The organism is Stenotrophomonas sp. 22385 (genome assembly GCF_052045085.1).
Lineage (GTDB): Bacteria > Pseudomonadota > Gammaproteobacteria > Xanthomonadales > Xanthomonadaceae > Stenotrophomonas.
On the sequence record NZ_JBQEOG010000001.1, the window covers coordinates 185,555 to 299,289 of the forward strand.

General features: G+C 67.0%; 97 protein-coding genes, 1 tRNA gene and 1 pseudogene (2 of these 99 running past the window's edge). 43 read left to right on the forward strand and 56 right to left on the reverse strand.

What is annotated here, in order from left to right:
• The 6 genes from ACTJI4_RS00745 to ACTJI4_RS00770 form a co-directional block, all read right to left on the reverse strand.
• On the reverse strand, positions 1-434 hold the start of the coding sequence (locus tag ACTJI4_RS00745; protein WP_440868251.1) for a DUF4129 domain-containing protein. Its footprint begins 1,174 nt before the window's first position; only the first 434 of its 1,608 coding nucleotides appear in the window; the start codon lies at positions 432-434; its stop codon lies off the left edge, out of view.
• Positions 424-1,416 carry a stage II sporulation protein M gene (locus ACTJI4_RS00750; protein WP_392922457.1) on the reverse strand — a complete coding sequence of 331 codons (993 nt, stop codon included), beginning with the start codon at positions 1,414-1,416 and terminating at the stop codon, positions 424-426. The genes ACTJI4_RS00745 and ACTJI4_RS00750 overlap by 11 nt, the downstream gene beginning before the upstream one ends.
• The gene (locus ACTJI4_RS00755) at positions 1,413-2,102 is read right to left on the reverse strand and encodes an RDD family protein (RefSeq protein WP_440868252.1); all 690 of its coding nucleotides are present in this window, start codon (positions 2,100-2,102) and stop codon (positions 1,413-1,415) included. The genes ACTJI4_RS00750 and ACTJI4_RS00755 overlap by 4 nt, the downstream gene beginning before the upstream one ends.
• Before the next feature lie 86 nt (positions 2,103-2,188).
• Positions 2,189-2,722: a gamma carbonic anhydrase family protein gene (locus tag ACTJI4_RS00760; protein WP_440868253.1), complete on the reverse strand. Its 534-nt coding sequence runs from the start codon at positions 2,720-2,722 to the stop codon at positions 2,189-2,191.
• Between the two features lie 41 nt (positions 2,723-2,763).
• Entirely contained in the window at positions 2,764-4,653 is a 1,890-nt protein-coding gene (mnmG, locus tag ACTJI4_RS00765) for a tRNA uridine-5-carboxymethylaminomethyl(34) synthesis enzyme MnmG (protein ID WP_440868254.1), read from the reverse strand.
• A gap of 491 nt (positions 4,654-5,144) precedes the next feature.
• Complete coding sequence (locus tag ACTJI4_RS00770) at positions 5,145-5,687, reverse strand: hypothetical protein (protein WP_440868255.1); 543 nt, start codon at positions 5,685-5,687, stop codon at positions 5,145-5,147.
• 112 nt (positions 5,688-5,799) lie between these two features.
• Here ACTJI4_RS00770 and ACTJI4_RS00775 point away from each other — a divergent pair, with 112 nt between their 5' ends.
• Together ACTJI4_RS00775 and ACTJI4_RS00780 are read left to right on the forward strand one after the other, a co-directional pair.
• Positions 5,800-6,759: a pyridoxal-phosphate dependent enzyme gene (locus tag ACTJI4_RS00775; RefSeq protein ID WP_440868256.1), complete on the forward strand. Its 960-nt coding sequence runs from the start codon at positions 5,800-5,802 to the stop codon at positions 6,757-6,759.
• On the forward strand, positions 6,744-7,367 hold the full coding sequence (locus ACTJI4_RS00780; RefSeq protein WP_440868257.1) for a YdcF family protein: 624 nt from the start codon (positions 6,744-6,746) through the stop codon (positions 7,365-7,367). Before ACTJI4_RS00775 ends, ACTJI4_RS00780 begins: the two co-directional genes overlap by 16 nt.
• Before the next feature lie 90 nt (positions 7,368-7,457).
• Here ACTJI4_RS00780 and bioC read toward each other — a convergent pair whose 3' ends face one another.
• The 5 genes from bioC to bioB all read right to left on the reverse strand — a co-directional run bounded on the left by bioC (position 7,458) and on the right by bioB (position 12,343).
• Positions 7,458-8,342 (reverse strand): malonyl-ACP O-methyltransferase BioC, encoded by an 885-nt coding sequence (gene bioC / locus ACTJI4_RS00785; RefSeq protein ID WP_440868258.1) that lies wholly within the window; start codon positions 8,340-8,342, stop codon positions 7,458-7,460.
• Between the two features lie 50 nt (positions 8,343-8,392).
• Positions 8,393-9,175: an SDR family oxidoreductase gene (locus ACTJI4_RS00790; protein WP_440868259.1), complete on the reverse strand. Its 783-nt coding sequence runs from the start codon at positions 9,173-9,175 to the stop codon at positions 8,393-8,395.
• 58 nt (positions 9,176-9,233) lie between these two features.
• The gene (gene bioH / locus ACTJI4_RS00795) at positions 9,234-9,995 is read right to left on the reverse strand and encodes a pimeloyl-ACP methyl ester esterase BioH (protein ID WP_440868260.1); all 762 of its coding nucleotides are present in this window, start codon (positions 9,993-9,995) and stop codon (positions 9,234-9,236) included.
• A 22-nt stretch (positions 9,996-10,017) separates the two neighbouring features.
• Positions 10,018-11,229 carry an 8-amino-7-oxononanoate synthase gene (gene bioF, locus ACTJI4_RS00800; RefSeq protein ID WP_392922483.1) on the reverse strand — a complete coding sequence of 404 codons (1,212 nt, stop codon included), beginning with the start codon at positions 11,227-11,229 and terminating at the stop codon, positions 10,018-10,020.
• Between the two features lie 79 nt (positions 11,230-11,308).
• Entirely contained in the window at positions 11,309-12,343 is a 1,035-nt protein-coding gene (gene bioB, locus ACTJI4_RS00805) for a biotin synthase BioB (RefSeq protein WP_392922485.1), read from the reverse strand.
• A 70-nt stretch (positions 12,344-12,413) separates the two neighbouring features.
• Between bioB and ACTJI4_RS00810 the strand changes: the two genes are divergently transcribed.
• Together ACTJI4_RS00810 and ACTJI4_RS00815 are read left to right on the forward strand one after the other, a co-directional pair.
• Positions 12,414-13,115 carry a ComF family protein gene (locus tag ACTJI4_RS00810; protein ID WP_392922488.1) on the forward strand — a complete coding sequence of 234 codons (702 nt, stop codon included), beginning with the start codon at positions 12,414-12,416 and terminating at the stop codon, positions 13,113-13,115.
• Positions 13,116-13,271: 156 nt separating this feature from the next.
• Positions 13,272-13,757 carry a SecDF P1 head subdomain-containing protein gene (locus ACTJI4_RS00815; RefSeq protein ID WP_392922491.1) on the forward strand — a complete coding sequence of 162 codons (486 nt, stop codon included), beginning with the start codon at positions 13,272-13,274 and terminating at the stop codon, positions 13,755-13,757.
• Positions 13,758-13,763: 6 nt separating this feature from the next.
• Here ACTJI4_RS00815 and ACTJI4_RS00820 read toward each other — a convergent pair whose 3' ends face one another.
• Genes ACTJI4_RS00820 through ACTJI4_RS00845 form a run of 6 tightly spaced genes read right to left on the reverse strand, consistent with a single transcriptional unit; the run spans position 13,764 to position 21,003 of the window.
• Positions 13,764-15,572: an MFS transporter gene (locus ACTJI4_RS00820; RefSeq protein WP_440868261.1), complete on the reverse strand. Its 1,809-nt coding sequence runs from the start codon at positions 15,570-15,572 to the stop codon at positions 13,764-13,766.
• A 50-nt stretch (positions 15,573-15,622) separates the two neighbouring features.
• The gene (gene nagA, locus ACTJI4_RS00825; protein WP_392922497.1) at positions 15,623-16,738 is read right to left on the reverse strand and encodes an N-acetylglucosamine-6-phosphate deacetylase; all 1,116 of its coding nucleotides are present in this window, start codon (positions 16,736-16,738) and stop codon (positions 15,623-15,625) included.
• Positions 16,735-17,511, reverse strand: coding sequence for a DeoR family transcriptional regulator (locus ACTJI4_RS00830; protein WP_068854349.1), 777 nt, complete (start codon positions 17,509-17,511; stop codon positions 16,735-16,737). Before ACTJI4_RS00830 ends, nagA begins: the two co-directional genes overlap by 4 nt.
• Positions 17,512-17,544: 33 nt before the next feature.
• Complete coding sequence (locus ACTJI4_RS00835; RefSeq protein WP_440868262.1) at positions 17,545-18,873, reverse strand: D-tagatose-bisphosphate aldolase, class II, non-catalytic subunit; 1,329 nt, start codon at positions 18,871-18,873, stop codon at positions 17,545-17,547.
• A gap of 38 nt (positions 18,874-18,911) precedes the next feature.
• Positions 18,912-19,853 carry an ROK family protein gene (locus tag ACTJI4_RS00840; protein WP_440868263.1) on the reverse strand — a complete coding sequence of 314 codons (942 nt, stop codon included), beginning with the start codon at positions 19,851-19,853 and terminating at the stop codon, positions 18,912-18,914.
• Positions 19,846-21,003: an SIS domain-containing protein gene (locus ACTJI4_RS00845; protein WP_392922508.1), complete on the reverse strand. Its 1,158-nt coding sequence runs from the start codon at positions 21,001-21,003 to the stop codon at positions 19,846-19,848. The genes ACTJI4_RS00840 and ACTJI4_RS00845 overlap by 8 nt, the downstream gene beginning before the upstream one ends.
• 370 nt (positions 21,004-21,373) lie before the next feature.
• On the opposite strand from ACTJI4_RS00845, the gene ACTJI4_RS00850 reads away from it, so the two are divergent.
• The 3 genes from ACTJI4_RS00850 to ACTJI4_RS00860 all read left to right on the forward strand — a co-directional run bounded on the left by ACTJI4_RS00850 (position 21,374) and on the right by ACTJI4_RS00860 (position 29,209).
• On the forward strand, positions 21,374-24,679 hold the full coding sequence (locus ACTJI4_RS00850; protein WP_440868616.1) for a TIM-barrel domain-containing protein: 3,306 nt from the start codon (positions 21,374-21,376) through the stop codon (positions 24,677-24,679).
• A 131-nt stretch (positions 24,680-24,810) separates the two neighbouring features.
• Positions 24,811-27,801 carry a TonB-dependent receptor domain-containing protein gene (locus tag ACTJI4_RS00855; protein WP_440868264.1) on the forward strand — a complete coding sequence of 997 codons (2,991 nt, stop codon included), beginning with the start codon at positions 24,811-24,813 and terminating at the stop codon, positions 27,799-27,801.
• Between the two features lie 52 nt (positions 27,802-27,853).
• Positions 27,854-29,209, forward strand: a complete 1,356-nt coding sequence (locus tag ACTJI4_RS00860) for a Gfo/Idh/MocA family protein (protein WP_440868265.1) — start codon at positions 27,854-27,856, stop codon at positions 29,207-29,209.
• Between the two features lie 62 nt (positions 29,210-29,271).
• Here the strand turns inward: ACTJI4_RS00860 and ACTJI4_RS00865 are convergent, their stop codons facing one another.
• The 3 genes from ACTJI4_RS00865 to ACTJI4_RS00875 all read right to left on the reverse strand — a co-directional run bounded on the left by ACTJI4_RS00865 (position 29,272) and on the right by ACTJI4_RS00875 (position 30,549).
• Positions 29,272-29,556, reverse strand: coding sequence for a hypothetical protein (locus ACTJI4_RS00865; RefSeq protein ID WP_440868266.1), 285 nt, complete (start codon positions 29,554-29,556; stop codon positions 29,272-29,274).
• A 61-nt stretch (positions 29,557-29,617) separates the two neighbouring features.
• Positions 29,618-30,325, reverse strand: a complete 708-nt coding sequence (locus tag ACTJI4_RS00870; RefSeq protein WP_392922520.1) for a DUF433 domain-containing protein — start codon at positions 30,323-30,325, stop codon at positions 29,618-29,620.
• Between the two features lie 147 nt (positions 30,326-30,472).
• Positions 30,473-30,549: transfer RNA gene (locus ACTJI4_RS00875), tRNA-Arg, on the reverse strand.
• Positions 30,550-30,710: 161 nt separating this feature from the next.
• Here ACTJI4_RS00875 and ubiA point away from each other — a divergent pair.
• The gene (ubiA, locus tag ACTJI4_RS00880) at positions 30,711-31,604 is read left to right on the forward strand and encodes a 4-hydroxybenzoate octaprenyltransferase (protein ID WP_392922524.1); all 894 of its coding nucleotides are present in this window, start codon (positions 30,711-30,713) and stop codon (positions 31,602-31,604) included.
• 258 nt (positions 31,605-31,862) lie between these two features.
• Positions 31,863-33,254: a short-chain fatty acid transporter gene (locus ACTJI4_RS00885; protein WP_392922911.1), complete on the forward strand. Its 1,392-nt coding sequence runs from the start codon at positions 31,863-31,865 to the stop codon at positions 33,252-33,254.
• Between the two features lie 21 nt (positions 33,255-33,275).
• On the opposite strand, the gene ACTJI4_RS00890 is transcribed toward ACTJI4_RS00885, so the two are convergent.
• The 3 genes from ACTJI4_RS00890 to ACTJI4_RS00900 form a co-directional block, all read right to left on the reverse strand.
• Positions 33,276-36,098: a type I restriction endonuclease gene (locus ACTJI4_RS00890; RefSeq protein ID WP_440868267.1), complete on the reverse strand. Its 2,823-nt coding sequence runs from the start codon at positions 36,096-36,098 to the stop codon at positions 33,276-33,278.
• A 212-nt stretch (positions 36,099-36,310) separates the two neighbouring features.
• Positions 36,311-37,780: an N-6 DNA methylase gene (locus tag ACTJI4_RS00895; protein ID WP_392922532.1), complete on the reverse strand. Its 1,470-nt coding sequence runs from the start codon at positions 37,778-37,780 to the stop codon at positions 36,311-36,313.
• Complete coding sequence (locus ACTJI4_RS00900; protein ID WP_440868268.1) at positions 37,780-38,682, reverse strand: restriction endonuclease subunit S; 903 nt, start codon at positions 38,680-38,682, stop codon at positions 37,780-37,782. Before ACTJI4_RS00900 ends, ACTJI4_RS00895 begins: the two co-directional genes overlap by 1 nt.
• A gap of 126 nt (positions 38,683-38,808) precedes the next feature.
• Here ACTJI4_RS00900 and ACTJI4_RS00905 point away from each other — a divergent pair, with 126 nt between their 5' ends.
• Complete coding sequence (locus ACTJI4_RS00905; RefSeq protein ID WP_392922538.1) at positions 38,809-38,952, forward strand: hypothetical protein; 144 nt, start codon at positions 38,809-38,811, stop codon at positions 38,950-38,952.
• 112 nt (positions 38,953-39,064) lie between these two features.
• Here ACTJI4_RS00905 and ACTJI4_RS00910 read toward each other — a convergent pair whose 3' ends face one another.
• Positions 39,065-39,742, reverse strand: a complete 678-nt coding sequence (locus tag ACTJI4_RS00910; protein ID WP_440868269.1) for a VOC family protein — start codon at positions 39,740-39,742, stop codon at positions 39,065-39,067.
• 236 nt (positions 39,743-39,978) lie between these two features.
• On the opposite strand from ACTJI4_RS00910, the gene ACTJI4_RS00915 reads away from it, so the two are divergent.
• The 4 genes from ACTJI4_RS00915 (at position 39,979) to yidA (ending at position 43,976) form a co-directional block, all read left to right on the forward strand.
• A complete protein-coding gene (locus ACTJI4_RS00915; protein WP_440868270.1) occupies positions 39,979-40,500 on the forward strand; it encodes a hypothetical protein in 522 nt (173 codons plus the stop codon).
• A 15-nt stretch (positions 40,501-40,515) separates the two neighbouring features.
• Positions 40,516-41,076 (forward strand): hypothetical protein, encoded by a 561-nt coding sequence (locus tag ACTJI4_RS00920; protein WP_392922546.1) that lies wholly within the window; start codon positions 40,516-40,518, stop codon positions 41,074-41,076.
• A 172-nt stretch (positions 41,077-41,248) separates the two neighbouring features.
• Positions 41,249-42,979, forward strand: coding sequence for a peptidoglycan-binding protein (locus ACTJI4_RS00925; RefSeq protein ID WP_440868271.1), 1,731 nt, complete (start codon positions 41,249-41,251; stop codon positions 42,977-42,979).
• A 148-nt stretch (positions 42,980-43,127) separates the two neighbouring features.
• A complete protein-coding gene (gene yidA / locus ACTJI4_RS00930) occupies positions 43,128-43,976 on the forward strand; it encodes a sugar-phosphatase (RefSeq protein ID WP_440868272.1) in 849 nt (282 codons plus the stop codon).
• A gap of 125 nt (positions 43,977-44,101) precedes the next feature.
• On the opposite strand, the gene ACTJI4_RS00935 is transcribed toward yidA, so the two are convergent.
• On the reverse strand, positions 44,102-44,812 hold the full coding sequence (locus ACTJI4_RS00935) for a basic secretory protein-like protein (protein ID WP_440868273.1): 711 nt from the start codon (positions 44,810-44,812) through the stop codon (positions 44,102-44,104).
• A gap of 235 nt (positions 44,813-45,047) precedes the next feature.
• On the opposite strand from ACTJI4_RS00935, the gene ACTJI4_RS00940 reads away from it, so the two are divergent.
• Positions 45,048-47,795: a TonB-dependent receptor plug domain-containing protein gene (locus ACTJI4_RS00940; RefSeq protein WP_392922557.1), complete on the forward strand. Its 2,748-nt coding sequence runs from the start codon at positions 45,048-45,050 to the stop codon at positions 47,793-47,795.
• A gap of 231 nt (positions 47,796-48,026) precedes the next feature.
• Here ACTJI4_RS00940 and ACTJI4_RS00945 read toward each other — a convergent pair whose 3' ends face one another.
• Positions 48,027-49,529, reverse strand: coding sequence for a YifB family Mg chelatase-like AAA ATPase (locus ACTJI4_RS00945; RefSeq protein ID WP_440868274.1), 1,503 nt, complete (start codon positions 49,527-49,529; stop codon positions 48,027-48,029).
• 11 nt (positions 49,530-49,540) lie between these two features.
• Positions 49,541-49,810, reverse strand: coding sequence for a ubiquinone biosynthesis accessory factor UbiK (ubiK, locus tag ACTJI4_RS00950; RefSeq protein WP_068854332.1), 270 nt, complete (start codon positions 49,808-49,810; stop codon positions 49,541-49,543).
• Between the two features lie 171 nt (positions 49,811-49,981).
• Here ubiK and ACTJI4_RS00955 point away from each other — a divergent pair, with 171 nt between their 5' ends.
• Complete coding sequence (locus ACTJI4_RS00955) at positions 49,982-50,320, forward strand: P-II family nitrogen regulator (protein ID WP_068854331.1); 339 nt, start codon at positions 49,982-49,984, stop codon at positions 50,318-50,320.
• Here the strand turns inward: ACTJI4_RS00955 and ACTJI4_RS00960 are convergent.
• Entirely contained in the window at positions 50,317-50,964 is a 648-nt protein-coding gene (locus ACTJI4_RS00960) for an RIO1 family regulatory kinase/ATPase domain-containing protein (protein ID WP_392922565.1), read from the reverse strand. The two genes, ACTJI4_RS00955 and ACTJI4_RS00960, sit on opposite strands and share 4 nt — an antisense overlap.
• 459 nt (positions 50,965-51,423) lie before the next feature.
• On the opposite strand from ACTJI4_RS00960, the gene ACTJI4_RS00965 reads away from it, so the two are divergent.
• Entirely contained in the window at positions 51,424-52,329 is a 906-nt protein-coding gene (locus ACTJI4_RS00965) for an aspartyl/asparaginyl beta-hydroxylase domain-containing protein (protein ID WP_392922568.1), read from the forward strand.
• A gap of 174 nt (positions 52,330-52,503) precedes the next feature.
• Here ACTJI4_RS00965 and speE read toward each other — a convergent pair whose 3' ends face one another.
• Positions 52,504-53,358, reverse strand: a complete 855-nt coding sequence (speE, locus tag ACTJI4_RS00970; RefSeq protein ID WP_392922571.1) for a polyamine aminopropyltransferase — start codon at positions 53,356-53,358, stop codon at positions 52,504-52,506.
• Between the two features lie 151 nt (positions 53,359-53,509).
• Between speE and speA the strand changes: the two genes are divergently transcribed.
• Both speA and ACTJI4_RS00980 read left to right on the forward strand, forming a co-directional pair.
• Entirely contained in the window at positions 53,510-55,399 is a 1,890-nt protein-coding gene (gene speA / locus ACTJI4_RS00975; RefSeq protein WP_392922574.1) for an arginine decarboxylase, read from the forward strand.
• Between the two features lie 40 nt (positions 55,400-55,439).
• Positions 55,440-55,763: a DUF6122 family protein gene (locus ACTJI4_RS00980; protein WP_440868275.1), complete on the forward strand. Its 324-nt coding sequence runs from the start codon at positions 55,440-55,442 to the stop codon at positions 55,761-55,763.
• Between the two features lie 5 nt (positions 55,764-55,768).
• Here ACTJI4_RS00980 and ACTJI4_RS00985 read toward each other — a convergent pair whose 3' ends face one another.
• The 3 genes from ACTJI4_RS00985 to ACTJI4_RS00995 are packed head-to-tail and all read right to left on the reverse strand — an operon-like array spanning position 55,769 to position 58,052.
• Positions 55,769-57,094 (reverse strand): ATP-binding protein, encoded by a 1,326-nt coding sequence (locus tag ACTJI4_RS00985; RefSeq protein ID WP_440868276.1) that lies wholly within the window; start codon positions 57,092-57,094, stop codon positions 55,769-55,771.
• On the reverse strand, positions 57,091-57,753 hold the full coding sequence (locus ACTJI4_RS00990) for a response regulator transcription factor (protein WP_282243195.1): 663 nt from the start codon (positions 57,751-57,753) through the stop codon (positions 57,091-57,093). The genes ACTJI4_RS00985 and ACTJI4_RS00990 overlap by 4 nt, the downstream gene beginning before the upstream one ends.
• The gene (locus tag ACTJI4_RS00995) at positions 57,753-58,052 is read right to left on the reverse strand and encodes a PepSY domain-containing protein (protein WP_440868277.1); all 300 of its coding nucleotides are present in this window, start codon (positions 58,050-58,052) and stop codon (positions 57,753-57,755) included. Before ACTJI4_RS00995 ends, ACTJI4_RS00990 begins: the two co-directional genes overlap by 1 nt.
• Before the next feature lie 142 nt (positions 58,053-58,194).
• On the opposite strand from ACTJI4_RS00995, the gene ACTJI4_RS01000 reads away from it, so the two are divergent.
• The gene (locus ACTJI4_RS01000; RefSeq protein WP_392922587.1) at positions 58,195-58,629 is read left to right on the forward strand and encodes a PepSY domain-containing protein; all 435 of its coding nucleotides are present in this window, start codon (positions 58,195-58,197) and stop codon (positions 58,627-58,629) included.
• A 73-nt stretch (positions 58,630-58,702) separates the two neighbouring features.
• Here the strand turns inward: ACTJI4_RS01000 and ACTJI4_RS01005 are convergent, their stop codons facing one another.
• From ACTJI4_RS01005 to ACTJI4_RS01015, 3 genes are all read right to left on the reverse strand, one after another.
• Complete coding sequence (locus ACTJI4_RS01005; RefSeq protein WP_440868278.1) at positions 58,703-59,200, reverse strand: hypothetical protein; 498 nt, start codon at positions 59,198-59,200, stop codon at positions 58,703-58,705.
• A gap of 137 nt (positions 59,201-59,337) precedes the next feature.
• Positions 59,338-60,549: an NAD(P)/FAD-dependent oxidoreductase gene (locus ACTJI4_RS01010; protein ID WP_440868279.1), complete on the reverse strand. Its 1,212-nt coding sequence runs from the start codon at positions 60,547-60,549 to the stop codon at positions 59,338-59,340.
• A 6-nt stretch (positions 60,550-60,555) separates the two neighbouring features.
• Positions 60,556-61,053: a lipocalin family protein gene (locus tag ACTJI4_RS01015; protein ID WP_440868280.1), complete on the reverse strand. Its 498-nt coding sequence runs from the start codon at positions 61,051-61,053 to the stop codon at positions 60,556-60,558.
• Between the two features lie 158 nt (positions 61,054-61,211).
• On the opposite strand from ACTJI4_RS01015, the gene ACTJI4_RS01020 reads away from it, so the two are divergent.
• Positions 61,212-61,460 (forward strand): hypothetical protein, encoded by a 249-nt coding sequence (locus tag ACTJI4_RS01020; RefSeq protein WP_440868281.1) that lies wholly within the window; start codon positions 61,212-61,214, stop codon positions 61,458-61,460.
• 140 nt (positions 61,461-61,600) lie between these two features.
• Positions 61,601-63,973 (forward strand): DUF3772 domain-containing protein, encoded by a 2,373-nt coding sequence (locus tag ACTJI4_RS01025; RefSeq protein WP_440868617.1) that lies wholly within the window; start codon positions 61,601-61,603, stop codon positions 63,971-63,973.
• 21 nt (positions 63,974-63,994) lie between these two features.
• Here the strand turns inward: ACTJI4_RS01025 and ACTJI4_RS01030 are convergent, their stop codons facing one another.
• The 3 genes and pseudogenes from ACTJI4_RS01030 to ACTJI4_RS01040 all read right to left on the reverse strand — a co-directional run.
• Positions 63,995-69,997, reverse strand: a complete 6,003-nt coding sequence (locus tag ACTJI4_RS01030; protein WP_440868282.1) for a hypothetical protein — start codon at positions 69,995-69,997, stop codon at positions 63,995-63,997.
• 306 nt (positions 69,998-70,303) lie between these two features.
• Positions 70,304-72,406, reverse strand: a complete 2,103-nt coding sequence (locus tag ACTJI4_RS01035) for a phosphoglycerol transferase I (RefSeq protein ID WP_440868283.1) — start codon at positions 72,404-72,406, stop codon at positions 70,304-70,306.
• A 219-nt stretch (positions 72,407-72,625) separates the two neighbouring features.
• A pseudogene (locus ACTJI4_RS01040) lies at positions 72,626-74,269 on the reverse strand (ABC1 kinase family protein); the annotation flags it as partial.
• A gap of 176 nt (positions 74,270-74,445) precedes the next feature.
• Here ACTJI4_RS01040 and ACTJI4_RS01045 point away from each other — a divergent pair.
• On the forward strand, positions 74,446-75,387 hold the full coding sequence (locus ACTJI4_RS01045) for a DUF808 domain-containing protein (protein WP_392922608.1): 942 nt from the start codon (positions 74,446-74,448) through the stop codon (positions 75,385-75,387).
• A gap of 26 nt (positions 75,388-75,413) precedes the next feature.
• Here ACTJI4_RS01045 and ACTJI4_RS01050 read toward each other — a convergent pair whose 3' ends face one another.
• The gene (locus ACTJI4_RS01050) at positions 75,414-76,961 is read right to left on the reverse strand and encodes a GGDEF domain-containing protein (protein ID WP_392922610.1); all 1,548 of its coding nucleotides are present in this window, start codon (positions 76,959-76,961) and stop codon (positions 75,414-75,416) included.
• Positions 76,962-77,064: 103 nt separating this feature from the next.
• Between ACTJI4_RS01050 and ACTJI4_RS01055 the strand changes: the two genes are divergently transcribed.
• Positions 77,065-77,697 carry an NAD-dependent dehydratase gene (locus ACTJI4_RS01055; protein ID WP_440868284.1) on the forward strand — a complete coding sequence of 211 codons (633 nt, stop codon included), beginning with the start codon at positions 77,065-77,067 and terminating at the stop codon, positions 77,695-77,697.
• Between the two features lie 70 nt (positions 77,698-77,767).
• Here the strand turns inward: ACTJI4_RS01055 and ACTJI4_RS01060 are convergent, their stop codons facing one another.
• Genes ACTJI4_RS01060 through pdhA form a run of 4 tightly spaced genes read right to left on the reverse strand, consistent with a single transcriptional unit; the run spans position 77,768 to position 81,653 of the window.
• Positions 77,768-79,159, reverse strand: a complete 1,392-nt coding sequence (locus tag ACTJI4_RS01060) for a dihydrolipoamide acetyltransferase family protein (protein ID WP_392922615.1) — start codon at positions 79,157-79,159, stop codon at positions 77,768-77,770.
• Positions 79,156-79,509: an SH3 domain-containing protein gene (locus ACTJI4_RS01065; RefSeq protein WP_068854313.1), complete on the reverse strand. Its 354-nt coding sequence runs from the start codon at positions 79,507-79,509 to the stop codon at positions 79,156-79,158. The genes ACTJI4_RS01060 and ACTJI4_RS01065 overlap by 4 nt, the downstream gene beginning before the upstream one ends.
• 1 nt (position 79,510) lies before the next feature.
• Positions 79,511-80,578 carry an alpha-ketoacid dehydrogenase subunit beta gene (locus tag ACTJI4_RS01070; RefSeq protein WP_440868285.1) on the reverse strand — a complete coding sequence of 356 codons (1,068 nt, stop codon included), beginning with the start codon at positions 80,576-80,578 and terminating at the stop codon, positions 79,511-79,513.
• Positions 80,571-81,653, reverse strand: a complete 1,083-nt coding sequence (gene pdhA / locus ACTJI4_RS01075; RefSeq protein ID WP_392922622.1) for a pyruvate dehydrogenase (acetyl-transferring) E1 component subunit alpha — start codon at positions 81,651-81,653, stop codon at positions 80,571-80,573. The genes ACTJI4_RS01070 and pdhA overlap by 8 nt, the downstream gene beginning before the upstream one ends.
• Before the next feature lie 334 nt (positions 81,654-81,987).
• Here pdhA and ACTJI4_RS01080 point away from each other — a divergent pair, with 334 nt between their 5' ends.
• From ACTJI4_RS01080 to ACTJI4_RS01090, 3 genes are all read left to right on the forward strand, one after another.
• Positions 81,988-82,866, forward strand: coding sequence for a tryptophan 2,3-dioxygenase (locus tag ACTJI4_RS01080; protein WP_392922625.1), 879 nt, complete (start codon positions 81,988-81,990; stop codon positions 82,864-82,866).
• 243 nt (positions 82,867-83,109) lie between these two features.
• Positions 83,110-84,612 carry a peptide MFS transporter gene (locus ACTJI4_RS01085; protein ID WP_392922628.1) on the forward strand — a complete coding sequence of 501 codons (1,503 nt, stop codon included), beginning with the start codon at positions 83,110-83,112 and terminating at the stop codon, positions 84,610-84,612.
• A gap of 192 nt (positions 84,613-84,804) precedes the next feature.
• On the forward strand, positions 84,805-85,944 hold the full coding sequence (locus ACTJI4_RS01090) for a hypothetical protein (protein ID WP_392922631.1): 1,140 nt from the start codon (positions 84,805-84,807) through the stop codon (positions 85,942-85,944).
• Positions 85,945-86,083: 139 nt separating this feature from the next.
• Here the strand turns inward: ACTJI4_RS01090 and ACTJI4_RS01095 are convergent, their stop codons facing one another.
• The gene (locus ACTJI4_RS01095; protein WP_068854306.1) at positions 86,084-86,575 is read right to left on the reverse strand and encodes a MarR family winged helix-turn-helix transcriptional regulator; all 492 of its coding nucleotides are present in this window, start codon (positions 86,573-86,575) and stop codon (positions 86,084-86,086) included.
• A 129-nt stretch (positions 86,576-86,704) separates the two neighbouring features.
• On the opposite strand from ACTJI4_RS01095, the gene hppD reads away from it, so the two are divergent.
• Both hppD and hmgA read left to right on the forward strand, forming a co-directional pair.
• Positions 86,705-87,820 carry a 4-hydroxyphenylpyruvate dioxygenase gene (hppD, locus tag ACTJI4_RS01100; protein ID WP_392922635.1) on the forward strand — a complete coding sequence of 372 codons (1,116 nt, stop codon included), beginning with the start codon at positions 86,705-86,707 and terminating at the stop codon, positions 87,818-87,820.
• Positions 87,821-87,842: 22 nt separating this feature from the next.
• Positions 87,843-89,144, forward strand: a complete 1,302-nt coding sequence (hmgA, locus tag ACTJI4_RS01105; RefSeq protein ID WP_440868286.1) for a homogentisate 1,2-dioxygenase — start codon at positions 87,843-87,845, stop codon at positions 89,142-89,144.
• 20 nt (positions 89,145-89,164) lie between these two features.
• On the opposite strand, the gene ACTJI4_RS01110 is transcribed toward hmgA, so the two are convergent.
• On the reverse strand, positions 89,165-89,707 hold the full coding sequence (locus ACTJI4_RS01110) for a hypothetical protein (protein WP_392922641.1): 543 nt from the start codon (positions 89,705-89,707) through the stop codon (positions 89,165-89,167).
• Positions 89,708-89,839: 132 nt separating this feature from the next.
• On the opposite strand from ACTJI4_RS01110, the gene ACTJI4_RS01115 reads away from it, so the two are divergent.
• Positions 89,840-90,463, forward strand: coding sequence for a hypothetical protein (locus tag ACTJI4_RS01115; RefSeq protein WP_440868287.1), 624 nt, complete (start codon positions 89,840-89,842; stop codon positions 90,461-90,463).
• 100 nt (positions 90,464-90,563) lie between these two features.
• On the forward strand, positions 90,564-91,514 hold the full coding sequence (locus ACTJI4_RS01120; RefSeq protein ID WP_440868288.1) for a sodium:calcium antiporter: 951 nt from the start codon (positions 90,564-90,566) through the stop codon (positions 91,512-91,514).
• 19 nt (positions 91,515-91,533) lie between these two features.
• Here ACTJI4_RS01120 and ACTJI4_RS01125 read toward each other — a convergent pair whose 3' ends face one another.
• The 8 genes from ACTJI4_RS01125 to ACTJI4_RS01160 form a co-directional block, all read right to left on the reverse strand.
• Positions 91,534-91,968, reverse strand: coding sequence for a Na+/H+ antiporter subunit G (locus ACTJI4_RS01125; RefSeq protein ID WP_392922650.1), 435 nt, complete (start codon positions 91,966-91,968; stop codon positions 91,534-91,536).
• Positions 91,965-92,249 (reverse strand): K+/H+ antiporter subunit F, encoded by a 285-nt coding sequence (locus ACTJI4_RS01130; protein ID WP_068854300.1) that lies wholly within the window; start codon positions 92,247-92,249, stop codon positions 91,965-91,967. The genes ACTJI4_RS01125 and ACTJI4_RS01130 overlap by 4 nt, the downstream gene beginning before the upstream one ends.
• Positions 92,246-92,749 carry a Na+/H+ antiporter subunit E gene (locus ACTJI4_RS01135; RefSeq protein ID WP_392922654.1) on the reverse strand — a complete coding sequence of 168 codons (504 nt, stop codon included), beginning with the start codon at positions 92,747-92,749 and terminating at the stop codon, positions 92,246-92,248. Before ACTJI4_RS01135 ends, ACTJI4_RS01130 begins: the two co-directional genes overlap by 4 nt.
• Complete coding sequence (locus ACTJI4_RS01140) at positions 92,746-94,281, reverse strand: monovalent cation/H+ antiporter subunit D (RefSeq protein WP_440868289.1); 1,536 nt, start codon at positions 94,279-94,281, stop codon at positions 92,746-92,748. The genes ACTJI4_RS01135 and ACTJI4_RS01140 overlap by 4 nt, the downstream gene beginning before the upstream one ends.
• Positions 94,278-94,664: a Na+/H+ antiporter subunit C gene (locus ACTJI4_RS01145; RefSeq protein ID WP_392922660.1), complete on the reverse strand. Its 387-nt coding sequence runs from the start codon at positions 94,662-94,664 to the stop codon at positions 94,278-94,280. Before ACTJI4_RS01145 ends, ACTJI4_RS01140 begins: the two co-directional genes overlap by 4 nt.
• On the reverse strand, positions 94,664-97,492 hold the full coding sequence (locus tag ACTJI4_RS01150) for a monovalent cation/H+ antiporter subunit A (RefSeq protein ID WP_392922663.1): 2,829 nt from the start codon (positions 97,490-97,492) through the stop codon (positions 94,664-94,666). The genes ACTJI4_RS01145 and ACTJI4_RS01150 overlap by 1 nt, the downstream gene beginning before the upstream one ends.
• A gap of 392 nt (positions 97,493-97,884) precedes the next feature.
• Entirely contained in the window at positions 97,885-98,370 is a 486-nt protein-coding gene (locus tag ACTJI4_RS01155; RefSeq protein ID WP_095363152.1) for an Mpo1 family 2-hydroxy fatty acid dioxygenase, read from the reverse strand.
• Positions 98,371-98,452: 82 nt separating this feature from the next.
• The gene (locus ACTJI4_RS01160; protein WP_392922668.1) at positions 98,453-99,379 is read right to left on the reverse strand and encodes a phosphoribosylaminoimidazolesuccinocarboxamide synthase; all 927 of its coding nucleotides are present in this window, start codon (positions 99,377-99,379) and stop codon (positions 98,453-98,455) included.
• Positions 99,380-99,522: 143 nt separating this feature from the next.
• Between ACTJI4_RS01160 and ACTJI4_RS01165 the strand changes: the two genes are divergently transcribed.
• The 4 genes from ACTJI4_RS01165 (at position 99,523) to yegS (ending at position 102,211) form a co-directional block, all read left to right on the forward strand.
• The gene (locus tag ACTJI4_RS01165; protein WP_392922671.1) at positions 99,523-99,852 is read left to right on the forward strand and encodes a J domain-containing protein; all 330 of its coding nucleotides are present in this window, start codon (positions 99,523-99,525) and stop codon (positions 99,850-99,852) included.
• Positions 99,853-99,893: 41 nt separating this feature from the next.
• Entirely contained in the window at positions 99,894-100,571 is a 678-nt protein-coding gene (rpe, locus tag ACTJI4_RS01170; protein ID WP_068854293.1) for a ribulose-phosphate 3-epimerase, read from the forward strand.
• Position 100,572: 1 nt separating this feature from the next.
• Positions 100,573-101,064 (forward strand): GNAT family N-acetyltransferase, encoded by a 492-nt coding sequence (locus ACTJI4_RS01175; RefSeq protein ID WP_392922677.1) that lies wholly within the window; start codon positions 100,573-100,575, stop codon positions 101,062-101,064.
• Positions 101,065-101,284: 220 nt separating this feature from the next.
• Entirely contained in the window at positions 101,285-102,211 is a 927-nt protein-coding gene (yegS, locus tag ACTJI4_RS01180; protein WP_392922681.1) for a lipid kinase YegS, read from the forward strand.
• Between the two features lie 41 nt (positions 102,212-102,252).
• Here yegS and ACTJI4_RS01185 read toward each other — a convergent pair whose 3' ends face one another.
• Entirely contained in the window at positions 102,253-103,119 is an 867-nt protein-coding gene (locus ACTJI4_RS01185) for an ankyrin repeat domain-containing protein (protein WP_440868290.1), read from the reverse strand.
• Between the two features lie 113 nt (positions 103,120-103,232).
• Between ACTJI4_RS01185 and ACTJI4_RS01190 the strand changes: the two genes are divergently transcribed.
• The 7 genes from ACTJI4_RS01190 (at position 103,233) to ACTJI4_RS01220 (ending at position 111,322) form a co-directional block, all read left to right on the forward strand.
• Positions 103,233-105,617 carry an XVIPCD domain-containing protein gene (locus tag ACTJI4_RS01190; RefSeq protein ID WP_440868291.1) on the forward strand — a complete coding sequence of 795 codons (2,385 nt, stop codon included), beginning with the start codon at positions 103,233-103,235 and terminating at the stop codon, positions 105,615-105,617.
• A gap of 212 nt (positions 105,618-105,829) precedes the next feature.
• Positions 105,830-107,305, forward strand: a complete 1,476-nt coding sequence (gene trpE / locus ACTJI4_RS01195) for an anthranilate synthase component I (RefSeq protein ID WP_440868292.1) — start codon at positions 105,830-105,832, stop codon at positions 107,303-107,305.
• Positions 107,306-107,369: 64 nt separating this feature from the next.
• The gene (locus ACTJI4_RS01200; RefSeq protein WP_440868293.1) at positions 107,370-108,164 is read left to right on the forward strand and encodes an SIMPL domain-containing protein; all 795 of its coding nucleotides are present in this window, start codon (positions 107,370-107,372) and stop codon (positions 108,162-108,164) included.
• 2 nt (positions 108,165-108,166) lie between these two features.
• On the forward strand, positions 108,167-108,754 hold the full coding sequence (locus ACTJI4_RS01205) for an anthranilate synthase component II (protein ID WP_440868294.1): 588 nt from the start codon (positions 108,167-108,169) through the stop codon (positions 108,752-108,754).
• The gene (trpD, locus tag ACTJI4_RS01210; RefSeq protein WP_392922695.1) at positions 108,751-109,812 is read left to right on the forward strand and encodes an anthranilate phosphoribosyltransferase; all 1,062 of its coding nucleotides are present in this window, start codon (positions 108,751-108,753) and stop codon (positions 109,810-109,812) included. Before ACTJI4_RS01205 ends, trpD begins: the two co-directional genes overlap by 4 nt.
• Complete coding sequence (trpC, locus tag ACTJI4_RS01215; RefSeq protein WP_392922697.1) at positions 109,809-110,612, forward strand: indole-3-glycerol phosphate synthase TrpC; 804 nt, start codon at positions 109,809-109,811, stop codon at positions 110,610-110,612. The genes trpD and trpC overlap by 4 nt, the downstream gene beginning before the upstream one ends.
• Positions 110,609-111,322 (forward strand): haloacid dehalogenase-like hydrolase, encoded by a 714-nt coding sequence (locus ACTJI4_RS01220; RefSeq protein ID WP_392922700.1) that lies wholly within the window; start codon positions 110,609-110,611, stop codon positions 111,320-111,322. The genes trpC and ACTJI4_RS01220 overlap by 4 nt, the downstream gene beginning before the upstream one ends.
• Positions 111,323-111,436: 114 nt before the next feature.
• Here the strand turns inward: ACTJI4_RS01220 and ACTJI4_RS01225 are convergent, their stop codons facing one another.
• Positions 111,437-112,198, reverse strand: coding sequence for a sulfite exporter TauE/SafE family protein (locus ACTJI4_RS01225; RefSeq protein ID WP_392922702.1), 762 nt, complete (start codon positions 112,196-112,198; stop codon positions 111,437-111,439).
• Positions 112,199-112,267: 69 nt separating this feature from the next.
• Positions 112,268-112,933: a cAMP-activated global transcriptional regulator CRP gene (gene crp, locus ACTJI4_RS01230; RefSeq protein ID WP_392922704.1), complete on the reverse strand. Its 666-nt coding sequence runs from the start codon at positions 112,931-112,933 to the stop codon at positions 112,268-112,270.
• Positions 112,934-113,104: 171 nt separating this feature from the next.
• Between crp and speD the strand changes: the two genes are divergently transcribed.
• Positions 113,105-113,735 carry the 5' portion of an adenosylmethionine decarboxylase gene (speD, locus tag ACTJI4_RS01235; RefSeq protein WP_017354544.1) on the forward strand. The gene runs 164 nt beyond the window's last position, so 631 of the gene's 795 nt are visible here — the first part of the coding sequence; it begins with the start codon at positions 113,105-113,107; its stop codon lies off the right edge, out of view.

Below are 113,735 nucleotides of genomic sequence, written 5' to 3' on the forward strand. Positions count from 1 at the left end.
CCGAGCACGGCGCGACGCCGGACGCTGCGCTGCGGGGCATCGCTGCCTTCCAGCAGGTTCACCGGCATCAGCAGCGAGCGGAACGGGCTGAAACGGCGCCAACCGAGGTACCCCCAGAACCCGTTCCAACCCCAGTGCCGCTGCGCGCGCAGGGTCTGCAACGGACGTGGTTCGTCGCCGAACACGCCGCGTGAGATCACATACAGCGCGATCCGGTCCGATATCGGCTTGAGCCACCACATCAGCAGCCATGCCCAACCGAACGCATCGGCCCACCATGCAACGGCGTTGATCACGGCGAACAACGGCAACGACACCGCGACCAGCGGCAGCCAGATCGCCCGCGCGTGCCGGCGCACCAGGGCAGTGCCCAGCTCCATCGCTTCCCATCCGGAACGCGCGCGCAGGGTGACGTTGAGCTGGTCAATCCGCATGACCGTCCCCTCGACCACCGCGCCACAGCCACACGAACACCAGCGTCCACAGCACGGCGGCCACGCTGTACTTGCCCCATGCGGGCACGGCCGCAATGGAGGACCAGAACGCCTCGATGAAGGCGGCCACCAGCAGCATCGCCGCGACCCCCAAGCACAGCCGGGCGCCGATGATGCCGCCTTCCACCAGCGCATCGATGCGCCGGCGCCGGCCGGGCGCCAGCAGCTTCATGCCCAGCTGCAGGCCGGCACCGCCGGCAATGACGATGGCGGTGAGCTCGAACGCGCCATGGCCGCAGACGAAGCGCCAGAACGGATCGCCGTGGCCGATGTGCTGCAGGTGGCCGGCCGCCGCGCCGATGGTGAGCCCGTTGAACAGCAGCACCAGCACCGTGCCCAGGCCGGCCAGCAGCCCGCTGGCGAACGTACGCAGGCCGATGCTGATGTTGTTCATGATGTAGTAGCCGAACATCATCCAGTCCGTGCCACTGTCGCGGCCCAGGTTCGGCGAGGCCGGGTCGTACATGCGTTCCAGCGAAGCGATATCGCCGTTGTCCATCAGCATGTGGATCACATCCGGGTGCCACTGGAGCAGCGCGAAGCTTCCCACCAGCGGCAGCACGAACAGCGCGGTGGCCACCCACATGCTGCGCGCCTGGCTGCGCACCAGCTGCGGGAAATCGGCCAGCAGGAACTCCAGCGCGCGGCGCCAGCGCGGCGGCGGCGTGCGGTACAGCAGGCCATGGCCCTGCTGCATCAGCAGTTGCAGGCGCGCCACCAGCTGCGGGCTGTAGCCGCGCTTGCGCGCAAGCGCCAGCTGCTGGCACAGCCGGCGGTAGTGCTGCGGAATGTCTTCATCGTTGAGCGCAGACGGATCGGGCGAACGGCGCGCATGCCGCGGCCGGTCACCGCGCAGCGCCAGCCAACGTTCCAGCGCCTGCCATTCGGCCTGGTAGCGGGCCACGAACTGTTCCTGCCTCATCGGCGCCCCAGCAGCCAGTTGGCCATGGCATACAGGCGCAGCACGCCGACCTGGCCCTGGCCACCGCTGATCGGCGCGGCCACCGCCGCCAGTTCCTGCTGGCGCGGGCCGGACAGACGCGGTGCACGTTCGGCGAATGCGATGATCGCCGCCTGTTCGGCCGGCTGCAGCGGCTGCGGCGGCGCCAGCACGGTATCGATGGCCACGCTGGCCGACCCCGGCCGGGCACTGTCATGCACGACCACGGTGCCGGCTACCAGGTCGCCCAGCCGCCGGCCATTGCGGTCGAACAGGCTCGACAGCAGCCCCAGCGCATAACCGAACGGCAGCATGTCCACGGTGCGCAGCAGGTTGCGTGTGATGGCGGCCATCCAGCCGATGGGCGCGCCGTCCTGGGCCACCACGCGCAGGCTCATCGCCCGTTTGCCCAGGGTGCGGCCCCAGCAGGCTTCCTGCACGATGGTGTACGCCCACATCAGCAGGAACATCAGGCCCAGGTAGAGGCCCTGGCCGAATTGGCCCAGCAGGGTGAGCGGAATGCTCAGCAGCATCAGCGCGGCCACGCGGATCATGAAGTCGATGGCCCAGGCCAGCGCACGCGGCACCGGCCCGGCCGCCGGCAGGTGCAGTGGCACGCCTTCGGGCGTGATCACTTCACGGTAGGTATCCAGCATGGGTGCGCTCATGCGCACGCGTCCCTCCGGACGGCTGCCAACGGCATGCGGTTCTCGACTGCTTCCTGGGTCGGACACCGACTTTACCGTGTGCGGGGTCACATTCCCAAATACTTGTCCTTCAACCGCACATAGTGGTCGGCCGAATAGTGCAGCGACTCGATTTCCTGCTCGCTGAGCGTACGCACCGGACGCGCCGGGTTGCCTACCCACAGCTCGCCTTCGCCGACCACTTTGCCCGGCCCGATCACCGCGCCGGCGCCGACGAAGCTGTGCCGGCTCACCGTGGCACCATCGAGAATGCACGCCCCCATCCCGATCAGGCTGTACTCGCCGATGGTGCAGGCATGGATGATGGTGCCGTGGCCAACGGTGACCCCCTCACCGATCAGGGTGGGGTAGCCGCCCTTGTTGTAGGGGCTGTGGTGGCTGACATGGATGATGGTGCCATCCTGGATGTTGCTGCGCGCGCCGATCCGCACATGGTTGACGTCGCCGCGGATCACCGTGCCCGGCCACACCGACACATCGTCGCCGAGCACCACGTCACCGATGATCGTGCAGGCCGGGTCGATCCAGGCGCGCTCGCCGACGATGGGAAAGGTATCGAGGAAGGGACGGAGGGGGGACATGGTGACGCTCCACAAGGCAGGCCACCATGATACCGCCGTGGTTACGCCACCCGGCTGCGCCGTGCGCGCTCCAGGTGCACGAGCAACAGCGAAATCGCGGCCGGGGTCATGCCGGGGATGCGCTGGGCCTGGCCGATGGTCTGCGGGCGTACCCGCTCCAGCTTCTGCTGCACTTCGGCCGACAGCCCGCGCACGCTGGCGTAATCGAAGGCCGCATCGATCGCGGTGTTCTCATGGCGCTGCTGGCGTTCGATCTCCTCGCGCTGGCGGTCCAGGTAGCCGGCGTACTTGACCCCGATCTCGACCTGCTCGGCGACCTTCGCATCGGCCACTCCCGGGCCCAGCGAGGGCACCTGCATCAGCCTGGCGTAATCCAGTTCCGGGCGCTTGATCAGGTCCAGCACGTTGGTTTCGCGGCTGACCGCCACGCCCAGCGCGGCTTCCACTTCGCGGCCCAGCGCGTTGGCCGGGGTCGCCCACAGCGCACGCAGGCGCGCCGATTCCTGCGCCACCGCCTCCTGCTTGGCCTGGAAGGCTGCCCAGCGCCGGTCGTCAACCACGCCCAGCTCACGGCCGATGCCGGTCAGGCGCACGTCGGCGTTGTCTTCGCGCAGCTGCAGCCGGTACTCGGCGCGGCTGGTGAACATGCGGTACGGCTCGGTGGTGCCATGGGTGATCAGGTCATCCACCAGCACGCCCAGGTAGGCCTCGTCGCGGCGCGGGCACCAGCCCGCTTCGTCGCGCACCCGGCGGGCGGCGTTCAGGCCGGCCAGCAGGCCCTGCGCGGCGGCCTCCTCGTAGCCGGTGGTGCCGTTGATCTGCCCGGCGAAGAACAGCCCGGAGACCGTCTTGGTTTCCAGCGTATTGTTCAACCCGCGCGGGTCGAAGAAGTCGTACTCGATCGCGTAGCCCGGCCGCGTGATGTGCGCGTTCTCGAAGCCGCGGATGCTGCGCACCAGCGCCAGCTGCACATCGAACGGCAGCGAGGTCGAAATGCCGTTGGGGTAGATCTCCACCACGTCCAGCCCCTCGGGCTCGACGAAGATCTGGTGACTGGCCTTCTCGGCAAAACGCACCACCTTGTCCTCGATGGAGGGGCAGTAGCGCGGGCCGATGCCCTCGATCTGGCCGCTGTACAGCGGGGAGCGGTGCAGCGCGCTGCGGATGATCTCGTGGGTGTGCTCGCTGGTGTGGGTGATCCAACAGCTCACCTGGGCCGGGTGCTCAGCCACGCTGCCCAGGAAGGACATCACCGGGCGCGGGTCGTCGCCGGGCTGCTCGTCCATCACGCTGTAATCCAGCGAGCGGCCGTCGATGCGCGGCGGGGTGCCGGTCTTGAGCCGGTCGATCGCGAACGGGCGCTCGCGCAGGCGCGCGGCCAGCGTGGTGGCCGGCGGGTCGCCCATGCGGCCGGCGGCGTACTGGGTCTGCCCAACGTGGATCTTGCCGGCCAGGAAGGTGCCGGCGGTGAGCACCACGGCCGGGGCATCGAACCGCAGCCCGGTCTGGGTGACTACGCCACGCACGGCGTCGCCTTCGATGACCAGGTCGTCCACGGCGGCCTGGAACACGGTCAGGTTCGGCTGCGCTTCGACCATGCCACGGATGGCCATCCGGTACAGGTTGCGGTCGGCCTGGCAGCGGGTCGCGCGCACGGCCGGGCCCTTGGAGGCATTGAGCGTACGCCACTGGATACCGGCGCGGTCGGCGGCATTCGCCATGGCGCCGCCCAGGGCATCGATTTCCTTGACCAGATGGCCCTTGCCGATCCCGCCGATGGCCGGGTTGCAGCTCATCGCGCCGATGGTTTCCACGTTGTGGGTCAGCAGCAGGGTGCGTACGCCGCTGCGGGCAGCTGCCAGCGCGGCTTCGGTGCCGGCATGGCCGCCGCCGATCACGATGACGTCGTAGCCGTAGAAAGAATCGGTCATGGGGTGCTCTGGGCAGGGCCGGTACGGCCCGGAACCGCCCTGGGACAGGGCGCGGTGGTCATTTTAGCGCCGTTCGCGCCGGGTCCGTGAACGGGGGCCTGCAAAAAAATTCGCAATCAACCCTAAAGTTGGCACGTTCTCTGCAGATAACCCAATAGCACCCAGGATGGCAGGCGCCGAAAGGCGCTACGGATCGGAATTGGAACAGGGGCCGATCCATGCGCATCCCGGGGAAGCAGAAGGGCCGGCAGTCGGGGGACTGTCGGCCCTGTTTTTATCCCCCGGAAGACAAAAGGCCCCGCCATTGGCGGGGCCTTCTGCGTTGTAGGTGCCGACATCCGACAGGGCCGGAACAGGGGGGATCCAGATGTTCCTGTCGGATATCGACATAGAGCTCAATGTGACGCCCCTTGTCGCTTTTGTCACTTTTCGACCGGGGCCGTCACCACCCGGCTAGATTGAACTGCCAAGCGGGTGAAAATCAAGCGTTCTCAATTCTCATTTGTGCGCTGGTTCAACTTATTCATGTTCCGCCACGGTGAGCCGTTCGTCCGCTGCGCCGGTGGGTTGGGCCGGGACTGCGGCACGCTCACCGGACGCTGTTGCTGCTGCGGCTGGGGGCGCTGCTGCGGCGGGCGGTCCGGACGCTGTGGGCGCCCCACCGAGTCCATGTTCCGCCACGGCGAACCGCCGTTGTAGGGCGGGCGCGGACGGTCCGGCGGGCGCACCTGGCCACCATTGCCGTTGCCCGGGCGGGGCGGCGGGCGGTGGTGGTGCGGCGGGCGGTAGTTCGGGTACGGCCGGTAGATCGGGTAGTTGCTGTAACCACCGTAGCCGCCATAACCGTAATAGCCGCCACCACCGTAGTAGCCGCTGCCGTAGCCATACGGGTAGCCGGCGGGATAGCGGTACTCCACCGACGGGGCGCCATGGTAGTAGCCGTTGCCACCACCACCGCCGCCCACGTAGTCATAGGTCGCGCAGCCAGACAGCGTCAGCAACAGGCTGCCGGCAAGCATGAGGCGCATTTTCATGAAAGGGTCCCCCTGGGGTATGGGCCCAGCTTCAGGCCGCCGCATTGAATCGGCCCTTAACTTTGCCCGGGCCGGATGAACGGTTGCCATCGTGGCACGTTAATCTTGTGTCATGACCGATTCATCCCTGCCCTGTGCCGATGACCTGTTGGCCGCTGCCGCCCGGATCGCGCCGCACGCCAGCGTGACCCCGGTGCTGCAGTCGCAGGTGCTTGACGCGTTGAGCGGGGCGCGGCTCGCGTTCAAGGCCGAGCACCTGCAGCGCGGCGGTGCCTTCAAGTTCCGTGGTGCCTGCAATGCGGTCTGGGCGCTGCCCGAGGCCACTGCCGCGCGCGGGGTGGTCACCCATTCCTCAGGCAACCACGGTGCGGCGCTGGCACTGGCCGCCCGCACCCGGGGCATTGCCTGTCATGTGGTGGTGCCGGAGGGCGCGGTGGCGGCCAAGCTGGCCAACATCGTGCGCCACGGCGCCACGCTGTGGCGTTGCGCCCCGACCATTGCCGCGCGCGAGGCGATGTGCGCCCAGGTCGAGGCCGACACCGGCGCTGCCCTGGTCCATCCGTATGCCGACGCGCGGGTGATGGCCGGGCAGGGCACTGCAGCCCTGGAGCTGCTGGGCAGCCACGGCCCGTTCGACACCCTGGTGGTGCCGGTGGGCGGCGGTGGCCTGGCGGCCGGAACCCGGCTGGCGCTGCAGGCAGCGGGCCCGGGCACGCATCTGGTGCTGGCCGAGCCGGAGGGTGCGGCCGATACGGCCCGCTCGCTGGCCGCCGGCGAGCGGCGCCTGGACTTCACCCCCGACACGATCTGCGATGGGCTGCGCGGTACGCTCGGCGCGCCAAACTTCGCGCTGCTGCAGGGCGCGGCCGAGGTGGTCACCGTGGACGATGTGGCCACCGTCGCGGCCATGCGCCTGCTCTGGCAGGTGCTCAAGCAGGTGGTGGAACCGTCCTCGGCGATTGCCCTGGCAGCCATCCTGTCCCAGCCCGCACGGTTTGCCGGGCAACGGGTGGGCGTGGTGCTGTCCGGCGGCAACGTCGACCTGGACGCCCTGCGATGGCGCGCGGCATGACCCGCCGTGCACGGGTCGGGCTGGGGGGCTGGCTGTGGCGGCTGTGCACGCTGCTGGCGGCGTGGCTGCTGTGCGTGACGGCCTGGATCGTCTGGGTAGGCGAGCGTGACCAGGCAGCCAAGGCCGATGCGATCATCGTGCTGGGTGCGGCGGCCTACGATGCCAAACCGTCGCCGGTGTTCGAAGAGCGCATCCGGCATGGGCTGGATCTGTACCGGCAGGGGTATGCGCCGCTGCTGATCTTCACCGGCGGCTACGGCGGCACCGGCGCGCGCTTTTCCGAATCCCAGGTGGCGCGCCGTTACGCGTTGAAGCAGGGCGTGCCGGACGACGCGATCCTGATCGAAACCGCCTCGCGCACCACCCGCCAGAACCTGGTCGAGGCGCGCCTGTTGATGGACCAGCACAGGCTGCGCCGGGTGATCATCGTCAGCGACCCGCTGCACATGGCGCGCGCGCTGCGCCTGGCCCGCGAACTGGGCATCGATGCGCTGGCCTCGTCAACGCCGAGCACGCGCTTCCGCAGCTTCCACACCAGCTGGAAGTTCCTGGCGCAGGAAATCTATTTCTTCCATCGGGACATGTTCCCGTCCGCCAACGGTTCCTGACCCGGGGCAGCCACGCAGGGCGTGGATCTCCGCCCGTCGTAGCAACACGCCGTGCGTGTCCCACGGAAACCCTGCCAAGACGCCAGCCTGTCAGGTGGTCTTGCGCCGGATCGGAATCGCCGTCACCGGCACGCTGGCCACATCCTGCCCGCGCTCGCGAATCGGCGCGCCCGCATCCGGCGCCCAAGCGTGCGCGTAGATCACTTCCCAGCTGCTGGGCAGCGTGCCGTCTTCGCGGCGCAACGGTTCATAGGCGGCGCGCGCGGCCGCGAACCGGCCGCGCCCGGTCAACGTATGCCGGCGATCCTGGCGTGCATTGGTTGCGCCAATGGCGCGCAGCTCGCGCATCAGTGCATCCATGTCGGAATAGGTGAGCGTGAACAGGTCGCGGTCCAGCACCGGGTCGCGGAAGCCGGACATCATCAGCGCATCGCCGAACTGCGCAATCGGCGGGAACCGGCTCACGTGCGGGGTATCGTCGGCGCTGGCGAACGCATCACGCAGCTCGATCAGCGTTTCCGGCCCGAACGTGGAACACACCAGCAGCCCGCCCGGCTTGAGCACGCGGCGGAAACCGGCGAACACCGAGGGCAGGTCCTCCACCCACTGCAGGCAGAGGTTGCTGTAGATCACATCCACGCTCTGATCGCGCAGCGGCAGCGCCTGCGCATCACCGCACACGCGGGTGAACGGCTTCCACCAGCCGGCCTGCTTCTTCGCCTCGCGCAGCATCGGCTCGGCCATGTCCAGCGCGATCACCTGCGCCTTCGGCCAGCGCTTCTTCATGGCCGCGCTGGCGTGCCCGGTGCCGCTGCCCACGTCCAGCACCACCTCCGGCTGCCGGTTTTCCAGATAGTCCAGAGATTCGAGCAGCCGCTTTTCCACCTCGCGCTGCAGGGCGGCGGCGGCGTCGTAACTGCTGGCTGCACGCGAAAACGCGCGGCGGACGTGCTGGGGATCGAAGCTGGCGGTCATGTAAGGCTCACTATGCGGTAGCGCACGACCGTTGGTCGTGCGCCGGAAACTCAAAACGTGCCGGGGTAAGCCCCGCCATCAATCAACAGGTTCTGCCCGGTGATGTACCCCGACTGCGCGCTGCACAGGAACGCGCATGCCGCGCCGAACTCATCGGCGGTACCGAAGCGCCCGGCCGGAATGTGAGTGCGCCTGCGCTCGGCGATCTGCCCGGCATCCACGCCCTGCTGCTGGGCCATGTAGGCGAAGTTGCCGCGCAGCCGGTCGGTGTCGAACTGGCCGGGCAGCAGGTTGTTGAGGGTGACATTGTGGGCCACGGTACGGCGCGCCAGCCCGGCCACGAAGCCGGTCAGGCCCGAGCGCGCGCCATTGGACAGGCCGAGGATGTCGATGGGTGCCTTCACTGCAGAGGAGGTGATGTTGACCACGCGGCCGAAGCCGCGTTCGATCATGCCGTCCACCGTGGCACGGATCAGCGCGATCGGCGCCAGCATGTTCGCGTCAAGTGCGGCGATCCAGTCCTCGCGCTCGAACTGGCGGAAGTCGCCAGCAGGCGGCCCGCCGGCGTTGTTGACCAGGATATCCACCTGGGGGCACGCGGCCAGCGCGGCAGCGCGGCCGGTCTCGGTGGCGACATCGGCGACCACCGTGACCACCTTGGCGGCGCCCGGCAGCGCCCGCAGTTCGTCACCAGCGCGGGCCAGGGCTTCCTCACCGCGGGCGGCGATCACCACATTCACCCCTTCGCGCGCCAGGGCGCGTGCGCAGCCGAGTCCCAGACCCTTGCTGGCGGCGCAGACGAGGGCCCAGCGGCCGGCGATTCCAAGGTCCATGCATCAGCTCCGTAACAGGGGACAGGCGTACATGATCGGCGATGCGCGCGTGGGTCGGTCAGGAAAGCGAGGCAACGAAGTGTTGCAGCTGCGTCGCCACCTCGTCGGTATGGCCCAGGAACGGCGCGTGTCCGCCATGGGCCACCACATGCACGCTGGAACGCGGTGCCAGCGCGGCAGCGGCCTGCATCGCCCGCGCCGGGACCAGCCGATCGCGCTGCCCGGCCAACCACAGGCTGGGCACGGGCAGGCCGGGCAGGGCACCGCGCAGGTCGGTATGTTCCAGCAGACGCAGGCCCTCCTGCAGGGCCTGCGGGGTCGGCTCACCGCGCGCCACCAACGCTGCGCGCAGCGTGCGCAGTTCCTGCCGGGCGTGTTCGGAGCCCATCGCATCCAGGGCCAGGAAGCGCTCCAGCGTGCCGCGATAGTCCTGCGCCAGGTCCTGCCCGAACTGCTCGAAGACCGCCGTTTCCACCGCATGCGGCCAGCTCTCGCCGCGCACGAAGCACGGCGTGGCCGCGATCATCGCCAGCCCACGCACCTTGGGCAGCGTGGCCGCCGCATGCAGCGCGAACAGGCCGCCCAGCGACCAGCCGCACCACACGGCCGGCGGAGTCGCGCCGGCAATCGCACTGACCACGAATGGCAGGCGCAGCGGGGTGGCATCGTCGCGGCTGTTGCCGTGTCCCGGCAGGTCGACCAGGTGCAGCTCGAACTGCGCCGACAGGCGCTCCACCAGCGGCGCGAATACGCCGCCGTGCAGGGCCCAGCCGTGGATCAGGACCAGCGCCGGCCCGCTGCCGATCACCTCGATATGCATCCTCACACCCGACCGCCGTGCATCACGCGCTCAGCGCATCCAGCGTCTGCTGGCGCAGCACCTGGTCGCGTGCGTGGGCGATCGCATCGGTAAGCGCACGCACTTCCGGCACGGTGTGCAGCGCAGACAGCGTTACGCGCAGGCGCGCCTTGCCTTCCGGAACGGTCGGCGGGCGGATTGCGCTGACCAGGAAACCGGCTGCCTCCAGCGCCGCCGACAACCCCATCACCGTCGATTCGGCGCCGCACAGCAGCGGTTGGATCGGCGTATCGGAAGGCATCAGTTCCAGCCCATGCTGGCGCGCGCCGGCGCGGAATACGCCGACCAGTTCGGCCAGTCTTTCGCGGCGCCAGTCGTCGCGCCGTGCCAGCTTCACGGCGGCCAATGCCGCAGCAGCCTGCGCCGGCGGCACCGCCGTGGTGTAGATGTAGGGGCGCGCGGTTTCGGCCAGGTGCTGGATCATCGCCTCGTCGCCCACCACCAGCGCGCCGCTGCCACCCAGTGCCTTGCCCAGCGTGACCAGCTGCAGCGGCACGTCAGCCACGCCCAGCCCGGCGTCGGCCACGCAGCCGCGGCCATGCTCGCCGATCACGCCCACGCCATGCGCGTCGTCCACGTACAACACCGCTTCCTGCATGCGCGCCACCAGCGACAACGAACGCAGCGGGGCGATGTCGCCATCCATGCTGAAAACACCATCGGTGACCAGCATCGCCGCGCCATCGGGCGCGTGCTTGAGCTGGCGCAGCGCGCCCTCGGTGTCCAGGTGCGGGTAGCGGCGCAGCCGGCACCCGGCCAGGCGCGTGGCATCAAGCAGGCTGGCGTGGTTGAGCCGGTCCTGCACGCACACATCGTCTTCTTCGCTGAGCAGTGCCTGCTGCACCGCCAGGTTGGCGGTAAAGCCGCTGCCGAACAGCAGTGCACGCGGGTAGCCCAACCAGTCGGCCACTTCCTGTTCCAGCGCTTCATGCAGCGCATGGTGGCCGCAGATCAGGTGCGAGGCGGTCGCCCCGGCGCCTTCGCGCGCGGCGGCGTCCTGCAACGCGCTGACCACGCCGAACTGCTGGGACAGGCCCAGGTAGTCGTTGCTGCAGAAGCCGGTAAGCCACTGGCCATTGACCTCCAGGCGGACGCCATCGCGCCGGGTCACCGTGCGGCGCACGCGGATGCGGCCCTGCGCGTCGCTGAGCTTGCGCTGGGACTGGATGCGGTCGTGCAGGTCGGGACGGGCCATGGTGGTCACTGTCATGGGCAGGCAGGGCAGCTAGCGTACCCGGTTGCCGGGCGCTTCGCTGCACCGCCCGGGGAAGGGCTCAGGCCGCTTGTCCGCAGCCACCGCCCCCGGTGATATCGGCATGCACGGTACCGGGGTGGTCATGCCCGGACGCATCCACCTGCACCGCCATCGGGCGCAAGCCCAGCCGGCTGAACAGGGCCAGGTCGCGTTCGGTGTCCGGGTTGCCGGTGGTCAGCAGCTTTTCGCCGTAGAAAATCGAGTTGGCCCCGGCCAGGAAGCACAGCGCCTGCAGCTCATCGTTCATTGCCTCGCGCCCCGCCGACAGCCGCACCATCGCCCTGGGCATCACGATGCGCGCCACGGCGATCATCCGCACGAACTCGAACGGGTCCAGTTCGGCACTGCCATGCAGCGGCGTGCCGGGCACCTGCACCAGCCGGTTGATCGGCACTGAATCGGGGTGCGCGGGCAGGTTGGCCAGCGCCAGCAGCAGGCCGGCGCGGTGCGCACGGGTTTCGCCCATGCCGACGATGCCGCCGCAGCAGGTCTTCAGCCCGGCCTGGCGCACGTGTTGCAGCGTATCCAGCCGGTCCTGGTACTGGCGGGTGTGGATGATCGAGTCGTAGTAATCCGGCGCGGTATCCAGGTTGTGGTTGTAGTAGTCCAGCCCGGCCTCGCGCAGGGCCATGGCCTGCGCGCCGTCCAGCATGCCCAGCGTGGCGCAGGTTTCCAGGCCCAGTGCCTTCACCTCGCGGATCATCGCCGCCACCTTGGGGATGTCGCGGTCCTTGGGCGACCGCCACGCCGCGCCCATGCAGAACCGCGAGGCCCCGGCGGCCTTGGCCAGGCGGGCCTTGGCGACCACGTCGTCGGTGGCCATCAGCTTCTGCGCGCTCACCCCGGTGTCGTAGCGCTGGGCCTGCGGGCAGTACGCGCAGTCTTCCGGGCAGCCGCCGGTCTTGACCGAGAGCAGGGTTGAGACCTGCACCTCGGTGGGATCGAAGTGCTCCCGGTGCACGGCCGCCGCCCGGTACAGCAGCTCCGGGAGGGGCAGGTTGAACAGCGCCAGCAGCTCCTCGGGGTGCCAGTCGTGGCGGATGACAGAAGCCATGGGAGTGTCCTGACAGATTGGGGAACGAAGGGGCGGCAGTCTGGTGAGGTTGAAGGAGGCTGTCAACCATATGGACTTTCGAAAAGTTTACGATGCGCTGGGCTGGTTGGGGCATCACTGCCTGCCGCTGCGTTGCCTGGTCTGCGCCCATCCGGGAAACGACGGTCTGGATCTGTGCGCCGCCTGCTACGCCGAGCTTCCCTGGAACGACCATGCCTGCCCGATGTGCGCGCTGCCGCTGCCGCCGGACGAACCGGCCGAGGTGTGCGGTGCCTGCCTGACCGCACCGCCGCGGCAGGTCGGGGCGGCGGCGACCTTCCTGTATGCGCCGCCGATCGACCGGCTGGTGCTGCGCTTCAAGTTCCACCAGGACCTGGCCGCCGGGCGGCTGCTCTCGCAGCTGATGCTGCACGCAGTGCCGCACTTCGCGCAGTACCCGCTGCTGCCAATGCCGCTGCATGGTCGTCGGCTGCGTGAGCGGGGTTACGACCAGGCCCGGGAACTGGCCCGCCCGCTGGCGCGGGGGCTGCAGTTGCCGCTGTGGACCGGGCTGTGCCGCAGCCGGGCGACCCTGGCCCAGTCCACGCTGGACGCCGACGCGCGTCGCCAGAACCTTAAAGGCGCCTTCGCCGTGCGGGCGAGCCCGCCGGCCCGGCTGGTCCTCGTGGATGATGTGATGACCACCGGGGCGACTCTGGACGCCGCCGTGAGGGCGCTGCGCCGGTCCGGCCTGCAGGAGGCCATGCTGTGGGTCTGCGCCCGGGCGCCGTGAACCTTGCCATGGCCTGCACAGGACGTAGGCCTGGCATCGCGGTTGGACCTCCTCCCAGGAACACCGTCATTAGCCAGGCTCCGGAACTGCGGCTGCGCAGGTTGCGTTGAACGCCCCGGTTCGGGCCACAATGCTCGAAACAACGGGAGTATCGCAATGCGCAACGGATGGCGATGGTGCCTGGCAGCAGCCAGCCTGCTGCTGGTCACGGCATGCAACCAGGACGAAAAGGCGGGGCTGACCCCTGCTGCGCAGGGCAACCCGCCGCGCACCGATGTACGCATCGAAATGCGCCCGGTCGCCGAAGACGGCAAGCCGGGCGTCGAGGTGCGCTTCGCCGATGGGGAGACTGTCAAACTCGCCAATCCGCCCGTGTTCACAACGGGCGCTATTGCCCGGGTGCACCAGGCGCTCGACGCGGAAGGCAAGGCCACCGTGTACTACGCGTTCACCGAGGCCGCCGCGCCGCGCATCCATAGCGCCACCGAGCGCCTGGTCGGACGGACGATGGTGCTCACCGTCGATGGCGAACCGATCTCCCGGGCAACCCTCAGCGGCCCCTTCGGCGAGAGCATGATGACCTCGGGCCTTGAGGCAGACGAAGCCGCCGCGCTGGTTACCCGGCTCACCGGGCGACCGTAGCGCTGTCTAGCGGAACCGCGCTTCGATCTCCTCCAGCGTCTTGCCCTTGGTTTCCGGCAGCAGGAATGCGGCCACCAGGAAGTACAGCAGCGTGCAACCCGCCCAGAAGAAGAACATGCTGGCGTAGCCGTGGTGGCCCACGGTGGGCAGGAAGATCGCGGCGATCACGGTGGACACGAACTGGTTGAGCAGAAGCGCGATGCTCATGCCGTTGGAGCGGATGCGGGTGGGCATCAGCTCCGACAGCGCCAGCCACACGCATACGCCCGGGCCGACCGCGAAGAACGCCACGAACAGCAGGATGCAGCTGGCCACCAGCCAGCCGTGGGTAGGCGAGGGCACCGGGCCGATGACCGCGCGTTCGATCACCAGCGGTGCCTGCACGGCGGCGGCCGGGTCCGGGAACGGATTGAGGTGGATGCGGCGGAAGAACGCGCCGATCACGCTGTCGGCCGAGACCGCGTCTTCGCGGCGGATCTGCAGCGTGGCATCGATGGGATTGTCGCTGCGCAGCGAACGCACGTTGCTGAAGCCGCCGTAGGCGTAGGACACCGTGAGCTGCAGCGGTTGCCCGTCGGCGTTGCCATCCAGCCGCCGCCACTGCGCGGCATCCATCGGCAGCGACAGTGACTGCCGGTACACCTGCTGCTGCAGCGCGGCCTGGACATCCAGCCGCCCATGCTCGCTGCGCACGAACAGCAGGGCCGCACCGAGCAGGGCGATGGTGATGCCGCCGGTGCCCAGCATCAGCAGGAACTTGCGGCCTTTGCGATCCACCAGCACCAGCGCGACGATGGTCATCAGCGCATTGAGCAGCTTGATCGAGACATCGGCCCAGTTGGCCACCGCGCCAGGAAGCCCGGCCTGGTTGAGGATGTTCACCGCATAGGCGAGCACCGAGTTGATGCCGGTGGCCTGGGTGAAGGCCAGCACCAGGCAGGCCAGTACGAAAGGCCACACATAGCGGCGGCTCAGCAGTGGATCGCGCTTGGCGGGCGTGCCGTCGCTGGCCGGTGCGTCGGGCGCCTGCATCCGCGACAGCGTGGCTTCCACCTCCGCAGGCGCGACCGTGCGCTGCAGGGCACTACGCGCTTTCCCGATCCGGCCGCGCCGCACCAGCCAACGGGGCGATTCGCTGATAAACAGCGCGCCGCCGGTGAACACCACCCCGGGCAGCAGGCAACTCCAGAAGATGGTGCGCCAGGCATGGTCCTTCACCGCGAACAACAGGCGCTGCTGCTCCTCGCCGGGCAGGTGGCGCACCGCGGCCGCGGCAGCATCCACGCTGTGCGCGTGGTACAGCCCGATCACCGCCGCCAGCACCAGCCCGATGGTGAGCAGCAGCTGGAACATCGCCGCGCCACGTCCGCGCCGTTCGGGACTCAATACCTCAGCGAGGTACAGCGGCACCACCACGCCGATCAGGCCACCGCTGATGCCCTGCAGCAGGCGCCCCATCAACAGCGGCCCATAGCCTTCGGACAGCGCCATCACCGGAATGCTCGCGGTGAACAGCACCCCGGCCAGCAACATCGTGCCGCGCCGGCCGATCAGGTCGGCCACCGCGCCCGCGAACAACGAGGACAGCACGCTGCCCAGCAGCACCGCCGCCACCACGAAGCCGAGCTGCTGGGTGGTGAGATGCCAGCTGGCGGTGGCCGTGGCTTCCAGGTAGGGCAGCGCGCCGGCAATGATGCCGATGTCGATGCCATAGAGCAGGCCGCCCATGCCGCCGATGAAGAGCAGATAGCGCACCGGCCAACGCGGCGCATTGGCGGAAGCGGGCACGGGCATCACGGCGGAAGCGTCGTTCATGGTGCGGTCCTGTCTACGTTGGAACGCGCCGTTACGCGGCGCGGAATCACTCAGTCAAGCGCGATGCGTTCGCCTTCCACGACCACCTGCTGCACGTGCAGGTCATGGTCGAGCACGACCAGATCCGCCCACGCGCCGGGCTGCAGGCGGCCGCGGTCATCCAGGCCCAGATAGTCGGCGGGGTAGCGTGAAACACGGTTGGATGCGTCATCCAGCGCCAGTCCCAGCGCAACCAGGTTGCGCAGGGCCTGGTCCATGGTCAGCGCGCTGCCGGCCAGCGAGCCGCTTTCCAGGCGGACGCAGCCCAGGCACTTGTGCACGCGCTGCACGCCGAGCGCGTACTCGCCATCGGGCATGCCGGTGGCAGCGGTGGCGTCGGTCACGCAATACAGGCGCGGAATCGCGCGCAGCGCGGTGCGGATCGCGCCGGGGTGAACGTGCTGAAGGTCGGGAATGAGTTCGGCGTACTCGGCATGCGCCAGCGCTGCGGTGGCGATGCCGGGCTGGTAGTGGTCCACGCCGGTCATGCCGTTGAACAGGTGGGTGAAGCCGGCGGCGCCCGCCTCGAGCGCGGCCACGCCCTCCCCGTAACTGCCGGCGCTGTGACCCAGCTGCACACGGATGCCAAGTTCGCTCAACGCGGGAATCAATGCCAGGTGCTGGCCGATCTCCGGCGCCAGGGTCAGCACCTTGATCGGCGCGATGGCGTGCAGGCGGCGCACATCCTCAAGCGTGGCTTCCACCACCAGCGGCGGCTGCGCACCCAGGCGCTCGGCGCTGATGAACGGGCCTTCCAGGTGCACGCCCAACACACGCGCCATGCCGCTGTCGCGCTGCGCAATCGCGGTGGAGAGGCCCTGCAGCGCACGCACGATGTCGTCCGCCTCGGCGGTCATGGTGGTGCCCAGCAGCGCGGTGGTGCCATGCCGCGCGTGCGCGCGCGCCACCGTCTGCGCGGTATCCCCGCCCTGCATGATGTCCACCCCGGCACCGCCATGCACGTGCAGGTCGATGAAACCGGGAAGGATCAGCGGCACCTCGTCATCGCCACGGGGGTCGGCGTGGGCGCTGTTGATCGACACGATGCGCTGGTCAAAGGCGATGTCGCCGCGCACCCACCCGAACGGGGTCAGCACGCGGCCATGCAGGGTGGAAACCGGGTTCAAGGCGGCGACTCGGCAATGATCACTTCGATGCCCAGCTTCTGCAGCCCTTCCAGGTACTCTGCATCGATGCTGGCGTCGGTGATGATGGTGTGGACCTGGTCCAGGCGGGCGATGCGGTGCAGGCTGACGTGGCCGAACTTGGAGGCGTCGGTGAGCACCACCACGCGGCGTGCGCGCTCCACCATGCGGTGGTTGAGGCGGGCCTCGGCTTCATGGTGGGTGGTGAGCCCGAACTGCAGGTCCAGCCCGTCCACGCCCAGGAACAGGGTGTCGAAGCTGTAGGTGTTGAGGCTGGCTTCGGCCTGGCTGCCCTGCAGCGACAGCGACTGCTTGCGCAGCAGGCCACCGGTGAGCAGCAGTTCCACGCCCGGTGCGTTGGCCAGCTCCCAGGCGATGTTCAGGCCGTTGGTCATCACCGTCACGTCGCGGTGTTCGCGCAGGTGGCGTGCCAGGGTCATGGTGGTCGAACCCGAATCGATGATGATGTTGTCGCCGGCCCGCACCAGTCGCGCGGCATGCGCGCCGATGCTGTCCTTCAGCGGCAGGTTCAGGGTGTCCTTCTCATGGATATCCTGCTCCAGCGGCGGCTTGCGCACCAGGGTGGCGCCGCCGTGGGTACGCGTGGCCAGGCCCTGCGCTTCGATGTGGGTGAGGTCGGCGCGGATGGTCACTGCCGAGACGCCGAAGCGCTCCACCAGTTCGCTGACCTGCACGTTGCCGTGTTCGACCAGCAACTGCAGGATCTGTTGGCGGCGCTGCCGTGTGTTGCGCATGGGGGCGATTCCGTTCGGAAGGAAAGCCGAAGCTTACCGTTCCGAAAGCTCCGTCGCAGAAAAAGCTTCGTTATCTGCGCCGAACGCATTGCGAGCGCAAGCCCGGGCGTACTCGGCCAAGCGCAGCCCCACCTTGTGCCGGATCAGCGCAAGCGGTTCGGCCGCCAGCTCACCGGCCTGCACGGCGCGCAGCTGTTCGGGCAGGTACTGGCTGAGCAGCATCAGCGGGGGGGCATGGCGGGTGAGGTTGTCGATCAGGGTGGCCAGCGCGGCCTGCACGGACGGTTCACCCCAGTAGTAGCGGCTGCGGTCACTCAGGGAATAGGCGCGCAGCAGGCGTTGCTCGTGCGCGTCGCCCTGGTAGTAGCTGGCCCAGCTGCCCGGCTTGTCGAGCATGCAGCGGTCCAGCACGTCGATGATCCGTGACGCTTCCGCAGCGGGAAGGAGCTCGCGCTCGATCATCGCCAGCGCGAACACCGCTTCGCGGAACGCATACGTCGCCGCCGGCCCGACCTTGAGGATGGCGAAGTGGTCGCGCACCAGCGCATGCAGGCCGGCTTCGGTCTGGTAATCGGTGGAATGCGCTTCGAACACGATGCGCGGCTGGGTTTCCACGAACGCGGACAGCTCGCGGGCGGCAGCCGGGTCATAGTGGTGCACGCTGCTGTGGTCGAAATCCACGCCGGGCTGCACCACCATCGCAATCACGCGTTCCCAGGCGGGCAACAGATCCGGTGTGGAGAACGCCTCGCGATGGATCGCCAGCGTGATGGCGGCGGCGGTGGGCGTGGTCACGGCCAACCCGCCTTGCAACGACGCTTCGCCGCCAGGCACCGGCACTTCGGTACCGATCACGTACACCGGTGGCGGCAGTCCGTTCTCCGCGGCGGTGCGTTCGGCGATGCGCGCAAGTTCGGCTGAGCGCGCGGCCACGATCGCATCCGGCAGCGGGGTCGGGTCATCGGCGCAGGACATGCTGCAATCGAGGTGGATCTTGTGGAAGCCGGCGGCCACATAGGCGGCAATCAGGGTGCGTGCATTGGCCATCGCGACCTCGGCCGGTCCCTTCTGCCAGGCGTTCGGGCCGAGATGGTCGCCGCCCAGGATCAGCCGCTCCGCCGGGAAGCCCTGGCTGCGCGCCAGCTGCAACACGTAATCGCGGTACTGCGGCGGGGTCATGCCGGTGTAGCCGCCGAACTGGTCGACCTGGTTGGAGGTGGCTTCGATCAGCAGCACGGTACCGTGCGCGCGCGCGACCTGCATGGCGGCCAGCAGCACCTGCTCGTTGCTGCAGCACACGCTGTACAGGCCAACGGGCCGGCCCTGGCGATGGGCGTCGATCAACGATTGGACGGCGGACATGGCAACACTCCAGGTGCAGCGGAACGGAAAGAAAGGACTCAGTGCGCGGGATGGTGCTGGCGCGCCAGCAGCGCCGCGCCGCGTGCACCGCCGGCATCGCCGAAGGCCGGCGGCAGGATCGGCGGCACGCGCACCCCGTTGAACAGGTAGGGCGCAATGGCGGCAGGCAGGTCGCGGTACAACTGCTCCAGCTTCGACAGCCCGCCGCCCAGCACGATCACGTGCGGGTCCAGCGCCAGGATCAGGCTGGCGAAGCTGTAGCCGAGCAGGTCGCGGTGGATGGCCAGTGCCTGCAGCGCGATCGGATCGCCGGCCTGCGCCTGCTCCACCACGGCGGTGGCGTCGCAGGCCAGGCCGCCATGGCGTTCATGGATCAACGCCAGGCCGCTGCCGGAGACATAGCGCTCCAGGCAGCCGCGCAGGCCACAGCCGCAGTCCAGCAGCGGGAGGTCATGGCGCAGCTGCAGGGTGGCCGGCAGGCTCCAGTGGCCCCATTCGCCGGCAATGCCGTTGTTGCCGGCCACCAGCTTGCCGTCCAGGCAATAGCCACCGCCTGCGCCGGTGCCGAGGATCACCCCGAACATGCTGGGGTAACCGGCGGCGGCGCCGTCGTGTGCTTCGGACAATGCAAAGCACTGCAGATCGTTGCCCAGTGCCAGCGGGCGCTGCAGTCGTGCTTCCAGGTCATGCCCCACCGCGCGGCCACTCAGCGCGGGCACGTTGGCGCTCAACTGGCGGCCGCTGTCGCGATCGCGCACGCCGGGCAGGCCAAGGCCTACGGCAACGGAACGCGTGCCCAGCGCGGCATCCGCGTCGTCGACCAGCTGGCCGACGGCAGCCACAAAGGCGGCGAAGTCATTCGTGGGCGTCGCCACGCGCTGGCGGTAATGCACGTTCAGCGCAGCGTCGCAGGCCACCAGTTCGATCTTGGTGCCGCCGATATCGATGCCGTACCAGGTCTGCATGCGGTGCTCAGCCATGGGCGTGGATCGTCACGCCCTGCACCACGCGGTTGACCGTGCCATCCGGGAAGGGATTATCCGGGGTCAGCCCGAGCGCGGCCGAACGCTGCAGCGCGAAGCACTGCGCCATCACCAGCCACAGCGGAGCCAGCCACGGGTCGGGCAGGGCAGGTACATCCAGCAGGAAATCGCCGTCGGCACCGTCGCCGCCGGCCGGGCCGACCGAGATCACGCGCGCGGCGATGCCGTCGCGGCGCAGCTCTTCCAGCAGGTCCTGCTCGTAGCGTCGCGCCAGCGGCTGCGCGCTGCGCAGCACCACCACCAACGTGGTGCCGTCGAGCGTGGATTTTGGCCCGTGGCGGAACCCGAGCGGGCTGTTGGCCAGCGCCAGCACCCGGCCGGCGGTGAGTTCCAGCACCTTCAGCGCTGCCTCGCGCGCCGTTGCTTCCAGTGGACCACTGCCCAGGTAGATCACACGCGAGATATCGGCGCGCGCGAGCGTTGCGACCGGGGCGTCCCATTTGCCTAGCGCCTGCGTACCGCGCTCGGCCAGGCTGCGCAGGCGCGCAATGCGCTCGGCCCATAACGCGCCATCGAACACGCTCAACGCAGCCAGCAGCATGCAGCTCAGGCTGCTGGTCATGGCGAAGGCACGGTCGCAGCTGGCCGGCGGCATCAGCAGCGACAGGGTATCGCCGCGGCCCTGGCCGCGCTGGGCCAGCGCGCCGTCGGCGTTGCAGGTGATGTCCAGGAAGCGTGCGTCGTCCACCTGCGCCCGCACCAGGTCCACCGCCGCCACGCTTTCCGGGCTGGAGCCGCTGCGCCCGAACGACACCAGCAGGGTCGGGCGGTCGCGCTGCAGGTACAGCGCCGGATGGGTGAGCAGGGTAGTGGTGTGGATGGCACGGACGTCTGCCGGCCACTGCGCATTGATCTGGTCGGCGACCATCTCGGCGATGAAGCCCGAACTGCCAGCACCGGTAAAGATGACCCGCTGCCCGGGCCGGCGCAGCGCGTCACCCAGGAACGCATCGATGCGTTCACGGGCGCCCTCCAACACGTCGGCCAATGCCAACCACAGCGCCGGTTGCTGCGCGATCTCTTCAGCGGTGTGCGCGCCACCCAGGCGCTGCCAGGTGGGCATATCGGGGAGCAGAGTGACGTCCATTCGCTATTCCTGTTGGGCGACCGCACGATCAGCGTTTTCTTTCGAAATGTCAAATATCGAAAGATTAAAATAAGATGTCTCGATCACAGTTTTCATTCGAAATGTCGGTCTCTGCCGGAATTCACGTCGCTATCCCTTCGCTGGACAAAGGAAATTTCACCCATTCAGCGGGCAGAAAGAAAGTGGTGCTTCGCATCATCTTTCGTTTTGGTAGAATTCCTAATATTTTTCCTTTTCAATTTCTTGACATCTTTCGATCGCCTGCCCCATAGTCGGCCGCACTGGTTTCGGACACCCGCCAAGCGCGGGCCTTGGGGGCGAAGTGGTTACCCGTTGTCGACGCACCGTACTGGCTACCTCTGTTCTGGCGCTGTTGGCCGCCACGCCAGCGCTGGCCGCACCAGCGGGCAACCTGAGCGCGTTACGTGCCGAGCCGGCAGCGTCGGCCACTGCCTGGACCCTGACCACCGATACCGGCATGAGCGTGCGCGTGGACCTGCTGCGCACCGACCTGCTGCGCGTACAGGCCAGCCGCACCGGCAGCCTGCAGCCGGCCGGCGACAAGGCTGCCCCCATCGTGCTGCCGCAGCCGACGGCTCCCGTGCCGTTCCAGCTGGAAGAAGATGGCGACGAAGTACGCATCCGCACCGATGCGATGGTGCTGCACATCCAGCGCCAGCCGCTGCGCCTTGCACTGGACCGGCGCGAGGCCGGCAAGGACCTGCCACTGTGGCGCGAACTGCAGCCGTTGGACCTGGACACCGCGCAGAGCGTGCAGGTGCTGAGCAGCCAGGCCGACGAACAGTTCGTCGGCGGTGGCCAGCAGAACGGGCGCTTCGCCTTCAAGGGGCGTGAGCTGGAGGTGTCGTATTCCGGCGGCTGGGAAGAGGGCGATCGCCCCAACCCGGCGCCGATGCTGCTCAGCTCCCGCGGCTGGGGCATGCTGCGCAACACCTGGAGCGATGGCAGCTACGACCTGCGCCAGGCGGACCAGGCCATCCTGCTGCACCGCGAGGATCGCTTTGATGCGTACTACTTCGTTGGCGCGGGCCTGCCCGCGCTGCTGGACCGCTACACCGCACTGACGGGGCGCGCCGCACTGCTGCCGCGCTGGGCGTTCTCGTACGGCGATGCCGACTGCTACAACGATGGCGACAACATCAAGAAGCCCGGCAGCGTGCCGGAAGGCTGGCGCGATGGCCCCACCGGCACCACCCCGGACGTGGTCGACAGCGTAGCCAGGCAGTACCGCGAGCACGACATGCCCGGCGGCTGGATCCTGCCCAACGATGGCTACGGCTGCGGCTACAAGGCCTTGCCGGAAACGGTGAAGGGCCTGGCCGGCTACGGCTTCAAGACCGGGCTGTGGACCGAAAACTGCGTGGACAAGATCGCCTGGGAAGTGGGTACCGCCGGCAGCCGCGTGCAGAAGCTGGACGTGGCCTGGACCGGCAAGGGCCACCAGTTCGCGATGGATGCCAACCAGTCCGCATTCAACGGCATCCTGCACAACTCCGATTCGCGACCGTTCCTGTGGACGGTAATGGGCTGGGCCGGTATCCAACGCTACGCGGTGGCCTGGACGGGCGACCAGAGCAGCAGCTGGGATTACATCCGCTGGCACATTCCCACTCTGGTCGGTTCCGGCCTCTCGGGCATGGCCTATGCCAGCGGCGACGTGGATGCGATCTTCGGTGGCAGTGCCGAAACCTTCACCCGCGACCTGCAGTGGAAAAGCTTCACCCCGGTACTGATGGGCATGTCCGGCTGGTCGGGGAGTGCGCGCAAGCATCCGTGGTGGTTCGACGAGCCCTACCGCAGCGTCAACCGTGACTACCTCAAGCTGAAAATGCGCATGACCCCGTACATGTACGGGCTGGCACATGACGCGGCCACTACCGGCGCGCCGATCCTGCGCGCGCTGATGTGGGATTACCCGCAGGACCCCAACGCCTGGAACGAAACCTACAAGTACCAGTTCCTGCTCGGCCGCGACCTGCTGGTGGCGCCGGTCTACCGCAGCCAGGCGGCCAGCCGGGGATGGCGCCGCGATATCCACCTGCCGCAGGGGCGCTGGATCGATTACTGGGATGGCCGCGCGCTGCAGGTCGGTGCCGAAGGCCGCCAGCTGGACCGCCCGGTCGACCTGGCCACCATTCCCCTGTTCGTGCGCGCCGGTGCCATCGTGCCGATGTACCCGGAGATGTTGTACGACGGGCAGAAGCCGCTCGATGAGGTCACCTTCGACCTGTATCCGCAGGGCCGCTCGCAGTACACCCTGTACGAAGACGACGGCAACACCCGTCGCTACGAGAAGGGCGAATCCAGCCAGCAGCAGGTGACCATGCAGGCCCCGGCGCAGGGCAGTGGACCGGTGCAGGTGACCATCGACGGCGTGCGCGGGCAGTATCAGGGCCAGCTGGCAAAGCGCCGCTACGCGCTGCGCGTGCTCAGCCGGCAGAAGCCGGCGGCGGTCAGCCTGGAGGGTCGCGCGCTGCCGATGCTCGCTGACGCAGCGGCGTGGCAGGCCGCGCCGGAAGGCTGGTACTTCGATGCCGGCGAGCGGCGCGGCACCGTGCACGTGCGTACCGTCCCCACCGACATCCGCCAGCCGCTCGACTTCCAGCTCGATATCGCGCAGGCACCGGCCGCCGCAGACGATGTCTTCCCCCCCGCACCGGTGCTGGGCCGCGCGCTGCCGGCCGACAGCCTGCTGGTGGTCAACCGCCCGGCCGAAGAGCGCGGCTACGAACTGGAGAAGGCCTTCGACGACGATCCGGCTACCTGGTTCCGCACCGTGCGCAATCAGGCCGTGCGCACCGGTGCCCACGAATGGGTGATCGGCTTCGGCGAGCGCCGCCTGATCGACGGCATCGCACTGGCCCCGCGCAACGACCAGCACTGGAAGAGCGGGCAGATCCGCGACTACGAGATCTACCTGGCCGACACCAATGGCGAATGGGGCGAGCCGATCAAGCGCGGCCGCCTGGCGCTGAAGCAGGACCTGCAGCAGATCGACTTCCCCGCCCGTGCCGGCCGCCTGCTGCGCTTCCGCGTGCTCAGCGTGCAGAACCCGGACGGCGATGGGGCCGCTGGCAGCGACCCGATGGTCACCGCTGCGCAGGGTAGCGTGGCTCGTGCGGTGGATGCTTTGCAGCCACGCGACGTGGGCCCGATCACCCTGTCCACGTTCCAGATCCTGGAACACCAGGTGGCAGAACGTCCGGCACAGCAGCGCTATCTATCCGAACTGACCTTGCCGGCTGCGGCCACCGCACAGGTGCGTGCCGACCTCGCCTTCCAGGGCGGCCAACCCATGCGCATGAATGGCCTGCTGTTCCGCCATGGCCTTGGCGTGGGCCCGGCCAGCCGCATCGACCTGCAGCTGCAGGGCCAGTGGCGCCTGCTGCGTGCCGACCTGGGCATTGACGATGCCTGCCGCAGCGCCGGTGGCATGCAGTTCCAGATCTGGGGCGATGACCGCCTGCTCTATGACAGCGGTCTGGTGACGGCGCCGGGCGTGGTCAAACCTGAACTGGATATCCGCGGCCTGCAGCGCTTGAGCCTGCGCACGCTGGGCGCACAAGGCACGCAGCCCGCACAGGTGTGTGGCAACTGGGCCAATGCTGCACTGATCGGACAGGAGGGCGATACCGCCACCATCGTGTCGCCGTAACCCAGGAACGTATCGAAAAAAGACTTCCCCACCGTTTCCCGACTACGGCCCGCCGGCCGTGGTGCGGGGGACTGTTGCCCGAAACAACCCACCCAGGCAGCCCCACGCTGCGGAAGCACAAGGAGCCAAAGATGTTGAACGAACGCCATCGCCATCGCCGCATCCCCGCTACACCCTTGTCCGTCGCGTTGGGGCTTGCCCTGGCGGTGAGCGGTCCGGCATTTGCCCAGGACGACGACAGCGCCGTTGGCGCCAAGGCCAGGGCGGATGCTACCGAACTGGCCCGGGTGCAGGTCACTGGCTCCAACATCCGCCGCAGCGACGTGGAGACCTCCTCGCCGGTGCAGGTGATCAGCAAGCAGGACATCGAGAACATGGGCGCGCGCACGCTGCTGCAGGTGCTCGACAATCTGCCCGCCGCGCGACCGGGCCAGCAGGATTCACGGTCGCTGTTCACCGGTTCCGACGGCGCTTCCCAGGCCAACCTGCGTGGCTTGGGTGCACAGGGCACGCTGGTGCTGCTCAACGGCCGTCGCCTGTCGTACTACGGTGCGCCGGCCGGCTTCCAGACCCAGTTCGTCAACATCGACGCGATCCCGGCGGCCGCCATCGAACGCATGGAAGTGCTTACCGATGGCGCCTCTGCCGTCTACGGCACCGACGCGGTGGCCGGCGTCATCAACGTGATCACCAAGCGCTCCTACCAGGGCGCCGAGATCAACATCACCGCCGACAAGTCGTCACGCATCGATTCCTACGGCGAGCAACAGGGCAGCATCACTGCCGGCTTCGGCGACCTGGATGAAGACCGCTACAACGTCTACGCCTCGGTGAACCTCTACCGCCGCAATGCGATTCCGCTGAGCGATTTCTACGACAAGCGGCCCCCGCAGTACTACGTCAACAACCCCAACTATGTCCCCGGCCTGCGCCTGGGCACCGGCAGCAGGCCGGGTGAGTTCAACCCGGGCAGCTTCTTCGCGTTCGATCCCACCACCAACGCGCTGAAGCGTGAGGCTGCGCCGGGCTGCAACAACGTGCTGGTCGAGGCTGCCGGCACACGCTGCATCTGGGAAACGTGGATGAACCGCGAGATTGACGCCGGCGCCAAGACCGAGCGCGCCACCGCCTATGTCAGCTCGCACTTCCTGATCGGCGACACCACCGAAGCCTTCGCCGAAGTCACCTACACCGATATCGACCTGACCGCCAACGGCGGCACGCCTTCGGCCTACAACACCAGTACCGGCAATCCCTCGAGCTGGTATTCGCGCAACACCGGAAACACGGTCAACCAGTTCCTCACTCCCTACCTCGGACCCAACAACGTCTACAACCTGGCCAGTCCCGAACTCAAGGCACTGATGGGCGGCGTGGTGGGCCTGAACTACCTGATGCAGGATGTGGGCGACGGCCACTTCGGCCAGCGCAACACCGACCAGAGCTACCGCGTGCTGGCCGGGCTGCGTGGCAGCCTCGGCGAGGACTGGAACTGGGAAACCGCCTTCGCCACGGCGGGCACGCACTCTGTCACCTACCAGACCATCAACGTGAACCTGGACGGCTTCGAACGCGCGTTCGGCCCGTACACGATCGACCCGGGCACGGGCCGGGTGATCATCTCCGACAACCCGGCCTACCAGTTCGGCGTCATCAACGAGTCCAACGCCAAGCTGATCCGCGAGGCATACCCCACCTTCGACATCCAGTCGTGGACCCGCCTGCATACGCTCGACGGCAAGATCGAAGGCCCGCTCTTCAGCATGCCGGCCGGCGACGTGCGCGCCGCCTTCGGCTTCAACGCCACCCGCGAAACGTTCTATACGCCGGGTAACGAAGACGCCGCCAACGGGCTGATCACCCAGCAGGGCGGCTCGTGGTTCGATGGCAAGCGCAACACCTACGCGCTGTTTGCCGAAGCCGTGGCCCCGCTCACCGACAAGCTGGAGCTGGATGCGGCGCTGCGCGTGGACAAGTACCCCAACTTCAGCGCCAACCTGGCCCCGAAGATCGGCCTGAAATACCAGGTGCTGCCGCAACTGCTGCTGCGCGGAACCTACTCCGAAGGCTTCCGCGCGCCCAGCCTGGCCGAAGCGGGCACTGGTGGGGTGTTCGCCCAGCTCGGTGGTTTTGAGGACGACATCCGCTGCGATGAGACCAATGCCATCGCCAACCTGCTGCGCCAGTCCAACCGACCGGGCGACGTGGACCTGGGCAACACGCTGCTCAACAGCGACTGCAGCCGCACCGTGGCCCGCATGACCCAGCCCAACCAGGACCTGAAGCCGGAGAAGGCCAAGATCTCCACGCTCGGGTTCGTCTATGAGCCGGCGAGCTGGATGTCGATCTCGGCCGACTACTGGTTCATCTACCGCCGCAATGAGATCGCCGCGCCGGACTACAGCAAGGAACAGGACATCCTGTCGATGACCCGCAACCCGATCAGTGACAACGATCGGGCCAACGAGGCCGCGCTGGCGCAGATGTGCGCGGACCCGGCCAGCGGCGTGAGCTGCCCGGGCGCGCTGCCCGGCTACAGCGTGGGCAACGTGGCCGCCGTGGTGGGCCAATACAAGAACCAGGGCCGCACCCTGGTGGACGGCTTCGACATCGACGCACGCAGCCGCTTTTCGCTGGGCGGTTGGGGCGCGCTGAACATCGGCGTGGCCGCCACCATCGCGCGTCGCAAGGAAGCCTATATCGACGACACGGATCGCTGGTACTACGGCAACACCATCGGCTACTACGGCAACCCGCGCATGCGTGCCACGTTCAACGCCGACTGGTCCTACAAGCAGGTCACCACCAGCTTCTTCGTCAATTATGTGGGCGGCACCAAGTGGGCGTGGGACCGCGTGGACGCCGAAGACAACAACCCGGATACCTGCACCGCCGGCTCTCTTCCGGTGAACCCGGCCCAGTGCGACGGGGTGCCGTCGTGGTGGACCGCCAACCTGAGCGTGGGCTGGCGCCCGGATGACCATTGGAGCCTGGGCTTCACGGTCAAGAACCTGTTCAACCGTCTGCCGTTCTACGACCCGAACAGTTTCCTCGGTGACTCCAGTGACTATGCCAGCATCTTCGGCCGCAGCTACAGTCTGCAGGTCGGCTACACGTTCTGATTGTTCCAGCGCGCCGGTCAAGACGGCGCGCTTCCAAACGGAGTAACGTTCCATGAAGCGTAGGGAATTCATTGCCGCCGGTGCGGCCCTGGCCGCCACCAGCCTGTTGCCGCAGACCCCGGCCTGGGCACGCGGGCGCACGCTGCGCCTGGGCCTGATCGGCACCGGCATGCGCGGCCAGGTGCTGCTCAAGGAGCTGGTTCGCCGCGACGATGTCGAGGTGGTCGCGCTGTGCGACATCGAACCGATCATGCTCAAGCGCGGCATGGACATGGTGGCCAAGGCCGGCAAAAAGGCGCCCACCGCCTACGGCCAGGACGGCGACCGCAACGCGTGGAAACGGCTCCTCGAACAGCGCGGCCTGGATGGCGTGATCATCGCCACGCCGTGGGAATACCACGCCCCGATGGCGATCGCCGCCATGCAGGCCAAGGTCGCGGTGGGCTGTGAGGTGGTCGCCGGCATCACCCTGCAGGACCACTGGGACGTGCTCAAGACCCAGCTTTCCACCGGCACCCCGTACATGCTGCTGGAGAACGTCTGCTACCGCCGCGATGTGATGGCCACCCTGCAGATGGTGCGCAACGGCCTGTTCGGCGAACTGGTGCACCTGCAGGCCGGTTACCAGCACGACCTGCGCGGGGTGAAGTTCAACTCCGGCGATCCGTCGCAGCCGTACGACAGCGGCGTGGAATTCGGCCCGCATGCATGGTCCGAAGCGCGCTGGCGCACCCAGCATTCGGTGGACCGCAACGGCGAGCTGTACCCCAGCCACGGCATCGGCCCGTGCGCCATGTACACCGGCATCAACCGCGGCAACCGTTTCACCCATATCAACGCGTTCGCCAGCAAGGCGCGTGGGCTGCATGAGTACACGGTGGCCAAGAGTGGTGGCACCAGCCACCCCAGCACCAAGGTGAAGTTCAAGCTGGGTGACATCGTCACCACCACACTGGCCTGCGAGAACGGCGAAACCATCCTGCTGCAGCACGACACCTCGCTGCCGCGCCCGTACTCCATGGGCTTCCGCGTGCAGGGCACCAAGGGCTTGTGGATGGATGTGAACCAGTCCATCCACATCGAAGGCCGCAGTCCGCCGCACAAGTGGGAACCGTTCAAGGCCTACCAGGACCAGTACGAGCATCCGCTGTGGAAGCAGCACGCCGACACCGCCGCCAGCGCCGGCCACGGCGGCATGGACTGGTTCGTGATCCACGCCTTCGTCGAAGCCCTCAAGGCCAAGGCGCCGATGCCGATCGACATCTACGATGCCATCACCTGGAGCGCGATCACCCCGCTGTCGGAACAGTCCATCGCCAACAGCTTCCAGACCCTGGAGTTCCCGGACTTCACCGCCGGCCTGTGGCAGCAGCGCAAGCCGATTTTTGCGTTCGACGGGACGTTTTGACCCCAATGCGTAGAGCCGGGCTCTGCCCGGCTCTGCATTACCCGCATCACACAGCGCGTGGCCTAGCGCGTGGAACGAACCGGCGTCAGGCGCCCAAGGGGCGCCCGAAGATGCGGCACTTTGAAGATGCTGCCGGGGGCGGCATCCTCCGCCTTGCGCATCATCTCCGGCCACCATTCAAGCAGGCGCGCAGCAGAATGGTAGAGATCAAGCGTGTTCCACCCTTTGGAAAGCACGAAGACGATCAACCCCAGATGCTGGATAGCGTCGCGCTCTTTCGTGCGTCGATGGTGTTGATCCAGGGTGACGTGGACCCGGACGCCTTGTTCCACTGCGATGTGGAACAAGGTGATATCCGACGTTCCAGCACCGATGAAGTCCCGGGGAGATTCTCGTCGATCTGTGCTTTCAAGACGCGATCTGCCGCTCGTAAGCCACTGCCACACGCACGGCGGCCTCCGGAATCTCGTAGATCCGGGCGACATGCCGGGCGTTGCTGCCCCTTGGCCTGAGTGAATCCACGATCGCGGCGGTGGGCACTCCGGAGCGGGTCAGAATGGGTTGTCCGAACCGGCGGTCAGGATCCAGCACGACCTCGCGCGAGCCCCGCACCGGGAACCATCGCGCTGCCATGTCATCCATCCCGAGCTCGATGCCTGAGCGAAGCGACGGGGCAATGACTCGCTTCATCACGTCCTGGCGCCTGGCGACATCCACCAGCGAACTGGCCCCGCTGTCGCCCAGCAGTTCCATGAAGATGCGGCGACCATCGGTCTTGAAGTGGGTACTGGTGAAGGGGTACTGCACGCCCAGACGTTCCCGCAGTTCTTCAATCGTATGGCGGATCACTTTCAACGGAACGCCGCTGGCAGCAAACGTCTGGATGAAGCGCGCTTCGATCAGGTCGCGGAATCCGAGGCCATCGATACCTATCTCTGCCAGCTGGGACGTCCACAGGGGGGCATGGGCGGGTTGGCCGTCATGGCGTGGACCGTAGCCCTTCAGCCAGCGTCTCAGCTGCGCGGGCTTGCCGCCGATGAAGCGGGCAGCGTCTGCATACGAGTACAGGCCGATGCCAAAGCCAAGGGATTCCAGTGATTGCGCGGCGATACCCACGGTAAAGATCCTTCCTGAAACAACCGTCGTCCAGCCGATCCTACGCCGGGACACCGGGTAGCACGTGCGACGCCGGGCCACCTTCGCATATGAAGACAACGCCTATGGCCGAAAACGGGTGCGCCGTCATGTAATGCAAGGGGAAGATGGTGCGCCCGGAGGGATTCGAACCCCCGACCAATGGCTTCGGAAGCCACTACTCTATCCGGCTGAGCTACGGGCGCATCTTGGGACCGCCGCACCACCGGCGGGCCGGGGTGGGCATCGCAGCGCCATGAGGCGGTGCGGGACGGGCATTCTATCCGTAAACGCGGCGCAGGTCTGCCCCCTTGAGTGAATCGCACCGGATGGCGCCCGACATGGGCCTTGGCGGTATCCTTGACGCATGGCTTACGAACGTTTTGACGCCCCCGCCGGTGCTTCGCCGTCGCGCTGGGGCCAGTACTGGAAACTGATGCGCGCCGATCGTCCGATCGGCACCCTGCTGCTGCTGTGGCCCACCTGGTGGGCGCTGTGGCTGGCCGCCGGCGGGCTGCCGCCGCTGTGGATCCTGTTCGTGTTCACTGCCGGAGTGTGGCTGACGCGTTCGGCCGGCTGCGTGATCAACGATTACGCCGACCGCTGGCTGGACCCGCACGTAAAGCGCACCAAGGACCGTCCCCTGGCCAGCGGCCGGGTGTCCGGCCGCGAGGCGCTGGTGCTGTTCGCCGGGTTGATGCTGGTGGCCTTCGCGCTGGTGCTGACCCTGAACGCGCTCACCATCGGCATGAGCTTCATCGGCATCTTCCTGGCCGCCAGTTACCCCTACCTCAAGCGTTACACCCACCTGCCGCAGGTCTATCTGGGGATGGCGTTCGGCTGGGGCATCCCGATGGCGTTCGCCGCCATCCAGGGCGAAGTGCCGGTGATCGGCTGGCTGCTGTACGGCGCCAACATCCTGTGGTCCACCGCCTACGACACCTGGTACGCCATGGTCGATCGCGACGATGACCTGAAGATGGGCTCGCACTCCACCGCCATCCTGTTCGGCGACCTGGACCTGGTCATCCAGGGCATTCTGTATGCGCTGTTCCTGGGCACCATGGCGCTGGTCGGTGTTCGTGGCGGGCTTGGGCTCTACTACTGGCTGGGCGTGGCAGTGGCCGCCGGGCTGATCGCTTACGAATTCTGGATCGCCCGCAAGCGCGAGCGCGATCCATGCTTCAAGGCGTTCCTGCACAACAACTGGGTGGGTGCGGCGTTGTTCGCTGGTATCGCGGCAGCGTTGGCTGCTGCCTGAGAGCCACCCGACCAACGGTCGGGTGCTACCACCGGTTACCGGCCAACGGTCGGGTGCGACCCGATCCGTGTGCGCTGGCGCCTGGACGGCAGGTCACGACCGTTGGTCGTGACGCCGCGGACCCCCCCCGTTCATGACATCAGGTTGCGACCAATAGGTGACTGACAGCCTTGTCCCCCCTCCGGCACACTGCCCCCAATGAACCTGGGAGGGTAGGGCATGGCGGGCAACGCAGCGGCGGCACCACGGGACGGCTGGATGGCACGCGCGGCGCTGCGCTCGGCGGCCTGGGCCGAGAAGTGGTTCCCCGACGCGTACGTGTTCGCGGTGCTGGGCGTGGTGATCGTCGCGGTGGCGGCCATGAGCTTCGGTGCCACCCCGCAGGCCACCGCCAAAGCCTTCGGCGACGGCTTCTGGAGCCTGATTCCCTTCACCATGCAGATGGCCTTCGTGGTCATCGGCGGCTATTCGGTCGCCACCGCTCCCGTGGTAGCGCGCTTCATCGAACTGCTGGCCCGGGCGCCGCGCACCGGGCGGGGCGCGGTGGTATACGTGGGCCTGATCAGCATGCTGGCCTCGCTGCTCAGCTGGGGCTTTTCGCTGGTGTTCGGCGGGCTGCTGGTGCGTGCACTGGCCCGCCGCCAGGAACTGCAGATGGACTACCGCGCCGCGGGGGCCTCGGCATACCTGGGCCTTGGCGCGGTATGGGCGATGGGCCTGAGTTCCTCGGCCGCCCAGCTGCAGGCCAACCCGGCCAGCATGCCGCCCGGCCTGGTGGAAATCACCGGCGTGCTGCCCTTCACCGAAACCATTTTCCTGTGGCAGTCCATCGCGCTCACCGCCGCGCTGATCCTGGTCTCCCTGCTGATCGCGTGGCTGACCGCTCCCGGTCCGGCCACAGCACGCACCGCCAGTGACTTCGCCGGGGCCGCGCAGGCCGAACCGGAGCCACTGCAGCCGCGCACGCGCGCCGGCGAATGGCTGGAATACAGCCCGCTGCTGACCGTGCTGTTGTCGTTGCTGGCGTTCGGCTGGTTGTTCGGCGAATTCGCCAGCAAGCCAGTGGTGACCGCCATCGCCAACCTCAACACCTACAATTTCCTGTTCATCTCACTTGGCCTGCTGCTGCACTGGCGGCCGCGCAGCTTCCTCAACGCGGTGGCCAAGGCCGTGCCCAGCACCACCGGCGTGCTGATCCAGTTCCCGCTGTACGGCGGCATCGCGATGATCCTCACCCATGCCGTGGGCACTGGCGGGGAAACGCTGGCGCATCGCCTGTCCACCGTGTTCGTGCAGATCGCCACCACTGACACTTTCGCACTGGTGATGGGCATCTACTCGGCGGTGCTGGGCTTCTTCGTGCCCTCCGGCGGCGGCAAGTGGATCATCGAAGCGCCCTACGTCATGCAGGCGGCCAACGAACTGCACGCCCACCTGGGCTGGGCCGTGCAGGTGTACAACGCCGCCGAGGCGTTGCCCAACCTGATCAATCCATTCTGGATGCTCCCGCTGCTGGGCGTATTGGGATTGAAGGCACGCGACATCGTGGGCTTCACCTTCATCCAGCTGCTGGTGCACATTCCGCTGGTGCTGGGCCTGCTCTGGCTGCTGGGCATGACCCTCACCTACGTGCCACCGGTAATGCCGTAGCGCGTGGCCCGACGGCGGAATTCACGCCGGCGGCCAATGCGGTCCGCACAGGACCACGGCATGCACCACGGCGGCCAACTGTGGATCCTGAAGGTGACCCCGCAGCATCTGCTCAAGCCGGTCCCGAACATAGGTATCGAACTGGTGCGGCGGTTGGCGCTGCGCGTTGGCGACCAGCGCGTCGATCCGGTGGCCGAGCTGCTCATACATTTCCTGGTCCAGGGCGGTGTCGAACAGGCTGGACAGAACCTGCAGGCCGCGCGAGGACGGCTCGTCCGCATCGCTGTCCTGCGTCGATTTTCCCAGCGCGGGCTCCAGCGCGCGCAACGCGGCAAGTCGTTGCGGCGCGGTGCCGAAGTCCGCCAGCACCTGCCGCAACGTGGTTCGGCCGCGTTCACTGGCATCGCGGTCCTGACCCGCTCCATCCACCTGCCGGCGAAGACGGGTGTACAGGTGATTGGCACACTGTTCCGCCGATGGCTTGACCGGCTCAAGGCTGGCCAGCACCGGGTAATCCATCGGCTGCTCGCACACCTGCGGGGCCTGCTCGCGCGCCCAATGCCGGATCCTTCGATCTTCCGCAGTGAAGCGGTCGTCCTCGAGTGCCAGCCGGGTCGCCGCATCGCGCAGGATGGAGAAGCGATGCAGCAGAGTGCGGTAATGCCCACCCAGCAGCGACGGCTTGCCGGTCAACGCCGTCTCGGCCGAGATGGCCAGTTGCAGCCGCTGCCCGAATGCGGTGACCCGCCCGTGCAGCAGGTCGCGCCGGTGCCGGTGCAGGTCGATGTCATCACCAAGGGGACCTATCTCCCAGTACGGCGCAAGGTGGTCGCGGCAGGCGTGGAAATCCTCGTGGGCATCGGCCGGTAGCAGGCTGTGCAGGCGTTGGCGCTGTATCCCCAGTGCGGGATGGTTGTCCTGCACGGGCAACGGCAGCCACTCCGATGGTGCCAGCGCGCGGCTGTCCTCGGCGTGGAAATCCACCTGCATGGCGGTGCGTTTGTCAGGGTGGGGGGCGTTGATCATGCCCACCGCGCGCAGCCGTTCCGGTGCAGTCAGCACGCGGTTCACATACAGCACGGCCCATCTCGCATCCTGGATTGCCGGCAGTTCACCATGCACGATCACCAGCTCAATCTCCGGCGGGATGCGCTCAGACCCGCGGTCTGTGGGCAGGCCCCGGTTGTCGAAGCCTGCTACATGGGTCTTCAACCGCCCATCCACGGCGAGCGCGCGCTGATAGTCCTGCGCCTGGTGGATGGTTTTCACCAGAAGCGCGGCGCGAAGGCGGCGTTCGGCCAGCCGGACAAATTCATGGAAATGCTGGCTGATGGCCGTTGCCACCTGGGCGACGCGCCGGGAAGGCGAATCCCCCTCGGGCTGCGGGCCTGCGTCGCGCCATGCCTGCACAACCAGGCCATCGGCAACGGCGTGCTCGGGTGGGTACTCGAACAGTGTCGCACCAGGCTCCAGGTCAGGCGAGGGTGCGGTGACCGGTGCCGCAACCAGGGTCAGCCACGTGGCCTGCGGCAGGCAACGACGCAGGCGCCGCAGCAGGGCCGGATCGCTGTTCCAGAAGTCAGCATCCACAAGCAGCACGATGTCGTCGTCGGTGGCGGTCGCCGTGGCATCGACAGCGGGCAGTTTGGCCCGGCGCGCCCAACCGCGAAGAATGCGAAGGGGCACCTCGTGCGGCGAGGAGGCCCTGCCGGCCAGGAACTCCGCAAGCTGGTCGGCAGGCAGTGGCCCCGGTCGCTGGCGCCGGTCGTCGGGGGGCGGCGTCAGGCGGGTCAACGGCTGAAGCACGCGAATGGGCCTGAAGGCCGCATCACTCTGCAGGGCCTGCAACAGCCATTGTCGCGTCCGCTGCAGCCCACTACCGGAGGCCAGGCACAGCTGCCCGCCGCCACGGCGACCGCTGGCATCGCGGGTACCCAGTGCGTGCAGGGCACACTGCACCGCAAAGAACTGGTTGGAGCGCACCAGGCAGCGCCGTCCCGGGCGGTCATCGCGCAGGAAGTAGCGTATCAGCTGCAGGAAACGCGGCGGTGAGAGCACGCCGTGCAGCAGTTCGGCGTGCGCGGACCAAGGCGGGTCCAAGGGCACATCGGAGAAGGGACGTGCATCATCACGCAGCCGGGCCTGTACGGCCCGACTCCAGCCGTGCTCCCGCCATTTCACCCACGCATGCGCAGGTGCGCCGACTGCGGCATGGCGCCCGCCACGACGGTCAAGGCTCAGCAGAACCTGCGCATGCTGCACCGGCGGGTTGACCGGCAGGCTGCCCAGGCCGCGCATCAGGTGCTGGATGCCATCCTCCACGGTACCCCACCGCCTGTACGCATCGCGCTCCACGCATGCCAGTACCACCAGGGGAATGCCGTTGACGTAGCCGATCAGCTCACGGATGTTGCTGTCCTGCGCATGCCCGATGGCGGGGGCATCCGCCACATCCCAATGGTTGCGCTGGACATGCGCCCAATCGACCAGGGGAACCTGCACGGCGGTTCGTCGTCCATCGGGCAAGGTCAGCTCGGTTCGGACACCCTGGATCAGCAGCCTGTGCACAACGCGGCTGGAGGCCACCCAATCCAGGCTGTGGCAGCAGGTTTCGGCTTCGGCAATGATGCTGCCGAACGACATGGGCGACAGCGCCACGCGCTCGCCCTCCCACTCGTACCGATAGCGGCGCAACCACGGCAGCAGCCGCTTCTCCAGCAATGCGCTGTGATGGTCGCCGCGCAGGTCGGCTACTGCGCCCTCATCAAGCAGGTTCCAGCCCAGCCGCTGCAGCCAACCCAGTACGGAATCGCGTACCCCGAACCTGCTGTGGGGAGTGTTCATGGATGTCCCCCCGGAAGGAAGGTAGGCATGCACGCGGCGTCGAATTCGTGGCAAATGATGTTCATGACATCAGTGTGGGCGATCGAAGGCCGCCGCCGCTGTGTGCATCATTCCGTTTCATGCGTTCGACGAGCGCAGTGCGCAACGCATTCTCGATCCATATTCCAATCGAGATAGTCTCGGTCAATTGCTGGAGGGTTGAACCGGCTGCTTCAGGTCAGATCCGACAACTCCCGCTCCAGCGCATCCAACTCGGCATTCAACTCCGCCTGGATGGCCGCAAAGCGGGCGGACAACTCGGCACGCTGTACGCGCAGTGTTGCAAGATCGGCGGCATGGCAGCGCGCAGCGGGCTGCACGTAGCGCGCAACGCTCAGGCTGCCACCATTGTCGGCAACCTCTTCAGAACTGGCCAGATAGGTCACGCCGGGCAGGGTTCTGCGTTCGTTGCAGAGTTGGTGGAGGGCGCGCGCAGCCCGCGCACCAAGACGCGGCCCGCGCTTCCCGCGCGGTGCCAGGCCACGCGCATCGACAAACAACACGGCGTCATCCCGCCGCGCCCGGCGCAACACCAGCAGGGCGGTGGCTACCGACGCACCGGCAAACAACCGGTCAGGCAGGCCGATCACCATGTCCACCAGGTTCTCGTCCAGCCAGCACTGGCGGATGCGCGCCTCCTGGCCATCGCGGAACAGCACGCCATGCGGCACCACGATGGCCATGCGTCCCCGCTCCGGGTCAAGCGTGGCCAGCATGTGCTGGATCAGGGCGGTGTGCGCCCACTGCCGGGAGGGCACGCCCTGCAGGAAGCGGAAATGGGGGTCGTGGTTTGCCTGTGATGGCGCCCATTTGAGCGAAAGCGGCGGGCAGGCCAGCGCCACATGGAAGCGCTGCAACTCGCCTTCCTGCAGCAGCGGCTCCTCCAGCGGGTCGCGGGTATACAGCCGCGGGGATTCGGTGCCCTGCAACAACAGGCGCAGCCGTGCCACCGCGCATTGCATGGCATCCGGCTCCTGCCCATGCAGCGGGTAACGGACCGGGCCTGCCGGGGCAAGCGCACTCTGATCGTCGCGCATCCAGGTGGCCGCCGCCCGCAGCACCGCCCCCTGCCCACAGCTGGGATCGTAGACGGCCTCATCAGTGCGGGGGTGGGTGAGCGCGGCCATGAGCCAGCTCAACCCTGCCGGAACCTGCGCAGGGAGCAATGCGTCCACCGCGTCGCCCACGTCCGGACGGGGGAGGCCGCGCTGCTGGCGGAAATCCAACGCCGGCAGTGAAAGCCGCTCCAGCACTTGCAGAAGTGCGGCATCGCGCGCGACCGGATCGTCGGGAAGCGCATCCTCCAGCTTCAACGTCGGGAACAATCCACCGAGCTTGCGCGGGTTGCCCAGGGTGAACACGCGCAACGCGTTCATCACCCTCAGGCCATTGCCTTCCGCGTGGCGCTGGCGGAACAGGGTGTCGAAGCGGGCGTGGAGCGGAACGCAGTAAGGCACGCAGCGCGGCGGCTCTCCCGGTGTGTACGGAATGGCCGGGTTGCCATGACAGGTGGCGTCGCTGGCCACTTTCAGCAACAGCAACGACAGGATCAGGCAGGTATCGGCGTCGCGGCGTCTGCCCCCTTCGAGCGCGTCCCGGGCGTGGACAAGCGCAGCGAGCGTCGCTGGAACATCGTGCGCCATCAGCCTGGCCGCTCCTCCAGGATATGCGCCGCATAACGGGCAAGCTCCTGGTGCCTCGCGGCGATCATCTGCTCGCAGTGGTGTTTCTCAAGCTGCGCTGCCCTGGCGAGAGAAACCATGCGTTGCTGGAGGAGAAGGGGCGGCAACTGCACGCGCAGCTCCTCGATGGACGCCTTGCGAAGGCTCTGCTGGCGCGATCCCGCAGACTGCCGGCGCAGGTGCTCCTGTGCCCGCTCCTGGTTGAGCTGCCACGCAAGGAAGGCGGGCATGACCCGCTCGTGGTCGATCACCCGGATGACATACAGGTGCGGACTGCAGACCGTGTCGGCAGGTGGATTGCATAGCAGCACCGCGAGCGGTTGGGCGCCGCGCGCGGCGAGCAGTACATCGCCCTCCTGTACCCAGTCCGGCGCCTTGCGTGGATGCAATCGGGTGCGCAGAAGATCGGCTGGATCGTGCACGCCGGCGGCGCTGAGATTCTTCAACTGGATCACCCGGACCGGCCCATCCGAGACGGCGGTGATTGCACCCCGGAAGGGATGTCCCTGACGGATGCTTGCGATGTCGGCGAGCTTCGCAGTGCGACGAATGTTGTTCATGTGGTGAACCATGAGCGGGTTGAATTCGCAGGTCAAACGAGCGCTCTGCACCATTCGGGATGGTGCAGTGGGACCCCTGAAAAGTGCTACCTCCACCGAAAACTTCGAGAGACTGAGGTTCTGGTTCACCGCATTTGGGTAGGCAGGATCAATCGGGGAAAATGCGTTGCGCAAACCGCTGCGTTTCAGGCCGCCGCAGCGTCCCACATTCATCCAGCTGACTGCGCGCTCCCCGCCATCGGGCATCAAACCATTCCGTCTTCGCATAAGCGATGATGTGGCGGAGAAGATGCTGATATCCAAGCGGAACGCCGCAGGCACCCTTCGGTGTTGACAATTCCGCGCACAGATTGCCACGTGGTTTTAACGCGCTGCTGCACACGATTGCCTCGACCGCGGCATACCGCACGCGGCATCCGGAGACCCGACATGGCCCAGCAGCGCAATCAGAGTTCCCACAGCCAGCGTGGTGAGCAGCAGGAGCGCGGACGCGACCAGCAGCAACAGCAACAGCAGCACGAACAGCAGCGCAACCAGAACCAGCAGCAGGGCTGGAAAGACGAGGAAGAGTGACGGCTGGCTGTATTGTGGAATCGTAGGGCCCCGCTGCGGCGGGGCCCTTCCGTTGCACGTCAGACAGAATGCTGCACGGTCCGGGTTGCGCCAGCCCTGGGAGGCGATTCGATCAAGCCGCCGCAGGCGCGCGCAGATGCCAGCCCTGCGCGGGGTCGCCAAGCTGCCCTGCAGTCACATTACCCAGCGTCACCGCGATGCCACGCGCGTTGGGCAGCACTCTCTGCTCCGGGAACCAGCGGCGTGTTGCGTCCACTACGATGAGCACGCCTTCGTCGTCCCCCAACGCGGCGAAGTGCGGCACGGGCGGGCTGAGAGGGTCCAGCCCGAACGTGGCTTGCGCGCACGCACTCGATGCGGCCACATCGGCAGTGGGAAGCCCGACCTCGCTCACGCAGGTCAGCTCGCTGCCATGAAACTGACCGACACGGCCGGACGCAGGCAAGCGGCGTCGCCCGATCAGTTCCAGAATGAGACCATCGGGGCCATCGAAGTAGATGGATTCCGACTCCCAGCGTCCGCCAAAGGTAAAGAGCGTCTCGCCTTCGGCAGTCCGCTGCAGTGGGGTGCGCGCCAGCAGCCAGGCGGTTGCGGCCTCGAAGCGGTCAGCCGGCACGTTGAACGCCAGGTGCACCCCGCCGACCGGATCATCACCGGCCGGGCGCAGTTGCAGGGTCGTCCAGCCGATCCGCACCGCATCGTCGCGCACCGGCAGCTGCAGCACCTCGGCGAAGTAGCGCCCCACCCGCGCAACATTGGAAACGGGGAGCTGTAGCGAATGGATACGCATGAACCAGGACACCGATACGGGCGGAGATGTCAAAAGGCTGACATCCCTTGTTGGGAGAATGGAACATTACGCCTTACAATGTGATGAGATTCACAATAAATAGGTGCGCTCCATCACGCATGTCGTTACTGCCCCGGCCTGTGGGCGGGATGTGAACGCCATGGCATTGGCGCGCCGCTATGCTACGCCCCCCGGCGTAGTGTGATACGCGCCACGACACGAATCAGGAGGATCCGTTGTCCCATCTTCGTCCCATGACGCTGCTCGCGTTGTCGTTGAGCATCCTGCTGGCCGCGTGCAAGCCCGATGCTGCCTCGACCCCTCCGGCGGATGCCGCCGCACCCGTTGCCGCTCCGGTCGCCACGCCCACCGCGCCAGCCACGGATCCCACGGCTGCCGATGCATCCGCCGCCTGCGAACTGGCCGATTTCGATGCGTTCCTGTCCGAGTTCGGAAAGAAGATCGCCCTGCAGGAAAAGTCGGTAGCCGACCCGCTGCTGAGCGAACGCTACGACACCGAAGGGCAGGGCGAGCCCACCCTGGTCAGCGAGAAGGTCCCGCTCAGCGAGGTCACCTGGCCGGTCATGCCCAATCCCTCCGGCCTTGCGGCCGTGGGCCGCGAGATGCAGGTCACCAAAGAGGCCGACGGCACCATGAAGGTGCTGATCCGTACGCCCGATACCAGCAACCAGCAGTCGTACTACTTCGCCCAGCGCCCATGCTGGCAGCTGGTGCGCATGGCCGATGAGTCGATCTGATCCAGGGAGCGGGTGATGTCCACACTGCGTTTCGTTCCGACTGCCGCACTGGCGTTGTTGCTGGTTGCGTGCAATGCACCTACCGGGGCCGGCGGTTCCGCCGCCACTCCGGAAACCGCTGCCGCGCCTGCGGTCGCAGCGGCGACTACCCCTTCATCCACACCGCAAGAAGAGAAAGGCATGCACAAGGAATGCCCAGGTGCCACGTTGCACTTGACTGCGTTGCCGGCCAAGGACGGTGACACCACCCGCACCCGTCTGGAGATCGAGAAGGACGGCCAGCGCCGTGCCATCGATACACCGGCGGAGCTGAGTGACTACACCGCTGTAGGACTGGCCTGCGCTGAAGACAACCAGGGCGCTTCGTATTTCGTGGTGCAGTACGGCGAGCTGCCGTTTGGCTGCGCGTTCTGCGAATGGTTCACCCTGTACGACGCCAATGGCAGGCAGCTGACCCACAACACACCGCCCCTGCGCGGCGAAGCCGACGCGCAGTCGCCCAACAACGACGAGTATTCGCAGATGATCGCCAAGCTCGGCATCACCCATCCGGAGGTGGACTACATCGAAGAGTGAGCAGTACATCGACATGACGTTGATGCGCGTTGCCCGGAACATGAATTCTGGTACGTAACGGCCCTGCGCCGATACACAACGCAGCGGTAGGTATCGACCGTTGGTCGATACGCTTCAAAGGAGCAACACCCCTTAAGGAAAGCCCCTTTCTCATAGAATGGATAGCACAGACATGCCAAACGAAATCTACACCAACATGGTGCAGCCGCCTGGCGCGGCATACCGCAGCAGCCAGATCGAATCGTGGAGCCACTACCGCGAGCCGATCGATGAATCCCGCCCGCTGCATGGCCAATCGCGCCGCTGGGGAGATGCGTCCCCCGAAGTACAGTCGCGCGTGATCGACTCGCTGATCGAATCCTCGCGTGAAGCCGGTCTCACCCCGCGCGAAACCGCTTACGTGCTGGCCATTGCCCGCGTCGAATCCGGTTTCAACCCGGACGCTGCCGCCGGCACCACCTCGGCTTCCGGCCTGGGCCAGTTCATCGATCGCACCGGCAGGCACTACGGCCTGAACAACGCCAACCGCTTCGACGTCCACGCGCAGTCCGACGCGCTGGTGGCGCATTTCGTCGACAACCGCAACCTGGCACGCGACCGTGGCCAGGGCGAAGACTACATCTACAAGTACCACCACGACGGCCCGACCAAGGACTACGGCGGCCTCGGCCTGTCGCAGCGCAAGGTCGCGCCGCACCTGGATGAGTACGAACAGTTCGTCAACCAGCGCCTGAGCCAGACCCAGACGCAGGCACCCGCGCAGCAGCATGCCGTCCCAGCCGCCGCCGCCGCCGTGGCCGGCGCTGCCGCGGTTGGCGCCGCCGCCACCCAGGCGCGCTCCTACGAGCACACCATGCAGGTGATGCTGCCGCCGCAGAATGGCGTCAAGCCGCACATTACCGGCCACTTCGGTGAGCACCGTGGCGAGAAGAGCCATGGCGGCAGCGACTTCAACTATGTCGGTGGCCAGACCGGCCGCAACCTGCAGCACCCGACCATCCACGCGCCGATCGCCGGCACCGTGACCTCGGTAGGCGGCAAGTACGGCACGGTCATGATCCAGGACGCGCAGGGCAACTCGCACCAGATCCTGCACATGCAGGACACCCAGGTGAAGGTCGGCCAGCACGTGGAACCGGGCGATCCGATCGGCACCATGGGCGGCCGCGGGCCGCAGGGGCCCAATCAGTACGCCCAGCATGTGCACTACCAGATGAAGGATCCGTCCGGGAAGCTGATCAACCCGGAGGCCTTCTGGAACAAGGGCATCCAGCAGGAGGCCGGTAAGCACGGGCATGCGCACGACCACGACCACGCACCGGCAGGCACGCTGCGCAAGGGCGACCGCAGCGATGAGGTGACCAGGCTCCAGGAAGACCTGAACCGCCTGGGCGTTCGCGATGCCAACGGCAACCGCCTTGCCGAAGACGGCAAGTTCGGCGACAACACCCGCGAAGCGGTACAGGCCTTCCAGAAGCAGCAGGGCCTGAAGGACGACGGCATCGTGGGCCGCGAAACCTTCGGCAAGCTGGCCGCAACGCAGGCGCAGACCGCGGAAACCCGCACCGCCAGCGGCCCGCAGCTGGGTGACAAGGGCCATCCGGACACGCCGCTGCACAACGCCATCCGTGGACAGCTGCCGAGCGTGATTTCCAACGAAGCGGCAGCCAACGTCACCCTGCAGGCCAAGCAGGCCGGCATCGATTCGCCGGAGAAGCTGCAGAGCGTGGCCGTACAGGATGGCAAGGCGTTCGTGATGGGCACCACGCCGGGCTACCGCGCCGCCGTGGACCTGAGCCAGGCGCCGCCGCTGGAGCAGACCAGCGCACAGCTGCTGGGCAACAACGCCAGCCAGCAGCAACAGGTGCAGGAAGAGCAGCAGAAGGTGGCGATGGGGCGCTGAGCCCCACCCTCGATCTGTGCAACCGCGTGTGTGGTATGGAGGCCAGCCGGGGCAACCCGGCTGGCCTTTTCTTTGCCGGGGCGCCACTGGCTTAAACTAGGTTGCGGCTGCATCGCAGCGTTTCTGGCAGTGAACGAGGTTGATCGAGATGGAAATGGGACGCCGCCAGCCGGCCATTGAACTGGTGGCCATTGATATGGATGGCACGCTGCTGGACCCGGCGCACAAGCTCACCCCGCGCGTGAAGCAGGCCATTGCCCGCGCCCGGGCGCAGGGCGTGCGGATCGTATTGACCAGCGGGCGGCCGGTGTCCGGGTTGGCCCCGTTCCTGGAGGAGCTGGATATCAACGGCGCGGACGACTACTGCATCGCCTGCAACGGCGGGCTGGTCACGCGCGTTGCCACCGGTGAGGTGGTGGTGGAGTACCCGCTCAGCTTCGATGATTTCCTGTTCTGCGAGCAGGTGGCGCGCGAGCTGGGCGTGCACTTCCAGGCGCTGGATGGCGAACGGCTGTACACGCCCAACCGCGACATCAGCATCTACACCGTCGCCGATTCCCACCTGTCACGCGTGCCGTTGTCGTATCGCAGCGTGGACGAGATGGACCCGGCCATGTCCTTCATCAAGTTGATGATGGTGGACGAACCACAGATTCTGGACGCTGTGATTCCACGCCTGCCGCTGGCGCTGACCGACCGCTTCGCCGTGCTCAAGAGCGCGGCGTTCTTCCTTGAAGTGTTCGACCACCGCGCCGGCAAAGGCCCAAGCCTGCAGAAGCTGGCCGAACACCTGGGTATCGACCGCACCCAGGTGATGGCCATCGGCGACCAGGAAAACGACCTGACCATGCTCCAGTACGCCGGCACCAGCGTGGCGATGGGCAACGCGGTGGACGTCGTCAAGGCGACGGCACTGCACCAGACCACCACCAATTCCGAAGACGGCGTGGCCGTGGCCATCGAGCAGTTCGTCCTACGTGACGCAACCCACCGGTAGCCATCCGCACGCGCGACGCTGCCGATGGTAGGGTCGGTTCCCAAACGACCGCCCTCAACACCCATCAATGCATTGACGCATGGACCCAGAACGGAGCGACGCTCCTACACGCCGCCCCGCAACAATCAGGCGCCTCCAACGCCGCTACCCTGCTGAGCAACATAAGCCTCCCAAAGCGCCGGCAGATCTTCACCGGTGTGCGCCCTCCACAGCGCCGGCGTATAGCTGCCCTTGCGCAGTGCCGCATCCAGTGCCTTCACCAGGCCCGGGTGTCCGGCCTCGCTCCACTTAAGGAATGCACCGGTAACACGGTAGCCGGTGTCCACCTTGTGCTCCGGCTTGACCTGCGAAGGCAGCGCCCAGCCGCCGGCCGCGTTGTCCACGCCGTAATGGTCGCGCGCATAGTCGGCGATACCCTCCACCAGCCACGACGGTGCCTGCTCGCTGGCATAGCCCGGGTAGCCCTGCACGATATGCATGGCTTCATGGGTCACCAGGTCGGTGTCGTTGGGATGCTTCTCCAGCCAGCGCGGATTGATGGTGATGGTGGCCGACTTCTCCTTCTCACCTACATACGCTACCCCGTCGTACGAAGGGTCCATGACGATGCGCACGCTGGACGGCGCCGCAGGATGGTAGTCGCGGCGTTCGCGCGGATACGTGGCGAAGAAGGTGGCGATGATGCGGTCGCGCACGGCAGCAACCGTTGAACCGCTCTGGTCCTGGTAGGTCAGGGTCACGCCATCGCGCGTCTGTTGGATCTCCGCCGCGTGTGCGGCGGGAAAGGCGAGGGTTGCAGCAACGACAGGGACGATCAGGCAACGGCGCAGACGCATACGCGGCACTCCAGGACGTGATGGGCAACCGCGCTGATCCTGCAACACGGCGCCCGCCAGCCGCAAGTGCCATTTCGTTCGATCTAAGCGCTTGGAATGGTTTCATTTCAAATTATTGACAATTGATTTAGATCGATCTAGAAAAGCTGCACCCCACGCCCAACGGAACCCCCCTGCACCCCAACTCTCCTGCGCCGATGCGGCGCCGGGAGACCTTGTACTGGAGATCTGCAAGATGAAGCGCACGTTGCTGTCGTTGCTGGTGTCATCCGTACTGCTCCACCCCCTGGCCGCACAGGCACAGGCGTCCCCCTCCGACGAAGAAGGCGCCACGCCGGCCACCCGGCAGCTGGATACCGTGAACGTCACCGGCTCGCTGATTCCCCGCGCGCAGATCGAAGGCCCTTCGCCGGTGACCACCATCACTGCCGAAGAAATTGAAGCGCAGGGCTTTACTACGGTATTCGATGCGCTGCGCTCGTTGCCCATGGCCAACGGCTCGGTGCAGGACTCGCAGGGCACCGGCTTCTACACGCCGGGCGCGAAGACCGTCAGTCTGTTCGGGCTCGACCCGAGCTATACGCTCACTCTGCTCAACGGCCGTCCGCTCAACAGCTACCCGCTTGCCTACAACGGCAACACCAGCATCGTGGACATCGCCAACATTCCGCTGGGCATGGTGGAGCGCATCGATGTACTCACCGGCGGGCAGTCCTCGGTGTACGGTTCGTCGGCGGTGGCGGGCGTGATCAACATCGTGCTGAAGGACAAGGTGGAAGGCACCCACTTCCGCTACCGCGCCGGCGGCTACAGCGACGGCGGTGGCTCCAGCCAGCGCTTCATCTTCAGCAGCGGCCATTCCTTCGGCAACCTGGACCTCAGCTACGGCCTGGAGTACACCAAGCAGAAGCCCATCTTCGCCTCCGACCGCAGCTACATTGACAGCGTCAACGACAGCCCGACCGGGCCGCAGGATCCTTCGCGCACCTTCCTGCGCATGCAGATGTCCCCCAACGGCTACATCGACCCCGGCCAGGCCACCTGCGCACCGCTGTCCTACCTGTTCGGTGGCAGCACCACCTACGCCCACCGCAACGCCGCAGGCACCGGCTACTACTGCGGCAGCCCGGACAACGTCGGTACCGCCACGCTTTACAACAAGAGCGAAGACGTCAACGCCACCACGTTCCTGCGCTACCACCTCAGCGAAACCACCGAGCTGTACTCGGACATCCTCTTCAGTTTCGGCCGGCCCACCTATTCCGGGGGCAGCCCCTTCTGGAACAAGACCTTCTACAACCAGACCACCGGCAACTACGAGCAGTGGCAGCGCATCTACGCCCCCGAAGAAGTGGGCATGGACGCGAAGGACCAGCGCGTCTATACCCGTTCGTGGAACATCACGGCCGGCGCCCGCGGCGGGCTGGGCGACACCGGCTTCGACTACGACGTGTACGTGAACCGCTCCAGCACCGACGTCACCCGCAAGTCCACCGACTTCCTGGCCACGGGTGGCATTGATGATTACTACCTTGGTCCGAAGCTGGGCATGGTCAACGGCTACGAAGCCTATGCGCCGAACCTGGGCGCGCTGTACCAGCCGCTCACCCGCGAGCAGTACGACCAGTTCAGCGGCACCAACCGCGCAGCGTCTTCCGCATCCCGCACCGGGGTCACCGCGCTGGTGACCAACACTTCGTTGTTCGGGCTGCCCGCCGGCGACGTCGGCTTTGCGATGATCCTGCAGGGTACCCGCGAGAAATTCTTCAACCAGTCGGCCGACCCCAATGCCGCGGTGCTGTTCCGTGGCCAGACTGCAGGTACCTCGGCCGAAGGCCAGCGCGATCTGTATGCGGTGGGCGCCGAACTGCAGGTGCCGATCTTCGACACGTTCAGCGCCAACCTGTCGGGGCGCTATGACAAGTACTCCCTGCAGGGTGGTGGTGGCAACGGCAAGGCGACCTGGAAGCTCGGCCTGGAATACCGCCCGATCGATTCCCTCCTGCTGCGCGGCAGCTATGCCACCGCGTTCCGCTCGCCGGACATGTTCTACCTGTACTCCCGCGAGAGCAGTGGCTACACCACCAACGTGGACACCTTCCTGTGCCGAAGTGCGGGCTACACCTCGGAGAACTTCGATGAGTGCCCGCAGTCCTCGCTGCAGGTGCTGTCCTCCAGCACCGGAAACCGCGACCTCAAGGACATCACGGCCGAGACCTTCACCTATGGCGTGGTCTGGTCGGCGCTGGACAATGCGCTGAACCTGTCCCTTGACTACAACTCGGTGAAGATCGAGAACGAAGTGTCCATCCTGGGCACCGACAGCATCCTGGCCACCGAGGCCAACTGCCGCCTGGGAACGTCCGAGAACGGTGACGTGGCCTTCGACATCAACTCGCCAACCTGTCGCCAAGTGCTCGCCCAGGTGCAGCGCCACCCGGCCACCGATCCGCTCAACCCCAACGGCGTCTCCAAGGTCTTCTCCTATCCGATCAACCTGGCCAAGCAGCGCCAGACCGGCATCCAGGCGTCGGGCGACTACCGCTGGAACGCCGGGCGGGCAGGTGATTTCGGGGTGACCGCAGGCTACTACCGGCCGCTGAAGCACGAACTGCAGCAGCAGGAAGGCGACCCGGTCTACGACATGCTCTGCTGCGGCTATTCCAATGAGCTGCAGTACCGGGCGACGCTGGGCGTGAACTGGAACATCGGCGCCTTCAGCACCAACGTGTACGGCGTGCGCAACGCGCGCACCTGGAATGCCACCGGCGAGGAACGCAACATCGGCCCGTGGACGACCTGGAACGCCACGCTCAACTACCGCATCAACAAGCTCGCCAGCGTGCTGCTGACCGCCAACAACCTCACCAACGAACGCCCACCGGTGGACAGCACCAACGGCAACTGGCCGTACTACGACCAGGGCGTCTACAACGCCTTCGGCCGTTCGATGTTCGTCGAGCTGTCGCTGGACTTCCAGTAAGCAGGACCGGATCCAACCCTACCGCCAAGGCATCGCGATGGCACACGCCCCGCGCGCCCACCAGCGGTAGGGTTGGTTCCCAGACAACCGCCGATAGCGCCGCAGCGCCCGGTAACGCATGACCCGCAACGGCGCGGAAGCCTCCACCACCTGACCGCAGGCACCCTTCCAATTGATGGCGAGAAAACCCGCCGGTCGCCCCGCCCCGCCCGTCCTGCTGCAGAGCGTGAATCAGCCAGCTCCGCCGCGGTCAACCTGCCGGTACCCGATGGCCTCGGCCAGATGCACGGTGCTGATCTGGTCGCAACCGGCCAGGTCCGCCACTGTGCGGGCCACCCGCAGGATGCGGTGCATCGAGCGGGCCGAGAGCTGCAGCTGTTCCACGGCCGCTTCCAGCAGGTGCTGGTCGTTGTTGTCCAAGCGGCAGTGCGCATCCAGCTCGGAGGGCAGGAGTTGCGCATTGGCCTTTCCGCTTCGCTCAAGCTGGACGTTGCGCGCCGTGACCACGCGGCTGCGTACCGTGGCGCTGTCTTCGCCGCACGGTGCATCGCTGCGCAGCTCACCCGGCTCCAGCCTTGGCACCACCACATGCAGGTCGATACGGTCCAGCAGCGGGCCGGAAATGCGCCCGCGATAGCGCTGGATGGCATCGCCGCTGCAGCGGCAGCGACCGCTGCGGTCGCCGGCCCAACCGCACGGGCACGGATTCATCGCCGCCACCAGCTGGAAGCGCGAAGGGAACGCGTGGGTGCGTGCGGCGCGCGCGACCATGACCGTGCCCGATTCCAGCGGCTCGCGGAGTACCTCGAGGGTGTGTCGGCTCCACTCGGGAAGCTCGTCAAGAAACAGCACGCCGTTGTGGGCCAGCGAGATCTCACCGGGCCGGGGATACGAGCCGCCGCCGACCAGCGACACGGCGCTGGCGGTGTGGTGGGGCGCGCGGTACGGGCGGTGACGCCAGCGGGCCGTGTCGATGCCGGCCCCACTGCACGAGGCGATGGTGGCCGTTTCCAGCGCTTCGGCTTCGCTGGCGTCGGGCAGGATGCCGGGCAGGCGAGAGGCCAGCAGGGTCTTTCCGCAGCCTGGTGTGCCGAGCAAGAGCAGGTGATGACCTCCCGCTGCGGCCACTTCCAGTGCGCGGCGAGCCTGCCGCTGGCCGCGCACATCGCGCAGGTCCGGCACCGCCAGCGGGACCACCGGCGCCGGCACGGCACGTGGCAGCGAGCAGCTCTCCAGCGCGGCGCATACTTCCAGCAAGGTACGGGCTACGCGCACATCCGCATGCTGGGCGAGCGCGGCCTCGGCGCCGTTGGCGCTGGCAACAATCAGCGTCCGGCCCAGCTCCGCTGCCGCGATGGCCGCGGGCAATGCACCGTCCACGCCACGCAGCTCCCCGGTCAGGGCGAGCTCCCCCAGGAATTCATAGTTGGCCAGCAGCTGCCGGTCGATCTGGTCGCTGGCCGCAAGGATGCCCAGCGCAATGGCGAGATCGAAGCGACCGCCCTCCTTGGGCAGGTCGGCCGGGGCCAGGTTGATCAGGATGCGCCGCTGCGGGTACTCGAACTGGGCGCAGACCAGTGCGGCACGTACCCGGTCGCGCGATTCGCGCACTGCCGCTTCAGGCAGGCCGACGATCTGGGTATGCGGCAGACCGCCGGAGAGGAGGACTTCGATCCGTACCGCGGGCGCGTGAACGCCGGCGCGGGCACGGCTGTGCACCAGCGCCAGGCTCATCGGGTTTCCTTTTAGGGGGCCGGGCGCTCGGCCGGCGGTTGGGCGGCGGCTTCCAGTGCGGCCACGGTCTTCTCCAGCGCTTCCAGCTTCTCGCGGGTGCGCAGCAGCACGGCGCGCTGCACGTCGAATTCCTCGCGGGTTACCAGGTCCAGCTTGCCCAGGCCGGCCTGGAGCGCGCTCTTGAAGGTGGCCTGCAGTTCTTCGCGCGACTGGCGCAGCCCCGGGGGGACCATGTCGCTCAGGCGGCGCGCCAGATCATCGAGTTGGTTGAGGTCAATCATGGGGTCTCCGCAGGTGGGGAAATTCTAGGCGTGGCGGGCCGCAACCACCATCAGGCGGGCCAGGCTTCACGGGTAAGGATAATCCGCACCGCAGGGACCGGTGCGATACGGGTGCATCGCGTTCACCGGGGGACAGGCGTTATCCTCTGCCGCGAAGACAGGAGCCAACAGATGAAGATGGTCATGGCGGTGCTCAAGCCGTTCAAGCTCGATGACGTGCGCGAAGCGCTCGCCGAACGGGGTGTCACCGGGATCACGGTGACCGAGGTCAAGGGCTTCGGGCGGCAGAAGGGGCACACCGAGCTGTACCGGGGTGCCGAGTACGTGGTGGATTTCCTGCCGAAGGTGAAGATTGAAGTGGCGGTCACCGACGGCCAGGTCGACGAGGTGGTGGAAGCCATCGTCAAGGCCGCCGGCACCGGCAAGATCGGCGACGGCAAGGTGTTCGTCTACGACCTGGGCAGCGTGGTGCGGATCCGCACCGGCGAACTGGACGCCGACGCGCTTTAACCCTTGAACCACCGGTAGAACCGCTTCCAGGCCACCCGCACGCTGGCCACCCAGCGCGGGTCGGCCACCTGGGCCGCTTCGACTGCGCTGGGGCGGGTGCCGGTCAGGCGCTGGCGCATCTTCAGCAGGTTCTTGCGGTCGCTGCGCCGGAGCTGGCGCGACACGGGATGCACCGGCAGCCAGCGCGGGCTGCGCCACGCCGATGTGAAGTCCACCAGCACCGGTACATTGCCGTTGACCATCACGTTGGTGCCATGCAGGTCGTTGTGGGTGATGCCGGCCGCATGCAGGCGTTCGAGCGCCTGCTGCAGCTGTTCGAACACCTCGATGCCGACCGAATGGGCCGCGCTCAGGGTCTGGCCGGGAATGAACTCCATGCCGAGTGCCAGCCCGCCGATGGTTCCCAGCAGGGCCGGGGCATGCTTCCAACCGGCCAGGCGCTGCAGGATGCGCGCCTCGCGGCGGACCAGCAGGCGCGCGATGGGCGACAGCGGGGTCCCACGGTAGCGGGTGTAGTCCTTGACCACGGCCGGCTGCCCGTTGAGGCAGGTGCGGTAGACATCGGGTTCCAGCAGGCGTTCACCGCGCTTGAGCAGCTCGGCGGGGGCGGTGTCGTCGACACACGAAGCAGTGAGGGTAGTCATGACGTTCTGGGGCGACCCGGCGGTCGGCGCAAAGCGTCAGGCGTACCGGTGCTGCTGAATGGGGGAACAGGAAGATTTCGTTAATTTTAGTACTCGGCAGTACACGAAACCAGCCTCTGTCGGAGAAATGTCGTAATCGGACGTGGAACAGTTTGTCGCGTCAGCGCGGCGTGAAACCCGTCCGGTTCGGATATCTTCTTTTAAATCAATGAATTGAATGGAAGTTACGGCGGGGCCGGAATCGCCGCAGGCGCGCGTTGCACTTCCATGCGCGCCCACCCGTGGGCAGGAATGTCCCGCGCGGCCAGCTTGACCGGGAGCGGGTGGGTGCGGACCATAGCAGTGTTGAACACGGCCTGCGCGGCAGCACCGCACCTGACGGCACGTCTCCGTCGCGCCCGGCTTTCCCCCTCTTTTTTTGGCCCCTGTGGCCGTCCGGCAGCGGCCGGTGGATGCTTGATGATCAAGATTATTGTGGTGGCCCTGTTCGTGGCATGCGTGCTTTACGTGCATTACCGCGGCAGGGTGCGCGCGCGCTGGTCGCGCCAGCTGCTCGACCATTCCAGTTTCATGGCGCCGATCAACGTGGTGATGTACCTGTTCTCCAAGGTACCGACTACACCGTTCCTCGATCCGGGCAAGGATTTTCCCCAGCTGGAACCGTTGCGCGCCAACTGGCAGATGATCCGTGACGAGGCCCTGGCGCTGCGCGATGCGGAGAAGATTGCTGCCTCCAGCTCGTACAACGACGCCGGCTTCAATTCGTTCTTCCGCCGTGGCTGGAAGCGCTTCTATCTGAAGTGGTATGGCCCTTCGCATCCGTCGGCGAAGTCGCTGTGCCCAAAGACCACCGCGCTGCTGGAGTCGATTCCGGACGTACGCGCGGCCATGTTCGCCCAGCTGCCGCCGGGCAGCGAGCTGCGCCCGCACCGCGACCCGTTCGCCGGTTCGCTGCGCCTGCACCTGGGCCTGGCCACGCCGAACGATGACCGCTGCTACATCGAAGTGGACGGCATCCGCAAAAGCTGGCGCGACGGCGAGTGGATGATGTTCGACGAAACCTACATCCACCACGCGCACAACGAGACCGATGCGGACCGGGTGATCCTGTTCTGCGACATCGCTCGCCCGCTGCACTTTGGCCTGCCGGGGCTGTTCAACCGTGCGGTGGCGGCGACGCTGCTGGCCGGTGGCGCTTCGCCGAACCTGCCCGGTGATCCGACCGGTGGGGTGAACAAGGCCTTCGGCGGCCTGTACAAGGTGCGCCTGAAGGCCAAGGCGCTGCGCGCGCGCAGCGCGTTTGCCTACCACGCGATCAAGTGGGGGCTGGTGCTGCTGGTGATCGCGGGCATCTGGGCTCTTTGAGACCCGTATCGACCCACGGTCGATACCTGCCGGAATGAAAAACCCGCGCTGTCGCCAGCGCGGGTTTCTTTTTTGGGCGTGTGACGACCAACGGTCGTCACCTACCCGGTAGGTACCGACCAACGGTCGTCACATGCCCGGTAGGTACCGACCGTTGGTCGGTACGCGGTTCCATCAACCCTTCAGGGCTGCCGCCACGAACGGCGGGGTGACCAGCACGCCGGTGTGCAGCGCGGCGGTGTAGTACAGCGTGTCGAACGCCTTGGAGGCCGCATCGGCCTGGCGGAAGTCGAAGCTGCTCTGGCCCTTGCGCGCCAGGGTCACGCTCCACCAGCCGGTGGGGTAGCACGGCTGCGGGAACGGCAGGGTCTTGAACGACTGGAAGCCGGCCTTGCCCATTTCGGTACGCATTTCGTTGATCAGGTCCAGCTGCATCAGCGGCGATTCGGACTGCTGCACCAGGATGCCGTCTTCCTTCAGCGCCTTGAAGCAGCTCTCGTAGAAGGCCTTGTTGAACAGGCCCTCACCCGGACCGACCGGGTCGGTGGAATCAACGATCACTACGTCCACGCTGCCGGCCGGGCAGTTGGCCATGTAGGCCACGCCGTCATCGAACATCAGCTCGGCACGCGGGTCGTGGTTGGAATCGCACAGCTCCGGGAAGTGCTTCTCGGCCATGCGGGTGACCTGCTCGTCGATGTCGCACTGGGTCACGCTCTCCACGCCCGGGTGCTTGAGCACCTCGCGCAGGGTGCCGCAGTCGCCGCCGCCGATGATCACCACGCGCTTGGGGGCGGCGTGGGTGAACAGCACAGGGTGGCTGATCATTTCGTGATAGAAGAAGTTGTCCTTGCTGGTCAACATGATGGCGCCATCGATGGTCATCAGGTTGCCCCAGTCGGTGGTGGCGAAGATCTCGATCTTCTGGAACGGCGACTGCACTTCGTCCAGCTTGCCCTTCAGGCGGTAGCCGATGGCCGAGCCGGTGCGCTCGAAGTGCTCGATGTACCAGTTGTTGTTGTCAGTCATGGGATGACGGTCCTGTTGGGAAGGGGGGATTAAGCCGGGCAAGCCTGTTCAGGTTCCAGCCTGGGCACGGGCGCGGGCGCGCATGATAACGGAGCTGTCGCCATATAGGCGTTATCATGCACCCCCTTTTTTACCAACCAGGCCGACTGCAATGACCGATTGGTCCCTCGACCAAGCCCGCAAGACCTACTCGATTCCGCATTGGGCGGATGGCTACTTCGACGTGGATCAGGCAGGACACATGGTGGTGAGACCGACTGGCCAGGACGGCCCGGTGGTGTCCCTGCCCAAGGTGGTGGACGCTGCGCGCGCCGCCGGGGCCAAGCTGCCGCTGCTGGTGCGCTTCCCGGACATCCTGGGCCAGCGCCTGGGCAAGCTGCAGGCCGCCTTCGGGCAGGCCCAGGCCGACTGGGACTACGCAGGTGGCTATACGGCGGTGTACCCGATCAAGGTCAACCAGCACCGTGGCGTGGCCGGCACCCTGGCCAGCCACCACGGCGAAGGCTTCGGGCTGGAAGCAGGCAGCAAGCCGGAGCTGATGGCGGTGCTGGCGCTGTCGCGCCCGGGCGGCCTGATCGTCTGCAACGGCTACAAGGATCGCGAGTACATCCGTCTGGCCCTGATCGGCCGCAAGCTGGGCCTGCAGACCTTCATCGTCATTGAAAAGCCCTCCGAGCTGAAGCTGGTGCTGGAGGAAGCCAAGGCGCTGGACGTGAAGCCGGGCCTGGGCGTGCGCATGCGCCTGGCTTCGCTGGGCGCGGGCAAGTGGCAGAACAGCGGCGGCGACAAGGCCAAGTTCGGGCTGTCCCCGCGCCAGCTGCTGGACCTGTGGAAGTCGCTGCGCGACACCGAATACGCCGACTGCCTGAGCCTGCTGCACTTCCACATGGGCTCGCAGATCTCCAACGTGCGCGACATCGCCAACGGCATGCGCGAAGCCACCCGCTACTTCGTGGAGCTGTCGCGCCTGGGCGCGAAGATCACCCACGTGGACGTGGGCGGCGGGCTGGGCGTGGATTACGAAGGCACCCGTTCGCGCAGCTTCTGCTCGATCAATTACGGGCTGGATTCGTACGCTGGCAACATCGTGCAGCCGCTGGCAAATGCCTGCGAGGAACACGGCCTGACCCCGCCGCGCATCGTCACCGAGTGCGGCCGCGCGATGACCGCGCACCACGCGGTGCTGATCGCCAACGTGTCCGAAGTCGAAGAAGCGCAGGAAGGCCGCGTGCCCGACCAGCACGACGACGAGCCGGCCGCGATCCGTCACCTGCGCGAGATCCATGACGACCTGGACCAGCGCCCGGCTGTGGAGCTGTTCCAGGAAGCACAGCACTTCCACGCCGAGGGCCTGACCAGCTATGCGCTGGGCCAGATCGACCTGCCGCAGCGGGCGCGCATTGATGACCTGTTCTACGCCATCGCCCACGCCGTGCGTGCACGCCTGAGCTATGACGAGAAAAGCCACCGCCCCGCACTGGATGAGTTGAACGAACGCCTGGTGGACAAGTACTTCGTCAACTTCAGCGTGTTCGAGTCGATCCCCGATGCCTGGGCGATCGACCAGGTGTTCCCGATCGTGCCGATCGAGCGTCTGGACGAGCAGCCGCAGCGGCGCGGCATCATCGCCGACATGACCTGCGATTCGGACGGCATGGTCAAGACCTATGTCGAGAACGAGAGCCTGGATACCTCGCTGCCGCTGCATGCGGTGCGGCCGGGCGAAAGCTACCGCATCGGGTTCTTCATGGTCGGTGCCTACCAGGAAATCCTGGGCGACATCCACAATCTGTTCGGCGATACCGACGCGGTGGAAGTACGGGCCGATGCCGATGGTTACGCGATCACCCAACAGCGTCGCGGCGACACCACCGACGTGATGCTGGACTACGTGGGTTACAGCCTGGCGGACCTGCGCGCCAGCTATGCCGAGCGGGTGGCGGCGGCCAGGCTGTCGCCGGAACGCGCGCAGGAGCTGTCCGAGGCGCTGGAAGCGGGCCTGACCGGTTACACCTATCTGTCCGACGAGCCGCTGATCTGATCGGCGGGGTTGCCATCGCGACGTGCGGCGCGGCTGCCTGATGAGCAGTCGCGCCATTTTCCATCTGTTCCTGCACGCGGCCGTGCCGGCATTGCTGGCGTGGATGTTCTGGCGCAAGCGGTTCCTGTCGGCCTGGGCGCTGCTGCTGCTGGGTTGGATCATCGACCTGGATCACCTGCTGGCCGATCCGATCTATGCACCGAACCGCTGCAGCATCGGCTTCCATCCGCTGCATACCGCCCCGGCCATCGCAATCTATGCGGGCTTGTGCGTACCGAAGAAGACGCGGTTGTTCGGGATCGGCTTGATGGTGCATATCGTGCTGGATGCCATCGACTGTTGGTGGATGCACTCAACCCGGTAGCGCCGTCAACCCGCTGGCAACGTCAACATCGCCTGCAACCCCGGCGTGCCATTGCGCAGCACCAGGCTGCCGCCGTAGCTCTCGGCAATATCGGCCACGATCGCCAAGCCCAACCCGCTTCCCGCGGTGCGTTCGTCCAACCTTACGCCACGCCCCAGCACGCGTTCGAGATCGTCTTCCGGCAGCCCCTTGCCGTCGTCGTTGACGTCGATTGTGAGGCTGCTTCCACTCCGCGCAACCGTTACCTCCACCCGCTGCGCAGCCCACTTGCCCGCGTTGTCGAGCAGGTTGCCCAGCATCTCTTCCAGGTCCTCACGGGCGCCGGCAAACACACCAACCGCCTCCGCGTCGCAGGCGAACACCACCTCGCGCTCGCCATGCACGCGCTGCATCAGCGAACACAGCGCCGCGATGACCGGCGCCACCGGCGTGCGCTGCTGGTGATCGGCGGCGACACCCACGGCGAGATAGCGGTCGATGCTGGTCTGCATCCGTGCGGTTTCGCCGCGCAGCGTGCTGCGCCAGTCCGCGCCGTCGCCCGCCGCCTCCGTGGTCAGTACCGTGAGGGGTGTCTTCAACGCATGCGCCAGGTCTTCAGCACTGCGCCGCGCACGCAGCACCATGCGCCCGTGATGGTCCAGCAGCGCGTTGAGCTCGCCGGCCAACGGCGCCACTTCCTTCACCAGGCCCTGCTGCGGAAAGCGCACGTTCTCGCCGTTGCGTACCTGCTCGGCGATGCGCCCCAGTTCCGCGAGCGGGCGCAGCCCGTAGTGCACCTGGGTGACCAGCACCGCGAACCACAGCGCGATCAGGACGATCAGCGCCAGCGCGGTGCGTTGGCGGAAGGCCGTCACCTGCGCATCCAGCTGGCTGCGGTCGGTGGCCACCACCACCTGCAATGGGGTGGTCGCGCGGGGCAGGGTGACCTGCTGGGCCAGCGCACGCAGTGGCTGCTGCAGAGGACCGGTCGTGTCGAATGCCTGGGCGGGCCCGGTGCGCAGCGTGGCCGGTACCGGGAGCGTTTCATCCCACAGCGAGCGCGATTGCCCAAGCGCGTGGCCCTGCGCGTCCTGTAGCTGCCAGTACGCGCCGGAGAACACCCGTCGATAGTGTTCGTCGCCCAGCTCGCCGCGCACCTGCACGCCACCGTGCGCATCGGTTTCCACCAGGGCCAGCACCGCGATCAGGTCGTTGCCCAGCTGCTGGTCCATCGCGGTCCGCGCCGACCGCTCGTACATGGCGCCCAGCCACCACGTGGCCAGTGCCGAAACCAGCACCATGCCCACGCCACCGGCCAGCAGCAGGCGGCTGCGCAGCGAGCGGGTGTTCATGGCTGCGCCGACAGCCGGAAGCCCTGGCCGCGATGGGTATGGATGAGCGTGCTGCCGAGCTTCCGGCGGATCCGCCCGATCAGCACATCGAGCGTATTGGAATCGGGATCGAAACCGGCGTCGTACACATGCTCGCCCAGCCGCGAGCGGCTGATCACCACATCGGGGTGGTGCATGAAGTAGCTCAGGATGCGGTGTTCCTGCGGGCTCAGTGGCAGCAGCACGCCATCGAGCTCGAAGCGACCGGCGTTGACGTCCAGACGCAGCGGTCCGCATTGCAGGCGCGGGCTGGCATGGCCGGCGCTGCGGCGGATCAACGCGCGCAACCGCAGCAGCAGTTCCTCGGGCTGGAACGGTTTGGTCAGGAAGTCATCGGCGCCCGCGTCGAAGCCGGCCAGCTTGTCGTGCCAGCGCGTGCGCGCGGTCAGCACCAGCACCGGGAAGTCGCGCCCGGCCTCGCGCCAGCGTTCGATGACGCTCAGGCCATCCAGGCCCGGCAGGCCCAGGTCTACGATCGCCGCGGCGATGTCCTCCACCTGGCCCTGGTACTCGGCGTCGCGGCCCTCGCTGCTGTGGATCACCACGTAGCCGGCGTCCTCCAGCAGCAGCTGCAGCTGGCTGGCGAGCAGGGCATCGTCCTCGGCAAGCAGGAGTCGCATCAGTCCTCTTCCATCTTGAGCAGGCGGCCGCTGGTCGCATCATAGTCCAGCTCCATCACCACGCCATTGGCACCGAGGATCTCGATCTCGTACCTGCCATCATCCAGCTCCACCTCAAGCAGCTGCCCGGGGTAGCGGCGCAGGGCGTCCTGGACCACGGACTTCAGCGGCACGTAACGACCCTGCTCGACCGCCTGGCGCACCGCCTGCTGCTGGTGCGCGCCGCCATCGAGGACCCGCATGGGGTCCTGCGCGGCGGCGGTCAACAGCAGGGGCAGGAGCAGCGACAGGGCGGTCATGGCATTGGGGCAGGGAAGGGCTGGATACGGTATACGCGGCGTCCTTAAACGTTTCCTGACAATCAGGCTCATGGTCCGCTTAAGGGCGCTTGGCAGACTGGCGGCGCCGGGATGGTCCGGTGCCCCTTTCAGGAACTCCCCCATGAACAAGCTGATCCTTGCCGCCGCCCTGGCAGCCACCTTCACCACCGCTCCGGCCTTCGCCGCCGATCTCTCCGCTGCCGACGTGCAGGCCAAGCTGCGTGCCGCCGGCTACACCCAGGTCCACGAACTGGAACGCGACGACGGCGTGTGGGAAGCCGATGTGACCCGTGCCGATGGCAGCGTGGACGATGTGGTCATCGACCCGGCCACGGGCGAGATCTTCGATGCGCGCGACGGCCGTGCCCTGCTCGATGCCGGGCAGATCCTCTCGCTGGCCGGCAAGGCCGGTCTGACGAAGATCGAATCGGTCGAGCGCGACGGCGCGACCTGGACCCTGGAAGCGCGCAATGCCCGCAACCAGCGCGTCGACGTGCGCATGAGCGGTCACGATGGCCGCGTGTTGTCCAGCCAGCGCGATGGCTGGTGGGACTGAGCCGGATGGGCTCGGCAGCACATGCAGACGGCCGGGTTACCCCGGCCGTTTCTGCTGATGCACGTGGCGCTGGTTACCAGCCCACCGGGCCCGGGCCGTCCCAGTACCCCCGACCGTACCCGCCATATCCCCCATACGGTCCATAGAAGCCCGGGCCCTTGCCCTCGCTGATCTGGATGTTGAGGTTCATGTTGCGGGTCTTGCCGTCGTCGTTGGTGTAGTTCTTGTTGAGGTTCAACTCGGCCGCGTTGTAATGCGTGTTGCCGAATCCCTTGGCGTAGCCGATACCGGTGGTGATGCTGCCGTTGACCCGCAGCTTGTCGTCGGTGACCTCGGCGATGCCGTTGGCCGCGCCATCGCGCGCAAGCGCGCGGCGGCCGCTCTTGTCGCCATAGAAGGTGCCCGGCGGGTCGCCACGCAGGGTGGGATCGTTGAGGTACTGCATCGGCTTCTGCGGCACCGAGAGGTCCAGATCGGTCGCCGACTGCGGGCCGGTGGCACCGGCAGCGGACTGCGCCAGCACGACACCGGGGGCCAACAGGCACAGCAGCAGGGAAAGCGGGCGGATCATGGGAAGCTCCGGGGCAGGCAAAGCGGCCGACAGCGCTGACGCTAGCAGCCGTTGCTTGAATGATGCCTGTCGTGGCCCTGTAATTGAACGGGTACCGACCAACGGTCGGTACCTACCCATCTTGCGGGTCGCCGCGTTCAATCCAGCCGTTCAAACCCGAACAGGCCCGCCAGCGGGTGCTTTCGGCGCTCGATCCGGGCACGCAGCAGGCCGGCGCCGATCATCGAATAGGTGATGCCGTTGCCGCCGTAGGCCATCGCAAACAGGACCCGCGGCCCCCACTGCGGGTGCGGGCCGAAGAACGGCAGGCCGTCTTCGGTCTCGGCAAACGTGCCGCCCCAGGAGAACGCCGGCTGCAGCGGCAGGTGCGGGAACAGCCTGGCCACGTGCTTGAGCAGGGTGCCGGTCTTGCCGGCCACCCGGCTGTCGCGCCGTGCCGGGATGTCCACCGTGTCGTCCTCACCGCCGACCAGCAGCCGGTGGTCGCCGGTGCTGCGCATGTACAGGTAAGGACGCGCGGACTCCCAGACCATGGTGTCGGCCAACGGCCCCAGCGTGGCCGGGTCGATCGGGTCGGTAATGAAGGCATAGCTGCTGCGGTTGCGGGCCACCTTCTGCTTCAGCCAGCGCTGGCCGGCATAGCCGGTGGCCAGCACCACGTGCCGCGCACGGATGCGCAGGCCTTCCGGCGTGGTGGCGGTCACCCCGCGTGCGGTGGGCTCCAGGGTATGCAGCACGGTGCGGTCGTGGACCGCACAGCCGGCCTTGGCCAGCTTCATCAGCAGCCGGTAGGTGAGCTGGTAGGGGTCCACGCGCGCGGCCAGCGCGCTGAGGATCGCGCCGGGCGCGGAAATGCCGTACTCCGCCCGCACCGCATCGGCATCCAGCCAGCGCACGTCGAAACCATGCTTGTGTCGCAGCGCGTACTCGTCCTGCAGGGGCGAACGATGGCGGCGCTTGCTGGCGTAGTACAGGCTCTGCATGGGGTGGCAATCCACCCCGCGGAAACCGGCGGCCACCTCGCGCAGCGCCGGGATCGCCTCGGCGCAGGCGCGGTAGGCGAGCACTGCATCGCGCTCGCCGTAGCGCTTGGCCAGGTCGATCAGGTGCGTATCGATCTCGTACTGCAGCAACGCGGTGCTGGCGGCGGTGCTGCCCCAGCCGATGTCGCGCTGCTCGATCAGCACCACGTCATGGCCGTGCGCGCACAGCTCGTTGGCGATCAGCGCGCCGCTGATGCCGCCGCCCACCACCAGCACGTCGCAGCTTCGGTCCCCGCGCAGTGGTGGGAAGGCGTGCATCAGCCCGTTGCTGACGGCCCAGAAGGGGTACCCGCTTTTGAGGTCCATTGGCGATCAGGCAGTGGGGTGGCCGGTCTGCGGGGTGTGAATCAGTGGCGTGAGGTCGAAGCCCTGCTGGCGCGCCTGCGCCAGGTAATGCTCCTGGGTGGTGGCATCCAGGTGCGGCTCGCGCGCCAGCAGCCACAGGTACTTGCGGTCCGGGCTGCCGACCAGCGCCACGCTGTAGTCCGGCGCCACCTGGATGACCCAGTAGTCGCCCTTGGTGAACGGAAGCCAGCGCAGCCCCTTGGGCAGGAAGGTGACCTGCAGCCGAGCGGGGTCGTTCTCGTCGACCGGGCAGGCCTCGCCTACGGCTTCTTCGATCTCGCCATCCACGCGGCATTTGTTGACGACCTTGACGTGGCCCTTGTCGTTGAGGCTGTAGTTCGCCGTTACATCGGTGCAGTCGACCGGCTCGTGGCTCATGGGCAGCCGCGCAATTTCGTACCAGGTGCCCAGGTAGCGCGGCAGCTTGAGGTCGGGAACGGTCTTCAGGTCGGGGTGGGCGGTCATCGTGGGCATCGTTGGAGAGGTGGAGGCCAACATGCCCGGGCTGCCGCCATGGCGGAGTGAAGCCGCGGTGCAAGCTGGAACGGTACGTTGTGGTGCCGTCATGCCGGGAGCGCCGACGCGGCGCTATGCTGGCCGGGACCGGTTCAATGGAGGTGCGGATGTACCAGGTGATCCTGCTCAAGAGCGACAGCGGCTTCGCCCGCGCACAATGGGAAACGGTGGACGATGTGGTGGACCACGAGGGCGTGAGCTACTCGCTGCGGGCCGGCCCGCGCCAACCGCTGCCGACCGACCATGCGTGGGACGAAATCGTGGTGTATGCGCCGGAGGAGATCAGCGAGGAGGAATTCCAGGACTGGTACGCGGCCCTGGAGCCGCAGGTAGAGGAACTGCGCCTGAAGTACTGAGCTGCATACCCGGTGTGAACGAGACCCGGTTTATAGTCCGCTGCATGTCCGCGTGAACCCTGGGTGCTGGTTTGTCCTTCCGTCATCGTTTTCCCCTGCTGCGGCCGCTGGCCGGGCTGTTGCTGTCCACCTGGCTGTGCATGGCCCCCGGGGCATGGGCGCAGACGCCCGACGACCCGGCGGCCCAAGCCAAGACCCAGCTCAACCAGGCCGACAGGGAGCTGAAGGCAATCCGCACCGCGCTGCCGGACGCGGAAACCCGCGAGACGCTCACGCCGTTGTTCGAACGGGCCATGGCCGTGCAGCGCGACGCCGACGATGCACAGGCTACGCTGCAGCCGGAGCTTGACCAGCTCGATACCCGCCTCATGCAGCTGGGAACGGTGCCCGAAGGCACCGTGGAAGCGCGCGACGTGGCCCAGCAGCGCAGGTCGCTGACCCAGCAGCGCGCCGATATCGCCGCCGCCGTGGCGCGGGCCAGGTTGCTTGCGGTGGATGCCAGGCAGCTCGGCGCGGACATCGAAAAGATGCGCGTCACCCAGCTCAGCGAGGACCTGGCCCGAAAGGTCAATTCGCCGCTGTCGCCTTCGCTGTGGCGCAAGTTCGCCCGGGATGTGCCTGCCGACCTGCAGGAACTGGGGCAGATCTATCGGCAGGCGGAAACCACCGCGCGCAAAGCGATCGCGCAGCATGGCTGGACGGCGCCGCTGACCGGACTGGCGGTGGCGTTGCTGCTGTTCTTCCCGCTGCGCCTGTGGCTGCGTGCAGCCGGACGCCGGTACGCGCAATCCGAACGGGCGCCGGATGGGCGCCTGCGCCGCTCGGGTCTGGCGGTGTGGCTGCTGCTGGTCGGCACGATGCTGCCCGGCCTGGCCTGCGTAGTGTTCTTCGGGGCGCTGGATGCGATCGGCGCGATTCCGGCGCGGCTGGAAAAAGTGGTGTTCGCCATCCAGGTGGCCACTTATATCGCGGCGTTCATCACCGCCCTGAGTGCCGCGCTGCTGGTGCCCAAGCGCCCCTCGTGGCGCCTGCTGAACCTGGATGACGCCGCCGCGTGGCGCCTGCGCAAGTACGCTTGGGGTGCGGCCGCGTTGACCTGGATCAGCATCGTGCTGATGGCGCTCAACCGCGCCGCGCGCACCAGCGCGATCACCACGGTGGCGGTAGACGGCCTTGTTGCCATCACCTACATGGCGTTGATCGTCGCCATCCTGGTCTCGCTGGCCCGCCTGCATCGGCGCCAGACCGACGAGGCGGCGGCCAAGCTGGAGGCGCAGGCGCAATCGGACGGCAAGGCCAAGGGCCCCGCGCGACGCAGCGGCTGGATCGTCATCGCACGCCTGGCGGGCCATATCGTAGTGGCCGCTGCGGTGATCGCCACCCTGCTGGGCTACCTCAACCTCGCCCTGTTCGTCGCCCAGCAGCTGGTCTGGGGCGCCGTGGTGCTGCTGGCCGCATCGCTGTTGATGAAGTTTGCCGATGATCTTGCGACCTGGCTGCTGTGCCCGACCAGCAGCGTGGGCCGCACGGTGTTGCTGACCACCGGGTTGAGCGAGTCGCGGGTGGTGCAGGCCGGCGTGCTGTTGTCGGCGGGGTTGCGTATCTGCGTGATCCTGCTGGCCGTGATGGCGCTGACTGCGCCGCTGGGCAACCTCAGCGCGCTTTACGGTGGCCTGGACACGCTGTCCAAGGGCATCCCCCTCGGCAAGAACCTGACCCTCAAACCCAGCAGCGTGCTGTATGCCGTGATCGCGTTCCTGCTGGTCTGGGCGGCGATGCAGACCTTCCAGCGCTGGCTGACCGACACGTATCTGCCCAAGACCGAGCTCGATGCCGGCGCACGCAACTCCATCAGTACGGTGACGCGTTACCTGGGCATCATCGCGGCCGTGCTGTGGAGCCTGACTGCCCTGGGAATCGGGCTTGAACGGCTGGCGCTGCTTGTCAGTGCATTGTCGGTAGGTATTGGTTTCGGCCTGCAGGCGATCACCCAGAACTTCGTCTCGGGACTGATCCTGCTGGCCGAGCGGCCGGTCAAGATCGGCGACTGGGTGAAGCTGGGCGACCAGGAGGGCGACATCAAGCGCATCAACGTGCGTTCCACCGAGATCCAGGTGGGGGACAAGTCCACGCTGATCGTGCCCAACTCCGAGTTGATCACCAAGACCATCCGCAACATGACCATGGGCAGCGCGCAGGGTCGGATCCAGATCCAGTTCACCGTGCCGCTCAATACTGACGTGGCCGCGGTTCGGCAGGTCCTGCTGGATGCATACGCCGAACACGTGGGCGTACTGACCGATCCGGCGCCGTCGGTGTTCATCGACTCCATCGCCAACGGCCAGGTGGCGATCAACAGCTTCGCCTATACGTCGGGTCCGCGTGCGGTGTACGGGGTGCGCAGCGATCTGTACTTCACCCTGCTGCAGAAGCTCGCGGCGTCCGGCATCGCGCTGTCTGCGCCGACCGATATCCACCTGGTCGGCGAAGCACACGCCCCGCGTGAACCGTGACGACCTGCAACAGGACGCGCATCAGGTGCGCGCATCGCGCGGAAGGCGGCCCGGTTGGTCCGGCAGGACAATCACGGGGGGCTGGAGGGGCGACCGGTCGTCGTCGAGCTGTTCTTCGGACGCCTTGGGCCCCTGCTTGATCGGCTTGAGCGCCTTGCCGGGGGAGACATGCGGGGTGCGCGGACTGCCGCCCACCTTCATCAGCATGCCGGCGGCGCCGCTGCCGCCTTCGCCGAGTTGCTCCTGCAGCGCCGGGCCGTGCAACGTAAGCGTGCCGGGGTCGACCAGGTGCAGGCTGCGGCCATCGCCGGCCGCCGGCGCCACCAGGACATGGGGGACGTCATCCACGGTGCGGATCCTGATCTCGTGAAGTGGCGATGCCAGCGAACCGTCCTCCCTGGCAATGGCCATGCCCTCGCGCATCGCCCAACGCACGCCCACGGCACGCGCGTGCGGGCGCTGTGGGTCTACCATCGCCCAGAGAAAGCGCAGATTGCCGGCTGCAGTTCGCTGCACCACGCCCGAACCGATCCGCAGCAACGCCAGGCTGCCGGCTGCGGGGTTGAGTGCATCGAGGGTGCCGTGCCCGAGTACCCGCGACAGCTCGGCGAAGCGCGGCAGGGTCAGTTTCAGACCCGGCCGCATCAACACCTTGGCCATGCCGCCGACGACCGGGCCGACCACGATGATCGCCTCCAGGTAGAGCCCGAAAACCGCCATCGCGAACGTGTTGCGGTTCGGCGATGAGATTCCGCGCAGGTTCTCCACGAAGGGAACGAAGAAGTCCACGGTCTTCAGCCACAGCGGTGCATCCTGCAGATGCTCCTCGTAGTGCGTGGGGGCCCAGCCTTCGTGACGAAACGCGGCCGCGTCCAGCCAGAAGAAGCCGTTCCGCACCGGCTCGACCAACGCGTGGAAGGGTGATCGGGTGGCGTTGGCGTTGGCGTTGGCGTTGGCGTTGGCGTCGACGTCTGCCGCGCGTGACAGCAGCGGCTCGACGATCACATCCGAACACCTGCCACTGACCGGTGCGCGGTCAGATGCATACGCTTCCCAGTCCACCTCCAGAGGCGTGCCCCGAAGCACGCGTATCGTCGCGACGTTGCCGCTGCGCAGGCGCACCTTGCGGTTCTGCAGCTGCCCGCCGATGGGCAGCGGCCCGTCCAATGCCAGCGGCACGATCCTGCTCTGCAGCGGGAACAGCTGGAAATGGCGCGGCCGCCCGTCCACCTGCAGGGTATACAGCACGCCGAAGCGGCCACGGTAGGGATCGGTATCGTTGCGGGTTTCCTGCTGCGCCTCCAGATCCGGTTCATGCGTGCGTAGAGTGAATATCTCCACATCGCCACGCCGCAGTGCCGCACGCTCTTCTTCCGGCCGCTGGAACAGCGCTTCTTCGATCAGCACCCCATAGCCGCGCTGCGCCTTGCGGAAATAGGCATCGAAGCGTTTCTGGTAGCGGGCGTTGATGTCGGCCATGCGGGCCAAGCCGGGCTTCATGAGCGCAAAAGCGTCCTGCTGGGCGGCCTCGAAGCGCGGATTGCCCTGGCCCGGATTGAGCGGTGAGGGCGGCGCGAACCTTCGGCAGGGGCGCCAGTGCCCCGTCCCGTTGCGCAGCGCGCCGGCCGCCACGATCTCGAAAAACGGAAAGCTGCTGGCGAAGTGGTTCTCGTCGTCGCAGAGGCGGAAGTCCGTGGAGTTCCAGGCCTGGTCGGCGAGCACGCCGGGAAACCGTGGGAATACCCGCCGTATTTCCGCTTCGACCAGGGGCATGCGATAGGGCAGGGGTGCCAGCACATCGGTGATGGCGCGCTCGATCTCGGCCACGCGCAGGTCGAAGGCGCGCAGCGCGGCCTCGATGCGGTCCCCGACCGGCACTGGCAGTGCCGAGGCGTGCTCCAGCTGGCGCAACACATACCAGTCCAGGGTCGGCAGTCGGCGGGCATCCAGGATCAACTGCCTGACCAGGTCGGGCGTTCCGCTGTCCGCGGCCAGGTCGGCGGCGAAGCTGACCAGTTCACTGAACCGCATCTGCTGGGACAGGCCGCGCCGCAACCGTTCCGCCAGGTGCACAGCGCTGGCGTAGTGCACCGAGGCGATCGTGCTGCCGTAGACCAGATTGGCTGGAACGTCGCCGGGGAGCAGCTCCGGTGCCAGGTCCTGCAGCGCCAGGGTTTCTGCCAGCCCCAGCAGCGAGTCCGGGATGCGGCCCATGCCGCGCAGGTACTCGCGGAAATCCTCGCGGATCTGCACGAAAGTGCGTCCCTGGTTGGTGTATTTGTGCAGCCGGTAGCCGAGCAGGATCCCCGCATCGCGGCGGGACGCGGGGCCCAGGTCCAGAATGATCGCTTCGCGGGTCAGGCTGCCCAGCAGCGTCGGCGAGGTGGGCGCGGCCGCGCTGCCCATGTACCAGCCGAGATCGCGCAGCAGCGCGGTCTGCAAGGCCAGGGCCCGCGGTGTGCGGGCCATGCTCGCCACGTAGTGACTGCTGCGGTGCAGCTGCTCGGGCGCGATCTCTCCGCGCTGAAGCAGTGGAAGGGCCAGATACTCCAGCAGGGTCTGGCCGGCGGGGGCGCGCTGGGCCAGGAAGCGGGTGGTGGTCTGGCGGACCTGCTCGACATCCGTGGCACTCAATGCGTCGGCCGCGTGCAGGAGCTCGGGGCGCATGCCGAGCCGGAGTTCGCCGAGCAGGCGCTCGGCGCAGCGTTCGGCGCCATCAGGATGGGTCACCTCATCGGGACCACACCCCCCGTGCGCGGCCAGGCTGTCGGACACGACAACCCGGCCATCAGACCGGACCTGGCCGCCGAGTCGGCCGGCCACCTCGCGAAGCCGCGCCAGGGCGCCGCCGTGCTGCCAGGACGCGCTATCGTTGAACGCATGCGCGTTGCCGAGCCGGTCCTGCAGGCGCACGTGCCCGGCTGCGTTGACCGCCACCCAGCGCAGTGGCAGGGGCAGCTCCGCCGTTGCCTCCAGCACCTCCGGGCTGGCGATGAGCTGCGCCAGGGGCTGCAGGGCGGTCTGCAGCACTGCCGCGGTCGACGTGCCCAGTGCTGGGCGATAGAGCGCCGTGCCTGCGGACGGCCGGTGCATCAGTACGCGGCCCAGGTCCTGGAGTTCATTGCTTGCCTCCTGCCAACGTGGCAACGGCGCTGCATGCTGCTGCCAGTGCTGGTGAATCCGCGCCATCGCATCGAGCAGTTGCGCCTGCGTACATGCCGCGGCTGGAGCGCAGGGTTGGCGCACGGGCAGCGGGATCGCGCCATGGAACTGCAGGGCATTGAGAAGTGGCACCGACGTGCCCGGTGAAAACCTTCCCAGGCGGTCGGTCATCCGGTACAGCGCTTCGCGTGGCTGGGCCAGTGAAGGCGCGAGCGCGGCACTGAGACCACCGATGATCACCACGCTCTGCCCGGAGCCGCGCACACTGGCGGTCAGTCCATCGGTGTTGGCCCGCAGCGACTGGTAGGACGCGTTGACCCGGCGCATCTCCAACCATACCTCGGTCTGTTCAAACACCCGCTGCAGCTGCTGCTGGGCATCGCGCCATGCCGCATGCAGTGGGGAGGGGAAGGTCGGCAGCAGGATCTGGTGTGCCATCGCGTCATCCAGGGTTGGCGGCGCAGCATCGAACCGCGCCCACAGCCGGTCCAGCAGTCGCTGGTGGTCCTGCTGCGCCGGCGAGTCGCTGCGCACGTCCCACTGCACCTCGACCCGTGCGCTTGCCCGCGGCGACGGATGCTGCAGTGCCAGCTGGGCCTCGAGCCTGGCCAGGCTGGCGTCGAAGTGGTCGTCATCCATTGGAATGGCGGGCAGTGGCGCGGCGTAGTAGGCCAGCATTTCCGGGACACGCAGGCGGCCGTCCGAGCGCACAGGCGCATGCAGCAGGGTGGCGATCCCGCGCAGCATCGTGTCGAGCGCCGCCAATGCGGCCGGGGGATGGCCCGCTTCGAACAGGGCCACGCTGCGCGCGCCCTGCAGGGCGTGGGCTTGAACCGGGCCATGCGCAGGGTAGACCAGCTGTGCCGGATCAACGTGGTGGTGCCAGCACAGGGCGATGACCTCGGCATGCTGCGAGACCTGCAGCAGCAGGCTGCGGCCCAACGCCGTGTTGTGCCCCAGGTGCGAGCGCGGGTCTGGTCGCCAGCGGCTCCACGTTGGTTCGAGCCCTCGGATCGGTATGCTCCGGGCCTGCCGCACCTCCGCGTGCAGTCGCTGCAGCGTCACCGTCTCGTTGGTGGGGGCGATATGGCCGTCCGGCAACTGCTGCACCGCGCGCTCAAGGCGTCGGATGAGCGGGTCCAGCGCGGAAAGCGTGTATGTCTGCGTGGCCACCTCCTGCCCCAGATAGAAGCCCAGCGCACAGGCCAGGCGTGCCTCGACCGCGTTGTCGAAGCAGCCGCCCGCGTCCAGTACGTTGCGGTGCAGGTCGTCCAGCAGCACCTGGGTGAGTGACGACCATGCAGGGCGGTCGGTCCCCGCCGGCGCTGGATGCAGCGCGACCACCGTTCCCGACGTGGCGCGCGTACCGCTCAGGGTGCCATTCCAGACCACCAGCGAGGCCGGGGGCAGGCGCTCGGCGTACAGGGTCGCAAGGAAATCGTCCTGGCGGTACAACCATCCAAGCTGCCCGTGCACGGACAGCAGCGCACGCGCGAACGGCGAGTCCGGCGCAGGATTGAATGCAATGCGGGAAAGTGCGGCACTGCCTGCAGCGGATGCGGCATCCCGCAGCGACCACAGGGCACCGATCAGCGCGACCTGATCCTGGACGGCGGCCTCGTCCTGCACGGTCGTGCTGGACGGCTGCTCCGGTTCGGACGTGGCCAGCGAGCGGGTCGGCCGGCGCAATGCCCAGCCTGTCGCGGCGTCGATCAGCGGCCCGTCGACGTCATCGCCAAGCCCACAGAGGGCGCGCAGCGCCTGGCGGAAGTCCGGTGCACCGCGTGTCACGGGCAGGTCCAGCACCACGCGGGCCCGCGCCGCGATGTCCTCGCCCACCGGCAGCACGGCTGCGCGCAGGGCGAGTGCCTCGCCCAACGCCCTCGCTTCCCGGCTGGGTGGCTGCAGGAACAACACACGCTCGATCCGTTCGCCGATCTGCGCCACCGCTGTCTGGTAGGCGCTGTGCAGCGCCCAGGCGACCAGGCCGCCGCCCGCCGCTGCAGTGGCCAATGCACACGCTGCGGTGGCGGCGCGTGGATGCCGCGGGAGCGGAGATATCGCAGGCGACAGCGCGGCGGCCGCCAGTGCGGGCAATGCGGGGCCAAGCAGACGTGCGCGCTCTCCGGCCGAGCGTGCGGCGGGCGGAGCGGGCAGCATGAGTGTATCCGGCAGCAGCGTTACGGCTGCAGGGGGTGCCGTGAGCAGGCGGCGGGCGGCGCCGCCGATCAGGTCCAACTGGTCCAGGGCGGCCGGCAACCGCGTCAGCTGGCGGCCAACGGCCGTGGCCGGCGGGGCGGGCGGCTGCTGGCGGAACCACAGCGCCCATGTGGTGGCCAGCAGGATCACGCGCAGCGGGGACGTCGGGAGCTGCAACTGCCGATGCAGTGCGTCGTGGGCGCTGTCAGCATGCTGAAGCAGCGGTTCCAGGGCACCGGGGAGCAAGGCGATCAAGGGCTCCACCCAGGCGCCGCCGCGCAGTGAGGGCAAGGGAAGCTGGCACAACCAGCGCAGCCATGCCAGCGGTGAACCTTCCTGCAGCAGCCGGGGCAGTGCCATCGCCTGCTGCGACCACGACAGCCACTGCGCACCCTGGGCACCCACGGCAAGGTTGGCTACGGCATGCAGTGCAATGCCGGCCGCGCGCTGACACTGCAGACGGCCAATGCCGCTGACAAGGCTGGCCACGACCCGCGCGCACTCCTGCCGCCATGCATCCGTCGCACACGACGGCCCCGCATCCCGGTTGAAAAGCGCCCGCTCCAGCGCGCCCGGACGCTCGGCCAGCGGCATGTCCTTGACGACCTGCGAGACATACTTGCCCAGCGCATCGGGCGACCCCTCGCAAAGCAGATGCCGCAATCGGCCTTCGAGCAGGGAAAGTTCCGAGGGCAGCAGCGGGCAGCGTCGCAGGAAACGCGCGAGGGCCGGCGACAGCGTGTCGGTTATCGCAGGCGGTGCCGCATGGCCGGGCGAGGCGTTCGCCACGCTGGTGGGCGCGACGCAGTGCGTCGCTGCGTGCGAGGACCGCGAATGATCAAAAAAGGCGTGCGGCAGGGATTCCGCAGCCCGCAGTGGAACCACGATGATGGGCACTCCCCCGGGTTCAGTTGGGGCGCACGATTGTGCCGGTCCATTCGCGCTCAGGCTGTGCGGCGGTTCGCAGAATCAGCCGCGATTTCCACGTCGTGACGGGACCAGCGCGAAGTTGTCGACCGCCAGCTTCTCGGCATGGTTGAGCCACGCGCGGATCTCCAGATCATCCACTTCGTGGTCCAGCCCGAACGGTACGCTGATGCGACCTTCCGCATCGGGCTGCACCCACTGCTGGGCAACCACGACCTTGCGCTTGGACGACACGGCCTCGATCCAGAAACCACGGTCGGGCGACTGCTTGGCCACGAACTGCAGCATGTACTGGCCCGCACGCGTGCGCCGGCCTTTCTGCGTGATCATGTGCGCCTGGCGGATGCTCGGCCGCGGGCCGTTGAACGGATCCAGTGGCGCATCGACCGCGAAGCCGTCGCGCAGCTGGTCGTCGCGGTAGAGCTTGATGCCCTTGTCGCGATTGACCAGCATGGCGCACCAGTCACCATCGGCCGAGCCGTCTTCGAAGGCAGTACAGCGGTCCACGTAGGCCAGCGTATTGTCCGGATCGGCCAGGTCGAACTGCTTGGAGGTGTTCTCCAGATAGACTGATTTCAGGTCCCACTGCTTGTCGTACTCCAGCAGTACGGGCGGCTGCACGTGCTGCAGGCCGATCACCACCTGGTTGTCGTCATCGATGCGCAGCTGACGGGTCTTCTCGCCGAGCCACAGCGAACGCGAGAAGGCCAGGTATCGTGGGAAATCCCTGCCGTCGTCGCGGAACACGGCCGCGCTGGCGCTGGCCGGGCGCCCGGGCTGCAGCAGCGAGCGGCCAAAGCCGATCTCGCCGATCTCCGGCTCGATCAGGCTGAGCAGCGTCGCGCCAGAATCCAGTGTGGAGCCGTGCTGCGCGTCCAGCTGACGCGGGGCGATGTCCTTGCCCAGGAACAGCAGGAGGTTCTCCCGCTCCTGGTTGGCCAGGATGTGGCTCAGGTCGTTGGGCATGGCCAGGTGGTCGGACGCGATGACGATCAAGGTGTCTTCGCCATACGGGCTGGCCTGGATTCGGTCGACCAGCCTGGAAATCAGCCCATCGGTGCACTTGAGCGCGTTCAGCAGACCGATATCGCCGTAGTCGCTCTTGTAGCGGGTGCGCCTGCACGCCACCGGCAGATGCCCGGCGGGGTGGTGGGTGTCCATGGTCAGCGTGGTCAGCATGAACGGCTGGCCGGCCTTGGACAGTTGCATGAAGCGGTCGTACGCCTTGTCCAGCAGCACGTCATCATGCACACCCCAGGTGGAGAAGTGCGATCGGGCGATCTTCTGCTGCTTGAACCACGCCAGGTCATCCACCGCATCGAAACCGTGGGTGGCCAGGAACTGACCCTTGCCCGCGAACAGGCCATTGGCGCCGCCCAGGTAATGGTTGGTGTAGCCCTGCTGCTTGAGGTAATCGCCCAGACACACTGCCTGCGGCAGGAAGCTGCCCATGCGGTCCATGCTGTTCTCATCGCCCTGCGCGGTGGTCAGCGGCACACCGCACATCGACGACACCAGGCCGGCGATGGTCCAGCCACCGCCTTCGGCCGAGATGAGCCCGCGCACATCCAGCGCCTGCCCGGCCAGGCGGTTGAGGTTGGGCATCAGACCGGGGAACGTGGCCTCATCCAGATACGTGCGCTCGAGGCTTTCGCCGTAGATCCACACGATGTTGCGCGGCGTGCGCAGCGGCTGTTTCGGCACGCGGTATTCCGGGGCGACCATGCTGTAGTCGACTGGACGCATCTGCTGGTAGAGGCGTTGGCCGTCGCGGTACAGCGGGCTGACGCCGATTGCCAGCACCCACACGGCGAGGAAGCCGGCGAACACGCCACGACCATGCGCGTTGCGGTGCCAGCGCGTGATACGGGGGGCCAGCAGCGGCAGCAGCGAGAGCAGGGCCAGCGCGATGAAGCCGGCGATGTACCCCTTGAAGTCCGAGACGCCGGCGCCTTCCATGTCCGCACCGAGGTGGTACAGCGTTGCCGCATTCAGGCCATCGCCGGAGAGCTTGTTGATCAACCACCATGCGCTGAGCGTCAGCAACAGCACCGTCATCAGGCTCGCCTTCCACCACGCCCAGCGACCCGACGCAAGCAACAACCCGGTGAGCAGCAACAGTGACAGCAGCAGGATCCAGAGCATGGGCATCATCGGCAGCGGAGACAGGTGCGATCGGCTGTCCAACCACACCTGCATGACAGACCGATGACTGGATCATGCCTGCACGAACCTGACTGAAATGTTTGCTGGAAATGGATTGGGCGCGCCTACACCGCGCTGCATTCAAAAGGGTAAAACATGCGTGAAGAAGGCGCGCGGACGCGCACCTTCTGCAGATGCCCGCCGGGGCGGGCAGGCCTGCTATCGATGACCGCGCTCTTCCCTGGAACGCGCGCGCCGGTCAAACAACAACGCGCTGAGGATGATGCCCAATCCAAGCAGTACGCCGATCAACATCAACATGAATGCGATGGCGGGATAGCCGAACAGGTGCCAGCCGGTGTCAACCTTCATCATCAACGCCGCCGCAAGAATCAGTGCCGCGGTGACGATGCCGGCCGACACCCGGTTGGCGATCTTCTGCAGGTTCTCCATCAGCCTGGATTCTTCCAGCCCGGTCACCTTCATCTGCAGGCGGTTCTCGGCCAGCAATGCCAGGATGTCCGACATCTTGCGCGGCCCCTCACGCAGAAGCTGCTGAACTTCCATTGCTTCGCTGGCCAGGTTGGCCGCCGACAGCGACTTTTTCAGGCGTGCCCGCATCACATGCTGGAGCTGGCGTTCGACGATGCGACGCGTGTCCAGGTCCGGCGACAGCAGGCGGCACACTGCTTCAAGATTCAGCAGCGCCTTGCCGAGCAGGCTCAGTTCCGGTGGCGTGCGCAGGCCGCTGGCGGTGGCGATACGGACCAGGTCCAGCACCACGCGGCCTTCCGAGAAGGTGCCGCTTGCGGCATAGCGCGCAATGACCTGCCCGGTCTCGCGCAGATAGCGTTCCTCGTCGAACGCTTCCAGCCGCGTACTGATACCGATGATCTCGTCCGCCACTTCTTCACCACGCCCATCCACTGCGGCGAACAACAGCTTGAGCAGCCGTTCGCGCAACCGTGGCGGCATGTGCGCGACCATGCCGAGGTCGAAGATGGCCAGGCGGCCCTCCGGGGTGACGCGCAGGTTGCCCGGATGTGGATCGGCATGGATCTCGCCGTGCACGAAAATCTGGTCGATATAGCCGCGGATCAGCGCGGCGGCCAGTGGTGCCATCGGCTCCTCGGTGCGGCGTACGTCCGGGATCATGTCCACCCGCACGCCCTGCGCCAGTTCCATGGTCAGCACGCGATGGCTGCAGTAGTCCCAGATCGGCTGCGGCACCCAAAGCGGCCTGAACGGCCGCAGATGTTGGCCGAAGCGCTGCAGGTTTTCGGCTTCAGCGTGGTAATCCAGCTCCTGCATCAGGGTCTTGGCGAACTCGTTGAGCCAGTCGCGCAGGCGTACCCGCCGACCCACCTGGGTGAGGTGGTCGGCAGCCAGTGCGAAGCTTCGCAGCACCTCCAGGTCCGACCGCAGCTGCGCCGCTACTTCCGGCTTCTGCACCTTTACGGCGACCTCGCGGCCATCGTGAAGCTGCGCGCGGTGCACCTGTGCGATGGAGGCGCAGCCCAGCGGCACCGGGTCAAAGCTGGAAAACAGCTTGGACACCGGCGCACCCAGTTCCTGCTCGATGATGGTGTAGATGCGCTCGACCGGGATCGGGGCAACCTTTTCCTGCATGCGCTCCAGCGCCGTGGCGAACTCCACCGGAACCATGTCCGGGCGGGTGGACAGCATCTGGCCCAGCTTGACGAAGGTGGGACCCAGCGACTCCAGATCGGTGACGAACTGTTCCGGGTTGCCCTCCGGCGGCAGGTCGTGGACGGCGCGGGAATCCAGGTTCATTCCCGAGAACACCCCCGAATGCCGGTAGCGCAGCAGCAGGCGCAGGATCTGGCTGCGGCGGTTCATGCCTTTGACCAGCGACGGCGAGCCGGGAACAACGGGCGTGGTATTCAAGCAGGGCTCCGTGACGGGACGAACCGGCAGTGTCGCCGCAGGGCAGTGGTGGGGCGGTGAATCCTGGCGATCTTCCCCGAAGGTGGCCGGATCGGTCAGAATCGGCGCCACCCCCCGATTTCTGGATTGCCATGGCCGGTGCCAGCCTGTTTGCGTTGCTCGACGATATTGCCGCCCTGCTGGATGACGTTTCGATACTGACCAAGGTGGCGGCCAAGAAGACCGCCGGCGTTCTGGGCGACGATCTGGCGCTGAACGCGCAGCAGGTGACCGGGGTCAGCGCCAACCGTGAACTGCCGGTGGTGTGGGCGGTGGCCAAGGGCTCGCTGGTGAACAAGGCGATCCTGGTCCCGGCGGCGTTGGCGATCAGTGCGCTGGAGGCCTGGCTCAAGGGCAAGGGCTATCCCATCCCGATCGTGGTGCCGCTGATGATGATCGGTGGCGCGTTCCTCTGCTACGAGGGCGTGGAGAAGCTGGCCCACCGCTTCCTGCATTCGAAGGAGGAGGACGAGCAGCAGAAGGCCGCGCGGCTCAAGGCGCTGGCCGACGAAAAGGTCGACATGGTCGCGTGGGAGAAGGACAAGGTGAAGGGGGCGATCCGCACCGACTTCATTCTGTCGGCCGAAATCATCGTGTTGTCGCTGGGCGTGGTATCGGCCGCGCCGTTCCTCAACCAGGTCACCGCGCTGGTGGTGATCGCGTTGGGCATGACGGTGTTCGTGTATGGGCTGGTGGCCGGCATCGTGAAGCTCGACGATGCAGGCCTGTATCTGTCGCGCAAGGGCGGCGGGTTGGCCGCCTTCGGCCGCGGCCTGCTGGTGTCGGCACCGTGGCTGATGAAGTTCCTGTCGGTGGCCGGGACCCTGGCCATGTTCCTGGTCGGCGGTGGCATCCTGGTGCACAACGTGCCGGCCATGCATCACTTCGTGGTGGGCATCGCCGCCAAGGTGGCGCCGTGGGGCTGGCTGGTGGAAGCGGGCGCGAACCTGGTCGTCGGCGTGATCGCCGGTGCGGTGGTACTGGCCGCCGTGACCGCTGTCCAGAAGGCGCGCGGCAAGACTGCGGCGCATTGAGGGCGCGGCTGTGCGTGGTGATTGAATCAGCCTGCCTGTACGCGGTTCTTGCCCACCCGCTTTGCCGCGTACAAGGCCGCATCGGCGCGCTTGAGTAGTGCTTCGCCGCCTTCGCCCGGCTGCCATTGGGCCAGGCCCGCGCTGAAGTGCACCAGCACCCGGTGCCCGTCCAGCTCCAGCGGCCGCTGCGCCAGCGAGCGTTGCAGGCGCAGCACGGTGGACATGCTGTCCGCGCCCGGCGTTTCCGGCATCAACAGCACGAACTCGTCACCGCCGATACGCGCGATGGTGTCGGTGCTGCGCAGCAGCAGTTGGCAGACCGTGACCAGGTGGCGCAGGATCGCGTCGCCACCGGGGTGACCATAGCTGCTGTTGGTCTGGTGGAAATCGTCCAGGTCCAGCAGCGCCAGTGCCAGCGGATGCGAGTGCCGCTGCGCACGGGCCAGCTCACGTTCCAGCAGCTCGTCGAATCCGCGGCGGTTGAGTGCGCCGGTCAGCGGATCAGTGCGCACCAGCCCGGATACATCGCGCAGCTCCTGCTCCAGCTCGGCAATACGTGCCTCGGCCTGCTCGACCTCGCGCCGCGCGTTGCCCAGATGGTCGCGCGCCTGCAACGCCTGCTCCTGCACACGCCCGGTGTCCTGCAGCACCTCCTGCAGGAGCTGGTTGAGATCGGCGATGCTGCGAGCCTCCTTCAAGGCGAGCGCGTAGCTGCTGATCCGGTCGTGGTACTCCCCCGTGCTTACCGCCATGCCATCCAGGCGTTCGATGAAGCCGCCCATCAGGCTCTTCATGGCCGCCTTGGATTCGACGATGCCCTGCTTGAGCAGACCCTGCTTGTAGATCACTTCGCGCAGGTTGGCGCGTGCCTGGTCAACCGAATCGCGGTCCAGCGGTCCGCTGATCAGGGCACGCACCGCATGCACCTGCCCGTGCAGCCAGCTGCTGTCGTCGAGCAGCTCGCCGATGTTGTCCAGCAACAGGTCGAACAGGCTGAGCAGCAGTTCCTGCTGCTCCTGCCAGCCGTCGCTGCGTACCCCGATCTGGTGGGTCAGCTCGCGCAGCCGCAGCTCCAGCGGCTGCAGCGGCTGGCCGGGGTGCCACTGGCGCAGCTCGGCGGCCAGCTGCACCGGCTCATCCTTCAGCTCGGGCATGTTCTGCAGCAGGCTGGCCACGGTGACGCCCAGGGTCAGGCGCAGCAGCTCGCGCAGGCGCAGGCTGTCGGGCTGGCCGTCGGGGCTGTCCTGTTCGATGGTGCGGATGTACTTGTCGATCAGCTGGCGCATGGCGCGGCCATAGCTGACCCAGTCGGCACTGCGCTGCGCCGACTGCAGGCGCAGGCCCATGTCGCCCAGCTCACCGGGCAGGGTGGACATGCCGTGGGCAAACGCGGCCAGCAACGGCTCGGGCTGGTCGGCCCCGGCAAACAGGCGCTGCAGCATGGCGCTGCTGCCGCCCTTGACCGCCGCGGCGTCCACGCGCGCGCCGACCACGGTGGCCGATGCCTGGCGGCGCGACAGCAGCCGGCCCACGGCGGTGCCGGGGCTGGGGTGGGCGTCCTGCGGGTCCTTCATGCGGCGGGTCCTGGCAATGTTGGAACGATATCGGCGCCGTTGTCGCCGGCTTGAACGACAGGCTGTGCCACGATGGTAGGCAATCCGGTGGCGGGAGTATGCGATGAAGGTGATGCTGGTTGGGGCAACCGGGCTGGTGGGCGGGCACGTGCTGCGGCAGCTGCTGGACGATGACCGCTGCGATGCGGTTGTGGCGCCCACGCGGCGCCCGTTGGGGCTGACCGCCCCGGCCCTGTTCAACCCGGTGGTGGACTTCGAGCAGCTGCCGCTGGACGCGGACTGGTGGGCGGCGGATGCGGTGATCTGCGCGTTGGGCAGCACCATCAGGCAGGCCGGCAGCCGCGAGATGTTTGCCCGTATCGACCATGACTATCCCCTGCAGGTGGCAACCCAGGCCAGGGCCCACGGTGCGCATGCATTCGTGCTGAACTCGGCGATGGGGGCCGACGCCGGGTCGCGGATCTTCTACAGCCAGGTGAAGGGAAGGCTGGAGCAGGACCTGCGTGGCCTGGGCTATCCGTCGCTGACCCTGGTGCGACCTGGCCTGATTGGTGGCGAGCGCAGCGAACGCCGCACCGGCGAGCACCTGGCCAGCCTGGTGCTGGGCGCGCTGGGGCCGCTGCTTCCCCGCGCGTGGCGGATCAATCCCGCCGAGCGCATCGCCGCCGCGATGGTGGACGCTGCGTTGGAACCCCGCCCTGGCGTGCACATCGTGGGATCCGCCGACCTGGCGTGACCCGGGGCGCCAAACGATGACGGCCACCCTGGGGTGGCCGTCATCGCATCCAACACATCCAGGGGATGGATCAGTTAGCCAGCGCCAGGTCGTCCAGCATCGCGCGCAGGAAGCGCGCAGCTTCGCCGCCGGTGGCGGCGCGGTGGTCGAACGTGACCGAGAGCGGAATCACCTTGTGCGCTTCCACCCCGCCCATCACCGGGGTCATCTGGTGGCGGGCGCGGCCGGCACCGACGATGGCCACGCACGGCGGCACCACGACCGGGGTCGCGTAGCGGCCGGCGAACATGCCGAAGTTGGACAGCGAGATGGTGTAGCCGCTCAGCTCGGACGCGGCAATCGACCGTGCTTCGACCTGCTCGCGCAGGCGGTTCACGCCCTCGCGGATGCCGCGCGCATCGAGCACGTCGGCGTTGCGCAGGGCGGGCACGAACAGGCCATCGTCGGTGTCCACCGCGATGCCCACGTCCACGTGCGCGTGCAGGGTGCGGGTCAGCGCATCGCCATCGAACCAGGCATTGAGCGCCGGCACCTTCTGGCAGCCCACCACGATCGCGCGCACCAGGCGGGCGGTGACGTCGTTGCCCGGCACCCAGGCGTGGATGTCGGCATCGTCGTTGAGGGTGGTCGGCACGACCTTGCTGTGCGCATCGGCCATCACCCGCGCCATGTTGCGGCGCACGCCCTTGAGCGGTTCCGGCTGGCCCTTGGCGACCACGCCCGGCGGCTGGGTACGCATCGGCTTGCCGGCGGCCGACAACGGTGCGCGGGCCTCGGCGGCGCGGGCCACGGGTGCCGCAGCGGCGACCGGGGCAGCGGCCACGGCTGCCGGCGCAGCGCCGACCTTGGCGCTGCCATCGGCGGCGGCCTGCTTGACGTCGGCCATGGTCACCGCGCCATCGGCGCCGGTGGCACGCACGCGGCTCAGGTCCACGCCCAGCTTGCGGGCGGTGGCACGTACCGCCGGCACGGCCTTCACCCCGCCGACCGCCACTGCCTGTTCGGCGTGCACGGCATTGGAGCTCTGCATCGCGCCGACCACGGTGCCGGCGTCATCGCGCTCGGCGCCCGGCTTGGCGATCTCGCCACCGTCATCGGAGGCCACCACCTTGTCCGGCTGGGCCGGGGCGGTCTGGCCGGTGCTCGGCGTGGGCGCCGGTGCGGCATGGCCGTGGCTGTGGCCGGTGTCCTGGCCATCGGCGCGCTGCGGCAGGTTCGGGTCCAGTTCGAACTGGGCCAGCACGCTGCCGGTGGGAATGATGTCCCCGGCACCGCCGGCCAGCTTCAGCACCTTGCCGGAGAACGGCGAAGGCACTTCAACCACGGCCTTGGCGGTCTCCATTGAGACCAGCGGCTCGTCGAGGGTGATCACGTCGCCTTCCTTGACGAACCATTCGACGATGGTGGCGTCGGGCAGGCCTTCGCCGAGGTCGGGCAGGTGGAAATTCTTGTTCTCACTCATGTGCAGTTCTCTTCCAGCAGTTCGAGATCGCGGGCCGGCAGCCAGCCCGTCGCGCCGTTCGCGCGTTCGGACCACCACCAGCCGCCGTGTTCATGATGCAGCTTGACCATTTCACCGCTGTCCACGTCCAGTTCGCGGGCGTCATAGTCGCGCAGGGCCTCCGCGCGACCATCGTCCAGCAACTGCAACCACGCCACCGGTGCCCAGCCGGCACGCCCGTCGTCGGTACGTACCCAGGCAAACGCCGGCCATTCCTCGTCACGAACACCCAGTTCGACGATCTGGCCGGTGCGGAACCGGAGCGGGTTGGGATACTGGCTGCGGTACGGGCCCAGAAGTCTGGCCCGCATGTCAGCCCGCCGCCACCGCGCGTTTGGCCGCGCTCACGATCCGGTCCACGCTGGGCAGGTACTTCATTTCCAGGCGGAACAGCGGAATGTGGGTGTCGTAGCCGGTGACACGTTCGACCGGTGCCAGCAGGTCGTACAGCGACTCCTCGGCCAGGCGCGCGGCGATCTCCGCGCCGAATCCCGCGGTCTTCGGGGCCTCCTGCACGATCACGCAGCGGCCGGTCTTGGCCACCGATTCGGCGATGGTGGCGAAGTCGAGCGGGCGCAGCGTGGCCACGTCGATCACTTCGGCACTGATGCCTTCGCCGGCCAGCTTGTCGGCCGCTTCCAGCGCTTCCTTCACCTGCGCGCCCCAGGTCACCAGGGTCACGTCGGTGCCGTCGCGCAGCACGAAGCAGACGTCCAGCGGCAGCGCTTCGCCATCGTTGACCACCACTTCCTTGTACTGGCGGTAGATGCGCTTGGGCTCCATGTAGATCACCGGATCCGGCTCGCGGATCGCGGCCAGCAACAGGCCATACGCGCGCTGCGGCGAGGACGGCAGCACCACGCGCAGGCCCGGCACGTTGGTGAAGATCGCCTCGTTGGCTTCGCTGTGGTGTTCCGGCGCACGGATGCCGCCGCCCCACGGCACGCGCAGCACCATCGGGCAGTGCAGGCGGCCACGGGTGCGGTAACGCAGGCGCGCGGCGTGGCAGATGATGTGGTCCACCATCGGGTACATGAAGCCATCGAACTGGGCTTCGGCCACCGGCTTCATGCCCTGCGCGGCCAAGCCGATGGTCAGGCCGGCGATGGTGGTTTCATCCAGCGGGGTGTCCAGGATGCGGTCGGCGCCGAAGCGCTGCTGCAGGCCGGCGGTGGCGCGGAACACGCCGCCATTGACGCCGACGTCCTCGCCCAGCACCAGCACCGACTTGTCGTGTTCCAGCTCCCACGCCAGCGCCTGGGTGATGGCTTCGATGAGGGTGATGGGCGTGGTGGTCATGCTGTCTTCTCCGCGCGCGATGGCGGCGCTGTCGGCGGCGTTGGTCTGCGCGCCGGGCGCGCCGTTCTTGATCTCATCCATGGCGCTGCTCCAGAGCAATGGCCTGTGCACGCTGGGCCAGCAGGTCCTGTGGCGGATCGGCATACAGGAAGTCGAACATCGCCTCGACCGGCTGCACCGGGGTGTTGAGGTACAGGTTCACCTCTTCATCCACGCGCTTGCCGCATTCCACGGTCCAGGCCTGTTCCTCTTCCTCGCTCCACACGCCGGCAGCGATCAGGTACTTGCGCAGGCGCAGCATCGGCTCGCGCTGCCAGGCATCCTTGACCTCGGCATCGTCGCGGTAGCGGCGCGCGTCATCGGCGGTGGTGTGGTCGGACAGGCGGTAGGTCATCAGTTCCAGCACGGTGCCACCGTCGCCGGCCAGCGCGCGTTCGCGTGCCTGCAGCATGGCGGCCATCACCGCGATCAGGTCGTTGCCGTCCACCTGCAGGCAGTGCAGGCCACCGGCCAGGCCTTTCTGCGCCAGCGTTTCGGCGCCGGTCTGGGCCGAACGCGGAACCGAGATCGCCCAGCCGTTGTTGACGATGCACAGGATCAGCGGGAGCTTGTACGCACCGGCCGAGTTCAGCGCGGCGTAGAAGTCGGTCTTGGAGCTGCCACCGTCACCGCAGACTGCCACGGCGATCTGTTTTTCCTGGTTGAGCTTGAACTTCAGCGCCGCGCCGGCGGCGTGCAGGCACTGGGTGGAAATCGGCACGCAGAACGGGAAGTCCTTGGCGGCGTTGCCGCCGTAGTCGTTGCCCCGCTCGTCACCGCCCCAATACATCAGGACGTCGCGCGGGCGCACGCCACGCATGAACATCGCGCCATACTCGCGGTAGGACGGTGCGAACACGTCGTCCTTCTGCATGGAAGCGCCGATGCCGACATGCGCGGCTTCGTGGCCCAGGCAGGCGGCGTAGGTGCCCAGCTTGCCGGTGCGCTGCAACGCGATCGACTTGCCGTCGAACACACGCACGAACAGCATCTGCTTGAACATCGGCAGCAGCGCGCGTGGGTCGCGCAGCGCCTCGGGCAGGTCATCGCGGACGAGCGTGCCGTCCGTGTCCAGGTACTGCAGGTATTCGATCTTGAACTCAGCGGCAACCGTCATTGCGTACTGCACCTTCGACAGGAAGTTACAAATGATATGAATTGCCATGTTAAGGAAGGCGGACGAAAAAGCCGTCCTGCGGCGCAGCAACTGTCCCGGGGACATGGGCCCGGTATACCCCATGGGGGGCACCAAACGCCAATGACTTCAACGTATTCAGGTGCATCAACCGGGCATGAGTGGCCGTGGTCGGTGGCTGTTTCGCACGCGAGCCATCCTGCCTGCAGCGCAGATTCCGGTGCCGGGCCGCCCACCACACGCCTGCGCATGGAATCGCCCACCCGCCGGCGCGGGCGGTGCGCTACCCTTTTGGCCCCCTCCAGCGGCCCCCGCCATGTCTGTCGACAAGAACCAACGCGACCTTGAAGCCGGTATCCACACCGACCTGGAGGGGCGCCTGACCTATGGCGGCTACCTGCGACTGGACCAGCTGCTTTCGGCGCAGCAGCCGCTGTCCACCCCCCCGCACCACGATGAAATGCTCTTCATCATCCAGCACCAGACCTCGGAGCTGTGGCTGAAGCTGCTGGCCCACGAGCTCCGTGCCGCGATCGGCTTCCTGCAGCGCGACCAGGTCTGGCAGTGCCAGAAGGTGCTGGCGCGCAGCAAGCTGGTGCTGCGCCAGCTCACCGAGCAATGGTCGGTGCTGGAAACCCTGACGCCTTCCGAGTACATGGGCTTCCGCGACGTGCTCGGCCCGTCGTCGGGCTTCCAGTCGCTGCAGTACCGCTACATCGAGTTCCTGCTGGGCAACAAGAACGCGCAGATGCTGCAGGTGTTCTCGCACGACCCGGCCGGACAGGCGCAGCTGCAGCAGGTACTGGACGCGCCCAGCCTGTACGAGGAGTTCCTGCGCTACCTGGCCCGCTTCGGGCATGCCATCCCGGCTGGCTACCTGGACCGCGACTGGCAACAGCCGCACGTGGCCGACGACGCCCTGCACCCGGTGTTCGAGCGGATCTACCAGAACACCGACCGCTACTGGCGCGAATACGCGCTGTGCGAGGACCTGGTAGACCTGGAAACCGCGTTCCAGCTCTGGCGCTTCCGCCACATGCGCACCGTGATGCGGGTGATCGGCTTCAAGCGCGGCACCGGCGGTTCCAGCGGGGTGGGGTTCCTGCGCCAGGCCCTGGAGCTGACCTTCTTCCCGGAGCTGTTCCAGGTGCGCACCACGATCCGCAACGACGACCCGATGCCGCCCGACGCCTGAGCCGACGAGCCGGGTCCCCAAGCCTATTCATGTATTCCCGGGGGATCCGCCGTACGGTGCTGGAAGCCCCGCCATTGCTGCGCTGGCGGCGGCGGGGCGGTAGTTGCAGATGCAAGTTCAGCGACCACGCGGCGAGCTGCACAGATCGGTGTGTATTTGACGTGAACGCCGTTGTTCTGTGATTCTCCCGCGCTGTTTCGCACATCGGACGTGCATGTCTTCCACCGAACCCAGGAATCCCGCATGAGCGTAGACGCCGCCGCGAAATCCGTTCCCGAACCGGCGTTGCCGGAGTTCAAGACCACGCTGGGCCACCCGCGCCCGCTGTGGATGCTGTTCATGACCGAGTTCTGGGAACGCTTCGCGTTCTACGGGATCCGCTGGGCGCTGGTGCTGTACATCGTGGCCCAGTTCCACAACGGCGACTCCGCCGGCGAGGGTGAGGCCGGCGTTACCTACGGTGCCTACCTGGCACTGGTGTACGCCGCCGCGATCTTTGGCGGCTATGTCGCCGATCGGGTCCTGGGATACCAGCGTTCGATCCTGACCGGCGCGCTGATCATGGCGGCGGGTCTGTTCATGATTTCGGTGCCCAACAAGGAAGTGTTCGAGCTCGGCCTGGCCACGATCATCATCGGCAACGGCCTGTTCAAACCGAACATCTCCACCATGGTGGGCAAGCTGTACGGCCTGAAGGATGAGCGCCGCGATTCGGGCTTCACCATCTTCTACATGGGCATCAACATCGGTGCGATGATCGCGCCGGTATTGACCGACTACCTCGCCCGCAAGGTGTTCGGTACCGAAGCGATGCCGTCCTACAAGGTGGTGTTCATCGCCTCGGGTATCGGCATGCTGCTGAGCCTGGTGTGGTTCTATATCGGCCGCGCCGGCCTGAAGGGTATCGGCGCGCCGCCGGCCGGCGCCGAAGGCTTCGGTCGCATCGCCGTGGTGTTCATCGGCGCGATGCTCGCCATCCCGGTGGCCTACTTCCTGCTTTCGACCGGTTCAACCGTGCTGGCCTGGATCCTGGGCGCCTTGTTCGTCGGGTTGGGCGTGCTGCTTCTCGTGGAAGGCATCCGCGAGGGCAAGGTCCAGCGTGATCGCGTGATCGCGATGCTGATCATCTTCATCTTCAACGTGATGTTCTGGATGTTCTTCGAGCAGGCCGGCAGCTCCTTCACCTTCCTGGCCGACAAGATCGTCAACCGCGACCTCGGTGGCTGGACCTTCCCGACCGCGTGGTTCCAGTCGGTGAACTCGGTGGCCATCATCACCCTGGCACCGCTCGTGGCCTGGATCTGGGTGAAGATGGGCAGCGCCAATCCGTCCATTCCGCGCAAGTTCGGCCTCGGCCTGCTGTTCAACGGCGCGGCCTTCGCGCTGCTGATGCTGGCGCTGTCGACCATGGTCGTGGATGGCAAGATCCCGTTCTGGACGCTGTTCATGGTCTACGTGATCCAGTCGGTCGGTGAGCTGTGCCTGTCGCCGATCGGCCTGTCGATGGTGACCAAGCTGGCTCCGGTGCGTCTGGTCGGCTTCGGCATGGGCGGCTGGTTCCTGTCCACCGGCATCGGCAACAACCTGTCGGGTATCTACTCCAAGTTCATCAGTGGCGAAACCGGCATGTCGGTGGAGTCCGCCCTGCACGGTTACACGCTCGGCTTCTGGGCATTGATTGGCTCGGGCGTGCTGCTGTTCCTGATCGCCCCGTTGATCAACAAGCTGATGCACGGCGTCAAGTGAGGTCTGCAATGCTCGCAGCCGGCCAGCCGGTGGCCTCGGGCAACTGAAGGAATGGCGCCGTCCCAGGCGCCCTGACCGGAGGAAAAATGCCGCGGACATCGCGGCATTTTTTCTGGAACAGCGTACTGACCGTCCGCTCTACATTTTTTCCGCGCGCTGCCGCTATCTCCAAGGACCTCATGGATTGAACACATGCAGCCCGGCGCCAGTGACAGCACCTCCGACACCCTTCTCGACGTCGCCGCCGGGGTAACCCTGCCGCCGACGGATGTGCTGCTGGACGACCACTCGGCGCACGACGCAGGCAGCGAGGCGGCTACCCCGGCACCCGGGGCCACGCTCTATCGCCTGCCGCAGGTGTCGGTGCCCGACAACGTGCTGCTCAAGGCGGCAGTGCAGAAACTGGTTGAACAGAAAACCCAGCTCGATCAGCTGGCCCGCAACCCGGCGCTGGTGGGTCTGCTGCCCAGCGAATGGCAAGGCACCGGCTCGCGCGGGGTGGACCTGCAGAGTTTCGTGCTCTCGGTGCTGCCTTACCTGCATAACGCCACCAAGGCCGAAACCGCGCCCGCGCGACTGCCGCTCAAGCATGTGCTGGGAGACAGCGGGCGCTGGGACCAGGCCGACGTGGCCGAGCCGAAATCGCTGGCGTTCTTCCTGGCCAGCGACGATCGCGCCACCGCAGGGGTGAAGGATCCGGCCGAGGCCTGCCTGGTCGCGCCGCTGGGCCTGGCCTGGGCACACGAGGGCCGCACCCGGCCAGGTTTCCTGCGCGATATGGGGTACACCAGCATGGCCGCGCGCGTACATGTGCTGCCGTACCCGGAACCGGGCCAGCTGGCGCTGTACAGCGTGGTAGCCAATGGCATCGCCCAGGTCTGGTGCGTGCTGGACCGGCGCAAGCTGCGGCCGCTGCTTGCACCGTGGCTGAGCGTGCCCCTGCTGACCGCCTATGGGGTCGCTGCGCCGGTGGCGTGGCCAACGTCGTATCCGCCGGTCGACGAGGTGGCACGCGCCCTGGCCACCGCGCGCACCGGCAGGGCCCCGGTGGAAGTGGACCTGCCCAAGGTGGCCGCCAAGATCGCCGAAGATGCCTCGGGCGAAACCTGGATGCCGGTGAGTCTGCTCCAGGTTGGGACCTGGGCGCCGCGCTGGCGCTATTTCCTGGCCACCTTCATCGCGCTGCCGGCTGCCTTGCTGGTGATTGCGGCGCTGGCGCTGCCAGGTGCGCTGGAAGCAGCTGCGGTGGCGGCGTCACTGGGCCTGGCCGCCGGCGCCATCGGCGCGTTGGCCGCGCCTTGGGTGCATGCGCGGCGGAAACACCTCAGCTGAGGTAACGACCAACGGTCGTTACCTACCGGAACAATCACCGACGCCATGCCCGTCGGCGGCGGACCCGCGGAACAATCATCGACGCCATGCCCGTCGGCGGCGGACCCGCGGGCAGGTACCGACCGTTGGTCGGTACTCCTCAGCCTTCATCCATCCGCTGCAGGCCTTCGCCCGCCAGGCGCAGGATCAGCTTCTCCAGCATCTGCTCCTCATCCTCGCTGAGCACCGACATCAGCTTGCGGGTGATCTCGATCACCAGCGGGGCAATGGTCTCGTAGACCTCAAACCCGGCCGCCGACAGCGCCAGCACCGAGCGCCGGCGGTCATCGCCATGGGTTTCACGCTTGATGAAGCCGCGTTCGAGCAGTCTGGCCACGGCCCGGCTGACCGCCACCTTGTCCATCGCGGTGCGGTCGGAGACCTCGCTCGCCGATGAGCCCGGGTACAGCGCCAGGATGGTGATCACCCGCCATTCGGGAATCGCCAGGCCGTAACGGTCTCCGTAGAGCTTGGCGATGTTGCCGCTGACCCGGTTGGACAGAACGCTCAGCCGGTAGGGCAGGAACTGCTCCAGGTCGAGCAGGGCGTGCGTGGCACGGATGGTCTGGCTGCTGGGATCGGGTGGGCTCATGCTGCAGTGCACCTTGATGGTGGTTTCATGTGAAACTATAACCTTCTTTCCGGACTCCGCATTCTCGCGGGTCTGCCTTCCGCCCGCACCTGGTTTTTTTCCGGGGGTGGGCCGCTTTGGAGCCACGTCATGAGCAGCCAGCCCGCAACCGCGTCGCACGCCCCCAACCCGGGCATGCAGGTCACCACCTTCGAGAACCCGATGGGCATCGATGGGTTCGAATTCGTTGAATTCGCCGCGCCGGCCGGACGTGGCGCCGAGCTCCACGACTATTTCCGCAAAATGGGCTTCACTGCGGTGCTGCGCCACAAGCAGCGCGCCATCACCGTGTACCGCCAGGGCGGGGTGAACTTCCTGGTCAACGAGGAGCCCGATTCGTTCGCCTCGGACTTCGCTGAAAAGCACGGCCCGTGCGCCTGTGGCTTCGCCATCCGCTTCCAGAAGCCGGGCGATGAAGTGTTCAGGATGGCGCTCGGCAACGGTGCCGAAGCGATCGACTTCAAGCCGGAAACCAAGGCCGTGCCGGCCCCGGTCATCAAGGGCATCGGCGACTGCATGCTGTACCTGGTGGACCGTTACGGTGCTGCCGGCAGCATGTTCGATACCGACTACGCACCGATCGACGGCGTGGACCAGAACCCGGTCGGGTTCGGCCTGACCTTCATCGACCACCTGACCCACAACCTGTACTTCGGCAACATGCAGCAGTGGTCGGACTACTACGAGCGCCTGTTCAACTTCCGCGAAATCCGTTACTTCGACATCAAGGGCCTCAAGACTGGCCTGGTGTCCAAGGCGATGACCGCTCCGGACGGCATCGTGCGCATTCCGCTCAATGAATCGTCCGACCCGAAGAGCCAGATCAACGAATACCTGGACGCCTACAAGGGCGAGGGCATCCAGCACATCGCCTGCTTCACCGAAAACATCTATGAGACCGTCGAGGCGATGCGTGCGCAGGGCGTGGAGTTCCTGGATACGCCGGACACGTATTTCGAGGTGATCGACATGCGCGTGCCCGGACATGGCGAAGACGTGCCGCGCCTGGCGAAGAACAAGATCCTGATCGATGCCGATCCGGAGACCAAGCAGCGCAAGCTGCTGCAGATCTTCACCACCAACTGTATTGGCCCGATCTTCTTCGAGATCATCCAGCGCAAGGGCAATGAAGGGTTTGGCGAAGGCAACTTCACCGCGCTGTTCGAAAGCATCGAGCGCGACCAGATCAAGCGCGGCGTGCTGTAATTCACCAAAACGGACCCCGACCATGCCCACCTCCCTCGAATCGCGCGGCTACCAGACCGGTTTCGGCAACGAATTCGCCACGGAAGCGGTTCCCGGCGCACTGCCGGTGGGCCGCAACTCGCCGCAGCGGGTGGCGCATGGGTTGTACGCCGAACAGCTGTCGGGCACGGCGTTCACCGCGCCGCGTGGCAGCAACCGGCGCAGCTGGTTGTACCGGATACGCCCGGCGGTCACCCATGGGGAATTCCAGCCCTATGCGCAACCGCGCCTGCACGGCGATTTCGAGCAGGGGGCGGTGTCGCCGAACCAGCTGCGCTGGGAACCACTGCCGCTGCCCACCGCGCCGACCGACTTCGTCGACGGCCTGTACACCATGGGCGGCAATGGTTCGCCTGACGCGCACGGTGGCGTCGGCATCCACCTGTATGCCGCCACTGCGGACATGCAGGGGCGTTACTTCTACGACGCCGATGGTGAACTGCTGATCGTGCCGGAACTGGGACGCCTGCGATTGCTGACCGAGCTGGGCGTGATCGAGATCGAACCGCAGCAGATCGCGGTGATCCCACGCGGGGTGCGGTTCCGCGTCGAACTGCCGGATAGGCAGGCGCGCGGCTACGTCTGCGAAAACTTCGGTGCGCTGCTCAGATTGCCGGACCTGGGCCCGATCGGGTCGAACGGACTGGCCAACCCGCGCGATTTCGAAACGCCGCACGCGGCGTACGAAGACGTCGACGGCGCCTTCGAGTTGATCGCCAAGTTCCAGGGCCAGCTGTGGCGTGCGGACATCGATCACTCACCGCTGGATGTGGTGGCCTGGCACGGCAACTACGCACCGTACCGCTATGACCTGCGCCGCTTCAACACCATCGGCTCGATCAGCCACGACCACCCGGACCCGTCGATTTTCCTGGTGCTGCATTCGCCCAGCGATACCCCGGGCACCAGCAACATGGATTTCGCGATCTTCCCGCCGCGCTGGCTGGTGGCCCAGGATACCTTCCGGCCGCCGTGGTTCCACCGCAACATCGCCAGCGAGTTCATGGGGCTGATCCACGGCGCCTATGACGCCAAGGCCGAAGGCTTCGTGCCCGGTGGCGCATCCCTGCATAACAGCATGAGCGGCCACGGGCCGGATGCCACCACGTTCGAGAAGGCGTCCGCGGCCGACCTGAGCCGGCCGGACGTGATCAAGGACACCATGGCCTTCATGTTCGAAACGCGTGGCGTGATTCGCCCCACCGCGCAGGCGATGGACGCGGCGCACCGCCAGCGTGGCTACCAGCACTGCTGGCAGGGCCTGAAGAAGAACTTCCAGGCGTAATCACACACGGGCAGCGGCGATCAGCCGGCGTCGGCGCCGGCCTGCTCCAGCTGTGCCAGATGCGTCTCCGGCAGCACTTCGAAGAGACGCTGGCGTACGCGCTCGCAGTAGCCGGGTGAGGTCAGCCCAGCCAGCGCATCGAGGGCACTGCGCAGCGCGGCGACCACCTGCTCGTCGCTGCGCGCCTGCTGCAGGGCGTACAGCAGCGCGGCGGCCTGCGGGTGCCGTTGAAGTTCGAGAATGCCGAGCAGGTAGATGCGTGCGGCCACCAGCGAACGCCGGCGTTCGGTGACGGGAGCGGCACTTCCCGGCGCGGGGCTGGCCGCAGTTGCCGCAACGGGCTCGGGCGCGGGCACCGGTTCGGGCGGCGCAGTAGACACCAGATAGCCGCTCTGGATCAGCTGGATCACCATTGCCGACGCTTCCGGCCCGATCATCGCGGTGAGCTGGGACAGGTCGCGCTGGCCATCGCACAGGATCAGCAGGCGCCGTTGGCGCATGTCCAAGGGCGCGCGGTGGGCCTGCAGGGCGTCGCGGGCGAGGTCGGTCTTGCGCGGTTGCATGGTCGTGGGGTCGAAGCGGTGCAGGCCGAGCCTGAACGCTGCAGGTGTAACTGTGATGACAGGCACGCTATGTATGCACGCGCTGCACGGCCTCCGCGCTAGCCTGCGAACCACTCACAGGAGGGCGTGCAGATGAAGCAGCTGGCAAGCGTGTTGGCATTGGGTATCGCAATCGCGTTGGCGGGCTGCGACCGCCATCCAGAGCCCCCCTCGGCCGACGCCGAGGCTGCGGTGGTGGAGCCGGCTGCGGGCGCGGCGGCACCCGCAGCACCTGCGAGCACGCCCACTGCACCCGCGGCCGATCCAGCCGCGCAGGGTCCTGCGCGGCTGGATGGGTATGGCCCGTTGACCCTGGGTGCCAGCCTGGACGAAGTGCGCGCCGCCTGGAAGGAGCCCCTGCAGGGCGACGTCCCCGATGACTATTGCCACGCGCTCCGCCCGCAGGGCAGCCAAGCCGATGACGTGATCCTGATGGTCGAAGGCAAGCGGCTGGTGCGTTACGACGTCCGCAACGACCGCATCGTGGCGCCGGGTGGCGGCAAGGTCGGGATGTCGCTGGGCCAGCTGCAGACGCTGTATCCCGATCGCGGCGACCTGACCCCGCACAAGTACGACGAGAAGGGCCACAACCTGCGCGTGCGCCCGGCCAGCGAGGGCGGGGCGATCGTCAACTTCGAGATCAACGGCGATGGCACCGTCACCGCCTGGCGGGTCGGCAAGACCCCGCAGGTGGATTACGTGGAAGGCTGCTCCTGAGCCACCGCACGGGGCCGGGTCTCCCGGCCCCGTGCGCACCGCCTGTGCGCCGGGCCTGAACTGGCCCTAGAATCGGGCCACGCCACCTGGGGATGCACTGATGATCGCTGCCACCGCCTGGTTCCTGTTGGGCCTGCTGCTGCTTTCACTTGGGGGCGACTCCATCGTCAAGGCCGCCTCCGGGCTGGCCCAGCGCTTCGGTGCTTCTCCTTTCGTGGCGGGATTGCTGCTGGTGACCTTCGGTACCTCCCTGCCCGAACTGGTGGTCAATGCCCGCGCGTTCGTGGTGGGCGCCCAGGAGCTGGGGCTGGGCAATGCGGTGGGAAGCAATATCGTCAATGTGGGCCTGACCCTGGCGCTGGCGGCGCTCGCCGCGCCGCTGCTGGTGCGGGCACGCCTGCTCTCACCGTTGCTGGTGCTGCTGGCGTTGGCCAGCCTGGCGCTGATCGTATTTGGACTGGACGGGGTGATCGCGCGCTGGGAAGGGGTCTTACTGCTGCTCGGCTTCGTGGCGCTGCTTGCCTTCGTGCTGCGCCAGGCCCGACGCGAATCCGAGCCGGTACGCGAGGCGATTGCCGGTTACGCGATGACCCGTACCGGCCTGTTGCTCAACGTGCTGCGGGTAGTGTTCGCCGCCGTGTGCCTGTACTACGGCGCGCGGTGGGTGGTGGGTGCCGCGCCGGTGATGGGGGCCAGCCTGGGCTGGTCGCCCTTGCTGGTGGGCCTGTTGCCGGTGGCCATCGGCACCGCGCTGCCGGAAGTCGCTGCCGCGATCGTCGCCGCGCGCCGTGGCCAGGGTGACATGGTGCTGGGTCACGTGATCGGTTCGAGCCTGTTCAACCTGCTGGTGGTGGTCGGCGGCATGGCCGCGCTGCGCCCGCTGGCGCTGCCCGAGTCGTTCGTGAAGCTGGAGTTGCCGGCAGCGATCGCCTTCGTGCTGGTGCTGTACCCGATGCTCAAGGGCGACCTGAGGATCAGCCGGCGCGAGGGCGGGATCCTGTTGCTGGCGTTCGTGGCGTGGATCGCGCTGGAGCTGGCGTTGATCGGCTAGGGACACGCATGGCGTGTCCCTACGTCTCCGGGGGTGCGGTGGAATCCGCGCGCGTGGCGAGGCGTTCGTCGTCATCGCGCCCTTCTGTCATCGTGCGCGGACGCGGTGGCGGCAGCTGTTCTTCCTTCGCGGTCTCATGCCCGGGCAGGCTCGGCCGCTTTTCCATCATCAGCGACAGCGCGGCCTTGGCCATCATGTGCGCGCTGATCGGTGCGGTGATGAACAGGAATACGGTGATCAGCAGCTCACGCGGCTGCGGGTCTTCACCCAGGAAGATGTGGTACAGCACTGAACCGGCCAGCACGCAGCCCACGCCCAGCGTGCTGGCCTTGGTCGGCGCATGCAGGCGCTTGAAGAACGTGGACAGCTTCACCAGCCCCAGCGCGCCAACGAGGATGAAGAAGCAGCCAAACAGCAGCAGCAGCGACAGCGCGACCTGGATGAAGGTGATCATTCGACGATGTCCCGGCGCAGCACGAACTTGCTCAGCACCACGGTGCTGCCGAAGCCCAGCATCGCGATCACCAGTGCGGCTTCGAAATAGACGGCCGAATTGAGGTACATGCCGAACAGCATCAGCTCGGCGATGGCCGTTACCGACAGCGTGTCCAGCGCCAGGATCCGGTCGGGCACGGTCGGCCCGCGCAGCAGGCGCCAGGTGGCCAGCAGCATGGCCAGCCCGACCACGTGCATGCACACCGCCATGGTGGTCTGGATGAAGGTGAAACCGGTCATGGGAAAATCTCCATCAGCGGGGCTTCGTAGCGGCTCTTGATCTGCCGGATCAGTTCGTCTGGATCGTCCAGGTGCAGCACGTGCACCAGAAGATGGCGACGATCGTCGGACAGCGCGGCCGAGACCGTGCCCGGGGTCAGCGTGATCATGCTGGTGAGCGCGGCGATGCCATGGATGTTGGCGATATCCAGCGGCAGCCAGATGAAGCCGGGGTGGATGCGGCGTTCCGGGCCGAGCACCTGCACCGCCACGCGGATATTGGAGACCAGGATGTCCCACAGCGTCACGCAGATCAGCTTGGGCAACGGTCGCAGCGAGCCGATGCGCGCGAACTCGCGGTCCAGCCGGGCGGCAAACAGCGGGACCACGACGCCCAGCAGCATGCCGAGCAGGATCTGGCCGAGGGTGAAACTGTCGGACATCAGCACCCAGAAGCCGGTGACCATCACGCTCAGCGAGGTCGACGGGAACAGGCGGCGAAGCAGCGGGCGGCGGCTCATGGCTGGCGGATCTCCGGCGTGGCGGCGCGCAGTTCGCCCACGTAGTCCCGCGGGGTGAGCAGCTGCGTGGCCATTGCATCGGTGTATTGCATCAACGGGTTGGCGAACAGGCTCATGCCGATGCCGTAGCAGAGCAGCAGCGCGGCGGCGAACAGCTCCACGGTACGGGTGGGGGCCTTGCGCGGCGGCGGCACGCCTTCGTCCAGCACCGGCACCCGCCAGAACAGGCGGATACCGCCCCGGGTAATACCGACGATCACCATCAGGCTGCTGCCCAGTACCGCCGCCCACACCACGCCGGTGTACGCCGCCGGCATACCGGCCAGCATCGCCGCCTTGGCCAGGAAGCCGGACAGCGGCGGCAGGCCGGCCACCGACACCGCTGCGATCAGGAACAGCACCGCCGGAGTTTCCTTGCCGGGCATCGGCGCGATGATTTCCTTGCGGTCACTCGCGCCACCGCGGCGGCGGCGGATCAGGTCGGCGATGAGGAACAGCGCCGCAGCCACGAAGGTACTGTGGGGCAGGTAGTACAGGCCTGCAGACAGCACCTGCGGGGTGCGTATCGAGAACGCGATGAACAGCGTGGCCGCCGATACCACCACCAGGTAGGAGATCAGCACGCGCAGGCGCGCGGCGGCAAGCACGCCCAGCCCGCCCAGGATCAGCGTGGCCACGCCGGCCCAGAACAGCCACTGGCTGCCGTAACCGGCCATCGCCCCGGCATCTTCGCCGAACCACAGCGAGCTTACCCGCAGCATCGCGTACAGGCCCACCTTGGTCATGATGGCAAACAGCGCGGCCACCGCTGCCGGTGCGCGTGCGTAGGCTTCAGGCAGCCACAGATACAGCGGCATCAGTGCGGCCTTGCTGCAGAACACCAGCAGCAGCAGGCCGAGCGTTGCCTTCACCAGGGTCAGGTGGGTGGGCGGCACCTCGGCGATGCGCTGGGACAGCTCGGCCATGTTGAGCGAGCCCAGCGAGGCATACAGCAGCCCCAATGCGATCAGGAACAGCGTGGAAGCGGTGACATTGAACACGACATAGTGCAGGCCGATGCGCATGCGCAGCCCGCGCCCGCCACTGAGCAGCAGGCCGTAGGAGGCGATCAGCATCACCTCGAAGAACACGAACAGGTTGAAGATGTCGCCGGTGAGGAAAGCGCCGTTGAGGCCCACCAGCTGGAACTGGAACAGCGCATGGAAGTGCGGCGCCCGCCGGTCCCAGCCGGAACAGGCATGCAACAGGCACGGAATGGCCAGCAGCAGGGTGGTCAGCAGCATCCAGCTGGACAGGCGGTCGGCCACCAGCGCGATGCCCAATCGTGAGGGCCAGTCGCCAAGCAGGTACACCGCGATGGTCCCATCGGCAGTCTGCGCGAACAGCAGGGCCACCGCCGCCGCCAAGGCGGTGAGCGTGCTCCAGGCGACCGTGCGCTGCACCTTCGGCCCATAGCGGCGGTGTTCGACGAACAGCGAACACGCCGCACCGAACAGTGGAATCAGGATGGGCAGGATCACCGCATGGTTCACGGGCCGCCCTCCCGGCCGGGCGCGGTATCGGCCAGTTCTGCAGCCTCATCCTCGTGCGCGTCGACGTGGTCGCTGTGGTTGTCGCTGCGGCTGCGCATGGCGAGCACGATGCTCACGGCGGTCATGGCGAAAGCGATGACGATCGCGGTCAGGACCAGCGCCTGCGGCAGCGGGTCGGTGTAGTTGCGCAGGGTGCTGTCCACGCCTTCCTTCAGCACCGGCGCCTTGCCGGTGACCAGGCGGCCGCCGGAGAAGATCAGCAGATTGGTGGCGTAGGACAGGAAGGTCATGCCGAGGATGACGTCGAAGCTGCGCGCGCGCAGCAGCAGGTAGATGCCGATTGCAGCCAGAACGCCGATCGCGCTTGCCAGGGCCAATTCCATCAGTGGGTCTCCCCGGTGCGTGCCGAACGGCGGTTGGGATCGATCTCGCCCTTGCGCGAGTTGCGGGTGCGCGACGGCTTCACCGTGCCCATCATCGACAGGATCAGCATCGCCCCGCCGAACACCACCAGGTACACGCCGGTATCGAAGCCGATGGCGCTGGCCAGCGGCACCGTGCCGATCAGCGGCAGCGCCAGGTCCAGGTGCCCGCTGGTCAGGAATGGAACGCCGAACAGCATCGAGGCGCAGCCACTGACGATGGCGATGAGCAGGCCCGCGCCGATGCAACGGATGTAATCGAAGCCGAAGCGCGATTCCACCGAGGTGGTGCCCTGGATGACGTACTGGATCAGCAGCGGCACCGCCAGCACCAGACCGGCGATGAAACCGCCGCCGGGCGCATTGTGGCCGCGCAGGAACAGGAAGATCGATACGGTAAGCGTCAGGGGGAACATCACCTGGGCCAGATCAGCCGGCACCGGCAGCTTGATCGGCGGGCCGGGCATGATCTGTTCCGGTGCCATCCGCGATCGCCGCAGCATGGCGTGCACCACCAGCGCGGCGATGCCGAACACGGTGATCTCACCGAAGGTATCGAAGCCACGGAAGTCCACCAGGATCACGTTGACCACGTTCTCGCCATAGGCTTCAGGCAGTGCGCGCGCGAGCAGTTCGCCGGCCATGGTGTTGGGCGGCAGGGTCATCGCGCTGTAAGCCATGGCCGCAAGGCCACCGCCGCCAATCACCGCGATCAGCGCATCGCGGCGCTTGCGCCAGCGCGACTTCTCCGGCGGGGACTGCGCCGGCAGGTAGTTCATGCCCAGCAGCATCAGCACCAGCGTCACCATTTCCACCAGCAGCTGGGTCAGCGCAAGGTCCGGCGCGGACAGGAACACGAAGGTCAGCGACACCATCAGGCCGACGCCACCGACCACCAGGACCGCCAGCAGGCGCTGGCGGTAGACGAACAGTGCGCCCAGCGCGCAGGCCATCATCACCGCCCACAATGCCCAGCCCAGCAGCGGGATGGGCTGCGGCGAGGGCCAGTTCGGCGATACGGGGTTGGCTACGAACGGCGCGGCAGCCACGATGATCGCCACCACTACCAGCGCCATCAGCATGCGTTGCAGGCTGCCGTTGGCCAGGCCCTGGGTCAGCCGGTGGGCAAAGCCGAACACCAGGTCCAGCTGTTTGTGGAACAGGTTGCGACCGATGGCATGGCTGACCACCGCATGCAGGTTGATGAGCCGACGCAGGCCGAAATACAGCGCGATGCCGCCCAGCACCCCGGCGATGCTCATCATCAGCGGCATGTTGAAGCCGTGCCAGACCGACAGGCTGTACGCCGGCATGGCCGGGCCCAGGATCGAGGAGGCCGCTGCGTGCAGGATCGGGGCCACGGTGAGCGCCGGGGCCACGCCCACCGCCACGCACAGCACGACCAGGACCTCCACCGGCACTTTCATGAAGCGCGGCGGCTCGTGCGGCACCCGGTCAAGGTCATGCGGGCCCTTGCCGAAGAAGGTGTCGTGCACGAAGCGCAGGCTGTAGGCCACCCCCAGGACGCCGGCCAGCAGCGCGGCGATCGACACCGCGATGCGCATCGGCTCCGGCCCCTGCGCGGTGATCGCCTCGGCAAACAGCATCTCCTTGGACAGGAAACCGTTGAGCAGCGGAATGCCGGCCATGGCCAGCGAGGCGATGATCGCCAGCGCGCTGGTGAATGGCATCAGCCGGCGCAGCCCGCCCAGCTTGCGCATGTCGCGGGTGCCGGTTTCGTGGTCGATGATGCCCGCGGCCATGAACAGCGAGGCCTTGAAGGTGGCGTGGTTGAGAATGTGGAACACGCCGGCCACCACCGCCATCGGCGTGGACAGGCCGAACAGCAGGGTGATCAGGCCCAGGTGCGAGATCGTTGAATAGGCCAGCAGCCCTTTCAGGTCGTGCTGGAAGATCGCATTCCAGGCCCCGATCAGCAGGGTCAGCGCGCCGATGCCGCTGACCGTATAGAAAAACAGGTCGCTACCAGCGAGGGCCGGGTGCAGCCGCGCCAGCAGAAACACGCCGGCCTTCACCATGGTGGCCGAGTGCAGGTAGGCCGACACCGGGGTCGGCGCGGCCATGGCATGCGGCAGCCAGAAATGGAACGGGAACTGCGCGCTCTTGGTGAAGATGCCCGCCAACACGAGGAACAGGGCCCATGGGTACAGCGGGCTGGCACGGATCACATCGCCGGCGGCCAGCACCGCATCCAGCTCGAAGCTGCCGACGATGCGGCCGATCAGCAGCACGCCGCCCAGCAGCGCCAGCCCACCGCCGCCGGTCACCACCAGCGCCATCCGCGCGCCCTCGCGGGCGTCCTGGCGGTGCGACCAGAATCCGATCAGCAGGAACGAGCTGATGCTGGTCATTTCCCAGAACACCATCAGCAGCAACAGGTTGCCCGACAGCACCATGCCCAGCATGGCGCCCATGAACAGCAGCAGATAGCAGTAGAAGCGGTGGGCGTTGTCCTTCGCACTCAGGTAGTAGTGCGCGTACATCACCACCAGCGCGCCGATGGCCAGCACCATGCCGGCGAACATCCAGGCCAGCCCATCCAGCCGCACCGAGAACGCCAGACCGATCTGCGGCAGCCATTCCCCGAAACTGCGCACGACCCCGCCCTCAAGGATCGCGGGGGTCATCGTCGCGAGCAGCGCCAGACCGCCCACGGGCGCGGCCGCGGCCAGCCAGGCCGCCGCCGCGCGGGAGCTGTGGCGGAACACAATGAGCGCCACCGCCAGCAGGAAGGGCAGGGCGAGCAGCAGGAGAAGGCTGGGATTCATGCAGGGAATGCGGGATTCACGAGCAGGCCTTTCAGTCTAACAGGCAGGGATTTGTCGCCGATATACCCGATTACGCCACCAATTGCAGGCAACGTGCTTGATTCATCTTTTTGCCTCCAGCAGCGGGCTCCATTCGGGCGCGTTCAAGGCCGTATGGAAACGTTGCCGGCACTTTGCGATCTGAGTGGTCTCGCCACCGTTCAGCCCAGCAACGACAGGGCCTCCGCCCGCCCGTCAGCCACCTCGCAGATGAACGGAAGACGCGCCCCGGATCCTGCCCAAAGCCATGCTGGACCCGCTGCCGTGCAGCAGGAGTGAGCATTCATTTCGTTCAGGTTGGGCGCCAGTGTCGACGTCTCGTAGTGCCAGGCCGTGCGTGGCAAAGCCAACCGTCAGTAAGCCAGGTCGAACTTCCGATAAGCCTTCGCCATCACCCATGCGGGCCCGATCAGCAGATAGGTCAGATCAGTCAGGAAGCTGGGCTTGCGCCCCTCGAACTTGTGGCCGATGAACTGCGCGACCCAGGCCACCACGAACACGCCCAGCCCCAGCCAGGCCAGGTTGGCCAGCCCGATCTCGGCTTCCAGCAGCCGGCAGGTGCAGCCGCATACAAAGAAGAAGGCGAGCATGCCCAGGCCCAACCGGCGCGACAGGCGGTTGTAGAAGCACCACGCGGTAAACATCGCCAGGCCGGCCCAGACCCCGTACTGGAACCAGGTGATCAGCGGTGGCAGGCACCACAGCAGGGCAATGACCGACCACAGGATTGCCGGCACCGCCACCACGTGAATGCGCTGGTTCAGCGTATTGCGGTGGTCGTCGGAATAGCTGGCGAAATAGCGGTCGATGGGCCGCACAAGCTGGGTGGTCGTGGACATTGAGCCTCCGGATTGGGCACAGGATACTCCCGGAGACCCCGATGCAACGGAGCCGGCCTGCCGGCCGGCTCCGGGCATCTGATCAATCCACCGAGATCCCGGCCAGGCGCTGCAGCGCCTCGGCGTACTTGGCGCGGGTGCGCTCGATGATGTCCGCCGGGATGTTTGGGCCCGGGGCGGTCTTGCCCCAGTCCAGCGTCTCCAGGTAATCGCGGACGAACTGCTTGTCGTAGCTCGGCGGGCTGGTGCCCACCTCGTATTCGTCGGCCGGCCAGTAGCGCGAGGAATCCGGCGTCAGCATCTCGTCCATGATGTACAGGCGGCCATCGGCATCGGTTCCGAACTCGAACTTGGTGTCGGCCAGGATGATGCCATGCTCGCGCGCGTAATCGGCGGCGAACTTGTAGATGCGCAGGGTGGCATCGCGCACGCGCTCGGCAAGGTCCGCGCCGACGGTCTTCACCATCGCATCGAAATCGATGTTCTCGTCATGGTCGCCCACGGCGGCCTTGGTCGAAGGAGTGAAGATCGGCTCGGGCAGCTGCTCGGCCTGGCGCAGGCCGTCGGGCAGTTCAATGCCGCTGACCTTGCCGGTGCGCTGGTAATCCTTCCAGCCGCTGCCGATGAGATAGCCGCGGGCGATGGCTTCCACCGGTACCGGCTTGAGCTTGCGGGTCACCACCGCGCGCTTGGCGTACAGCGCCGGGTCCACGCCGTCGGGCAGCACGCTGGCCACATCGATGCCGGTAAGGTGGTTGGGCATCAGGTGCGCGGTCTTGGCGAACCAGAAGTTCGAGACCTGGCAGAGCATTTCGCCCTTGCCGGGAATCGGATCGGGAAGCACCACGTCGAAGGCCGACAGACGGTCGGTCGCGACCATCAGCAGGTAGTCCCCCGGCGGAGTGCCGGCGGGCAGCCGTTCGCGCGGAATGTCGAAAACATCACGCACCTTGCCGCGATGGCGCAAGGGCAGGCCGGGGAGATCGGATTGCAACAACGTGGTCGGCACGGGCACTCCTGAGGCTTCGTCGAGACAGCTGTCCAGGGCACCCGGAGGGCCCGCAGGGACAGCGGGCGGCCTAGTGTAAAGCGGGTTGGGCCCGCTGTGACGTAAAATAAGGTCCCTTCGTTGCCCCGGCCGCCCCGACGACCATGCGCTGGTACGGAAAACTGCTCGGATTCATCGCCGGCGCCCTGCTGTTCAGGCCCAACCCGCTGTTCGGGGCCGTCATCGGCCTGCTGATCGGCCATGCCTTCGACGCCGACTGGTTCCGCCTGAACAGGGAGAACCCCTACCGGGAGCTGGGGCTGACCTCCGAGGCCACCGACGCCGAAGTCGACCTGGCCTACCGCCGGCTGATGTCCCAGTACCACCCTGACAAGGTGGTGGGCGCGGCCCCGGAGCTGCGTCAGCAGGCCGAGCGCAGATCGCGCCAGCTCAACGCCGCCTACGACCGCATCAAGACCCTGCGCAAGCGCTGAGCGCGCGCCGCCCCTCTCTTTACGTCCCCAAGGCACCGGCCATGTCCAACTGCATCATCGCCCCGTCCATCCTGTCCGCGAACTTTGCCCGCCTCGGCGAGGAAGTGGACAACGTGCTCGCTGCCGGCGCCGACTGGGTGCACTTCGACGTAATGGACAACCACTACGTGCCCAACCTGACCATCGGCCCGATGGTCTGCCAGGCCCTGCGGAAGCACGGGGTGACCGCCCCCATCGACGTACACCTGATGGTGGAGCCGGTGGACCGCATCATCCCGGACTTCGCCGAAGCCGGTGCCACGTACATCAGCTTCCACCCCGAAGCCAGCCGCCATGTGCACCGCACCATCCAGCTGATCCGCTCGCTGGGCTGCAAGCCGGGCCTGGTGCTCAACCCGGGCACTCCGGTCGACATCCTGGACTGGGTGCTGGATGACCTGGACCTGGTGCTGCTGATGTCGGTCAACCCCGGTTTCGGTGGCCAGGCCTTCATTCCCTCGGCGCTGGACAAGCTGCGCGTGGTGCGCCAGAAGATCGATGCCAGCGGCCGCGACGTGCGCCTGGAGATCGACGGGGGGGTCAAGGCCGACAACATCGGCGCGATTGCCGCGGCCGGCGCCGACGCCTTCGTGGCCGGCTCGGCGATCTTCAATGCGCCGATCAGCTACAAGGACGTGATCGACCAGATGCGCCACAACGTGGCCAAGGCGCGGGGCTGACATGGGCGCGGCCGGACTGCAGATCCGCGACGCCACGGCTGCCGATGCCGCGCTGATCCTGCGCTTCATCCGCGAACTGGCGATCTATGAGAAGGCCGAATCGTCGGTGCAGACCGACGAGGCCGGGATCACGGCCAGCCTGTTCGGCGCCGACGCCAAGGCGCGTGCGCTGGTCTGCGAAGCCGATGGCCAGGCCATCGGGTACGCGGTGTACTTCTACAACTATTCCACCTGGCTGGGCCGCAACGGCATCTACCTGGAAGACCTGTACGTGAGCCCCGCGCAGCGCGGCAGCGGCGCCGGCAAGGCGCTGCTCAAGCACATCGCCCGCATCGCCGTGGCTGAAGGCTGTGGCCGCTTCGAGTGGTCGGTGCTGGACTGGAACGAGCCGGCGATCAGGTTCTACGAAGCGGCCGGCGCCAAGCCGCAAAGCGAGTGGACGGTGTACCGGCTCGAAGGCGAAGCACTGAAAGCGTTCGCCCAGAACCGGTAGGTATCGACCGTTGGTCGATACGCCGTCTGCGCGCGGATAAAAAAAGACCGCACTCTTGCGAATGCGGCCCTGGGAATAGCGGGAGGCTGATCCTGCCTCCATCCATCGTCCCTGCTATGGACTCCCATTCTCCGGGCCATCGGTGACCGTTTGATGACGTTCACCGCCCCTGACACATCGCACTGCTAGCCTGCGCCTCCCCCTACCGTGGAAGTGCTGCATGCGTGGTCCCCGCTGGCGTCTGATCCTCAACGGCAAGTCCACCGGCAACGACGACCTGCGCGCGGCCGTGCACGCGCTGCGTGACGAAGGGGTCACCCTGGAGGCGCGCGTCACCTGGGAAGACGGCGACGCCGAGCGCTACGTGGCCGAGGCGATCGAGCATGGGGTGGATACCATCATTGCCGCGGGCGGCGACGGCACCCTGAGCGAGGTGGCGGAAACCCTGGCCCACCGCGATGAGGCCGCCGACGCCCTGCCTACCCTGGGGCTGGTGCCGCTGGGCACCGCCAATGACTTCGCCACGGCCGCCGGCATCCCGGACGAGCCGTTGCAGGCGCTGAAGCTGATCCAGGCCCAGGCGGCGCGTCCGGTGGACCTGCTGCGCATCGATGCCGATGGCGAGCTGTGGTGGTGCGCGAATGTGGCCAGTGGTGGCTTCGGTACCGAGGTGACGGTGGAAACCGACGAGGGCCTGAAAAAGGTCCTCGGCGGGCTGGCCTATCTCGTGACCGGCATCTCCCGGCTGGGCCGGATCGACCCGATCCGAGCCCGATTGCGCGCGCCGGACTTCAACTGGGAAGGGGGCTTCATTGCGCTCGGCATCGGCAATGGTCGACAAGCCGGTGGCGGCCAGGTGTTGTGCCCTGATGCCCTGGTCAATGACGGCCTGCTCGACATCACCGTGATCCCCGAGCTGAGTGGCGAAGTCGCCTCGACACTCGGCGCGCTGATCCGGGGCGGCAAGCAGGGCGCATTGGAACAGGTCGCCGAACGCACCCGCGCGCCGTGGGTGGAGATCGAAGCCGACGAGCCGATGACGCTCAACCTGGATGGCGAACCAGTACGCGCGCGCCGCTTCCGCATCGACTGCGTGGCAGCACGCGTGCGCATGCACCTCCCGCTCGACAGCGCGCTCCTGCAGTAGCCGCTGGCGCACCGCCGTAGAGCCGGGCTCTGCCCGGCTGTTCAGAGCAGCTGAACATCCTCTTCCCGCGATGGAAACTTGAATGCTTCACGCTTCTTGCGAATGTGCTCAGGCATCGGCGGACGCGGGATGTTTCGCTCGACCAGCCACTCCTGGCACTTCTTCTGCCACGGCAGAAGGTCGGGCGTGGTGATCTCCCAATAGATGTCCTCCACCATCATCTGGCGCGCGGGACTGTTTGATCCCGACGCAGCGGGTGCGGAAAGGGTCGGGTCCGCGCCGTGCTCCAGCAGCCAGTAGGCTGCGTCGAAACCACCGCGGGCGGTATACCAGCTCAATACCGTATCGGCCTTGCCGAGGTTGTTTTCGTTTACCTTCGCGCCTGCTTCAACCAACTGCTGGACGTTCTTCCATTGATTTCCGTTGATGAACGCCTGGAACAGCAGCGTTTCCCCGCCGCTGCTTCGCGTATTCGGGTCGCCGCCGTGCTTGAGAAGCAGTTGCAGGAAGGCCGGGTCCTCCAGTCGGACGGCATACACCATGGCGTTATTGAACTTGAAGGGCTTGCCGTCGATTTCGCGGACTTGTCGTGCATTCGGATCAGCGCCGTTGTCGAGCATCGCGCGCAAGCCTTCCACGCTGCGGGTGCGAAGCGGCCATGCCAGCAGGGGAATTCCGTCACGCTTGGCAAACTCGACGTCCGGGTTGACCCCCTTGTCCTTGATCAAGCGCCGCACTTCGTTGGCATCACCGCGTTCACTTGCGTTGGCCAAGGCCAGCGCGTTGCCTTCGAAGTATTGGGCCGCGCCCTGGGCCGACGAAGCGGCACAGCCGCTAAGCGCGAAAACTGTGAACCAAACCGCAAAAAGAACGGCGTTCGTTGTCATCGTGTGAAGGCGCGTCGGCATGTGCTTCCTGGAATTCAGCCCGTGAAGGGGTGACAGTAGCAAAGTGTTCTAGTATTCGATAACGCGGGCATCTCAAGGGGATCGCGCGCGTTCACTGTGCAATGGAGCATGCCATGAGTGGTCTCGACAACGAGGCGCGTACCCGCGCCATCCAGGAACAGAATCGTCTCGTCCAGCAGCTGCGCGACAGCGGCAATGAAAATGAGGCAGACCGACTCCAGGAAACCTATCACGCGCGCGAGATGTCCGGTCTCGCTGCGGACGTCTATCTTTCGGCCAAGCACGATGGTGAACCGCCTGCGGGATGGACGCGTGCGAGTCTTGATCCCGCAGCGCTGCGCGCCGCCGGAATCGAGATGTCAGATGCCGAGATCCGTACCCGCCTGCAGCCGCCCGATTCCGGTTTCCGTGCGGAAATCTATGTGCCTGACAAAAGCGTGTTTGGCGAGAACGCCAAACCGGTGGTGGTGTTCAAGGGCTCGACCGGTGAAATCGTCGACCCTGGCGCGCCGAACGGTCGGCGGGAGTCCGGTGGTGAGGACTTCCTCAACAATGGCCAGCAGGGCATCGGCATGCGCAGCGATTACTACGATCGCGCGATGCAGTTGGGCGCGTTGCTGAATCAGAAGACGGGGGGCAACTTCGAGATCGCCGGTCACTCCCTGGGCGGTGGCATGGCATCCGCCGCCTCTGCCGTTACCGGCGTCCGCGCCACCACCTTCAATGCGGCCGGCCTCCACCCGGACACCGCTTCGCGTTACGCAAAGGACAATGGGCTGCCGACGTTCAACCCACAGCAGACCGTGCATACCTACCAGACCAGCGGTGAGGTGTTGAACGATGTGCAGAATGGCCTGCAGCGTTTGAACGAGCATCAGCGTAACGGTTACGGCCTGCTGGCCAACGAAACCAGCAAGCTGTTGCAGGAGCCCTTGATGCAATCGCTGGTGACCGAGAAGATGCGCGACATGTTGCCGCCGGGCGCACAGACCGCTGCGGCGCAGTTCGTCGAGCAGCTGGGCTCCAAGCCCGGCAATGAAGCGCTGCGCAACGTGCCAGTGGCTGCCGGCCACATGGAACTCGTGCTCGAGGCCAAAACGCGCAATGCGCAGGGCGAGCTGGTCGATCGCGCCCGCACCGCCGCACCGAGCCAGGTTGCAGAGTTGGCCGGGCCGCTGTCCACCGTGCTGCATGCCGGGGCGCAGGGCATGCGCGCTGGACGAGTGGCTGGCGAACAGGTCGAGCGCGCCGGGTCCGGCGTGGCCTACGCGTTGGACAAGACCGGCGATGGTCTGGAGCAGGTCGCGCGGGTCCAGGGCATGGTTGTGGGCAAGGTGGTGGAAACAGGCTCGGCCACGTTGCGCGTCGGCGTGCAGGGCGGAACCACCGTGATCGCCAGCGGGCGCGAACTGACGGGCATGGTCGAAGCCACACGCGACCGCGTGCGCGGCCATCTGATGGCCGGCCCGCTGTCGGCATTGTCGGCGGGTGCGGATCTGATCGGCCTGGATGACGTGTCGAAGCGTCTGCAGGCCAATGCCGACCACATCCGCACCACCCAGGAAGGTCGTGCGGTCGCTGCCGAGCGCGAGGCTCGTGAAAACGCTGCCACCGTGCGTGCGGCGGGCCAGCGTGTGGCTGACGGCATCGATCGCCAGGGCCAATGGGTCGCCGGAACCCTGCGCAATGGCTATGCCACGGCCGGTGCCTACGTGGACCAGGGCTACGACTTTTCCGCATACCACGTGAAGAACGTGACTGCGCAGGCGCCGGCGGTACTGGCCACAGTCGGAGGCGTCGGCACCGCAACGGTGGCGGCCGTAGCCACCCATGTGCCCACCGCCAACCGGCCACAGAACCTGCTCAACCTGGCCGAAACCGTCGTGTTCGCCAATCGCATCATGCCGTCCTTTGGCGAGGCAGCCGCCCGCCACGGCATGGCCGATACCGTCATCCCCAGTCTTGACGCCGAACTCGGCAAGCAGGAAGCCAGGGCCCGCGCGCTGCTGGAACAACACGAACGCATCCAGCACCCGGCGGAGAAGCACGCGGCCATCGCCGCCGAGCCCGCCACGCTGGTGGTCGGCATCAACGATCCGGGCCACAGGCAATACCACATGTTCCAAGGGGCCCAGTCCGGCGTTCACGGCATCGATGCCGCCCACAACCGTGTGCCCGACCTGCAGAGCGACCAGCTGGCCGGTGCGCTGGCGGCGAAGGCCACGCAGGAAGGCCTGGAACGCATCGAGCGGGTGGTACTCAGCGAGGACCGCACCCGCGTGTTCGCGGTCGATACCCAGGACCTCACCTCCGTGCACCGTCACCTGGCGCAGGTGGACGTGGTGGCCGGCCGGCAGCAGCCGCTCAGCGTGAGCACCGAGCAGGTGGCCGAGGTCAATCGCCAGCAGGAGCGCGCCGCTGCGGCCCCGGCGCTGGTGGCCGACCTGGGCGCCGAACAGCGCGAGCAGGAACAGCAGGCCGCGCGCCGCATGGGCTGACGCCTCCGGCCCTGTTGGCGGCTGAACCGCCAGCAGGGCCGGGCGTGGGCCGCGCGCACCCGGGTTCCATCCGGTGCCGCCTATGCGGTACAGTCCCCGGGTGTCCATTCTGACGACCCCGCATACCCTTTCTTCCGCTCGCCGTTGGTGGCGATGGTGGCCTGTTGCCGTCGTCCGTCCCGCCACCGCCGTTTCCCGGAAGGAAAGTCGTCTTGATCACGCTCGAGCAGTTCCAGCAGCAGGCCGCTGAAGGCCACACCCGCATCCCCGTCGTCCGTGAAGTGCTGTCCGACCTGGACACGCCGCTTTCGGTCTATCTGAAGCTCGCCGACGGCCCGCATACCTATCTGTTTGAATCGGTCGAAGGCGGCGAACGCTTCGGGCGCTATTCCATCATCGGCCTGCCGGCCCGCCGCGTGTACGCCTTCCACGGCCACACCCTGACCGTCAGCGAAGCGGGCCAGGTGGTGGAAATCCGTGAGGTGGCCGACCCGTTCACCGAAGTGGAGGCGCTGCGCAGCGCCCATTCGGTGCCCAAGCTGGCCGGGCTGCCGGGCTTCACCGGCGGCCTGGTGGGCTGGTTCGGGTTCGAGTGCATCGGCTACATCGAACCGCGTCTGGCCCCGCCGCGCGGCCGCGATGAACTGGGGACGCCGGACATCCTGCTGCTGCATTCCGAAGAGCTGGCGGTGTTTGACAACCTCAAGGGGCGCCTGTACCTGATCGTGCATGCCGACCCGGGCCAGCCCGGTGCGTGGGACGAGGCGCAGGCGCGGCTGGACGGCCTGGTCGCCAAGCTGCGCGCCCCCGGCGCGGGCTACCCGGTGCCGATCACCCGCGATGTGCTGGACGAGAACGATTTCGTCTCCGGCTTCACACGCGAAGGCTTCATCGCCGCCGTGGACAAGTCCAAGGAGTACATCCGCGCCGGCGACATCTTCCAGGTGGTGCTCAGCCAGCGCCTGAGCGTGCCGTTCAAGGCGCGCCCGGTGGATGTGTACCGCGCGCTGCGCGCGCTGAACCCGTCGCCGTACATGTACTTCCTCGACACCGGCGACGTGCAGGTGGTCGGCTCCTCGCCGGAAATCCTGGTGCGCCTGCAGGACGGGGAGGTCACTGTGCGTCCCATCGCCGGTACCCGCCCGCGCGGCGCCACGGTGGAAGAAGACAACGCGCTGGAAGCCGAACTGCTGGCCGATCCGAAGGAGCGCGCCGAGCACCTCATGCTGATCGACCTGGGGCGCAACGACGCCGGCCGCGTTTCCAAGGCCGGCACGGTGGAAGTGGGCGAACAGTTCGTGATCGAACGCTACAGCCACGTGATGCACATCGTCAGCGAGGTCACCGGGCAGCTGCAGCCCGGCCTGAGCTACGCCGACGTGCTGCGCGCCACGTTCCCCGCGGGTACCGTGAGCGGTGCGCCGAAGATCCGCGCGCTGGAAGTCATCCGCGAGCTCGAGCCGATCAAGCGGAATGTGTACGCCGGCAGCATCGGCTACATCGGCTGGCACGGCGATGCCGACACCGCTATTGCGATCCGCACCGCAGTGATCAAGGACGGCCGCCTGCACGTGCAGGCCGGCGCGGGCATTGTCTATGACTCGGACCCGGGCAAGGAATGGGACGAGACCATGAACAAGGGGCGCGCGCTGTTCCGCGCCGTGGCCCAGGCCGCCAAGGGCCTGTGACGTTTTCGTGCCGTGGCCAGGGCCACGGCGTTCGCTGCATTCCTCACCGACAAGGATCAACCGCATGAAGCTGCTGCACGCACTGCTGCTGTCGTCGACGCTGGCCATGGCGGCCCCGGATGCAGGGGCGCAGGCCAATACCGTGCCCTCCGAGCCGCACTTGCTGGTCAAGGGCAACGCCAGCCGCACCGTACTGCCGGACCGCTTCGCGGTGAAGATCGCGCTGGAGTCGGTGGACATGCAGACCGACATCGCCCGGAAGCGCGTGCAGGCCAACAGCGAGCGCGTGATGGAGCTGTTTACCCAGCATGGCGCCATCGCCGATACGGTACGCGCCGACAACCTCAGCATCGCGCCGTCCACGCGTTACGACGACGGCAAGGACGTATTCGAAGGCACGGCGGTGAGCCGTGACCTGGAGGCGGCGTTTCCGACAGCCGTTGCGTTGCAGGCCTTCCTGGGCAGCCTGAAAGCCAGTCGCGAAGTACAGGTGAGCACCGCTACGCCGACCTACTCCGGCGCAGCCCGCCTGCGTGCCGAGCTCAAGGCGGAAGCGGCGGCACAGACGCGTGCGTCGGCCAAGGGGCTCGCCGATGCCTATGGCGCGCGGATCACCGGGCTGTACAGCATTTCCGACGTGGCGCCGAGCTTCGCCTATGGTGTCCAGGCAGGCATCTGGCCAACCGCGCCCGGCGCACCGGACCGTGAGGATTACGCCGAAGGCCGCTCGCTGGATCGAGTGCAGGTTACGGGCAGCCGCGGCCCCGCGCCCGCCGCGGTGGGCGAACTGCTCGCCGCCGCCCCCATCACGTACACCGAAAACGTGTACGCCATTTTCCTCATCAAAGACGGATCCTGATCATGTTGTTGATGCTCGACAACTACGACAGCTTTACCTACAACCTCGTGCAGTACCTGCAGACGCTGGGTGCCGATGTAAAGGTGGTGCGCAACGACGCCCTGAGCGTTGACGAGATCGCCGCGCTCGCGCCCGAGCACATCGTGATCTCGCCCGGCCCGTGCACGCCCAACGAAGCGGGCGTGTCGCTGGAGCTGATCCGGCGGCTCGGCCCAACCACCCCGATCCTCGGCGTATGCCTGGGGCACCAGGGCATCGGGCAGGTGTACGGCGGCGATGTCATCCGCGCCGGCACCATCATGCACGGCAAGACCTCGCCGATCCGTCACCTGGGCAAGGGCGTGTTCGCCGGCCTGCCGGACCGCTACCAGGCCACCCGCTACCACTCGCTGGTGGTGGACAAGACCACGCTGCCCGACTGCCTGGAAGTGACCGCCTGGACCGAGAATGAGGACGGTACGATCGAAGAGATCATGGGCCTGCGCCATCGCGAACACCCGGTGGAAGGCGTGCAGTTCCACCCCGAATCGATCCTCACCGAGCACGGCCACGCCCTGCTGAAGAATTTCCTGCACAGGAACCCCGCATGACCTTCTCCCCCCAGGAAGCCCTGCAACGCACCATCGAGCATCGCGAAATCTTCTTCGACGAGATGGTCGACCTGATGCACCAGGTGATGCGCGGTGAAGTCTCACCGGTGATGACCGCTGCGATCCTCACCGGCCTGCGGGTCAAAAAGGAAACCGTGGGCGAGATCGCCGGCGCGGCCACCGTGATGCGCGAGCTGGCGCTGGCGGTGCCGGTGGAAGACAAGACCCACCTGATCGACATCGTCGGTACCGGTGGTGATGGCTCGCACACCTTCAACATCTCCACCTGCGCCATGTTCGTGGTCGCCGCCGCCGGTGCCAAGGTGGCCAAGCACGGCAACCGCAGCGTGTCGTCCAAGTCCGGCAGCGCCGATGCGGTGGAAGCCCTGGGCGCCGTCATCGAGCTGCAGCCATACCAGGTGGCCCGCGCGATCAGCGAAACCGGTATCGGCTTCATGTTCGCGCCGATGCACCACCCCGCGATGAAGCGGGTGGCGCCGGTGCGGCGTGAGATGGGCGTGCGCACCATCTTCAACATCCTTGGCCCGCTGACCAACCCAGTGGGTGCCACCAATGTGCTGATGGGCGTGTTCCACCCCGACCTGGTCGGCATCCAGGCGCGCGTGCTGCGCGAGCTGGGCGCCGAGCGCGCCATGGTGGTGTGGGGGCGCGACAACATGGATGAGATCTCGCTCGGCGCCGGCACGCTGGTCGGCGAGCTGCGCGACGGCAAAGTGCGCGAATACGAGATCCACCCGGAAGATTTCGGCATCGCGATGTCGGCCAGCCGCAACCTCAAGGTCAGCGGCCCGGAAGAATCGATCGCGATGCTGCGTGGCGTGCTCGACAACCAGCCCGGCCCGGCGCTGGATATCGTGGCGCTGAATGCCGGTGCGGCGCTGTACGTGGCCGGTGTGGCCAGCAGCATCGCCGACGGCCTGGCGCGTGCCCGCGCGGCCATCGCCGACGGCAGCGCGCACCAGCGCATGCAGGATTATGTGGCTGCCACCCGGCGGCTGGCCGATAATGGCCAGCCTGAAGGACCCCGAACGACATGAGCGACAAGAGCGACATCCTCGAGACCATCCTGGCCCGCAAGGCCGTTGAAGTGGCCGAGCGCCGTGCCCGGGTCCCCCTGGAAACGCTGCAGGCACGCCTGGCGGGCGCCCCGCCGGTGCGCGGCTTTGCCGATGCACTGCGCGCCTCGATCGCGGCTGGCAGCCCGGCGGTGATCGCCGAGGTGAAGAAGGCCAGCCCGTCCAAGGGCGTGATCCGCCCGGACTTCCACCCGGCCGACATCGCGGTGAGCTACGAATTCGGCGGCGCCAGCTGCCTGTCGGTGCTGACCGACGTGGACTTCTTCCAGGGCGACGACGCTTACCTCCAGCAGGCGCGTGATGCCTGCACCCTGCCGGTGCTGCGCAAGGACTTCGTGATCGATGCATACCAGGTTTACGAAGCCCGTGTGCTGGGCGCCGACTGCATTCTGCTGATCGTGGCCGCGCTGGAGGACCGCCAGCTGGCCGAGCTGTCCGGCCTGGCCATGCAGCTGGGCATGGATGTGCTGGTGGAAGTGCACGATATCGACGAGCTCGAACGCGCCATCCAGGTGCCGGTCCCGCTGATCGGCATCAACAACCGCAACCTGCGTACCTTCGAGGTGTCGCTGCAGACCACCCTGGACATGCGCCAGGCCGTGCCGCGCGACCGCCTGCTGGTGACCGAGAGCGGCATCCTGGGCGCCGACGACGTCAGTCTGATGCGCAGCGCCGGCGTGCACGCGTTCCTGGTGGGCGAGGCCTTCATGCGGGTCGAAGAACCCGGCGAGGGCCTGCGTCAGCTATTCTTCAGCGCATGACTGCGATCTACCCGACTCCGCGCGACGATGCGCCGCTGGTGGTCTTCGACTTCGACCACACCCTGTACGACGGCGATTCCGGCAGCCACCTGTTCGCCTCGCTGATCAAGCGCAATCCGCTGCGGCTGCTGGCCGCGCTGCTGGTCACGCCGATCGCCGGACCGCTGGTGGCGATGCTGCCCACGCGCCGCACGGGCATTTCAGTGTATGTCTGGATCGCCACGTTCGGTCTGCATCGTGCGCGCGAATTCAACCGCGTCATCGACGCCTACGTGCTCAAGCACGAGCCGCAGCTGCGCGCCAAGCTGCTGCCGCAGGCGCTGGAGGTGTTCGCCGCGCACCGCGCGCAGGGCGATCGGGTCGTGGTCGCCACCGGCGCACCGCCGGAGCTGGCCCGTGCCATCCTGGCGTTTGTCGCCCATCAGGGCGTGCCGGTGATCGGCAGTGAGGTAGGCCCGCGCTTCGGTGCGGTGGGCGCTACCCGCCATTGCCACAACGAAGAGAAGATGCGCATGCTGCGCGAGCGCGGCTATGGCGACATCGACGTGGCCTACTCGGACAGCACCGCCGACCTGCCGCTTCTGCTGGCGGCCAAGGCCCCGGTGGTGGTGAACCCCAAGCACTCCAAGGTGGCGTTCTTCCGCCAGGTGCTCAAGCCCGGCACCCGCATCCTCAACTGGGGCTGCGTGGACCGCGGCGGCGACCGGTAAGGCCGTATCGACCAACGGTCGATACCTACCGATCAAGCGGTAGCGCACGCCCGTTGTACCGATCAGGCGGTAGCGCACGACCGTTGGTCGTGCGGCGGCGCACTGCGCCGGCCATCACGCGCCCCACCATCCGCGAACGGCCCGGCTGATCTGGAACAGGCTGATCGACAGCACCAGCACCCCCACGGCCACCAGCACCCAACGTTCCTTTACCCGCTTGACCAGCACGGCCGCCAGCGGGGCGGCCATCATGCCGCCGATCAGCAGGCCGGCCACGATGTTCAGGTGCTGCAGGCCCATCGAGAGCAGGAAGGTGATCGATACCGACAGGGTCACCACGAATTCGGCCGCGTTGACCGTGCCGATGGTGGTGCGGGCCTGGCCGCCCCGGGCGAGCAGGGTGGAAGTGGCCACCGGGCCCCAGCCGCCGCCGCCGCTTGCGTCCAGCAACCCGGCAATGAAGCCCAGCACCGGCACCCGCTTCACTTCCTGGCGCGGCACCAGCCTTCCGGCCGCGCGCAGCAGGATGAAGATCGCCAGGATCAACAGATAGCCGTAGATGAAGGGGCGGATCGCATCACCTGGCAGCTGGGTCAGTACGTAGGCGCCCAGCACCCCGCCCACCGCGCCCGGCAGGGCCAGGCGCAGGAACAACCGCTTGTCCACGTTCCCGGCGACGAGGTGCGAAACGCCGGAGGCGCCTGTCGTGAACACCTCAGCGGTATGCACGCTTGCGCTGACCGCCGCCGGCGGCAGGCCCATGCTGAGCATCACGGAGGAAGAGACAAGCCCGAACGCCATGCCCAGCGCGCCGTCCACCAGCTGCGCGCCAAGCCCGATCAGGATGAACCAGTAGAATTCGCTGCCAGGTGCCATGTGTTGAGACTAGCGGCAGTCCGTGAATGCCGCGAACACGCGCTGGACGGCGGCGCAGGGCGCCGGCATTTACCGGGTGCCGTACAGAACGACCGTTTTCCCCCGTGCATGCAGCAGCCCATCGCTCTGCAGCTTCTTCAGCACGCGGCCGGCCATTTCACGCGAGCAGCCGACCAGGCGGGCCAGCTCCTGGCGCGACACGCGCAGCTGGGTGCCTTGCGGATGGCTCATGGCCTCCGGTTCGCGGGCCAGGTCGTGCAGCGTGCGCACGATGCGATCGGTGACATCCAGGAACGCCAGGCGGCTGGCCTTGCGGCTGGTATCGAGCAGTCGCTTGGAGACCTGCTGGCCCAGGGCGTACAGCAGCCGGGGCGCGTCGGTGGAAAGCGGGCCCAGGAACAGCTGGTGCAGCCGCTCGTAGCTGATCTCGGCCAGCTCGCAGGGCGTCCGGGTGCGCAGGATCACCTCACGGCGGTCGGTTTCCACGAACAGGCCCATTTCGCCCACGAACTCGCCGGAACCGAAGTAGCCCAGCACCAGTTCGCGGTCGTCCTCTTCTTCAGCAATTATGGAAACTGAGCCGCTGATCACGTAATACAGGGTGCCGGCGGGGTCGCCGGGGCGGAAAACGTCCGTGCGGGCCGGGTAGCGGCGTCGGTGGCTGTGGGCCAGAAAGCGGTCAATGGTGGCGATGTCCAGGGCCAATGGACTTGTGGCAAGGCGCACAGATGACACGTTGAGGCGCTCCCTTTGCTCATGAACAATTCACGGCTATGTGCCGCGAGCTTAACGATCAGGGTTGTGAAGGGCAAACCCCAACACAGCAACTTGTTTCAATGCAAGTTTCGCCCCCGATCACTTTGCCCCATAATTGATCCTTTCCCACCACACACAGGATCGACCGCCGTGGTCAAGCCGTTGCCTCGCCTGAGGTTGCAGGGTTTCAACAACCTCACCAAGGCGCTGAGCTTCAACATCTATGACGTGTGTTACGCCCGCACCGAAGAGGAGCGTCAGCGTTACATTGAATACATCGATGAAGAGTACAACGCCGATAGGCTGACTCAAATCTTGACCGATGTCGCCGAGATCATCGGCGCCAACATCCTCAATGTCGCGCGCCAGGATTACGATCCGCAGGGCGCGTCGGTGACGATCCTGATCTCCGAAGAGCCGGTGATCGACAAGAAGCTGGCGGGCAAGGAGTTGATCTCCGATGCCGTGGTAGCGCACATGGACAAGAGCCACATCACCGTCCATACCTACCCCGAAACCCACCCGCAGGAGGGCATCGCCACGTTCCGCGCGGACATCGATGTGGCCACCTGTGGCGTGATTTCGCCGCTGAAGGCGCTGAACTACCTGATCGAGAGCCTGGAATCGGACATCGTGATCATGGACTACCGCGTCCGTGGCTTCACCCGTGACGTGAAGGGCAAGAAGCACTACATCGATCACAAGATCAACTCGATCCAGAACTTCCTGGCCAAGAACATCAAGTCGCGTTACGAGATGTTCGACGTCAACGTCTACCAGG

Excerpts from the sequence above, each read along its gene's own strand:
- bioH (WP_440868260.1), bottom strand. The coding sequence starts at position 9,995 with ATGCATATCGAGGTGATCGGCAGCGGGCCGGCGCTGGTCCTGATCCAC.
- ACTJI4_RS01125 (WP_392922650.1), bottom strand. The coding sequence starts at position 91,968 with ATGATCACCTTCATCCAGGTCGCGCTGTCGCTGCTGCTGCTGTTTGGC.
- pdhA (WP_392922622.1), bottom strand. The coding sequence starts at position 81,653 with ATGACGGTTGCCGCTGAGTTCAAGATCGAATACCTGCAGTACCTGGAC.
- ACTJI4_RS00780 (WP_440868257.1), top strand. The coding sequence starts at position 6,744 with ATGGCGCGCGGCATGACCCGCCGTGCACGGGTCGGGCTGGGGGGCTGG.
- ACTJI4_RS01145 (WP_392922660.1), bottom strand. The coding sequence starts at position 94,664 with ATGGAATTGGCCCTGGCAAGCGCGATCGGCGTTCTGGCTGCAATCGGC.
- ACTJI4_RS01185 (WP_440868290.1), bottom strand. The coding sequence starts at position 103,119 with ATGCCGACGCGCCTTCACACGATGACAACGAACGCCGTTCTTTTTGCG.
- ACTJI4_RS00885 (WP_392922911.1), top strand. The coding sequence starts at position 31,863 with ATGGCACGCGCGGCGCTGCGCTCGGCGGCCTGGGCCGAGAAGTGGTTC.
- ACTJI4_RS00925 (WP_440868271.1), top strand. The coding sequence starts at position 41,249 with ATGCCAAACGAAATCTACACCAACATGGTGCAGCCGCCTGGCGCGGCA.
- ACTJI4_RS01025 (WP_440868617.1), top strand. The coding sequence starts at position 61,601 with ATGGCCCCCGGGGCATGGGCGCAGACGCCCGACGACCCGGCGGCCCAA.
- ACTJI4_RS00905 (WP_392922538.1), top strand. The coding sequence starts at position 38,809 with ATGGCCCAGCAGCGCAATCAGAGTTCCCACAGCCAGCGTGGTGAGCAG.
- ACTJI4_RS01065 (WP_068854313.1), bottom strand. The coding sequence starts at position 79,509 with ATGCGGGCCAGACTTCTGGGCCCGTACCGCAGCCAGTATCCCAACCCG.
- ACTJI4_RS00945 (WP_440868274.1), bottom strand. The coding sequence starts at position 49,529 with ATGAGCCTGGCGCTGGTGCACAGCCGTGCCCGCGCCGGCGTTCACGCG.
- bioF (WP_392922483.1), bottom strand. The coding sequence starts at position 11,229 with ATGGCCCGTCCCGACCTGCACGACCGCATCCAGTCCCAGCGCAAGCTC.
- bioB (WP_392922485.1), bottom strand. The coding sequence starts at position 12,343 with ATGGCTTCTGTCATCCGCCACGACTGGCACCCCGAGGAGCTGCTGGCG.
- ACTJI4_RS00910 (WP_440868269.1), bottom strand. The coding sequence starts at position 39,742 with ATGCGTATCCATTCGCTACAGCTCCCCGTTTCCAATGTTGCGCGGGTG.
- ubiK (WP_068854332.1), bottom strand. The coding sequence starts at position 49,810 with ATGATTGACCTCAACCAACTCGATGATCTGGCGCGCCGCCTGAGCGAC.
- ACTJI4_RS01130 (WP_068854300.1), bottom strand. The coding sequence starts at position 92,249 with ATGACCGGTTTCACCTTCATCCAGACCACCATGGCGGTGTGCATGCAC.
- hppD (WP_392922635.1), top strand. The coding sequence starts at position 86,705 with ATGAGCAGCCAGCCCGCAACCGCGTCGCACGCCCCCAACCCGGGCATG.
- yegS (WP_392922681.1), top strand. The coding sequence starts at position 101,285 with ATGCGTGGTCCCCGCTGGCGTCTGATCCTCAACGGCAAGTCCACCGGC.
- ACTJI4_RS00750 (WP_392922457.1), bottom strand. The coding sequence starts at position 1,416 with ATGAGGCAGGAACAGTTCGTGGCCCGCTACCAGGCCGAATGGCAGGCG.
- ACTJI4_RS00960 (WP_392922565.1), bottom strand. The coding sequence starts at position 50,964 with ATGACTACCCTCACTGCTTCGTGTGTCGACGACACCGCCCCCGCCGAG.
- ACTJI4_RS00810 (WP_392922488.1), top strand. The coding sequence starts at position 12,414 with ATGGACTTTCGAAAAGTTTACGATGCGCTGGGCTGGTTGGGGCATCAC.
- ACTJI4_RS01055 (WP_440868284.1), top strand. The coding sequence starts at position 77,065 with ATGAAGGTGATGCTGGTTGGGGCAACCGGGCTGGTGGGCGGGCACGTG.
- ACTJI4_RS01015 (WP_440868280.1), bottom strand. The coding sequence starts at position 61,053 with ATGACCGCCCACCCCGACCTGAAGACCGTTCCCGACCTCAAGCTGCCG.
- ACTJI4_RS00835 (WP_440868262.1), bottom strand. The coding sequence starts at position 18,873 with ATGTCCGCCGTCCAATCGTTGATCGACGCCCATCGCCAGGGCCGGCCC.
- ACTJI4_RS00920 (WP_392922546.1), top strand. The coding sequence starts at position 40,516 with ATGTCCACACTGCGTTTCGTTCCGACTGCCGCACTGGCGTTGTTGCTG.
- ACTJI4_RS00820 (WP_440868261.1), bottom strand. The coding sequence starts at position 15,572 with ATGAACGACGCTTCCGCCGTGATGCCCGTGCCCGCTTCCGCCAATGCG.
- ACTJI4_RS00790 (WP_440868259.1), bottom strand. The coding sequence starts at position 9,175 with ATGGACCTTGGAATCGCCGGCCGCTGGGCCCTCGTCTGCGCCGCCAGC.
- ACTJI4_RS00775 (WP_440868256.1), top strand. The coding sequence starts at position 5,800 with ATGACCGATTCATCCCTGCCCTGTGCCGATGACCTGTTGGCCGCTGCC.
- ACTJI4_RS00760 (WP_440868253.1), bottom strand. The coding sequence starts at position 2,722 with ATGTCCCCCCTCCGTCCCTTCCTCGATACCTTTCCCATCGTCGGCGAG.
- ACTJI4_RS01190 (WP_440868291.1), top strand. The coding sequence starts at position 103,233 with ATGAGTGGTCTCGACAACGAGGCGCGTACCCGCGCCATCCAGGAACAG.
- ACTJI4_RS00860 (WP_440868265.1), top strand. The coding sequence starts at position 27,854 with ATGAAGCGTAGGGAATTCATTGCCGCCGGTGCGGCCCTGGCCGCCACC.
- ACTJI4_RS00940 (WP_392922557.1), top strand. The coding sequence starts at position 45,048 with ATGAAGCGCACGTTGCTGTCGTTGCTGGTGTCATCCGTACTGCTCCAC.
- ACTJI4_RS01060 (WP_392922615.1), bottom strand. The coding sequence starts at position 79,159 with ATGAGTGAGAACAAGAATTTCCACCTGCCCGACCTCGGCGAAGGCCTG.
- ACTJI4_RS01070 (WP_440868285.1), bottom strand. The coding sequence starts at position 80,578 with ATGGATGAGATCAAGAACGGCGCGCCCGGCGCGCAGACCAACGCCGCC.
- ACTJI4_RS00895 (WP_392922532.1), bottom strand. The coding sequence starts at position 37,780 with ATGGCGCACGATGTTCCAGCGACGCTCGCTGCGCTTGTCCACGCCCGG.
- trpD (WP_392922695.1), top strand. The coding sequence starts at position 108,751 with ATGACCTTCTCCCCCCAGGAAGCCCTGCAACGCACCATCGAGCATCGC.
- ACTJI4_RS01080 (WP_392922625.1), top strand. The coding sequence starts at position 81,988 with ATGTCTGTCGACAAGAACCAACGCGACCTTGAAGCCGGTATCCACACC.
- hmgA (WP_440868286.1), top strand. The coding sequence starts at position 87,843 with ATGCCCACCTCCCTCGAATCGCGCGGCTACCAGACCGGTTTCGGCAAC.
- ACTJI4_RS01045 (WP_392922608.1), top strand. The coding sequence starts at position 74,446 with ATGGCCGGTGCCAGCCTGTTTGCGTTGCTCGACGATATTGCCGCCCTG.
- ACTJI4_RS00935 (WP_440868273.1), bottom strand. The coding sequence starts at position 44,812 with ATGCGTCTGCGCCGTTGCCTGATCGTCCCTGTCGTTGCTGCAACCCTC.
- ACTJI4_RS00985 (WP_440868276.1), bottom strand. The coding sequence starts at position 57,094 with ATGAACACCCGCTCGCTGCGCAGCCGCCTGCTGCTGGCCGGTGGCGTG.
- ACTJI4_RS01220 (WP_392922700.1), top strand. The coding sequence starts at position 110,609 with ATGACTGCGATCTACCCGACTCCGCGCGACGATGCGCCGCTGGTGGTC.
- ACTJI4_RS01225 (WP_392922702.1), bottom strand. The coding sequence starts at position 112,198 with ATGGCACCTGGCAGCGAATTCTACTGGTTCATCCTGATCGGGCTTGGC.
- ACTJI4_RS01085 (WP_392922628.1), top strand. The coding sequence starts at position 83,110 with ATGAGCGTAGACGCCGCCGCGAAATCCGTTCCCGAACCGGCGTTGCCG.
- ACTJI4_RS01175 (WP_392922677.1), top strand. The coding sequence starts at position 100,573 with ATGGGCGCGGCCGGACTGCAGATCCGCGACGCCACGGCTGCCGATGCC.
- speA (WP_392922574.1), top strand. The coding sequence starts at position 53,510 with ATGACCGATTGGTCCCTCGACCAAGCCCGCAAGACCTACTCGATTCCG.
- ACTJI4_RS01200 (WP_440868293.1), top strand. The coding sequence starts at position 107,370 with ATGAAGCTGCTGCACGCACTGCTGCTGTCGTCGACGCTGGCCATGGCG.
- ACTJI4_RS01135 (WP_392922654.1), bottom strand. The coding sequence starts at position 92,749 with ATGAGCCGCCGCCCGCTGCTTCGCCGCCTGTTCCCGTCGACCTCGCTG.
- ACTJI4_RS01090 (WP_392922631.1), top strand. The coding sequence starts at position 84,805 with ATGCAGCCCGGCGCCAGTGACAGCACCTCCGACACCCTTCTCGACGTC.
- ACTJI4_RS01115 (WP_440868287.1), top strand. The coding sequence starts at position 89,840 with ATGAAGCAGCTGGCAAGCGTGTTGGCATTGGGTATCGCAATCGCGTTG.
- ACTJI4_RS01150 (WP_392922663.1), bottom strand. The coding sequence starts at position 97,492 with ATGAATCCCAGCCTTCTCCTGCTGCTCGCCCTGCCCTTCCTGCTGGCG.
- ACTJI4_RS00955 (WP_068854331.1), top strand. The coding sequence starts at position 49,982 with ATGAAGATGGTCATGGCGGTGCTCAAGCCGTTCAAGCTCGATGACGTG.
- speE (WP_392922571.1), bottom strand. The coding sequence starts at position 53,358 with ATGACTGACAACAACAACTGGTACATCGAGCACTTCGAGCGCACCGGC.
- ACTJI4_RS00990 (WP_282243195.1), bottom strand. The coding sequence starts at position 57,753 with ATGCGACTCCTGCTTGCCGAGGACGATGCCCTGCTCGCCAGCCAGCTG.
- ACTJI4_RS00965 (WP_392922568.1), top strand. The coding sequence starts at position 51,424 with ATGATCAAGATTATTGTGGTGGCCCTGTTCGTGGCATGCGTGCTTTAC.
- ACTJI4_RS01205 (WP_440868294.1), top strand. The coding sequence starts at position 108,167 with ATGTTGTTGATGCTCGACAACTACGACAGCTTTACCTACAACCTCGTG.
- ACTJI4_RS01010 (WP_440868279.1), bottom strand. The coding sequence starts at position 60,549 with ATGGACCTCAAAAGCGGGTACCCCTTCTGGGCCGTCAGCAACGGGCTG.
- ACTJI4_RS01155 (WP_095363152.1), bottom strand. The coding sequence starts at position 98,370 with ATGTCCACGACCACCCAGCTTGTGCGGCCCATCGACCGCTATTTCGCC.
- ACTJI4_RS00770 (WP_440868255.1), bottom strand. The coding sequence starts at position 5,687 with ATGAAAATGCGCCTCATGCTTGCCGGCAGCCTGTTGCTGACGCTGTCT.
- ubiA (WP_392922524.1), top strand. The coding sequence starts at position 30,711 with ATGGCTTACGAACGTTTTGACGCCCCCGCCGGTGCTTCGCCGTCGCGC.
- ACTJI4_RS00755 (WP_440868252.1), bottom strand. The coding sequence starts at position 2,102 with ATGAGCGCACCCATGCTGGATACCTACCGTGAAGTGATCACGCCCGAA.
- ACTJI4_RS01020 (WP_440868281.1), top strand. The coding sequence starts at position 61,212 with ATGTACCAGGTGATCCTGCTCAAGAGCGACAGCGGCTTCGCCCGCGCA.
- ACTJI4_RS00815 (WP_392922491.1), top strand. The coding sequence starts at position 13,272 with ATGCGCAACGGATGGCGATGGTGCCTGGCAGCAGCCAGCCTGCTGCTG.
- ACTJI4_RS00855 (WP_440868264.1), top strand. The coding sequence starts at position 24,811 with ATGTTGAACGAACGCCATCGCCATCGCCGCATCCCCGCTACACCCTTG.
- ACTJI4_RS00980 (WP_440868275.1), top strand. The coding sequence starts at position 55,440 with ATGAGCAGTCGCGCCATTTTCCATCTGTTCCTGCACGCGGCCGTGCCG.
- bioC (WP_440868258.1), bottom strand. The coding sequence starts at position 8,342 with ATGACCGCCAGCTTCGATCCCCAGCACGTCCGCCGCGCGTTTTCGCGT.
- ACTJI4_RS00890 (WP_440868267.1), bottom strand. The coding sequence starts at position 36,098 with ATGAACACTCCCCACAGCAGGTTCGGGGTACGCGATTCCGTACTGGGT.
- ACTJI4_RS01050 (WP_392922610.1), bottom strand. The coding sequence starts at position 76,961 with ATGAAGGACCCGCAGGACGCCCACCCCAGCCCCGGCACCGCCGTGGGC.
- ACTJI4_RS00830 (WP_068854349.1), bottom strand. The coding sequence starts at position 17,511 with ATGCGCAACACACGGCAGCGCCGCCAACAGATCCTGCAGTTGCTGGTC.
- rpe (WP_068854293.1), top strand. The coding sequence starts at position 99,894 with ATGTCCAACTGCATCATCGCCCCGTCCATCCTGTCCGCGAACTTTGCC.
- mnmG (WP_440868254.1), bottom strand. The coding sequence starts at position 4,653 with ATGACCGATTCTTTCTACGGCTACGACGTCATCGTGATCGGCGGCGGC.
- ACTJI4_RS00840 (WP_440868263.1), bottom strand. The coding sequence starts at position 19,853 with ATGGCTGAGCACCGCATGCAGACCTGGTACGGCATCGATATCGGCGGC.
- ACTJI4_RS01165 (WP_392922671.1), top strand. The coding sequence starts at position 99,523 with ATGCGCTGGTACGGAAAACTGCTCGGATTCATCGCCGGCGCCCTGCTG.
- ACTJI4_RS00845 (WP_392922508.1), bottom strand. The coding sequence starts at position 21,003 with ATGGACGTCACTCTGCTCCCCGATATGCCCACCTGGCAGCGCCTGGGT.
- ACTJI4_RS01035 (WP_440868283.1), bottom strand. The coding sequence starts at position 72,406 with ATGCTCTGGATCCTGCTGCTGTCACTGTTGCTGCTCACCGGGTTGTTG.
- ACTJI4_RS01095 (WP_068854306.1), bottom strand. The coding sequence starts at position 86,575 with ATGAGCCCACCCGATCCCAGCAGCCAGACCATCCGTGCCACGCACGCC.
- trpC (WP_392922697.1), top strand. The coding sequence starts at position 109,809 with ATGAGCGACAAGAGCGACATCCTCGAGACCATCCTGGCCCGCAAGGCC.
- ACTJI4_RS01110 (WP_392922641.1), bottom strand. The coding sequence starts at position 89,707 with ATGCAACCGCGCAAGACCGACCTCGCCCGCGACGCCCTGCAGGCCCAC.
- ACTJI4_RS01005 (WP_440868278.1), bottom strand. The coding sequence starts at position 59,200 with ATGATCCGCCCGCTTTCCCTGCTGCTGTGCCTGTTGGCCCCCGGTGTC.
- ACTJI4_RS00995 (WP_440868277.1), bottom strand. The coding sequence starts at position 58,052 with ATGACCGCCCTGTCGCTGCTCCTGCCCCTGCTGTTGACCGCCGCCGCG.
- ACTJI4_RS01000 (WP_392922587.1), top strand. The coding sequence starts at position 58,195 with ATGAACAAGCTGATCCTTGCCGCCGCCCTGGCAGCCACCTTCACCACC.
- yidA (WP_440868272.1), top strand. The coding sequence starts at position 43,128 with ATGGAAATGGGACGCCGCCAGCCGGCCATTGAACTGGTGGCCATTGAT.
- ACTJI4_RS01120 (WP_440868288.1), top strand. The coding sequence starts at position 90,564 with ATGATCGCTGCCACCGCCTGGTTCCTGTTGGGCCTGCTGCTGCTTTCA.